The 115,343-nt window shown below is 32.7% G+C and carries 101 protein-coding genes and 1 other RNA gene (2 of these 102 only partly in view); 34 read left to right on the top strand and 68 right to left on the bottom strand.

Annotated elements, in window-relative coordinates; translation table 11 throughout:
- From ACXGQW_RS10690 to rseP, 3 genes are all read right to left on the bottom strand, one after another.
- Positions 1 to 202, bottom strand: the 5' portion of a protein-coding gene (locus tag ACXGQW_RS10690) for a 30S ribosomal protein S16 (protein ID WP_457822734.1). The gene continues 341 nt to the left of window position 1, outside the view; 202 of the gene's 543 nt are visible here — the first part of the coding sequence; the start codon lies at positions 200 to 202; its stop codon lies off the left edge, out of view.
- A 95-nt stretch (positions 203 to 297) separates the two neighbouring features.
- Positions 298 to 2,139: a cation:proton antiporter gene (locus ACXGQW_RS10685; RefSeq protein WP_457822732.1), complete on the bottom strand. Its 1,842-nt coding sequence runs from the start codon at positions 2,137 to 2,139 to the stop codon at positions 298 to 300.
- Between the two features lie 116 nt (positions 2,140 to 2,255).
- Complete coding sequence (gene rseP, locus ACXGQW_RS10680) at positions 2,256 to 3,584, bottom strand: RIP metalloprotease RseP (RefSeq protein WP_457822730.1); 1,329 nt, start codon at positions 3,582 to 3,584, stop codon at positions 2,256 to 2,258.
- A 112-nt stretch (positions 3,585 to 3,696) separates the two neighbouring features.
- Here rseP and ACXGQW_RS10675 point away from each other — a divergent pair, with 112 nt between their 5' ends.
- Positions 3,697 to 4,371: an SCO family protein gene (locus tag ACXGQW_RS10675; RefSeq protein ID WP_457822728.1), complete on the top strand. Its 675-nt coding sequence runs from the start codon at positions 3,697 to 3,699 to the stop codon at positions 4,369 to 4,371.
- A 127-nt stretch (positions 4,372 to 4,498) separates the two neighbouring features.
- Here ACXGQW_RS10675 and ACXGQW_RS10670 read toward each other — a convergent pair whose 3' ends face one another.
- Together ACXGQW_RS10670 and ACXGQW_RS10665 are read right to left on the bottom strand one after the other, a co-directional pair.
- On the bottom strand, positions 4,499 to 5,152 hold the full coding sequence (locus ACXGQW_RS10670; protein WP_457822726.1) for an HD domain-containing protein: 654 nt from the start codon (positions 5,150 to 5,152) through the stop codon (positions 4,499 to 4,501).
- On the bottom strand, positions 5,142 to 5,714 hold the full coding sequence (locus ACXGQW_RS10665) for a 5-formyltetrahydrofolate cyclo-ligase (RefSeq protein WP_457822724.1): 573 nt from the start codon (positions 5,712 to 5,714) through the stop codon (positions 5,142 to 5,144). The genes ACXGQW_RS10670 and ACXGQW_RS10665 overlap by 11 nt, the downstream gene beginning before the upstream one ends.
- Before the next feature lie 64 nt (positions 5,715 to 5,778).
- Here ACXGQW_RS10665 and ACXGQW_RS10660 point away from each other — a divergent pair, with 64 nt between their 5' ends.
- A complete protein-coding gene (locus ACXGQW_RS10660) occupies positions 5,779 to 6,777 on the top strand; it encodes an NAD-dependent epimerase/dehydratase family protein (protein ID WP_457822722.1) in 999 nt (332 codons plus the stop codon).
- Here ACXGQW_RS10660 and ACXGQW_RS10655 read toward each other — a convergent pair.
- A complete protein-coding gene (locus ACXGQW_RS10655; RefSeq protein ID WP_457822720.1) occupies positions 6,769 to 8,910 on the bottom strand; it encodes a LysM peptidoglycan-binding domain-containing protein in 2,142 nt (713 codons plus the stop codon). The genes ACXGQW_RS10660 and ACXGQW_RS10655 overlap by 9 nt on opposite strands.
- 156 nt (positions 8,911 to 9,066) lie before the next feature.
- The gene (gene guaA / locus ACXGQW_RS10650) at positions 9,067 to 10,599 is read right to left on the bottom strand and encodes a glutamine-hydrolyzing GMP synthase (RefSeq protein WP_457822718.1); all 1,533 of its coding nucleotides are present in this window, start codon (positions 10,597 to 10,599) and stop codon (positions 9,067 to 9,069) included.
- A gap of 296 nt (positions 10,600 to 10,895) precedes the next feature.
- Here guaA and ACXGQW_RS10645 point away from each other — a divergent pair, with 296 nt between their 5' ends.
- From ACXGQW_RS10645 to rplT, 6 genes are all read left to right on the top strand, one after another.
- A complete protein-coding gene (locus ACXGQW_RS10645; RefSeq protein ID WP_457822716.1) occupies positions 10,896 to 11,561 on the top strand; it encodes a phage tail protein in 666 nt (221 codons plus the stop codon).
- A 7-nt stretch (positions 11,562 to 11,568) separates the two neighbouring features.
- Positions 11,569 to 12,417 carry a T9SS type A sorting domain-containing protein gene (locus tag ACXGQW_RS10640; protein WP_457822714.1) on the top strand — a complete coding sequence of 283 codons (849 nt, stop codon included), beginning with the start codon at positions 11,569 to 11,571 and terminating at the stop codon, positions 12,415 to 12,417.
- A gap of 213 nt (positions 12,418 to 12,630) precedes the next feature.
- Complete coding sequence (gene thrS / locus ACXGQW_RS10635; RefSeq protein WP_457822712.1) at positions 12,631 to 14,571, top strand: threonine--tRNA ligase; 1,941 nt, start codon at positions 12,631 to 12,633, stop codon at positions 14,569 to 14,571.
- Between the two features lie 95 nt (positions 14,572 to 14,666).
- On the top strand, positions 14,667 to 15,185 hold the full coding sequence (gene infC, locus ACXGQW_RS10630) for a translation initiation factor IF-3 (RefSeq protein ID WP_457824198.1): 519 nt from the start codon (positions 14,667 to 14,669) through the stop codon (positions 15,183 to 15,185).
- 53 nt (positions 15,186 to 15,238) lie between these two features.
- Positions 15,239 to 15,436, top strand: a complete 198-nt coding sequence (rpmI, locus tag ACXGQW_RS10625; protein ID WP_457822710.1) for a 50S ribosomal protein L35 — start codon at positions 15,239 to 15,241, stop codon at positions 15,434 to 15,436.
- A 164-nt stretch (positions 15,437 to 15,600) separates the two neighbouring features.
- Positions 15,601 to 15,945: a 50S ribosomal protein L20 gene (gene rplT, locus ACXGQW_RS10620; RefSeq protein ID WP_457822708.1), complete on the top strand. Its 345-nt coding sequence runs from the start codon at positions 15,601 to 15,603 to the stop codon at positions 15,943 to 15,945.
- Between the two features lie 392 nt (positions 15,946 to 16,337).
- Here rplT and ACXGQW_RS10615 read toward each other — a convergent pair whose 3' ends face one another.
- Positions 16,338 to 18,542 (bottom strand): RecQ family ATP-dependent DNA helicase, encoded by a 2,205-nt coding sequence (locus ACXGQW_RS10615; RefSeq protein WP_457822706.1) that lies wholly within the window; start codon positions 18,540 to 18,542, stop codon positions 16,338 to 16,340.
- Between the two features lie 69 nt (positions 18,543 to 18,611).
- On the opposite strand from ACXGQW_RS10615, the gene ACXGQW_RS10610 reads away from it, so the two are divergent.
- Genes ACXGQW_RS10610 through lptB form a run of 3 tightly spaced genes read left to right on the top strand, consistent with a single transcriptional unit; the run spans position 18,612 to position 21,127 of the window.
- Entirely contained in the window at positions 18,612 to 19,574 is a 963-nt protein-coding gene (locus ACXGQW_RS10610) for a KpsF/GutQ family sugar-phosphate isomerase (RefSeq protein WP_457822704.1), read from the top strand.
- 5 nt (positions 19,575 to 19,579) lie between these two features.
- Positions 19,580 to 20,383, top strand: a complete 804-nt coding sequence (gene tatC, locus ACXGQW_RS10605; protein ID WP_457822702.1) for a twin-arginine translocase subunit TatC — start codon at positions 19,580 to 19,582, stop codon at positions 20,381 to 20,383.
- A 3-nt stretch (positions 20,384 to 20,386) separates the two neighbouring features.
- Positions 20,387 to 21,127 carry an LPS export ABC transporter ATP-binding protein gene (lptB, locus tag ACXGQW_RS10600; RefSeq protein ID WP_457822700.1) on the top strand — a complete coding sequence of 247 codons (741 nt, stop codon included), beginning with the start codon at positions 20,387 to 20,389 and terminating at the stop codon, positions 21,125 to 21,127.
- A gap of 3 nt (positions 21,128 to 21,130) precedes the next feature.
- Here lptB and ACXGQW_RS10595 read toward each other — a convergent pair whose 3' ends face one another.
- A complete protein-coding gene (locus ACXGQW_RS10595) occupies positions 21,131 to 21,859 on the bottom strand; it encodes a CDP-alcohol phosphatidyltransferase family protein (protein WP_457822698.1) in 729 nt (242 codons plus the stop codon).
- Positions 21,860 to 22,001: 142 nt separating this feature from the next.
- Here ACXGQW_RS10595 and ACXGQW_RS10590 point away from each other — a divergent pair, with 142 nt between their 5' ends.
- On the top strand, positions 22,002 to 23,084 hold the full coding sequence (locus ACXGQW_RS10590) for a putative type IX sorting system protein PorV2 (RefSeq protein WP_457822696.1): 1,083 nt from the start codon (positions 22,002 to 22,004) through the stop codon (positions 23,082 to 23,084).
- Positions 23,084 to 24,226 (top strand): lipoprotein N-acyltransferase Lnb domain-containing protein, encoded by a 1,143-nt coding sequence (locus ACXGQW_RS10585; RefSeq protein ID WP_457822694.1) that lies wholly within the window; start codon positions 23,084 to 23,086, stop codon positions 24,224 to 24,226. Before ACXGQW_RS10590 ends, ACXGQW_RS10585 begins: the two co-directional genes overlap by 1 nt.
- On the opposite strand, the gene ACXGQW_RS10580 is transcribed toward ACXGQW_RS10585, so the two are convergent.
- From ACXGQW_RS10580 to aroQ, 26 genes are all read right to left on the bottom strand, one after another.
- Positions 24,213 to 25,595 (bottom strand): exopolysaccharide biosynthesis polyprenyl glycosylphosphotransferase, encoded by a 1,383-nt coding sequence (locus tag ACXGQW_RS10580; protein ID WP_457822692.1) that lies wholly within the window; start codon positions 25,593 to 25,595, stop codon positions 24,213 to 24,215. The two genes, ACXGQW_RS10585 and ACXGQW_RS10580, sit on opposite strands and share 14 nt — an antisense overlap.
- A gap of 62 nt (positions 25,596 to 25,657) precedes the next feature.
- Complete coding sequence (locus ACXGQW_RS10575) at positions 25,658 to 26,401, bottom strand: glycosyltransferase family 2 protein (protein WP_457822690.1); 744 nt, start codon at positions 26,399 to 26,401, stop codon at positions 25,658 to 25,660.
- A 3-nt stretch (positions 26,402 to 26,404) separates the two neighbouring features.
- Positions 26,405 to 27,685 carry a phenylacetate--CoA ligase family protein gene (locus tag ACXGQW_RS10570; RefSeq protein WP_457822688.1) on the bottom strand — a complete coding sequence of 427 codons (1,281 nt, stop codon included), beginning with the start codon at positions 27,683 to 27,685 and terminating at the stop codon, positions 26,405 to 26,407.
- 1 nt (position 27,686) lies between these two features.
- A complete protein-coding gene (locus ACXGQW_RS10565) occupies positions 27,687 to 28,718 on the bottom strand; it encodes a glycosyltransferase family 4 protein (protein WP_457822686.1) in 1,032 nt (343 codons plus the stop codon).
- On the bottom strand, positions 28,711 to 30,039 hold the full coding sequence (locus ACXGQW_RS10560) for an O-antigen ligase family protein (protein ID WP_457822684.1): 1,329 nt from the start codon (positions 30,037 to 30,039) through the stop codon (positions 28,711 to 28,713). Before ACXGQW_RS10560 ends, ACXGQW_RS10565 begins: the two co-directional genes overlap by 8 nt.
- A 1-nt stretch (position 30,040) precedes the next feature.
- The gene (locus ACXGQW_RS10555) at positions 30,041 to 31,180 is read right to left on the bottom strand and encodes a glycosyltransferase (protein WP_457822682.1); all 1,140 of its coding nucleotides are present in this window, start codon (positions 31,178 to 31,180) and stop codon (positions 30,041 to 30,043) included.
- A complete protein-coding gene (locus ACXGQW_RS10550) occupies positions 31,177 to 32,235 on the bottom strand; it encodes a glycosyltransferase (protein WP_457822680.1) in 1,059 nt (352 codons plus the stop codon). The genes ACXGQW_RS10555 and ACXGQW_RS10550 overlap by 4 nt, the downstream gene beginning before the upstream one ends.
- Positions 32,232 to 33,488: a glycosyltransferase family 2 protein gene (locus ACXGQW_RS10545; RefSeq protein WP_457822678.1), complete on the bottom strand. Its 1,257-nt coding sequence runs from the start codon at positions 33,486 to 33,488 to the stop codon at positions 32,232 to 32,234. Before ACXGQW_RS10545 ends, ACXGQW_RS10550 begins: the two co-directional genes overlap by 4 nt.
- A gap of 334 nt (positions 33,489 to 33,822) precedes the next feature.
- Positions 33,823 to 34,824 (bottom strand): hypothetical protein, encoded by a 1,002-nt coding sequence (locus ACXGQW_RS10540; RefSeq protein ID WP_457822676.1) that lies wholly within the window; start codon positions 34,822 to 34,824, stop codon positions 33,823 to 33,825.
- Positions 34,825 to 34,839: 15 nt separating this feature from the next.
- The gene (locus ACXGQW_RS10535) at positions 34,840 to 36,015 is read right to left on the bottom strand and encodes a glycosyltransferase family 4 protein (RefSeq protein WP_457822674.1); all 1,176 of its coding nucleotides are present in this window, start codon (positions 36,013 to 36,015) and stop codon (positions 34,840 to 34,842) included.
- Complete coding sequence (locus tag ACXGQW_RS10530; RefSeq protein ID WP_457822672.1) at positions 36,012 to 37,109, bottom strand: glycosyltransferase; 1,098 nt, start codon at positions 37,107 to 37,109, stop codon at positions 36,012 to 36,014. The genes ACXGQW_RS10535 and ACXGQW_RS10530 overlap by 4 nt, the downstream gene beginning before the upstream one ends.
- Positions 37,096 to 38,496: an asparagine synthase-related protein gene (locus ACXGQW_RS10525; protein ID WP_457822670.1), complete on the bottom strand. Its 1,401-nt coding sequence runs from the start codon at positions 38,494 to 38,496 to the stop codon at positions 37,096 to 37,098. Before ACXGQW_RS10525 ends, ACXGQW_RS10530 begins: the two co-directional genes overlap by 14 nt.
- Complete coding sequence (locus ACXGQW_RS10520) at positions 38,483 to 39,649, bottom strand: glycosyltransferase family 4 protein (RefSeq protein ID WP_457822668.1); 1,167 nt, start codon at positions 39,647 to 39,649, stop codon at positions 38,483 to 38,485. The genes ACXGQW_RS10525 and ACXGQW_RS10520 overlap by 14 nt, the downstream gene beginning before the upstream one ends.
- A gap of 5 nt (positions 39,650 to 39,654) precedes the next feature.
- Complete coding sequence (gene cysQ, locus ACXGQW_RS10515) at positions 39,655 to 40,410, bottom strand: 3'(2'),5'-bisphosphate nucleotidase CysQ (protein WP_457822666.1); 756 nt, start codon at positions 40,408 to 40,410, stop codon at positions 39,655 to 39,657.
- Positions 40,411 to 40,412: 2 nt separating this feature from the next.
- Complete coding sequence (gene cysC, locus ACXGQW_RS10510) at positions 40,413 to 41,009, bottom strand: adenylyl-sulfate kinase (RefSeq protein ID WP_457822664.1); 597 nt, start codon at positions 41,007 to 41,009, stop codon at positions 40,413 to 40,415.
- A 57-nt stretch (positions 41,010 to 41,066) separates the two neighbouring features.
- Positions 41,067 to 42,068, bottom strand: a complete 1,002-nt coding sequence (locus tag ACXGQW_RS10505) for a glycosyltransferase family A protein (protein WP_457822662.1) — start codon at positions 42,066 to 42,068, stop codon at positions 41,067 to 41,069.
- Positions 42,069 to 42,085: 17 nt separating this feature from the next.
- Entirely contained in the window at positions 42,086 to 43,156 is a 1,071-nt protein-coding gene (locus ACXGQW_RS10500) for a glycosyltransferase family 4 protein (protein WP_457822660.1), read from the bottom strand.
- A gap of 118 nt (positions 43,157 to 43,274) precedes the next feature.
- Positions 43,275 to 44,216 carry a glycosyltransferase family 2 protein gene (locus tag ACXGQW_RS10495; RefSeq protein WP_457822658.1) on the bottom strand — a complete coding sequence of 314 codons (942 nt, stop codon included), beginning with the start codon at positions 44,214 to 44,216 and terminating at the stop codon, positions 43,275 to 43,277.
- On the bottom strand, positions 44,209 to 44,784 hold the full coding sequence (locus ACXGQW_RS10490; protein WP_457822656.1) for a DapH/DapD/GlmU-related protein: 576 nt from the start codon (positions 44,782 to 44,784) through the stop codon (positions 44,209 to 44,211). Before ACXGQW_RS10490 ends, ACXGQW_RS10495 begins: the two co-directional genes overlap by 8 nt.
- Positions 44,781 to 45,749, bottom strand: coding sequence for a glycosyltransferase family 2 protein (locus ACXGQW_RS10485; protein ID WP_457822654.1), 969 nt, complete (start codon positions 45,747 to 45,749; stop codon positions 44,781 to 44,783). Before ACXGQW_RS10485 ends, ACXGQW_RS10490 begins: the two co-directional genes overlap by 4 nt.
- Complete coding sequence (locus ACXGQW_RS10480; RefSeq protein ID WP_457822652.1) at positions 45,746 to 46,753, bottom strand: hypothetical protein; 1,008 nt, start codon at positions 46,751 to 46,753, stop codon at positions 45,746 to 45,748. Before ACXGQW_RS10480 ends, ACXGQW_RS10485 begins: the two co-directional genes overlap by 4 nt.
- Positions 46,754 to 46,771: 18 nt before the next feature.
- Positions 46,772 to 48,070 carry an ABC transporter ATP-binding protein gene (locus tag ACXGQW_RS10475; protein WP_457822650.1) on the bottom strand — a complete coding sequence of 433 codons (1,299 nt, stop codon included), beginning with the start codon at positions 48,068 to 48,070 and terminating at the stop codon, positions 46,772 to 46,774.
- Between the two features lie 80 nt (positions 48,071 to 48,150).
- On the bottom strand, positions 48,151 to 48,837 hold the full coding sequence (locus ACXGQW_RS10470; protein ID WP_457822648.1) for a sulfotransferase family 2 domain-containing protein: 687 nt from the start codon (positions 48,835 to 48,837) through the stop codon (positions 48,151 to 48,153).
- A gap of 80 nt (positions 48,838 to 48,917) precedes the next feature.
- Positions 48,918 to 49,820 carry a glycosyltransferase family 2 protein gene (locus tag ACXGQW_RS10465; protein ID WP_457822646.1) on the bottom strand — a complete coding sequence of 301 codons (903 nt, stop codon included), beginning with the start codon at positions 49,818 to 49,820 and terminating at the stop codon, positions 48,918 to 48,920.
- Positions 49,821 to 49,823: 3 nt separating this feature from the next.
- Positions 49,824 to 50,675 carry an ABC transporter permease gene (locus ACXGQW_RS10460; RefSeq protein ID WP_457822644.1) on the bottom strand — a complete coding sequence of 284 codons (852 nt, stop codon included), beginning with the start codon at positions 50,673 to 50,675 and terminating at the stop codon, positions 49,824 to 49,826.
- Positions 50,676 to 50,678: 3 nt separating this feature from the next.
- Entirely contained in the window at positions 50,679 to 51,095 is a 417-nt protein-coding gene (gene aroQ / locus ACXGQW_RS10455; protein WP_457822642.1) for a type II 3-dehydroquinate dehydratase, read from the bottom strand.
- Between the two features lie 437 nt (positions 51,096 to 51,532).
- Between aroQ and ACXGQW_RS10450 the strand changes: the two genes are divergently transcribed.
- Genes ACXGQW_RS10450 through xerD form a run of 3 tightly spaced genes read left to right on the top strand, consistent with a single transcriptional unit; the run spans position 51,533 to position 54,490 of the window.
- Positions 51,533 to 52,687 (top strand): MBOAT family O-acyltransferase, encoded by a 1,155-nt coding sequence (locus tag ACXGQW_RS10450; RefSeq protein ID WP_457822641.1) that lies wholly within the window; start codon positions 51,533 to 51,535, stop codon positions 52,685 to 52,687.
- Positions 52,688 to 52,691: 4 nt separating this feature from the next.
- Positions 52,692 to 53,585, top strand: coding sequence for a hypothetical protein (locus tag ACXGQW_RS10445; RefSeq protein WP_457822639.1), 894 nt, complete (start codon positions 52,692 to 52,694; stop codon positions 53,583 to 53,585).
- A gap of 11 nt (positions 53,586 to 53,596) precedes the next feature.
- Positions 53,597 to 54,490 (top strand): site-specific tyrosine recombinase XerD, encoded by an 894-nt coding sequence (gene xerD, locus ACXGQW_RS10440; protein ID WP_457822637.1) that lies wholly within the window; start codon positions 53,597 to 53,599, stop codon positions 54,488 to 54,490.
- 53 nt (positions 54,491 to 54,543) lie between these two features.
- Here xerD and rny read toward each other — a convergent pair whose 3' ends face one another.
- From rny to ACXGQW_RS10420, 4 genes are all read right to left on the bottom strand, one after another.
- A complete protein-coding gene (gene rny, locus ACXGQW_RS10435) occupies positions 54,544 to 56,106 on the bottom strand; it encodes a ribonuclease Y (protein WP_457822635.1) in 1,563 nt (520 codons plus the stop codon).
- Positions 56,107 to 56,158: 52 nt separating this feature from the next.
- Positions 56,159 to 56,266: non-coding RNA, 6S RNA (gene ssrS / locus ACXGQW_RS10430), on the bottom strand.
- Between the two features lie 54 nt (positions 56,267 to 56,320).
- Entirely contained in the window at positions 56,321 to 56,614 is a 294-nt protein-coding gene (locus tag ACXGQW_RS10425) for a cell division protein ZapA (protein WP_457822633.1), read from the bottom strand.
- Positions 56,615 to 56,626: 12 nt separating this feature from the next.
- A complete protein-coding gene (locus ACXGQW_RS10420) occupies positions 56,627 to 56,899 on the bottom strand; it encodes a hypothetical protein (protein ID WP_457822631.1) in 273 nt (90 codons plus the stop codon).
- Positions 56,900 to 57,081: 182 nt separating this feature from the next.
- Between ACXGQW_RS10420 and ACXGQW_RS10415 the strand changes: the two genes are divergently transcribed.
- From ACXGQW_RS10415 to ACXGQW_RS10400, 4 genes are all read left to right on the top strand, one after another.
- Positions 57,082 to 58,767: a M23 family metallopeptidase gene (locus ACXGQW_RS10415; protein WP_457822629.1), complete on the top strand. Its 1,686-nt coding sequence runs from the start codon at positions 57,082 to 57,084 to the stop codon at positions 58,765 to 58,767.
- A 13-nt stretch (positions 58,768 to 58,780) separates the two neighbouring features.
- Positions 58,781 to 61,252, top strand: a complete 2,472-nt coding sequence (locus tag ACXGQW_RS10410) for a TonB-dependent receptor (protein WP_457822627.1) — start codon at positions 58,781 to 58,783, stop codon at positions 61,250 to 61,252.
- A 105-nt stretch (positions 61,253 to 61,357) separates the two neighbouring features.
- Positions 61,358 to 61,600, top strand: a complete 243-nt coding sequence (locus ACXGQW_RS10405; RefSeq protein ID WP_457822625.1) for a type II toxin-antitoxin system ParD family antitoxin — start codon at positions 61,358 to 61,360, stop codon at positions 61,598 to 61,600.
- A complete protein-coding gene (locus tag ACXGQW_RS10400; protein WP_457822623.1) occupies positions 61,597 to 61,899 on the top strand; it encodes a type II toxin-antitoxin system RelE/ParE family toxin in 303 nt (100 codons plus the stop codon). The genes ACXGQW_RS10405 and ACXGQW_RS10400 overlap by 4 nt, the downstream gene beginning before the upstream one ends.
- A 179-nt stretch (positions 61,900 to 62,078) precedes the next feature.
- On the opposite strand, the gene ACXGQW_RS10395 is transcribed toward ACXGQW_RS10400, so the two are convergent.
- From ACXGQW_RS10395 to ACXGQW_RS10380, 4 genes are read right to left on the bottom strand one after another with little or no spacing between them, the layout of a single operon-like run.
- A complete protein-coding gene (locus ACXGQW_RS10395; protein WP_457822621.1) occupies positions 62,079 to 62,741 on the bottom strand; it encodes a class I SAM-dependent methyltransferase in 663 nt (220 codons plus the stop codon).
- A gap of 55 nt (positions 62,742 to 62,796) precedes the next feature.
- Positions 62,797 to 65,721: a glycoside hydrolase family 3 N-terminal domain-containing protein gene (locus tag ACXGQW_RS10390; RefSeq protein ID WP_457822619.1), complete on the bottom strand. Its 2,925-nt coding sequence runs from the start codon at positions 65,719 to 65,721 to the stop codon at positions 62,797 to 62,799.
- Between the two features lie 9 nt (positions 65,722 to 65,730).
- Positions 65,731 to 66,216: an ABC transporter ATPase gene (locus tag ACXGQW_RS10385; RefSeq protein ID WP_457822617.1), complete on the bottom strand. Its 486-nt coding sequence runs from the start codon at positions 66,214 to 66,216 to the stop codon at positions 65,731 to 65,733.
- Positions 66,217 to 66,218: 2 nt separating this feature from the next.
- A complete protein-coding gene (locus ACXGQW_RS10380) occupies positions 66,219 to 66,998 on the bottom strand; it encodes an exonuclease domain-containing protein (RefSeq protein ID WP_457822615.1) in 780 nt (259 codons plus the stop codon).
- Between the two features lie 80 nt (positions 66,999 to 67,078).
- Between ACXGQW_RS10380 and ACXGQW_RS10375 the strand changes: the two genes are divergently transcribed.
- Positions 67,079 to 67,390, top strand: coding sequence for a gamma-glutamylcyclotransferase family protein (locus ACXGQW_RS10375; RefSeq protein ID WP_457822614.1), 312 nt, complete (start codon positions 67,079 to 67,081; stop codon positions 67,388 to 67,390).
- A gap of 38 nt (positions 67,391 to 67,428) precedes the next feature.
- Here the strand turns inward: ACXGQW_RS10375 and prfA are convergent, their stop codons facing one another.
- Complete coding sequence (gene prfA / locus ACXGQW_RS10370) at positions 67,429 to 68,508, bottom strand: peptide chain release factor 1 (RefSeq protein WP_457822612.1); 1,080 nt, start codon at positions 68,506 to 68,508, stop codon at positions 67,429 to 67,431.
- 149 nt (positions 68,509 to 68,657) lie between these two features.
- Positions 68,658 to 69,092: a DUF4293 family protein gene (locus ACXGQW_RS10365; RefSeq protein ID WP_457822610.1), complete on the bottom strand. Its 435-nt coding sequence runs from the start codon at positions 69,090 to 69,092 to the stop codon at positions 68,658 to 68,660.
- A 225-nt stretch (positions 69,093 to 69,317) separates the two neighbouring features.
- Here ACXGQW_RS10365 and rho point away from each other — a divergent pair, with 225 nt between their 5' ends.
- The 3 genes from rho (at position 69,318) to ACXGQW_RS10350 (ending at position 77,198) form a co-directional block, all read left to right on the top strand.
- Positions 69,318 to 70,904 carry a transcription termination factor Rho gene (rho, locus tag ACXGQW_RS10360; protein ID WP_457822608.1) on the top strand — a complete coding sequence of 529 codons (1,587 nt, stop codon included), beginning with the start codon at positions 69,318 to 69,320 and terminating at the stop codon, positions 70,902 to 70,904.
- A gap of 320 nt (positions 70,905 to 71,224) precedes the next feature.
- A complete protein-coding gene (gene gltB / locus ACXGQW_RS10355; RefSeq protein ID WP_457822606.1) occupies positions 71,225 to 75,733 on the top strand; it encodes a glutamate synthase large subunit in 4,509 nt (1,502 codons plus the stop codon).
- Between the two features lies 1 nt (position 75,734).
- Positions 75,735 to 77,198 (top strand): glutamate synthase subunit beta, encoded by a 1,464-nt coding sequence (locus tag ACXGQW_RS10350; protein WP_457822604.1) that lies wholly within the window; start codon positions 75,735 to 75,737, stop codon positions 77,196 to 77,198.
- A 100-nt stretch (positions 77,199 to 77,298) separates the two neighbouring features.
- Here ACXGQW_RS10350 and ACXGQW_RS10345 read toward each other — a convergent pair whose 3' ends face one another.
- Entirely contained in the window at positions 77,299 to 77,754 is a 456-nt protein-coding gene (locus ACXGQW_RS10345) for a GyrI-like domain-containing protein (RefSeq protein WP_457822603.1), read from the bottom strand.
- Between the two features lie 310 nt (positions 77,755 to 78,064).
- On the opposite strand from ACXGQW_RS10345, the gene ACXGQW_RS10340 reads away from it, so the two are divergent.
- Both ACXGQW_RS10340 and ACXGQW_RS10335 read left to right on the top strand, forming a co-directional pair.
- The gene (locus ACXGQW_RS10340; protein ID WP_457822601.1) at positions 78,065 to 78,421 is read left to right on the top strand and encodes a hypothetical protein; all 357 of its coding nucleotides are present in this window, start codon (positions 78,065 to 78,067) and stop codon (positions 78,419 to 78,421) included.
- A gap of 83 nt (positions 78,422 to 78,504) precedes the next feature.
- Positions 78,505 to 78,981: a hypothetical protein gene (locus ACXGQW_RS10335; protein ID WP_457822599.1), complete on the top strand. Its 477-nt coding sequence runs from the start codon at positions 78,505 to 78,507 to the stop codon at positions 78,979 to 78,981.
- 34 nt (positions 78,982 to 79,015) lie between these two features.
- Here ACXGQW_RS10335 and ACXGQW_RS10330 read toward each other — a convergent pair whose 3' ends face one another.
- The 11 genes from ACXGQW_RS10330 to holA form a co-directional block, all read right to left on the bottom strand.
- Positions 79,016 to 80,473 (bottom strand): arylsulfatase, encoded by a 1,458-nt coding sequence (locus ACXGQW_RS10330; protein ID WP_457822597.1) that lies wholly within the window; start codon positions 80,471 to 80,473, stop codon positions 79,016 to 79,018.
- Between the two features lie 125 nt (positions 80,474 to 80,598).
- On the bottom strand, positions 80,599 to 81,498 hold the full coding sequence (locus ACXGQW_RS10325; RefSeq protein WP_457822595.1) for a sialate O-acetylesterase: 900 nt from the start codon (positions 81,496 to 81,498) through the stop codon (positions 80,599 to 80,601).
- Positions 81,499 to 81,695: 197 nt separating this feature from the next.
- On the bottom strand, positions 81,696 to 84,389 hold the full coding sequence (locus ACXGQW_RS10320; RefSeq protein WP_457822593.1) for a hypothetical protein: 2,694 nt from the start codon (positions 84,387 to 84,389) through the stop codon (positions 81,696 to 81,698).
- Between the two features lie 120 nt (positions 84,390 to 84,509).
- A complete protein-coding gene (locus tag ACXGQW_RS10315) occupies positions 84,510 to 85,343 on the bottom strand; it encodes an SGNH/GDSL hydrolase family protein (protein ID WP_457822591.1) in 834 nt (277 codons plus the stop codon).
- A 28-nt stretch (positions 85,344 to 85,371) separates the two neighbouring features.
- Positions 85,372 to 87,051: a glycoside hydrolase family protein gene (locus ACXGQW_RS10310; RefSeq protein WP_457822589.1), complete on the bottom strand. Its 1,680-nt coding sequence runs from the start codon at positions 87,049 to 87,051 to the stop codon at positions 85,372 to 85,374.
- A gap of 161 nt (positions 87,052 to 87,212) precedes the next feature.
- Positions 87,213 to 88,721 carry a sulfatase family protein gene (locus tag ACXGQW_RS10305; RefSeq protein WP_457822587.1) on the bottom strand — a complete coding sequence of 503 codons (1,509 nt, stop codon included), beginning with the start codon at positions 88,719 to 88,721 and terminating at the stop codon, positions 87,213 to 87,215.
- 117 nt (positions 88,722 to 88,838) lie between these two features.
- The gene (locus ACXGQW_RS10300) at positions 88,839 to 90,380 is read right to left on the bottom strand and encodes a sulfatase family protein (RefSeq protein WP_457822585.1); all 1,542 of its coding nucleotides are present in this window, start codon (positions 90,378 to 90,380) and stop codon (positions 88,839 to 88,841) included.
- 91 nt (positions 90,381 to 90,471) lie between these two features.
- The gene (locus tag ACXGQW_RS10295) at positions 90,472 to 92,166 is read right to left on the bottom strand and encodes a sulfatase-like hydrolase/transferase (protein ID WP_457822583.1); all 1,695 of its coding nucleotides are present in this window, start codon (positions 92,164 to 92,166) and stop codon (positions 90,472 to 90,474) included.
- A gap of 607 nt (positions 92,167 to 92,773) precedes the next feature.
- Positions 92,774 to 95,044 (bottom strand): beta-galactosidase, encoded by a 2,271-nt coding sequence (locus ACXGQW_RS10290; RefSeq protein ID WP_457822581.1) that lies wholly within the window; start codon positions 95,042 to 95,044, stop codon positions 92,774 to 92,776.
- A gap of 326 nt (positions 95,045 to 95,370) precedes the next feature.
- On the bottom strand, positions 95,371 to 96,840 hold the full coding sequence (locus ACXGQW_RS10285; protein ID WP_457822579.1) for a sulfatase family protein: 1,470 nt from the start codon (positions 96,838 to 96,840) through the stop codon (positions 95,371 to 95,373).
- 235 nt (positions 96,841 to 97,075) lie between these two features.
- On the bottom strand, positions 97,076 to 98,080 hold the full coding sequence (gene holA / locus ACXGQW_RS10280; protein WP_457822577.1) for a DNA polymerase III subunit delta: 1,005 nt from the start codon (positions 98,078 to 98,080) through the stop codon (positions 97,076 to 97,078).
- 53 nt (positions 98,081 to 98,133) lie between these two features.
- Between holA and ACXGQW_RS10275 the strand changes: the two genes are divergently transcribed.
- The 3 genes from ACXGQW_RS10275 to rluF are packed head-to-tail and all read left to right on the top strand — an operon-like array spanning position 98,134 to position 100,298.
- Positions 98,134 to 98,580: a type I restriction enzyme HsdR N-terminal domain-containing protein gene (locus ACXGQW_RS10275; RefSeq protein ID WP_457822575.1), complete on the top strand. Its 447-nt coding sequence runs from the start codon at positions 98,134 to 98,136 to the stop codon at positions 98,578 to 98,580.
- On the top strand, positions 98,581 to 99,564 hold the full coding sequence (locus tag ACXGQW_RS10270; RefSeq protein WP_457822573.1) for a glycosyltransferase family 2 protein: 984 nt from the start codon (positions 98,581 to 98,583) through the stop codon (positions 99,562 to 99,564).
- A gap of 5 nt (positions 99,565 to 99,569) precedes the next feature.
- Positions 99,570 to 100,298, top strand: coding sequence for a 23S rRNA pseudouridine(2604) synthase RluF (gene rluF / locus ACXGQW_RS10265; RefSeq protein ID WP_457822572.1), 729 nt, complete (start codon positions 99,570 to 99,572; stop codon positions 100,296 to 100,298).
- Between the two features lie 46 nt (positions 100,299 to 100,344).
- On the opposite strand, the gene ACXGQW_RS10260 is transcribed toward rluF, so the two are convergent.
- The 4 genes from ACXGQW_RS10260 to ACXGQW_RS10245 form a co-directional block, all read right to left on the bottom strand.
- Positions 100,345 to 100,707 carry a DoxX family protein gene (locus ACXGQW_RS10260; RefSeq protein WP_457822570.1) on the bottom strand — a complete coding sequence of 121 codons (363 nt, stop codon included), beginning with the start codon at positions 100,705 to 100,707 and terminating at the stop codon, positions 100,345 to 100,347.
- A gap of 243 nt (positions 100,708 to 100,950) precedes the next feature.
- The gene (locus ACXGQW_RS10255) at positions 100,951 to 101,571 is read right to left on the bottom strand and encodes an L-threonylcarbamoyladenylate synthase (RefSeq protein ID WP_457822568.1); all 621 of its coding nucleotides are present in this window, start codon (positions 101,569 to 101,571) and stop codon (positions 100,951 to 100,953) included.
- A 52-nt stretch (positions 101,572 to 101,623) separates the two neighbouring features.
- Complete coding sequence (locus ACXGQW_RS10250; RefSeq protein ID WP_457822566.1) at positions 101,624 to 101,848, bottom strand: hypothetical protein; 225 nt, start codon at positions 101,846 to 101,848, stop codon at positions 101,624 to 101,626.
- A gap of 4 nt (positions 101,849 to 101,852) precedes the next feature.
- A complete protein-coding gene (locus ACXGQW_RS10245; protein WP_457822564.1) occupies positions 101,853 to 103,211 on the bottom strand; it encodes an MATE family efflux transporter in 1,359 nt (452 codons plus the stop codon).
- A gap of 357 nt (positions 103,212 to 103,568) precedes the next feature.
- Between ACXGQW_RS10245 and ACXGQW_RS10240 the strand changes: the two genes are divergently transcribed.
- Entirely contained in the window at positions 103,569 to 104,354 is a 786-nt protein-coding gene (locus tag ACXGQW_RS10240) for an SDR family NAD(P)-dependent oxidoreductase (RefSeq protein WP_457822562.1), read from the top strand.
- On the opposite strand, the gene ACXGQW_RS10235 is transcribed toward ACXGQW_RS10240, so the two are convergent.
- Positions 104,351 to 104,677 carry a tRNA-binding protein gene (locus ACXGQW_RS10235; protein ID WP_457822561.1) on the bottom strand — a complete coding sequence of 109 codons (327 nt, stop codon included), beginning with the start codon at positions 104,675 to 104,677 and terminating at the stop codon, positions 104,351 to 104,353. The two genes, ACXGQW_RS10240 and ACXGQW_RS10235, sit on opposite strands and share 4 nt — an antisense overlap.
- 1 nt (position 104,678) lies before the next feature.
- Positions 104,679 to 106,196 (bottom strand): ABC transporter substrate-binding protein, encoded by a 1,518-nt coding sequence (locus ACXGQW_RS10230; protein WP_457822559.1) that lies wholly within the window; start codon positions 106,194 to 106,196, stop codon positions 104,679 to 104,681.
- Positions 106,197 to 106,391: 195 nt separating this feature from the next.
- Here ACXGQW_RS10230 and mtaB point away from each other — a divergent pair, with 195 nt between their 5' ends.
- Genes mtaB through ACXGQW_RS10215 form a run of 3 tightly spaced genes read left to right on the top strand, consistent with a single transcriptional unit; the run spans position 106,392 to position 109,341 of the window.
- Positions 106,392 to 107,753, top strand: a complete 1,362-nt coding sequence (gene mtaB / locus ACXGQW_RS10225; protein WP_457822557.1) for a tRNA (N(6)-L-threonylcarbamoyladenosine(37)-C(2))-methylthiotransferase MtaB — start codon at positions 106,392 to 106,394, stop codon at positions 107,751 to 107,753.
- A 6-nt stretch (positions 107,754 to 107,759) separates the two neighbouring features.
- Positions 107,760 to 108,413: an alpha/beta hydrolase gene (locus tag ACXGQW_RS10220; protein WP_457822555.1), complete on the top strand. Its 654-nt coding sequence runs from the start codon at positions 107,760 to 107,762 to the stop codon at positions 108,411 to 108,413.
- A gap of 40 nt (positions 108,414 to 108,453) precedes the next feature.
- Positions 108,454 to 109,341, top strand: coding sequence for a lytic transglycosylase domain-containing protein (locus ACXGQW_RS10215; protein ID WP_457822553.1), 888 nt, complete (start codon positions 108,454 to 108,456; stop codon positions 109,339 to 109,341).
- 16 nt (positions 109,342 to 109,357) lie between these two features.
- On the opposite strand, the gene ACXGQW_RS10210 is transcribed toward ACXGQW_RS10215, so the two are convergent.
- The 5 genes from ACXGQW_RS10210 to ACXGQW_RS10190 all read right to left on the bottom strand — a co-directional run bounded on the left by ACXGQW_RS10210 (position 109,358) and on the right by ACXGQW_RS10190 (position 114,953).
- Positions 109,358 to 109,831 carry a DUF1456 family protein gene (locus ACXGQW_RS10210; protein ID WP_457822551.1) on the bottom strand — a complete coding sequence of 158 codons (474 nt, stop codon included), beginning with the start codon at positions 109,829 to 109,831 and terminating at the stop codon, positions 109,358 to 109,360.
- On the bottom strand, positions 109,828 to 110,775 hold the full coding sequence (locus ACXGQW_RS10205) for an NAD(P)H-dependent flavin oxidoreductase (protein ID WP_457822550.1): 948 nt from the start codon (positions 110,773 to 110,775) through the stop codon (positions 109,828 to 109,830). Before ACXGQW_RS10205 ends, ACXGQW_RS10210 begins: the two co-directional genes overlap by 4 nt.
- Positions 110,765 to 112,411 (bottom strand): S8 family serine peptidase, encoded by a 1,647-nt coding sequence (locus ACXGQW_RS10200; protein WP_457822548.1) that lies wholly within the window; start codon positions 112,409 to 112,411, stop codon positions 110,765 to 110,767. The genes ACXGQW_RS10205 and ACXGQW_RS10200 overlap by 11 nt, the downstream gene beginning before the upstream one ends.
- A gap of 20 nt (positions 112,412 to 112,431) precedes the next feature.
- Positions 112,432 to 113,622 carry a tRNA 2-thiouridine(34) synthase MnmA gene (gene mnmA / locus ACXGQW_RS10195; protein WP_457822546.1) on the bottom strand — a complete coding sequence of 397 codons (1,191 nt, stop codon included), beginning with the start codon at positions 113,620 to 113,622 and terminating at the stop codon, positions 112,432 to 112,434.
- A 302-nt stretch (positions 113,623 to 113,924) separates the two neighbouring features.
- Positions 113,925 to 114,953 (bottom strand): toxin-antitoxin system YwqK family antitoxin, encoded by a 1,029-nt coding sequence (locus tag ACXGQW_RS10190; protein ID WP_457822544.1) that lies wholly within the window; start codon positions 114,951 to 114,953, stop codon positions 113,925 to 113,927.
- Between the two features lie 177 nt (positions 114,954 to 115,130).
- On the opposite strand from ACXGQW_RS10190, the gene purB reads away from it, so the two are divergent.
- On the top strand, positions 115,131 to 115,343 hold the beginning of the coding sequence (gene purB / locus ACXGQW_RS10185; RefSeq protein ID WP_457822542.1) for an adenylosuccinate lyase. 1,131 nt of this gene lie beyond the right edge of the window; only the first 213 of its 1,344 coding nucleotides appear in the window; the start codon lies at positions 115,131 to 115,133; its stop codon lies off the right edge, out of view.

Genomic DNA, 115,343 nt, shown 5'->3' with positions numbered 1-115,343 from the left:
CTGTTGGTTGTGCACCGTTGTTCAACCATTTTACAGAAGCATCAACATCTAATTCAATGATTGCTGGATTGTGGTTTGGATTGTAAGTTCCTAATTTTTCTAAAAATTTACCATCTCTTTTTGAACGTGCATCTGCAGCTACTACGTAGTAAAAAGGTTTTCCTTTTTTACCGTGTCTTTGTAATCTAATTTTTACTGACATAATTTAAAATTGTGTAGGTTCACGACCTACGTTATTAATTTTTGAGGTGCAAATATACAATTATTATATTCTATCTCGTTAAATATCTAAACATTTTACGCTTTGTTAACTACTTGGTTTTCAACCAAAGGTTTTCCTATGTATACTAGTTTACAATCCTTACCAATAGTAATGCTGTCGTTTGCTGCTGAAATTACGTATATTTCTCCTTTTTCATCGGCTACGAACAATGGAATTGTATCTTCTGTTTCAGTTAAAACCCTATTCTTTTCTATAAAATCTTCTCGTGACTCAATCTCTATTTCGTTAATTTGAGGATAGATTCTAATTAACTCACTAAACTTGATAAAATCATCATACAAAGACAAAAAGTTACTATCATCATCTCTTTTACCTAGTTTTAGTTCCGTTTCTGATACAAATCTGAACGCAGCAGATTTATCAATTCGCTTAGTAAAATTATTGATTGCGTGCATGTTTACTTTTTTACTTCCTGTTAAGGCTAACATATAGCCAATATCTGTATACTCAATATTATTAGCGATGTCATCAGAAAATACATCTACAACTTCTGCGTTCAAACCTTCTTCTTGCGCTAATTTAATTTTATCTTCATTATTATCTATAACAACCACGTGTCGGTTATTTTCTTCTAAATATTTGGCAATGATTCTAGCTACCTCCGAAGCACCAACTATCAATATTCCGTCTGAAGATCTGATGTAAACTCCTAACAATCTAGCCAAAAACCTAGCAGTTGTCGCGTTTAACAATACCGTTCCTAACACAATGACAAAAACTAGAGGAGTAATATATTCTGCTCCTGGCTCTCCACTAGACACCAGTTTTAAACCGAAAAGTGAAGCAATACCTGCTGCCACTATCCCCCTAGGCCCTACCCAACTGATAAAAGCTTTCTCATTAAAATTTAAACCTGAATTTCTGATGCTTAGAAAAACACCCACGGGTCTAATTACAAAAATGATGATTCCGAATAATGCCAATGTTTGCCAATTATTAATCAGGTCAAAATCTTTTAAGTTCATATTCGCGGAAAGTAATATAAACAGAATAGAAATTAACAAAACACTTAGAGACTCTTTAAAATCTATAATTTCTTTTAGATAAGGTACATCAATATTACCCAATACCATTCCCATAACTACTACAGATAACAAACCAGATTCGTGTGCAAAAGAGTCTGACAACACAAAAACCCCTAAAACATAAGCTAGTGTAAATACATTTAACAAGTATTTTGGCAACATTTTTCTTTTTAGCACAAAATTAAATGCGTGGGCAAAAGTGAAACCAAAGGTAAAACCAAACAACACTATTTTACCAAACTCTATGATAGCTGTTTGGGTAAAATCATCCGTGTTACCCACACTTATAAATTCAAATACTAATACAGCTACTAAGGCTCCAATAGGATCTATTAAAATTCCCTCCCATTTTAAAATGGCAGACACATCTCTCTTTAAACGGATATTTCTTAGAATAGGTGTAATTACCGTAGGACCTGTAACTATAATTAATGATGAAAATAAAAATGAGATAGACCAGCTCAGTTGAAATAAGTAATGTACCGTAATACCAGCTCCAAAAAAGGTAACTAGAGAACCTACGGTAATTAATCTAAGAATAGATGGTCCCACATTTAGGACTTCTTTTTTCTTAAGCGTTAGCCCTCCCTCAAAGAGAATAATACTAATGGCTAGGGACACAAAGTAAAAAAGGCTTTCGCCTGCAAACAGCCCCTTCTCACCGTTCCAAACAGGTTCAATCCATTTGGTTCCGTTTTCTGAAATTAGTGTGGAAATAGGTCCTACGAATAGTCCTACTAATATTAAAGGTAAAATTGCAGGCAACTTAAACTTCCACGCAGCCCACTGAGCTATAATTCCAATAATAATAATTCCTGCTAACTCTACCATACTTGTTGTATTACTAAATAAGTTTTAAAATAACGAATTTACATCTATTTCATAAAAAAAAGAGCTGTTCTTAAAAATATTAAGAACAGCTCTTTTGTAGATTGATTGTTGGTTTTTTAAAACCAACCTGAAATTAATTTATAAATATCGTTACCGTTTGCAAATGCCAATAAAGATAATAACAATACAAAACCTGTAATTTGTGCATATTCTAAAAATTTGTCTCCAGGTTTTCTTCCTGTAATCATTTCATATAAGGTAAATACTACATGTCCTCCATCTAAAGCTGGAATTGGTAATAAATTCATAAAACCTAACATGATTGACAAAAATGCTGTATTTGCCCAAAAAACTTTCCAATCCCAAACAGGTTTAAAAATTTTAGCTATAGAAATAAATCCTCCCATACTCGAGGCCCCTTTTTTAGTAAATACATACTTAAATTGTGCTATGTAGTCCTTTAAAGTCCAATAAGCTGCTGAGGAACCTTTTGAAATACTCTCCCCTAAAGAGTATTTCTTTTGCTCAATCTCAAAAATATCTTCCGCATCTAAGTGCGGAGCAACTCCAATTTTATTATTTTCTGGAGTAACTGTAAGCGTGACTAAAGAACTATTTCTCTCAACAACAACTTTGATAGGTTTGTCTTGAGCTGCTTGTATTTTAGAAGTAAAATCTGACCAGTAAGGAGTAGCTTCTCCATTTACAAATACGACTTTGTCATTTTTCATAAAACCAGACTTGTAGGCTGGTGTGTTTTGAATTACAGAGTCAATTACTGCTGGAAATAACGGAGTAAATGGATCCATAATATTTTGTTTCCACATTTCTTTTCCAATGTTTTTTGGAATAGACAAAACTTCTTTCTCACCGTTGGCATGTAAAACTTCAATAGTTTTTACATCTCTTAGAAATAATTGTTTGCTTACTTTCGATACGTTTTCTACAGGTTTACCGTCTACACTTAAAAAGGTATCTCCATTTCTAAAACCATACTGTTCAAAGTAGTCGTTTACTGCAAAACCATTCTTCACACCTCTAGGTCCTACTACTTCTTCTCCCCAAACAGAAAAAATCATGATATAGATTAAAAAACCTAAAATAAAGTTCACAATAACTCCCCCAAGCATAATAATCAATCTCTGCCAAGCGGGTTTAGATCTAAACTCCCATGGTTTGGCTGGTTGTTTCATCTGTTCAGTATCCATGCTTTCATCAATCATTCCAGCTATTTTTACATAACCTCCTAAAGGAATCCAACCTATACCGTAAACAGTTTCTCCAATTTTCTTTTTAAACAAAGAAAATTTGTAATCAAAAAATAAATAAAACTTTTCAACTTTAGTTTTGAAAAGTTTAGCGGGGATAAAGTGCCCTAATTCGTGTAAAACAATCAATAAAGAAAGGCTTAATAAAAACTGCCCTGCAATAATTAAATTTCCCATGTAATAAAGTAATTCTTTTTTAAGTCGAACAAATGTACAACTTTAATTATGTGTTCATCTTTTTTTAGGCAAAGTTTCTAAAATGCTTTGTAACTTTGAATAAATCTTTAGCATGAGCCAAAATTTCTTTGCAAAATCTAAATACACCTTTATTGCCATGGGTGTATTGTCAGTTGTGATTATTTCTTATCTATATCATCTCAACAGCAAAGCAAAATCTTTGCCAATATACAATCCTATAGATATAAATCCTCGTTTGGTGGATGACAGTATGTTAAACCAATCTAAAAACCATGTTATTGGGGATTTTAGTTTGATAGATCAGGATGGAAATATAGTGACTCCTGCCAATTTTGAAGACAAAATTTACGTGGCAGATTTTTTCTTTACTAGATGTGGAACTATATGTCCTGTGATGTCTGTAAATATGGCTACGATTCAGAATCATTATATGGATAACTCTCAAATTAAATTCTTATCCCATTCTGTCACCCCTACAATGGATAGCGTGCCTGTATTAAAAGAATACGCAATTTCTCATGGAGCTATTTCTGGCAAGTGGCACATCACTACCGGAAACAAAAAGATGATTTATCGCTTGGCTAGAAAAAACTATTTTTCTGTGTTGGATGAGGGTGATGGTGGCATGCAAGACTTTATACATACCGAGCAGTTTGTGTTAATTGATCAAAAGAAACGAATTAGAGGTTTTTACGATGGTACGGATACAGAAGAAGTAAATCAATTAATTGAAGATATTAAAATTCTTTTAGCAGAAGCTAAATAAAGTCTCAAATTTATGCTGTAAATAAACTCCCCTTTTGCATCTATTGTGCAAAAGGGGAGAAAAATTGCTATGAAAACGCTGAGCTACTAACCTCAACAGCTCTATAGTCGAATTTTAGTATGGCTGCTTACAGCAAACCATTCCATTCATCGTAAAATTGTTGTAAGTACTGGTTCATAAATTCATGTCTTCGGCTTGCAATTTTTTGACCCGTGGGAGTATTCATTTTTTCCTTCAATAATAAAAGTTTTTCGTAAAAATGGTTAATAGTCGGAGCCGTACTGTTTTTATATTCCTCTTTGGTCATATTCATATCAGGAGCAATATCAGGGTCGTATAATCCCCTGTTTTTGTAACCTCCATAACTAAAAGCTCTTGCTATACCTATAGCTCCAATAGCATCTAGCCTATCGGCATCTTGAACAACCTCTAATTCTTTGGAAGTAAACGTTTTTAGCTCTTTACCTCCTTTGAAAGAAACGTTTTCTATAATTTTTACCACGTGGTTAATTACTGATTTCTTTACATTTAAAGACTCTAAAAAATTTCTAGCTGTTTGAGGCCCTATCTCTTCGTCGCCCTCATGGAATTTAGAGTCTGCTATATCGTGTAGTAGTGCTGCTAAGGATACCACTAGTAAATCGCACTTTTCTGTTTGTGCAATGAGCAAAGTGTTTTTATACACTCTTTCTATATGAAACCAATCGTGGCCGCCCTCAGCTTCCTTTAGTGTAATCTTTACAAAATTGATGGTGTTTTCTATAATCTGGCTATCTTTCATTGAACGTGTAAATTTTATTTGGAGTGATGCAGTAATCTAAAGGAATATCTTGTTTAGACACCTCATTAATTTTCTCTTCTGCTTCAAAAAAAGAAAGTCCTACTTTTACAGTAGTCTCTTTACATTTTTTTAAAAAATCATCGTAAAAACCTTTTCCATATCCAACTCTGTTTCCTTTGATATCAAAAGCCAAAAGAGGAATAAACACAACGTCTATCATATTTTCCGGTACAGGCAAGCCGTTTTGTGGCTCTGGAATACCATAGATGTTTTTAGCTAATTTTGTGTTTTCTGTTAATAAAAAATGAGTGAGAGTGTTGGTCTTAAAGTCAGATTTAGAAACTACTACTTCTTTACTCTTAGCAAACAGAACACTTAATATATGTTCTGTATCTATTTCTTTTTGTTCTGTTATACTCAAAAAAAGGTGATAATAAGTATCATTCCACACCTTTAATTTTAGTAATTGATTTGTTATTTGGATACTTTTATCTTCTATCTCGTTATCATTGAGCAAACCTCTTAAAGTTTTATACTTTTTTCTGAGCTCTTTTTTATTCATTTTAAAAAACTTTGAAAAGCTAAATTAACAATTAAAATCTCCCGAAAATGATTAATTTTAAGCTATGATATTAGTTACAGGAGGTACAGGATTGGTTGGGGCTCATTTACTTTATAAGTTATGCGCAACAAATAATAAAATAGTTGCTATTTACAGAAATGAAGATAACCAAAAAACGACTTTCGATATTTTTAATCTTTATGGAGACACGTCTCTCTATCATAGAATTATATGGAGAAAAGCAGATGTGACTAACATTCCTGAATTAGAAATTGCTTTTGAAGATATAACTCACGTATACCACGCTGCCGCTATGGTATCATTCAACACTAAAGATCATCATCAATTAAGAAAAATTAATATTGAAGGAACCGCTAATATCGTTAATCTTTGTATCGAAAATCGCATACAAAAACTTTGTTATGTAAGTTCTATCGCCACCTTAGCAGAAAAGCCAGGCCAAAAATTAATTGATGAGAGTTGCGACTGGAATCCTGAAGGAGATCATAGCGATTATAGTCTTTCTAAATTTGGAGCAGAAATGGAGGTTTGGAGAGGATCGCAAGAAGGACTAGAGGTTGTTATTGTAAACCCTGGAGTAATTTTTGGATTTGGAAATTGGAAGTACAACACGAGCAAATTATTTGTAAAAATAAAAAAAGGGTTTTCTTACTATACAGAAGGAGTGACCGGGGTGGTAGGTGTTAAAGATGTTGTTAATGCTATGGTAATGTTGATGAATAGTAGTGTTAGCGGAGAACGATTTATATTGGTTAGTGACAATATGAACTACAAAAACATATTGAGTTTAATTGCAAATAAATTGGGAGTTCCGGCTCCATCAAAAAAAGCTTCAAAATACGTTACCGAAATAGCTTGGAGAGTAAACATACTGCTTAAGTGGATCAGCTTTAAAACAATAGATATGGGAATAAGCAAATACAGTACAAAATCTGCTCACAAGAAAAAATACTACGAGGGTAGTAAAATAAAAGAGAGCATAGATTTTAACTACACCCCTTTTGATATTACTGTTGAGAACATCGCTTCAAAACTATCTTAATCGGATAATTTTAAGCACCCCTTGTTTGTTTTCTATTGCGTTGATAAATACCGCTTGATTTTTGTTTTTAATCGTATCCGCTACTTCGTAGTCAAAAGCTTGTTGTCCTCTTTGTGCAGCTTTAAAAGTATCATCTTGTCCTTGCTTTAAGAATCTGAGCACAGCATCATAAGTAACTGAAAAACCTCTCGATGAAAATTGAGTGGGAAAAGATCCATTTTTATTTAAGTAATTCTTATCAAAATTACGATTCAATAACATTTCGTATTCTACCTGATCCGTGGCATATGTGTAACGGTATTCAGCCAATTTTTGAAACAACATATTATCTTCTGCATAGTTAGATTTCTCAAATGACAATATTCTTACAGGGGTGTCTAATACAGAATCTTTAGGAATTAATTTTGAATTATTAAAAACACCCGCAGCAATAGCATTACTATTCTCTGCTATCAAAATCCAATTGTCCTTTTCCATTTTTATGTGAGACAAAAACTCCTCTTTAGCTACATATTCTTTTGGTAGTGATAGAACAGTTACGTCATTATCAAGTGCAGCACCCAAACTATCTCGTTTGATTAACTTGTTTTTTAATTCTTTTAAATACTTTACATTTTTATCTAAACCTACAATTAATAAATGTTCTCCTTTTCTATTCTCTTTAATGTAAGCCTCCATTTGTTGTACAAAAAGACTTCTATCAGTCGCTGTTTTTACAATGCTTTTTGCCGTTAACAATTTTTGATTTTTTGAATAAATAGGATAATAAACAGAAGTCTCTGGAAAAGTTGAAGCCACAAAGGCAACGTTATCCGTATATAATGGACCTACAATTACGCTAGGACGAAATGCCCTTATTTGCTCGATTTTATTTCGAATAGAATCTACTGATTTTTCGGTATCCACTACTGTAAAATTAATATCAACTCCTTGTTTTTTTAAAGAATCGACAGCTATTTCTACTCCCATATAAAAGTCTGCCACCATACTAGGTAAACCTTTTACACTAGAAAACAAGGTAGTTGCAGAGAGGGTATCAATCGTTTTAAAATCGAAAGGTAACATGAGTACCAAATTAACCTCTTTATCTTTTACAATAGAATCCTTAAAAGTTTTGTTTGACTCAAACAACAAGTGCTCTTTTTTGAACCCTATTAGCAATTCTCCACCGTAATTAAGAATTGAATCTAGTGATGGGTTTAGAGATTTTAATGAATCTTTACTTATCTCCAATTCCTTTAAAAGAGTATTTAGATTTTCATGAGCGTTGTAACGGTATTTTACAGGTTTTTGAACATATATAGGAACTGTATTACTCGTTTTAGCGTTCACTAAAACCTTGTTGGGTAAATTTAAGATGGTACCCACAGACAAACTATCAACAACAACAGTTTTATTTACACTTAATAATTCTGGAATACTGATTCCGTACTTTCTAGAGATTCCATATAAAGTCTCTCCCTTAACAATTTGATGCCCTTGACTGTTATTTTCTCGATTTTCTGTGTTTTTTTTCAGAGGAATCTCAAGCACACTACCTGCCTTTACACCATCCATTAAAACTGTTACATTCTTCTCTTTGATTTCGTCAATAGTTACTCCGTACTTTTTGGCTATAGAGTAAAGTGTTTCTTTCTCTTTAACATTGTGTAACCTAACCTTATTCTGAGCATCTTTTGTTTGCTGAACTGCAACTATAGGAATTATTAATTCTTGTCCTATTTTTAAACCTTCCTGAGATAAAAATGTGTTTTTCTTAATTAAATCAGACATTGAAACGTTGTACAACTTAGAAAGACTATACAAAGTTTCCTTCGCTTGTACTTTATGCACTTTTAACGAATCTTTTTCTTTTACAAACGTTAAGTCGCTTTTTTCATCCGCTCTGTAGTCTATAGGATGCTTTGGTTTTACAAAAATATTCTCAGGAATTTTTATAAGCGTGTTGGCTTTAGGCCTTTTAGACACCCCTTTATTTAACTTTATCAAACTTAAATAACTCACCCCAAACTTATCTGCAATTTCCTTTAAAGTCTCTCCTTTTTTACTTGTATAATCTTTTACATTCTGTGCTGAAACAGAGAAGCTTAGGATTAAAAAAAGAACAGCGATTGTTCTGAATATTTTTGTCATATTAAGAATTGTTTACGAAACACAATATTACATATATTATACCAAAATACTAACTACTGATTTTACTAATTAACCAACATTTTTAATTTAATTGTTAGCCCTAAAAAAACACCAAACACTTTGTGTTTGATGCTTTTAAAAAACTTAAACTTTTTATTATTCCCACTCAATAGTAGCTGGAGGCTTAGAGCTAATATCGTACACAACTCTATTAACCCCTTTTACGTTATTGATAATTTTATTAGAAATTTCTTGTAAAAACTTATAAGGTAAATCTACCCAATCCGCAGTCATACCATCAGTGGACTCTACAGCACGTAAAGCCACAGCTTTTTCGTAAGTACGCTCATCCCCCATCACTCCTACAGACTGCACTGGTAACAGAATAGCTCCTGCTTGCCATACTGAATCGTATAAACCGTGTTCTTTTAATCCATTGATAAAAATAGCATCAACTTCTTGCAACATGGCCACTTTCTCCGCAGTAATATCTCCTAAAATACGAATAGCCAACCCTGGTCCTGGAAAAGGGTGACGTCCCAATAATTCAGCATCAATTCCCATAGATTTTCCTGCTCTACGAACCTCGTCTTTAAAAATCATACGCAAAGGCTCTACAATTTTCAACTTCATAAAGTCAGGTAAACCACCTACATTGTGATGAGATTTGATGGTAGCCGAAGGTCCTCCATCTGCAGATACAGATTCAATAACATCAGGATAAATTGTTCCTTGTGCCAACCATTTCACATCTTCTATTAAATTTGCCTCCTGATCGAAAACATCAATAAAGGCTTTTCCAATCGCTTTACGTTTTAGTTCAGGATCAGACAAACCTGCTAATTCTTTTAAAAATCTTTCAGAAGCATCTACCCCCTTAACGTTTAAGCCCATACCTTCGTACTGCTTTAAAACTCCAGCAAACTCGTTTTTACGTAGCAAACCGTTATTTACAAATACACAGTATAAGTTTTTTCCAATAGCTTTGTTTAGTAAAACTGCTGCTACTGTAGAATCTACCCCTCCAGAAAGTCCTAAAACAACTTTATCGTTTCCTACTTTGGCTTTAATTTCTGCTACTGTTGCATCTACAAAATTATCCGGAGTCCATTCTTGTGCTACATTCGCCACTCCTACTAAAAAGTTTTTTAATATTTGAGTTCCGTCTGTTGAATGGTAAACTTCTGGATGGAATTGAATTGCATATGTATCTTCTCCTTCTACTGCATAAGCTGCATTGCTTACATCATGCGTACTTGCTATACATTTGTAAGAATTTGGTAAGTCTAGAATGGTATCGGAATGACTCATCCAAACCTGACTCCCGTTTTCTATTCCCTGAAATAAAGGAGAATTGTTGTCTACAAAAGACAAATTGGCTCTACCGTATTCTCTTGTGCTAGATGCACCTACTTCTCCACCAAAAAAGTGCGCTAAGTATTGGGCTCCGTAACAAATACCAAGTAATGGTTTTTTACCTTTTACTTCTGATAAATCTATCTTTGGAGCGTTTTCTCCTCTCACGGAATGTGGAGACCCTGATAAGATAACTGCTTTATAGTCAGCAAAATTGTATTTTTCGCTATTGTATGGATGAATTTCACAATAAATGTTCAACTCTCTCACTCGACGAGCTATCAGCTGCGTAACCTGAGATCCGAAATCTAAAATAAGTACTTTTTGTTGCATGCGCAAAACTAACTTTTTATTTACTGATTACAAAAAATTAATAATGGGTTTTACTCTTCTTTAATCGCTAGCTTTCCTGTCTGCTTTTAATCTAATTCGTAAATAGGTTTTGTCGTTTTTATTATTGCAAATGGTTCTTTCATCTGTACAGTGAGCTACTACAATTAATTTCATCTCGTATTTTTTGATTACAACATGAGTAAACACAGCTCCGAACATTCTACAAACCACTAAAAATCATGAAAAAACTACTACCTTTATCAAAAACTTAGAGTAAACTAAACACTAAAAGAATCATGAAAAAATTTACAACGCTATTAACATTAACCTTAATTGTAATTACACTAGCAAGCACATCCGCAAAAGCTCAAGAAGGTTTTGTAGGTGAAATAAGAATGTTTGGAGGCAATTTTGCTCCACGTGGATGGGCTCTCTGCCAAGGACAATTGTTATCTATCAATAGTAATTTTGAATTGTTTTCTATTTTAGGAACAACATACGGAGGAGATGGTAGAGTAACTTTTGGATTACCAGACTTGCGCAGTCGTGTTGCTATGGGTACTGGAGAAGGTCCTGCACTATCAAATAGAAGATTAGGACAAAAAATTGGTAGTGAAAACATGACGTTGAATATTTCACACCTACCTGTCCACAACCATCAAGTATCTGTTACAGGTGGTACAAATGCAAATGTGCTATTAAGTACCGATACTGCTGTTAGAAATACTCCACAAGAGGGAGATGTTCCTGCTGCCGCAACATTTGGACCAGGTTTAAGTGCTACAGAAGTAAAAGCTTACGGACCTGCTACCAATACGGTAAACGGTCAAACTATTACAACAACAACTCCAAACGTTACTACTTTGAATACTGGGGGACAAAGAGCTTTTGGTATTATACAACCCTCTACAGTAGTAAATTACATTATTTGTTTACAAGGAACTTTTCCTTCCAGAAATTAAATATATTATGAAAAAATATTTACATATGTACTTTATTTATGTTGTGATGCTTTTTGGTTTAACAACCACCCATGCACAAACTAATGGAGAAATGACATTTGGAGAGGTTACCAATGCCTTTGTAAAAAGTATAAACCCGTCTGTACAAGCCTCAGCAAGTGAGTTTTTAAACGGTTTTGATCTTTCTGCTGTTTCCAGCGGTCCTATTTACAGCGCATTGGCCATTAATGAAAATGGAGCTGGGACAAACGCCATAGGAAGTACAGATGATGCTGTTTTAGGCTGGTTTGGTAACGGAAATTATTCTGTATCCTCCGGTAGTTTAAAAACACAAAATCTTAGTGGTGTTGAAATTTCATCATTTAACTTTGCTTATGAACAGGCAGTGGGAAACACTATTGTAAACTTTACGTTTATCGGCAAAAAAGACGATAGCGAAGTTGGAACTTTGGTATTAAACTCTCCTTTACACAATACAGCTATAAATGTAAACTTTAACGCACCAACAACAGGTTCTTTTATCAACGTTGATGAACTGATTATTCTCCCTTCAAACCCAATTTTCGGAGGTTTTACGATAGATAATTTAACAACAGCGGAGGCTAGTACCTTATCTTCTAATTCTATTCTAAGTGAACGTTATTTTAGTGTCAATATTTCCAATAGAAACAGCTTAGTTATTGAAAGCAAAGTTGACGTTGAATCCATCATTGTTTTTGATGTCACAGGTAACGAGGTTCTACGTAAAAACAATACAAAAACCATAGATATTTCTTTTTTAGACCCTGGGATTTACCTTACCAAAATCATATTAATTAACGGGGCTACAAAACGTTCTAAATTTTACAAGCGTTAAGTTAAGAACAAGCAAACATCAAACTTTAATAGCTGTCAAAAATCCTTCTTTCTTTACGAAGAATTTTTGACAGCTATTCATTTATAATCAATCCTCTGATTTAGTTTACACTTTTACCAAATAGTAACTTTGTTTTGCTTTGTATAAAATATCTTTCATACATTTTTAATCTGCAATTAAACAACTATCTTTGCCCAGCAAAAAATATCTATAATGATTAATATTACTTTACCAGATGGGAGTATAAGAGCGTACGAAAATAAAAGTACGCCCATGGATGTGGCTATGAGTATTAGCCAAGGTTTAGCAAGAAATGTAATTTCTGCAAATTTCAACGGAACTACTGTTGAAACCAAAACCCCATTAACCACCGATGGTAATTTAACCTTATATACATTTGAACAGCCCGAAGGTAAAAAGGCTTTTTGGCATTCGTCAGCACACGTTTTAGCGCAAGCAATTCAACAATTATATCCTGGAGTAAAATTAACGATTGGTCCTGCCATAGAAAACGGTTTTTATTACGACATTGATTTTGGGGAACACAAAGTTTCTGAAAACGACTTTCCGAAAATTGAGGCCAAGTTTTTAGAGCTGGCGAGAGGGAAACACGAATTTACGTTACGTGAAGTTTCTAAAGCGGATGCTTTAGCTAAGTACAAAGAAGAAAACAATCCTTTTAAAGTTGAATTGATTGAAAATTTAACGGACGGAGAAATTACTTTTTGTGACCACGATGATTTTACTGATTTATGTAGAGGAGGACATATCCCGAATACAGGAATTTTGAAAGCTGTAAAAGTAATGAGTGCTGCTGGTGCTTATTGGAGAGGTGATGAAAACAAACCTCAATTAACACGTATTTACGGAATTTCATTTCCTAAAGCCAAATTATTAAAAGAGTATTTAGAACTACTAGAACTAGCCAAACAACGTGACCACCGTAAACTGGGTAAGGAACTAGAGTTATTTACTTTTTCTCAAAAAGTAGGACAAGGATTGCCATTATGGTTACCCAAAGGTGCAGCATTAAGAAGTAGATTAGAAGACTTTTTAAAAAAAGCACAAAAAAAAGCAGGTTACGAAATGGTGATGACCCCTCATATTGGTCAAAAAGAACTATACGTTACTTCTGGACACTATGAAAAATATGGAGAAGATAGTTTTCAACCTATCAAAACTCCAAAAATGGACGAAGAGTTTTTATTAAAACCCATGAACTGTCCACACCACTGTGAAGTGTTTAACTACAAACCTTATTCTTACAAGGAGTTACCTAAACGTTATGCCGAATTTGGTACTGTTTATAGGTACGAGCAAAGTGGAGAATTACATGGTATGACTCGTGTGCGTTGTTTTACTCAAGATGATGCTCATATTTTCTGTACCCCAGATCAATTAGATCAAGAATTTAAAGATGTAATTGATTTAGTGTTGTATGTGTTTGGTTCTTTAGGTTTCGAAGATTTTACAGCACAAGTATCGTTAAGAGATCCTGAAAATCCAGAAAAATACATTGGTTCTGATGAAAATTGGGACAAAGCAGAAAACGCCATTATTAACGCTGCTAAAGAGAAAGGATTGAATTACGTAGTAGAAACTGGTGAAGCTGCTTTTTACGGTCCTAAGTTAGATTTTATGGTAAAAGATGCCTTAGGGAGAAGCTGGCAATTAGGAACTATTCAAGTAGATTACAACTTACCTGAAAGATTTGACTTAACATACAAAGGTTCTGATAACGCTTCGCACAGACCTGTAATGATTCACAGAGCCCCTTTTGGTTCCATGGAGCGATTTATTGCTGTATTATTAGAACATACTGGAGGAAACTTTCCACTATGGTTAATGCCAGAGCAAGTAATTATTTTGCCTATTAGTGAGAAATACCAGAAATATGCTGAAAAAGTTTCAGAATTACTAGAAAATTCCGAAATTCGTACGCTAATAGATGACCGAAATGAAAAGACAGGTCGTAAAATTAGAGATGCTGAGGTAAGTAAAATCCCCTACATGATTATTGTAGGAGAAAAAGAAGAAGGAGAAGGAACTGTTTCTGTACGTAAACATGGAGAAGGAGACTTAGGAACATTTACTAACGAAGATTTTATCAAACACATATCTGAAGAAGTAGAAAAAACCTTAGTAAAGTTTTAAAAATAAGAGTTTAATATTCTCATAAATTAATATGAGAGCAAAATTATAAAGCCATAGCAATTAAAAGAAGAAGGTCAAGAGGACCTGCAAGAGTAATTAAAGAAAATCCGCACAGAATTAATAGCGATATTCGTTATGTGGATGAAGTACGTTTGGTTGGTGATAACGTAGAGGTGGGTGTATATCCAATATCTAAAGCCAAACAAATTGCAAGAGAACAAGAGTTGGATTTGGTAGAAATTTCTCCCAAGGCTGTACCTCCTGTTTGTAAAATTATTGATTACAAAAAATTCTTGTACGAGCAAAAGAAACGTGATAAGGTTATGAAAGCGAAAGCTACTAAAGTAACTGTAAAAGAAATCCGTTTTGGACCTCAAACTGATGAGCATGATTATGAGTTTAAAAAGAAACATGCTGTTAAGTTTTTACAAGATGGTGCCAAATTAAAAGCATATGTTTTCTTTAAAGGACGTTCTATTATATTTAAAGATCAAGGGCAAATTTTGTTATTAAAATTGGCTCAAGAATTGGAAGAGTATGGTAAAGTAGAGCAAATGCCAAAACTAGAAGGTAAACGTATGATTATGTTTATTGCTCCTAAAGTAAAAAAGTAAACAGTAGTAATACTGTAAAAATAAAGTAAGCAAGAAAAAACAACTTATTAGAGATGCCTAAATTAAAAACAAAATCTAGTGCTAAGAAGAGATTCAAAGTAACTGGAACTGGAAAATTAAAAAGAAAGCACGCTTTTAAAAGTCACATCTTAACAAAGAAGTCTAAAAAGCGTAAATTAAAATTAACTCACGACGGTTTAGTTCACAAGAACGACGAAGCGAGTATTAAAGGAATGTTAAACTTAAGATAATTTAAGTTTTTCCTTCAAGGGAATATTAATTATTAACCATGGAGTGGGCAAATAACAATTAACAATTAACAGTGGACAATACAACAATTAGAATCATCGTATTGCTAATTGAAGATTGAAAACTGAAAATTGAAAATGGCCTTACTACAAAACACATTAAAATTATGCCTAGATCAGTAAATTCAGTAGCTTCAAGAAATAGAAGAAAAAAAATCTTGAAGCAAGCAAAAGGTTACTTTGGTAGACGTAAAAACGTTTATACAGTAGCAAAAAATGCGGTTGAGAAAGCAATGTCTTACTCTTACCGTGATAGAAAAAACAAGAAAAGAAGCTTCCGTGCTTTATGGATTACTCGTATTAATGCGGGTGCTCGTGTACACGGATTGTCTTATTCTCAGTTTATGGGGAAAGTTAAAGCTAACAACATCGAATTAAACCGTAAGGTTTTAGCTGATTTAGCTATGAACAACCCAGAAGCTTTTAAGGCCATCGTCGAAAAAGTAAAATAATTTTAAATTAACATCTTGCTTATATTTAGCCCTCTAATTTTATTAGAGGGTTTTTTGTTTGCAGTTGTTTTGGGTTTGAAATGATTTGGTATTAATCTAACTACCTTAATCCTTAGAAATTATGAAAAAACACTACGTTGTATTATAATGTTTATAAGACATAAAGATTAGACTACTGACGACTTGTGAGTCCAATGTTAAACAGTGTACTGTCGTTGTAGTATTGTATTGGTATCGCAAAGCAAAACACCTGAAGAAACAAGCTTCTTTAGGTGTTTTATATTTTTTAAAACTTCAAACTTATTTAAAGTTGAGATTTTCTATCTCATTTTCTACAAAAATCACATAAAGAAAATAAATTCAAAAGCTTGTGTACTTGAATTAAGCTCATCCTAATTAGCTACATCACTAATGAATTTTATTCTCATTAGTCTTAATTCTTCATCGTCATAATCTCCATCAAATTCTTCTAAGGCTTCTTCTATGCTATCGGAAGACGATTCCATAAAATACTCATGGATTTCTTCCTGCTGATCTTCATCTAAAATATCTTCTAAATAGTAATCAATATTGAGTTTTGTCCCAGAAAAAACGATAGATTCTATTTCCTTAATCAACTCAGACATTTCTAAACCTTTAGATTTAGCAATATCCTCTAAAGGCAACTTTCTATCTGTATTCTGAATAATATATAGCTTTAATCCTGATTTTTCTCCTGTCGTTTTTACTACAAAATCGTCTGACTTTTCTATGTTATTGTCTTTGACATATTTGGCAATTAATTCTAAAAATTCCTTTCCAAATTTTTTGGCCTTACCATCTCCTACACCGTGAATATTAGACAGTTCTTCTATAGAGGTGGGATATTTTAAAGTCATATCTTCTAGAGAAGGGTCTTGAAAAATTACATAAGGTGGTATTCCTTTTTTCTTTCCTATAGATTTTCTTAGAGATTTTAATAAGCCCATCAACTGCTCATCTGTAGCAATTATAGCTTTATTTTTTGCATTGGCAATAATCACTGCCTTATCGTCTTCGTCTATATAGATATGATCTTCTGTCATCATAAAAGAAGAAGGACTATTTAAAAACTCATGCCCTTTTTCCGTAACTTTAATCACTCCGTATTGCTCTATTTCTTTTCTTAGCAATCCAGCCACCAAAGTTTGTCTAATTAAAGCAGTCCAGTGCTCTGTATCTTTATCCTTTCCCAGTCCGAAAAATACTCTTTCGTTAGTTTTGTGGGACAATAACATAGCGTTAGATTTCCCTAATAAAGTAGCTACTATATCTCTCGCTTTATATTTTTCTTTCGATTCTCTTACGACAGTTAAGAGTTTAGTCACACTTTCTTTTGCCTCAGTTTGTTTTTTGGGATTTTTGGTATTGTCATCCATTTTAGCTCCCAATCCATTTATAGGATCAAATTCTTCTCCAAAATAGTGTAGTAAATACTGTCTTCTACTTAAAGAGGTTTCGGCATATCCCACCACTTCTTGTAGCAAAGCATGTCCTAATTCTTGTTCCGCAATGGGCTTATTTGCCATAAACTTCTCTAGCTTTTCTATGTCTTTGTAAGCATAAAAAGCCAAGCAATATCCTTCTCCATCGTCTCTACCTGCCCTACCCGTCTCTTGGTAATAACTCTCCAAACTTTTAGGAATATCGTGATGTATCACAAAACGAACATCTGGTTTATCTATTCCCATTCCAAAGGCAATGGTGGCTACAATTACATCTACATCTTCCATTAAAAACATGTCTTGATGCTTTGCTCTTGTTTTGGCATCTAACCCTGCATGGTACGGGAGTGCTGAAATTCCATTCACTTGGAGTGTTTGAGCTATCTCTTCTACCTTTTTTCTACTCAAGCAGTATATAACACCAGATTTATCGGGTCTTTGCCTAATAAACCTAATCATATCTGTAACGACCTCTTTGGTTTTTGGCCTTACCTCATAAAATAAATTAGGCCTGTTAAAGGATGCGTTAAAAGTATTAGCATCTGACATTCCCAAAGTTTTCATGATATCTTCTTGAACCTTTGGAGTTGCCGTAGCCGTTAAACCAATAATAGGAACATCGCCTATACGCTGAATAATTCTCCTTAAGTTTCTGTATTCTGGTCTAAAATCGTGACCCCACTCAGAAATACAGTGGGCTTCATCAATCGCAAAAAAAGATATATTTTGATCTTTCAAGAAATCTACATATTCATCCTTTGTTAACGATTCTGGTGCTACGTATAGTAATTTTGTAATTCCGTTTTGTATATCGGATTTAACCCTGTTGATTTCAGTTTTATTTAAAGAAGAATTTAAAACGTGTGCTACTCCTGGATTATCGGAAATACCTCTAATTGCATCTACTTGATTTTTCATTAAAGCAATTAACGGAGACACTACAATAGAAGTTCCTTCTTGCATTAGTGCTGGTAGCTGATAGCATAGTGATTTCCCCCCACCGGTTGGCATCACAACAAACGTATCTTTACCTCCAACAATGCTTCTAATTACATTCTCTTGAAGGCCTTTAAATTTGCTAAAACCAAAATACTTTTTTAGAGGGCTATGTAAATCAATTTTATCTTGATTCATAATAATTGTACGCTAATTTTAAATACATTTGCAATTAAAGATATAACTTTTTAGTTAAAAATTACAGCCTTGAATAACGATATACTTTCCATTGCAAAGAAAACTATTGAATTAGAAAGCAAATCTATAGCAAATTTAACCAATTTAATTGATTCGGATTTTGAAAAAGCTATTAAATGTATTTTAGAAAGTAAAGGTAGAATAGTCATTACAGGTATAGGGAAAAGCGCAGCTATTGCTAACAAAATTGTGGCCACTTTGAACTCTACAGGAGCTCCTTCTATTTTTATGCACGCGGCCGATGCTATTCATGGTGATTTAGGTATTGTTCAAGAAAATGACATTGTTATTTGTATTTCTAAAAGTGGAAATACTCCAGAAATAAAAGTGCTAGTTCCTTTAATCAAAAGAAATCACACCCCTATCATTGCTATTACAGGAAACCCAACATCTTTTTTAGGACAAAACGCAACTTATGTTTTAAATACATTCGTGGAAAAAGAAGCCTGTCCCAATAACTTAGCTCCAACAACTAGTACTACTGCTCAATTGGTTATGGGAGATGCTATCGCAGTAACTCTGTTGGAAATAAATAATTTTACAAGTAAGGATTTTGCTAAATATCATCCTGGAGGTGCTCTTGGAAAAAAACTATATTTACGTGTGAGTGATTTGGTTGAAAAAAACGAAAAGCCTAGCGTAGATGCCAAAGCCAGCGTTAAAGATGCCTTGTTAGAAATTTCCAATAAAAGATTAGGTGCAACTGTAGTTTTAAAAGAACAGAAAATTGTAGGAATTATTACTGACGGAGATATTAGACGAATGCTCAACAAAAGCGAGGATATTTTAGCTCTGAGCTCCAAAGATATTATGACGACTACTCCTAAAGTAATTCATATTGATGCCATGGCGATTGAAGCTATGGAAATGATGGAAAACAATCATATTTCTCAATTAGTAGCGACAGACAGTAATAACAACTACACAGGAATGATTCATATTCACGATTTAATTAAAGAGGGGATTTTCTAATATATATGGAAGAAAAAAAAGAAATGTCTTTTTTAGATCATCTTGAAGAGTTAAGATGGCACTTGGTAAGGTCCACTGTTTGTGTTTTTATCTTTACAGTTATATTATTTATCTTTCAAAAGCAAGTCTATAATCAGTTTTTGCTGGCTCATTTAAATCCAGACTTTGTTACTTACAGTTGGTTCTGCGATATGTTTACGCGGTTGGGCTTGGAGAGTAGTTTTTGCAACATTAACTTTAATGCCAAACTACAAAGTTTAGCTCCTACCAATCAATTAATGAATGCCTTATGGTCTAGTTTTATTTTGGGTCTAATTCTATCTTTCCCTTATATTTTGTGGGAAATGATGCGATTTATCATGCCTGGATTAACTCCAAAAGAAAGAAGAAATAGCAAGGGGTTTATTGTAATTGCTACTTTTCTGTTAACCATAGGTTTGTTTTTTAGCTATTTTGTAATTGCCCCTATGTCCGTCTACTTTTTTTACAATTATCAGATTACAGAGGTGATTGTAAACAATTTTCAATTTGATAGTTATATAGGATTAATTACCAACACCTTGTTGGGAGTTTCTGTAGTTTTTGAATTACCCTTACTGGTTTATTTTTTAACCAAGCTAGGTTTAATTACACCAGAATTCTTAAAAACTTATCGCAAGCATGCTTTGGTATTGGTTTTGATTGTAGCTGCTATTATAACACCTCCAGATGTAGCAAGTCAAATTATTGTAGCAATCCCTATATTGGTTTTGTATGAAATTAGTATATGGGTTTCTAGAATAATCGTTAATAAACAAAAGCAACGTTAACTTATGATTTTAAGAGCAGATAACATTCAGAAAATCTACGGTAGTAGAAAAGTTGTAAAAGGCATTTCTTTACAGGTTGAACAAGGTGAAATTATCGGACTGTTAGGTCCTAACGGGGCTGGTAAAACTACTTCTTTCTATATGATTGTGGGAATGGTAAAACCTAATGAAGGGAAAATATTTTTAGACGATAAGGAAATTACCGATTTTGCCATGTACAAACGTGCACAAAACGGAATTGGTTATTTGGCTCAAGAAGCTTCTGTTTTTAGAAAACTAACTGTTGAAGAAAATATTTTGTCTGTCTTGCAATTTACGGACAGAACTAAAGAACAGCAAAAACAAAAACTTGAGGAACTTATTGAGGAGTTTAGCTTAGGACACGTAAGAACAAATAGGGGAGACTTGTTGTCTGGGGGAGAAAGACGTAGAACAGAAATTGCTCGTTGTTTGGCTTCCAATCCTAAATTTATTTTACTTGATGAGCCGTTTGCTGGTGTAGACCCTATTGCAGTAGAAGACATACAGTCTATTGTTGCTACGCTAAAGAACAAAAATATTGGGATTCTTATCACAGATCATGATGTGCAAGCTACACTTGCTATTACTGACAAAACCTACCTCATGTATCAAGGAAGTATTTTAAAAAGTGGTACTCCTCAGGAATTGGCAGATGATGAAATGGTAAGACGTGTTTACTTGGGAGAGAGCTTTGTCCTTAAAGAAAATCGATTTAAAAACTAACGTTTACTTATTATTATTAGTAATTAATGATAATAGTAAGTAAACTAAGATGATTGCAGGAATAGATGCCAGTTTAATTGCTATAATTAGAGCCAACGATATGCATAAAAATATATATTTTATTTTATTATCCTTATAACCAAAACTCTTGAACTTTAGAGCAAACAAAGCTATTCTAGCATTTAATAAATAACAACTTAAAGCGGTCAACAATAACAAAGCGTAGGTGTTATCAACTATATAACTGACGTATTGATAATCAGAATAAACTTGCATTAGAGGTAAAGAAAGTATTAAAAGAGTGTTGGCAGGTGTTGGTAATCCTATGAAACCTTCTTTCTGATTTTCATCTATATTAAAATTTGCTAGTCTATAACATGATGCCATTGTTATGCTCAACCCCAGCATTGCAAGGATGGAAAATTGGTCAAGATTGTGAATACCAATCAAAGGTTTTTGGTCTAATGATTTTAAAATCATTTGTACCATTACTAAACCTGGAACAACTCCACTGGTCACCATATCGGCCAAAGAATCTAACTGCTTTCCTAATTCACTCTGAACTTTTAATAATCTGGCAGCGAAGCCATCAAAAAAATCAAAAAATATACCCAACATAACCAAAGCAACCGTATATTCTATTTGATAGTTTATTGCAAAAATTACAGCCAAACATCCACATAGCAAATTTAACAACGTTAACAAATTAGGAATAAACTTTACTGTTTTCATATTAATGATTCTTATTGGACAAATCTAAAAATAGTTTCGTTTAAGTTCATCAATAAGTTAATTTAAATTTCTAAACATATATAAATTTGAAACAATATATTTGTAAATAAGTTAGTTATACATATATCAATTAATTCAAATCTTGAAAAAGTTTTTCTTCCTTTTATTTTTAGCTATTTCTGTAAACCTTGCAAACGCTCAAATTGTTCGTGGATTTTCTAACGAATTTCTAAATATTGGTGTGGGTGCGAGAGCTTTATCCATGAGCAAAGCTGTTACCTCTTTTACGCAAGGTGTGGAAGCTGGATATTGGAACCCTGCAGGAGTAATCACTGCTCAAGATTATGAATTTGCTGCTATGCACAATTCTTTATTCAATGGTATTGGTAGCTACGATTATTTTGGAGCTGCATTGCCCATAGAACGAGACGATTTGGCAATGGCAGTTTCTGTCATTAGATTGGGAGTAGACAATATTTTAAACACAACTAACCTTATTGATAATAACGGAAATGTAAATTTTAACAACATTACTTCGTTTTCCAGTGCAGACATAGCAGCTATTTTAAGTATTGCAAAGTCTTTCCCTAAACTCAACCTTAACATCGGTGCAAATGCAAAAATAATTAGAAGGAATATTGGTGACTTTGCCTTGGGGCATGGATTTGGATTTGATATTGGTGCACAGTATGATTATAACGGAATTAAGATTGGAGCCGTAATTAGAGACGTAACCACCACTTTTACTGCTTGGAACGTGAACTCTTCTGCTTTTGATAAAATTCGAAACGCACAAACTATCGAGGAAAATCAGAACCAAGACAGACCAGAGAAATACGAACTAACACTCCCAAAGTTTCAATTAGGAGCCTCTTATTTTAAACAACTAAACGAGAAATATTCTCTATTAACTTCCGTAGATATTATTGGACGTTTTAGGGAGACTAACGACATTGTTTCTAGCAGTTTCGCTAGTTTTTCTCCCAATTTAGGGTTTGAATTAGGTTACAAACAAAGAACTTTTTTAAGAGCTGGTTTAGGTAATATACAGAAAGAAACAAATGTAGATAATACTCAGACAACTGTTTTTGAACCTAACATTGGAATTGGTCTAAAGCTTAAAAAAGTATACATAGATTATGCCCTGACCAACGTTGGAGCGGGTTCTGGAATTAATTATTCCAATGTATTTTCTATTAAAGTTTTATTAAACGAAATGAGATAATGAGACTATTCTTTTTACTGATTCTTTTACTATCTACCACATTCAATTCATCAGCTCAATCCAATATAAAACTATCAGATAAAGCAGAAGTAAGTATTTTAACTTGTGATCCGGGCGTGAATGAACTTTATTCCTATTTTGGACACAGTGCCATTAGAGTTAAGGATAAAGCCAACAATTTAGATAAAGTTTATAACTATGGGATGTTTGATTTTTCTGCTCCTAACTTTTACTTGAACTTTTGTAGAGGGAAACTTTTATATAAGGTGGTTGGTTATTCATTTAAGTATTTTCCTTACCAGTACGCTCTTGAAAGCAGATCTATTAAAACTCAAGTATTAAACCTAACCCTTGCACAAAGTCAAAAAGTATTTAATTTTTTAGAATGGAACATAAAACCTGAAAACAAAAATTATTACTACGACTTTTTTTACGACAATTGTGCCACCAAAATGTACGAAGTTGTTGAAAAAAGCATTGGAAATATAACATTTGATTATTCTGATTTTCCTAAGGACAAAACTCATCGCGACTTGATACATCAGTATTTACCTAAAAATTCTTGGTCTAAATTTGGAATTGACTTAGCATTAGGTGCTGTTATAGATGAAAAGGCAAATTTTAAAGAATATATGTTTTTACCCGATTATGTTAGTTTGGGTTTTAAAAACGCTAAGATCAACAGTAAAGAACTAGTGAAGAACGAAAAATTTATTTTAGAATATTCTCCTCTAAAATATGATGGTCTCAACTTTTTCTTAAGTCCATTATTTGTAAGTTTGTTTCTCTTAGCCTTGTCTCTATTCTTGCTATTAAAGAACAATAAGTTTAGTATATCCTATTTTAACGCTGTAAGCATTTTTTACGGTCTACTAGGTATTGTTCTGTTAGCTTTATGGTTTTTAACTGAACATAGTACCACAAAAGTCAATTTAAATGTTTTTTGGGCAAACCCTTTATTATTAGCTATTCCATGGATAAAAAGCAAATACAAAAAAGTAATTTGTATTGTTCATGTTTTGTTCTTTGTACTGTTCTTATGTGTTGGATTTTTTAAGATACAAGAGTACAACTCTTGTTTTTACGTTCTAAGTTTGGTTTTGATTCCTTGGCAAATCAAAAACCTGCTTACTGCCCCTTAAAGTACAAAACGGTGTTAATGGTTTTAATCACAATTTTAAAGTCGATAAACAGATTTCTTTTTTTGATATAATACAAATCATATCTTAATTTGTCTTTCTGCTCTTCTATGGTAGAAGCGTAGGGATACATTACCTGAGCCCATCCTGTTAATCCAGGTTTGATAGCATGTCTAATAGCGTACAAAGGTATTTGCTGCTCTAATTCTTTGACAAACTCAGGTCTTTCTGGCCTTGGTCCAATTAAACTCATCTCCCCCTTTAAAACGTTCCAAAACTGAGGGATTTCATCAATTCTAGTTTTTCGCAAGAACTTTCCAAAAGTGGTCACTCTACTGTCATTTTTTACAGCCCATTGAGCTCCATTTTTTTCGGCAGTCGTCACCATAGATCTGAATTTTACAATAGAAAATGTTTCGCCACGCTCTCCTACTCTTTTTTGATGATAAAACAAACCTCCTCTATTCCCCATCAAATTACCTATAAACACAAAAGGCAAAACAAATAAAACTGTAAACAATCCTAGAATTGCCGCAAAAATATCTAGCCCCCTTAAAAAGAATAAATACATCCTATTTTCGTGACTATCACTCATTTTAAAATACCTGTAAAAATGTTTGGTTAAGTTTTCCTCTGGTACGCACTCAGTCACTCTTTCAAAATACTCCTCGTAACTGGTAATATTGATTCCTAACTCAAAACACCTAATCAATTTCTGATTTAAAACCTCAACTTGCTCGTCGGTAAAACCTTTTAACGAGATAATAATCTCTTTAACGTTACTTTGTTCTACGAGAGTTTCAATTTCACTAATAGATTCTATATAACCTCTTATTCGATTTATAGGTTCCTTGCCTAAGTAAGCGTAAATGGAATGATCTTTTGATTTTAACTGAACAAATTCAATTATCTTTTTCAATCTGGCTTGGCTACCAGCAATTACAATAACTTGCTTGCTAAAAACATTGTTGGAAAATACAACAATGTAAAAATTTCTCCATAAAAATATGGGAATAAAAACAATAAGAAAAAAAGTTAAAATTTCAATTCTATTTGAAGGTAAAACAGGGGTTATTAACGGAGTGTATAAATAAATCAACACACAAATAGTAGAGGTAACAAATAAATTTTTTGTAGTTCTAAATCTACTTAGAGAATCTCTTAAGCTAAACATTTCGAACACTTGACCGCAACCCAAATAAAAAGCTATGAGCACGAAAATGTTGGTTGAAACAGGATTATCTATAAAATTGATATATTTAAAGTTTAGGCATAAATTTGATACACCTAAACCTATCAATAGAAACAAAACATCTACTGTTCTAAGTAGTAGAATTCGTTCTGATAAATATAATTTTGTTTTTAGGGGCATTTTTTTCTTTTAGTACCCAAATATAGAATATTTGGACATAGGTAGAACAAATAATTTGAACACTATTTAGCTAACTTATTCATTACATTATTCAAAAGATAATATAATGAAAGTAGCCAGTTTTTCTTTTCTATCTTTCTGAATAATATCCAATTCCATTTTAACATTTCTGTTTTTTTCGAGGAGATAGAGCTTTCTCTTATTCTATATTTTGCCAATACCTCGTCAAATCCGTAGGCATAGTCTGTTAATTTTAATATTTTTAACCAAAGCGCGTAGTCTTGTCTTTTTCTTATCAAAGGCATATAAACTTTCCCTATTTCTTTAGTGTCGTAAATAGCTGTTAAACAACCTATCTTGTTGGAGGATAACATATCCTTGTAATCAATTTTTTCTTTCTTTATGTTGATGATTTTCCCTGTTTGACCTAACTCATTTATTTGAATATAAGATGAATAAACAAAGGGATAATTATTGACTAGCATAAAATTAATTTGCTTTTCCAGTTTATGTGGCATCCATACGTCATCACTATCCAAAAAGGCTAAAAACCTACCTTTTGCATTCTTAATGGAATGATTTCTCGCTACGGCAGCACCAGAGTTGGATATTTCGAAAAGTCTAATTCTTGAATCTTTTTCTATATACTTTCTGATGATTGATTTTGAACTGTCGTTAGAACCATCATCCGTAATTAGCATTTCCCAGTTATTATAACTCTGATAGATAACACTTTTAATGGTTTCGCTAATAAAATCCTCTGAATTATAGCATGGGGTTATAATAGATACTAAAGGTTGTTCCATATATTAGATTTTGGAAATAAAACTTTTAAATTTTCCTCCAGTATTTTCTAAAGTCGCGTTCACGAAAATGTTAAAAGTTACGTCGTCACCAAAGTATTTAACAATTTCTTTCTTTAAAAAATAAATCTCCGAATCTTTAATTTCTTGCTGAACTAAGAAGTCTAGCTTTCCTTTTATGTTTTGAATTACTTGATAGTTTAATTTCAAATCATACTGTTTTACCAGATTTTTAAAAATATAGTAGAAGTATAAACTAGGATATATTTGATTTTCACCATAGACACTCTCTCCCACTCTTCCTGTAACTTCTTTCAAAACTCGGTGAGCTCTTCCACATTTACATTTAAAATCTCTAGGTGCTAATTCAATGTAATCTCCCAATTTATATCTAATAACGGGAAACGATTTCATCTGTAAATTGGTTACTAAAATTTCATTATTATGCTCCTCTACATAACATCCCTCCATGTTTATATGCATATTCCCTTCCGGACATTCAAAGGCTATAATACCTGATTCGGTAGCTCCATATTCACTAATAATTCTTAGATTAAATGCCTTTTTTACTTCATCTTGATAAGAATCATATATTTTTTCTGAAGTCCCTTTAACCATTTTAATACTTTCAAATCCACCTTTTTCAGATTCGTTGATTAATTTCGCTGTTTGATAAATCATAGATGAATAACCATGAATATATTTAGCTTTTTTTAGTTTTTTTACAAACCGTTCAAATGATTTTTTTTCGTAGCTAAATACTCTAAATCTGTTTTGTAAAAAATCTAGTAAGTTGGTTTTTAGTCTCTCTATAAAGGAGAAGTTAAACCCCCAAAAATATCCATTTTTATCCCATGGAGAAACTCCATGCCACGAATAACCTCTAAAAATAGAAGCTCTATTAAACGAATCTGCCCATTCCTCTCTATTAAAAACTAACGAATTTCCAGTACTTCCTGAAGTTGAAGCTTTATACAGCTTTTTGAATTTGTAATTTGTATGAATATCATCTACGTTGTTTAATAAATCTTTTTTTTCTAATATAGGAACCTTACTTAAATCGTTTAGTGTTTTTATAGTATCGATATTCAATCTTTCTTTATCAAAACAATCTCTATAGAATTTAGAGTATTTATAAGATGTATTTAATAATTCTCTTATTTTCTCCAATTGATAAGCCTCCAATTTTTCAATAGACCATTGGTCTGTTATCTGCAAAAAACTAAAACAAGAATCCAAGGAAGGATTTCTGAACCTTTGTCCTATTTTAAAAATTAGTTTAAACATACTAAGCCAATACTTTAAACCATTGATATTTTACTTCATTCCAATCCATTTTTTCTGCTTTTTTTCTACCTTTTGATGATAAAGAATATACCTTTTTATCATTGCTGATTAGTTCTTTAATAGCGTTCACCATCTCACTAATATTATTAGGTTCTACTAGCATAGCATCGGTATTATCTTCCACTAAGTAGGGAATTCCTCCTACGTTGGTAGAAACTATGGGTAGACCTAAAGCCATCGTTTCTATCAAACTCACTGGAGTATTATCTACGTTGGTTGTATTGATAAAAATATCATATTTCTCTGATAATTGATGCCACTCTTCTTTGGGTAATACTCCCGTAATTTTGACATCTTTTTTTAGATTTAAGTCTTCAATTTTTTGTTCAACTAACTTTAAAGTTCCATCTCTATCTGGCCCTACCATGCACAGTTTTGCCTCAGAGTAATCCTCTTTGAGTTTATTTAAAACTTTAATTGCGAGTAATGGATTGTATATCTCTGCAAAAGCTCTTACATATAGCAAATTAGGACCTACCTCAGTTCTTTGTTTGAATTTGTAATCACCAATATTAATTGAGTTAGGAATCAAATTCAAGTTAGTATACCCTCTTTTTTCAAACTCTTCAAACAGATATTTAGACGGAGAAATGTTTACATAAGAGTGCTTAAAAATCATTTTTGATAATTTGGAAGAATTATCTAATCTCTTTGGCAAGTCACCTCCATGGAGAATGGGTATGTATTTGATATTGAACATTCTTGCCAACTGACTTGTTAAGAATGCAAAATAAAAGGCATTGGTACTAAAAGTATCGATTAAAATATAATCTACACCTTTTGCATTTCTAACAACACTAAAAATCATATCTAGTAATCTTAAAAATTGACTTTCTTTTGAGGAAGCGGATTTAACCTTATATCCTTCTTTTTGCAAATTATATCTTAAAGTAGCATAGGCACTATGATATTTAGAATTTCGAGACAAATCATTCCCTAAGTATAATATGCTACGGTTATTAATTTCATTCATTTGCTCTTATTTTTATCAAACTCAAACCGTATATAAAACCAGGGAAAGCAACCCGCATTCCTGAATGATTGATGGTTAGGAACCATAATAAAGCAAAAGCAGCAATGAATCCTTTGTGTAATAAGGAATGTTCTCTAAAATTTAAGAAAGAAGCCGTAATTAACAACATTAAGGATAATATTCCTATTAATCCATGCTCTTCAATCAATCTAGTTACCTCATTGTGACTAGTACTCATAACAGTTCCTTCATACTTTTCCTTTCTTCTGTAGTCTCCAGAAGCCACACCAATTCCCAAAAGAGGACTATCATAAAAGTTAGTTAGCTGATCTTCTATGATGGCAGTTCTACCAGAACTAATATCTTCCTTTTCTTCTCCTACAGAATTTTTACCTAGATATCTATTAGCTAACATTCCTCCTGTCAACCCAACAATAACGAGCCACGCTATATACGTAGCAGAGCAAAAGATTACCAAGTAAGTTACAATGAGTTTTTTATTTCTACTATTTAACAAATAGAAAATTAATAAAATAATAAAAGAGATAATTCCTGTAAAAATCCCACCTCTTGAGAAAGTTAACAAACCTCTATAGACAACGTAAAACAGTAACAAATAGTCTAAAGTCAAATACCCTGTTATCTTATACTTTAACAGGATTAAGACTCCAATCAAAAAAATTCCGAAGCCTAATGACGTTGCTACCTGATTAGGACCAAAACCACCAGAGGCCTCAAAATTTGCTGCAGAATTAAAAACGATTTCTTTGATGCTAGGGGTTCTAAAGTATAAATAGACAACCATGCTAATTACAGGCAATATACCAATCCACATGGTCTTTTTCAATAAATCAAAAGATATGTCTCTTTTATAAAAATACATTGCGCAAACCCCTAAACAATAAGGACCTGTTATGTTAAACAAAATAGCTTTACGATAGGAGGCTGATAAAGGGATATCCGTATATGCAATACCTATACTAATCAATAATAGATATAGTATAAAGAGTACGGAAATTCCTCTCTTTTTCTTTTCTATAAATAACGCTAATAACAAATATAAAATAACAGCATACTTACCAAAATCCCAAGTTAAGGTTGATTTTGTCATCCTGAGAAATACTTCTGCAGACATAAAATAAAAGGCAAAAAGCATTGCTTCTTCAGATTTATTTTTTGTTTTGTAGATGTACAATAAGCCAATCAAAAAAATCACACCCCCAAAGACTTTATGCGTTGACTTAGGGGTGTAAACAAACAATATTCCCAAGAAAACATGTAAGCCGAGCATTAATAATTTAAATTGCTTGTTCTCCTGCATTTTACTTTTGTTTTGGTAATGCTTTTAGTATTTCAGATTTAATTCTACGATTATAGTGTTCGTAAGTAAACTTTTTAACAAGTTCTTCGTTATTTTCTAATAAGCTATTAAAATCTTTAGAATCAAAAGATAGCACCTTTTCAATCATATTTTTCACACTCTCTTTGGTTACTTTTTTTATGACAAGCCCATTTTTATCATTTTTGATGTATTGACCAATAGCAGATACATTAGAAACAATAGGAATACAACCAAAACACAGAGCTTCTGCAATTACTTTAGGAAAACCTTCTGAGGCTGTAGAAGGAAGCAAAAATACATGACATTTTTTATATATATCGAACACCTTATCTCTGGACAAACCTCCATGAAAAATAATATCTACTTTATTCTTACTAGCTATTTTTTTAAAATAAGCCGACTCTTTTCCGTCTCCCACAAAGTGAATTTGTCCTATCCTACTTATATCCTGTATTTCATTGACAGCTTTAATGATGTTTTCTACCCCTTTTGGTATTTCTAATCTACCTACAAAACAAAAGTTCAGCTTACCATTATAATTTTTGCTTTGTATACAATCTAACCCCTCTTTAATTTCCTTGTTAATTAAAGTAGGATTTTCAAAAGTGTAGCATTGCTTAGGTTGGTTTTCCCAATGTCCATTAATAGTTACTGGTCGATTTTGATTCTTTAAAAAAGTTCTTTGAATCAAATAGCCTAAAGGAGGTTTTTCTTGATTCCAATTTCCTGCGTATTTATACCATCCTGGTTTGTTTGTAAACAAATTTAAGTAAGGAATTAAATAAACACCAATACCTGTGGGGCAGCGTAATTGAAAACAATCAACCTTATTTAAAGTATCTCTTACTGTTTTTAAAACGCTAGGTATATTTTTAATGATTCCTAGTTTTGCTTGAAAAGTATGCCCACCAGAAACTGGAATGGGAACAAACTTAATTTTATCCGAAGTATAAGGTAGAGAACTCAAAGGAGGCTTCTCTCCGTAAAACATAGCAATGTGATGTATTTCATCAAATACCTCAGTAAGGTAATTGATTTCTGTTACCGTTGCCCCCCAACTAACTAAATGACCTTTGTCGTTGCTGTAATGTTCTGTATGTGATATAATACACAATTTCATGATATTATCTCTTGGTATATATGTATAATCTTTTTTAAATACTCCTTTTCTGAAAATTTTTCATCAAAAACACGTTTCATAACTTCTCGGTCACTCAATTTATTTTTTACCAAATTTTCAATAGCTCCAACCCACGTTTCTACATTAAAATCATTAACTATAAAATGATTTAACTCATTTCTTATTTGATTTGTAACTTGACCTGTATTAAATATCACAAATGGAACTCTATTCCCTAGATATTCTATAGCGACTAAAGGACCTGTTTCTGAACTAGCAGTGTGTAAAGCTAATCCATAGCTACCAATAAAAGCAGAGGCATTATCAACATCAGTTTTGACTATAACTCTTGATGTTAGATTTAAATCCTCTATCTCTTTTTTTATTTTTAAATAATACCCTTGATTTACAACCTTGCCAAAGATAGTTAAAGTATATTCTTTTGGTAATTTTTGTAATACTTTAAGAGCAAACTCATAATGTTTTTGCTCTCTAAAATTCCCTATCATAACGATATCCTTATTCGAAACTGTTTCATCTCTAGCATTGGTATCAACCCCGGGTAATCTAATAATATTACTAAGCACGTAACTTTTTGCATTAACGTACATTCCGTTATACCAATCCAATAATGTACGGCTAACCCCTATATAGGCTTTGACATCTCTTAAAATATAACCTAAAATATTGTCTATAGTTTGGTCTGTATCAATTCTACCATAATGATCATGAAAAACTATTCTATGCTTTTTTAGTAGTGGCACAAAATTTAACAAACCTACATATCTCATTACTTGTCTACAATGAACGTGAACAATATCATACTGCTTTAACCATTTGTGCAATTTTAACAAGCTGTAAATATTAAATTTATTTTTTCTACCTAAGTAACTTATTTTAATACCAGAACACAACTCTTTATCTAACAATGATTGATTTAGCAAACAAATAACATTTACATCGTATTTATTGATATGCAAAATATTAGTTAGATCTACGAAAACCCTCTCTGCTCCACCAACTTGCAACTGATCTATCACTTGAACTACCCTCATAACTGATCAATTTTTTCTCCTTCCGTTAACATTTTGCTAGACCTCTTCCAAGATTTATTCACCTGAATTAATAAGATTGGTACAAAGAACATCGACAACATTGTGACCAATAAATTAATTATTTTCTTGCCTTTATATTTATATGGAAGGATAGAAAATGGAATTGTTTTCAGCAACATATATAGTGTATGCTTTTTTCCGAAATACTTTCTGTAAAGATATAACACACTGGGTATTGGCTTTGGATCTAACCATTTTTGAGTTCTAAAAGCATCCCAAGCCCCCATCTGTCTTAATCCTCCTTTATTGGCTTTTAAATGTACTCTTTTAGCGTAAGGATTTGATATGTTTTTGTAACCATTTATAAAAGCACGCAGTCCAAATTCTCCATCTCCCATTCTCTGCTTTTCAAACTGTCTGTCAAACAATCCAATTTTTCGAAAAACATCCTTCTTCAATAAAACATTACCCGTATCTAGTTGCTCCGAAATTTTAAGATATGAGTAGTTCTCAGGTATTTTATCTCCCACGGTAGACAGAGAAACACCCGAGGAAATATCAGCCTTAAAAAAGTCTAGTGTTTTAAGGTGATGGAATATCCAGTCTTTATCAACTAATGAGTCATCATCATATAATAATATGTATTCTCCTTTTGATGCTCTAATCGCTTCGTTTCGAGCTTTCCACAAAGCCTTTTCTTTTTGATACCAAAACTTTAAATCTAGACTCCATCCTTGATAAAAATCTTTATTAAAGTCCTCTGTTTGATCAACAATAATTACTTCTATATTCTTATAAGATTGATTTTCTAAATCCCTTAATACATCCTTTAAATACTCATACCTGTCTAACGTGGGAATAATAACAGATATTAAAGGATTTGCTTTTATTAACTCACTCCTAAAGTTAGCATAGTCTTTGTATTCTACAATTTGAGATTTATAGACAATTCTCTCAGCTTTTCTCGTTTTTAATAGCCCTTGTAATTCCCTGACTGGGTTTTTAAAACTGAATATTCTGATAAAAAACACATAGAGAACCCAAAGTTTACTGAAATTTCTTTTGATAAAGATATATTCATCTACAATAGGTAACGATTCAAAACTTGAATATGTTTTTACATTTGTAACATACCCTGACTGTATTAATTGCCAAGACAAATCATATTCCCGAGCTAATTTTGAATTGAACATACCTCCATTATTCATTTGTTCTAACAAATTAGAGTCTACAAAAGCTATATTTGGAAACACATATTTTTCTCCATTAATCAATGAAGAAAAATAACTAACAGATTTCAGGTACTTTAAAAAGCTAAATATCAATTGATTTTTTTGTGCAAAATAAGAGTTTAAGTTTAAAAAAACATACGGCTACCCATGTATTTTAAAACTACATAAAAACACTACCGCCAGAGATAGTAAAGTTTCACAAAACCAATGTTGTAATCAGTGAAAAACTATTAAATTTTAGTTGAAACTCGCAAATTTACTAAATGGACATCTGGTTTAATGTTACTATGAAACCGACTCTTCTTTAAAAGAATTTGTAACACACAAAACACATTGATTGGGTAAACCTCAACTTTCATTCTTCTATTATATCAATTATTCTCCTGATATAGTTATCTGGTTTTATATACTTAGAGGACCATTTTTTATTGTTAGTTTTCAATTCTAAATATTTCTTATCTTTTATCAAATTATTGATTACATCAGGTAAACTTGAATAATTTACATTGTTCTGTAAACCTATGTAATTTTCACATTCTTTAAATTCATCAACCACAATATTCAAGGGTGTAGAGATTATGGCTTTATTCATCATTGCATATTCACCTATCTTCCACCCAGGAGTATTTTTTAATCCATCATTTGCTAAACATATGTCTGCTTTTTCTAATTCTGAGATATAATTTTTCTTTTTGGTTTGATTTATTTCTAACAAAACATCGGGAGCCATTTTTTTGGCCAAATCATCAGGATATATACCTACAACGGAGTTGGGAAAATTTTTAGAAATTATACGACAAGCGTTTATTCTAAAATTATTTTGAATTTCTCTTCTGCTTTTTTCTTCGCTGTTATTGGTTTTATCAGGATTCCATAATCTTGTCATGAAAATGACCCTACCCCCATAATCTTCGATTTCATCTCTCCAAATATTTTTGACTTTTTTAGCGTGATGAGAATCCTTAGTTAAAATATTAAACCAATCTAAACATCTTACTAATTCTGTCCTAGAATTGGATTTATTTAAAATTTTAAAGGGAATTTTGGTTAATAGCTTGAAAGGTTTATAGGTAAAATTAACTTGAAAATTTAATGGTCTTACGTTATTTTTTAAGTCTTTAAATAAAAGGGAGCGTTTAAAATAATAGTGATACTTTTCAGGTCTATCAATAAATTTGGTATCATCAGAATAATCTAAAAAAGTGTTTTTGTTCAAATATTCTATTACTATTGCTGTATTGGGAACTTCGCTTGAATAGATAATGCGAAATTTGAATTTTTCTTTTTCAGAGTAGAACAAAATACTATAAAGAAATTGATTATAGTGTGACGTCCATCTACTAATTTTTAATAACATTTATCGATTTTTTATTTATAAGGATTTATGTTGATAGAATTCCATAAACTCTCTCTCTTGCTTTTCTATATTAAATTGAGTTTTGACTCTCTCCGTAGCTTGTTTCCTCATTTTATTTTTTTCGCTTTCAGACAAATTAAGAACTTCAATAAGTTTATCTGCCAACAACTCAGGTTTGTTTTTTTCAATTACCCAACCTGTTTTATGATTGACCACATTTTCTGAAAGCCCCTCTGCGTTAGACACAATAGGAAGCACTCCCATGGCTTGACTCTCTAAAACCGCATTACAAAACCCTTCTTGCAGACTGTATTGAATGTATAAGTCACTATTTATGAAATAATTGAGTATTTCTTTCTGAGGAATTTTACCTACAAATGTTACTTCTTTTTTCAGACCTAACTCATACACTAAATACGATAATTTTTCTTTTTCAGAACCTTCTCCAATCATATAGTATTGAAATTTCACTCCCTTGTCTTTTATTTTCTTTAAGGCTAATAGTGTACTTTCATAATCTTTCTTCCAATGTAATCTACCAATAGTCATAAAAGATAAGATTGTGCTGTCTTTTTTATCTTTGTCAATATCTTTAAAAAACGAAATATCAATCGCTGGAGTTATTTTTTGGTAAGGTTTGCTTCTATCGAACCCATTTTTATAGGCTAACTCTAACAAGTCGTCAGAAATTATGTGAAGTTTATTCACTTTTTTCCATAACAGTTTGTAACAGTTGGGATGCTTTAGAGGATAAATTCCTATATCAAATCCTCTCAAACTTACAGCCATTTTGGCTCCAATAGTATTTGCTATGTGCTCTCTACCTAAAGCCTGTGTTGCAAAACCAAAGTGTAACCACGTCAAATTTTTATAATAAAGAATATGTTGGTTCAACATTATTTTTTTTGCGATGGACTTCCATTCTGAATTTTCCTTTTTTTCTGCTCGTATAAAAGATTGAGTTACTTTATAATTGAACAGAAAATTATATAATAGCTGTAGAAAAGAGAATAAGAAAAAAAACGATTTGATTTTTGGCTGAACAATTACCTTACACAAATTAAAATTGTTCGAGTTTGATTGAACAAATAATACAACCTCAAAGCCATTTTTTTGCAAACCTTTTATCTTAGAAATAAAAAATGTCTCAGAATAAGCAGGTGGTTTGGCTAACACAATTCCTATTTTCATCTATTCTTTATTTGTAAGTAAAATTCTTCGTGTAAATTAATACAACCAGACAATTTAAAATTTTCCTCGACTTCTTGCCTCATTTTGTTTTGCCATTTATTTCTTTCTTCTTTAGACATAGAAATAACCCATTTTATTTTTTCCGCAATCACATTGGAATCTTTGGGTGGAAACATAAAACTGCTAAAGTTATGGAGTACTTCTCTAACCCCCTCAACGTCACTTCCTATTACTATTCTTGAAGAACTCATTGCTTCAATTGGAGATACTGGTAATCCTTCCCATGATGTTTTTGTAGGAATGACAAATAAATCCGCAACTGCGTGATAAGGTCTAACATCCATTTGCTTGTCAATAAAAAAAATGTTTTCATTAGCATTATTACTTATTAGATTTTCTCCGTAACTATTTTTATTGTTACCTACAATTAACAATTTTATTTTGCTATTCTTCATACAATTTACAGCATCAATTAAATATTCAACCCCTTTAATAGGCACTAAGTTTGCTACTGTTACTATTATAAAATCATCTTTATCAAAAACATGTCCGAGCGGAGTTGTATGAGTTTCTTTTTGAGAATGATAAAAATTAGTATCAACACCCAAATAAATAAGTTTTGTTTTAGCTTTCTGTTTTTCAAAATATCTCGGCACCATATCTTTATTTAACACTAATATTCGGGTGCTTAATAACGATCTTATTTTCCATAGCCTAGGGCTTCCCCAACTCATTGCCTTCTTGGTATAAATCCAATCAATACCAGCTAACCTAGCTGCCAAAGGTTCCGTAATATCTGAACTCCAATGCCAAGAATGTATAATATCAAAACGGTTTTCTCTAAAGAATTTTGATATTTTTAGTATTCTGAAGATCAAGGAATAATAGGGCTTTAGCTCTGTTGTAAAAGGAAAAATGTAAATCGGTACTCCTAAGGCTTCTACTTCTTTATAAAATTCCCCTTGATTGTGAAAGCAACAAATTTCTGGTGCAAATTTTTCTTTATCTAATCCTTTAACCAAATCGTAGACTACTTTTCCGCTTCCTGCCGTCTTAAAATTGGGTATTGTGTATAAAATCTTAATTTTTTTCATCTTTCATATTAGATAAAAATACTGATAATGTTAATAACGTGCTTACAGCATGAGAATAGTAAACAGAATCCTCTGAATTAAACAAATGAATATATTTAGAAGGTATCTCAGATTCTACGTGTTTAATAAACTTACTGTTAAATAATTTTTTGTTTAACTCCTCTTGATTTTCTTTTCCTAGAAATTGCAACTCCCAATTGCGCTGAACAAATTTTTGACCCGACAAAGATTCCAAAAATCGTTTCATTTTATTGAACACTCGGTAAGGAAAATTATACGGAAATTTGGCCAAATGATAATTATACAAATTGAACGGTCTAGCATCCTGCCAAAGTATTTTTGCTACTTCACTATTCGTCTGTTTGATATATTCAATCTGTATCTTCCTTTCTGCTAGAATTTCCTCTGGAATGGTACAAATAAACTGACACATTTCGTCTTGATAATAAGGAAGATTAATTTCGTGAGTATTTTCAAAAATAGACAAATTAACAGAAGTCCATCTTGGAGCCCAATACAAAGACTTAAAGGCTCTTACTTTAGCATTTGTGTTACATATTTCTATTTTCGAGAGTAAATCTAGTATCCTAACATTCAAGTATTCCTCAAAATTACCTTCTAGCTTCCAGTTACTCCAAAGAGACTTGGCTAACTCCAATCCTCCTTTCTTAATAATTTTCTTTTTTAGAATTTCTACTAATTTTTTGTCCGACACGTTATTAGAATAACCATCCGAATCAAACAAAACATCTCCCCAATGACCCAACGAAAAACTATTTCCTAGTTCAGCTACCTCATTAATTACCGCCATTTGTCGAGGATGTGTGAACTCCGAATAACATTGGTTAATTTTAGCTAAATCGTCTATTTTACCCCACAAGTAAGATTTTTTTATGGTAAATTCAGTAAAATTAAAATTACATTTTTCAGCTATTTTTTTAGATATTTTAGACTCTTTATAGCCCCCTTCAAAAGAATAACTGTATGAATTTGCTTTGACTCCTAGTTTATTTAAAGCAACAGCTTGCGAACGACTATCTAAACCTCCTGACAACGGCAATATTATGTTTTTGTCCTTAGATTGTTTTTCAACAATCTTTTCAAACAACTCTGCAAACTGATTCGTAGCATTTTTTAAATTTATATTTTGTGGTGTATAATGCCATTTAAACCATGGTTCTGAAGAAATCCAATACCCTTCGTCATCTATTTTATTTAGGGTTGCTGGTGGTAAAACTTTTAAGTCTTTCCAATAGGTATCTGTATCTAAAAAAAAACCGATAGCACTGAACACGCAGATAGCTTTGTAATCTAACTCATGTTCGTGACCTTTAATTTTTACAAAAGTTGGTTTGTGGGGTATAATGGATGTTCTAATCTGCTTCATGAATCTTTTTGTATAAATATTCCATATCTGCAACCATCTTAAGAGTATTATGTTGTTCTATTACTTTCTTTCTTGCCTTTACTATGATACTATTTATTCGCTGATTATTCAACTGCAAAATATCGCCTATTTTATTTGCAATTGATTCTGGAGATCTCGTAGGAACTAAAAAACCAGTTTCGTTGTCTTCAATCAATTCGGACATTCCTCCGCAATTGGTAGATAAAACAGGTAGTTTGCAAAACATGGCTTCTATACACACATTCGCTATGCCCTCTTCAACTGATGGCAACAAAAACAAATCCGATTTTACCATAAGTTGGTATACGTCTTTTTGACTCACACTCGATATGAAAGAAACTTCTTTTACCAAACTTAAGTCGGAGACTAAAAACAGTAATTCTTCTTCTTTATCTACACCTACAATCGTGTAGTGAAACTTAATGTTTTTGTCTTTCAGATACTTCATTGCAATAATAGCACTTTTGTAATCTTTTTTCCAATGGTTTCTTCCTACAGACACAATTTGGAGTGTAGTAGAAGAATTAAACTTATTTTTTTGCGGTAATTTTTTAAAGTCAAATCCCGAATATACCACATGATCAATTTTCGAAGATGAACTATAAATTTCATTTGATTTCACTTTAATAGCCTTAGAGACAGAATGAAACCCATTTATTTTAGGAAAAATTTCTTTGAGCCAACACATATTTTCTTGATTGATAAAGGGTCGCACGTTGATATGGAAACCTCTCTGACTAAAAACAGTTTTTGTCTTATTTGGCAGCTTTATTTTATCTAAATAAGATAGCACGCTTACCCATTGAAAGTGTAATATATCAGGCTGAATTCTATCAATCGTAAATTGTAAATTCTCCTCTTTTATGTTACTCTTTTTTCCCTTTATCAAAGATTTAAATAGGCTTAATTGTTTTTTTAAATTGTAGCCTCTCAAAACTATGCTTCTTTTTATAAATAAGTAACTAGATTGATTGGAGCCCAAACCAGCGTAATGAACATTTTCTATCTTGGTTTCTAATTGTTCGTTAAAACCAACGATATAAACTTCGTGATTAGCCGCTAAACCTCTAGCTAGTCTATTGATAAAAGTAGTGGTTTTAAAAGTACCGTCGAAAAGAATAATTTTTAGCATACCGATTATCCCGCTATAAACGATGGATTTAATAAATTTTTCTTATTGTAAACCAACTCCACATTTTCAACTGTTTTTATGGAGTAGCCTAGCGCTGATAATATTGCGTGGGATGCTGCTGTGTCCCACTCCATAGTAGGAACAAATCTTGGGTATATATTAGCCTTTCCTTCTGCTATTAACATAAATTTTAAAGAGCTTCCCATTGAAATTAGCGCTACGTCTTCTCCCAAAGTCTTTATATAGTCTTTAGTTTCTTTATTTATATGCGATTTAGAAGCTATAGCAATATTATTCGTAAACTGATGCTTTAACCTATTTTTTAAAATAATTTTTTGACCTCTATCTAAGCAAAAAGGGAGTAAATTTTTTCCTCCAACATATAATTTATCTATCACAGGCACATAAACAATTCCAAATACGGGAACATTATTCTCTAAAAAAGCGATATTAATGGTAAACTCTCCTGTTTTTTTAATGAACTCTTTAGTACCGTCAATGGGATCTACACACCAAAACCCTTTCCAATCTTTTCTGTCTTTGTAAGGAACCTTTTTACTCTCTTCTGATAAGATTGGATATTGATACTTAGTCAAACCATCTGTAAGAATTTTGTTCGATATCAGATCTGCCTGAGTTAAGGGACTGTTGTCATTTTTAACTTCGACACCTATAAAATCTGAATCGTATACTTCTAAAACCGCCTTACCTGCTTTTCTAGTAAGCTCAATGAGTTCATCTAAAATTGATATAAATTCCATTTTTATAGCAAAATTTTGTTTTGAGTATTCTTTAAAATACTACTAATAGCGTTACATAAATCTTCTTTTTCAGTGTCTATTTTCATATCTGGTTTTTCAGGAAATTCATATGGAGCATCTATACCTGTAAAGTTTTTAATTTCTCCCTTCTTTACCTTTTTATATAATCCCTTTACATCACGTCGAATACATTCTTTGATAGACGTAGAAACGTGTACTTCAAAATAATTTTCTTTACCCACGATATTTTTAATCTTTTCTCTATCTTTTTGGTAAGGAGCTATAAAAGAAGCAATTACAACAATCCCTGCCTCAATCATTAATTTGGATACCTCTCCCACACGTCTAAGATTTTCAGATCTATCTTCGGGTAGAAAACTCAAATTCGAATTTAGTCCAGATCTTAAATTGTCACCGTCTAAAATAAAAGTTCTGACCCCTTGCTTATGCAATTCAACCTCTAAAGCGTTTGCTAGCGTTGATTTACCAGATCCTGAAAATCCTGTAAAAAAAAATAGTAACGATTTGTGATTATTCAGCTTATTTCTCTTTTTTTTGTCTACGAAAAAAATCTCTTCTCTTAAATTATTCCCAATCATTGCATTGTTATGGTTAAATTATCTTTCGTTTGATTTACAAATATTTCGATACACTTTTTATAATGCTCTAAATTGATGTAATTCGTCTGCTAAAATCTTCCTTCTGACCTTGAATATATAATAAATTGATTTGGAATTCAATAAATTTATAGCATGTAGGAACTTACACAAAATAATTTCTACTTTTTTAAATTTTAAATGTGTTAATTTATCAGATTCAACCAGCATTTTCATTCCTTCTTTTTTAAAACTAATTTTATAAAATTTTAGACCTTCGTAAAAAAAACGTTCTGCCAATGCCTCAACAGTCTTTCTATCATTTTTAAGGTGATCATTCTTGAATACTTTACCCAGAATTCTATAATTTAATTCCATTGCATCACGTAACAATTGTTGATGTTTTCTCGTATCATGTATTGCGTTAGACAAATGATTTACGCTATCGCTCATAGATATATTGCTTACAATTTTATTATGAAAAATAACCTCTGTATTATCATTTAATAATCCTGCATTTACATCATGAAGCACGTCTTCACCATTAAATAAATCCTCCCAATATATATGCCTATTGTCATAATTCCAGAGACAAGACGACGTATGCCATGTACGTTTTTGAATGGCTCTTGTAGAAACATGCTTCTCATTTCTTTTTGCAAACTTCTTTCGATGAATTTTCTTCGAATCATTATTCATTTGAGACAATCCGTAAACCATGATAGCTTTGGGATTAGCATTGAGTATTGCTACTTGTTCCAATATTTTATCTCGCATTAGTTCGTCATCAGAATCGAGGTATTGAATATATTTACCTGTACTCACACTTAACCCAAACTGTCTTGCCAAACCGGGTCCTGAGTTTTTTTGTTTGAAATATTTAATATCTATCTCATTCTTAAAAACTAGAATATCTTTCTCATAATTTTTACTACTACCGTCATCTATTACGATAACTTCAATATTACTATATTCTTGTAAAACAACCGATTGAATAGCTTTCTTAACCTGATGGATATTATTATAAAAGGGGATAATTACTGAAACTTTTTCATCAGTCATAATGATAAGATAATGTGTTAAGATAATAGAGATTGATATAACTTTGTTAGAGATGATATCTCGTTGTCTACGGTAAATTTTTTATGAACATGTTCAATAGCAGCATTGGAAAATGATAAATATCTGTCTTTATTTTTCCATAAATCAATAGTTTTCGTGCACAATGCTTCTAAACTAGTTCCATCGCTAACATAGCCTGTTTCATTCTCTATGATGGCTTCTGTCAAACCTCCTGCATTAGATACTATACATGGTACTCCTAGAGATTGTGCTTCAAGAATTGTTGTAGGAAAAGCTTCAGAAAAGCTAAACTGAAGCATCAAATCATATGTACTCAATTTGGATTTTAACACATCATTATCAATTACTCCTTTGATATTTACTACGTTATTCAGCTTATATTTGTCTCTTAAAAAGTACAGTTGTCCCAAATCGTTACCACCCCCATAGAAGTCGTATTCAAAATTAATCCCCAATTCCAATAATTTTTTAGCAAACAACAGACTTTCGTTAATGTTTTTCTCCCAAACCATTCTAAAAACTGAAACCAACTTAAGCTTGTCGTTATTTGGAAACTTGGGTATCGCTTCGTTTTTTTCTCCAAATGATATAGGTATTACATGAATAAATTCATTAGAAACCCTCCAGTTTTTATTCAGGTATTTTTTTTGATGTTCGCTCATAACTATAAAAGCATCCACAAACTTGTAACTTTCTTTGTAAAATTTTACGAGTCGATCATCCAACCAAGGTTTTATATAGGTATCACCTCCTCTAAGAGTAATCACAACTTTTGTATTTGAGTGCTTCTTTAAACTCATAACTTTTTTATAAAGATATGAATGTTGAATATGAATAATATCATATCTATAAAAGAATTTATAATCCAAAGATGGGTATTTTACGGCTTTCATCTCATATAAAACTTTTATAAACTTATTTATAAGTTTATTTTTTCTTATACAAATATCTGCAGTACTTGTTTCTTCGTAAGAAAGTGAATCTACACACTTTATTTTTTTCAGTAGAATGTTTAAATAGTTTTGATAAACTCTAGGCATTTTATCATAGACATATAGTATCTTCATTAGACTGTAGTTTATTTTATTTACTATCGCTTTTTTAACATTGAATTGGCTATCTATTCAATTATTTCTTATTCGAATGATACAGATGTCTCTTTCTAAAAATATTCTACGCTGACTCTTATGTCTTTTTAAAGAACAACCTATTTATATTTAAGAAATGTTTATAACTCAAAAAGTTGTATTTAAACAGGATCACAAGAGTAATACCGTACAAGTATTCTCTATAATTAATAATATTCTTTACGCTCAGAAGATTTAATATTCTTTTTAAATACATCAAATCTTGCTTGTTTTTCGCTCGACAAAAATATTTTACAAGCAAAAAGTAGTAGTTTGACAAATAACCTAATTGCTGCTTTGTTAAGTTATCGTAGTTTTCAGTTAACGAATTAATTAAATACTCAACAGCCTTATTAATTTTCTTTACAGTTCTTTTTTCTACATTTATGGGTTCTACCTTGTAGTAAAAATCAAGTTCGTTGTCTTTTTCTATTTTGAATTTTTCAGAAATCAATAGAGCTCTGATTGAAAGTTCTATATCTTCTAATAATTCTAAATTTTCATTGAACTTACCTATACTCTCTAAAAAAAATTTCTCCCATAAAACACACGTTGTTTGCCAAGCAAACTTAGCTTTTAAGAAATTGTCTAAAAATTTGTCTGTAATGTTGGAAAAAGGTCTCTCTTTACCGTTTTCAGAAGACACCATCATACATCTTAAATATATAGTAAAATCTTCAACCTTTACTGTTCTATTTTCTACAAATGTCTCAGTTATTCTATCATCAGAATCTAAGAAAACTATTGTATCGGCAGTTGCGTAATCAACTCCCATGTTCCTACATTGAGAAGCACTAGATTTAAAATTATTTAAAACAACGGTCACTCGATTGTCTGATACGAAAAATTTTGACACTTTAGATTGTGTCTTTGTATCTGAAAAGTCATCTACAATAACCCATTCCCAATTTGGGCTAGTTTGGCTCAATAAATTTGAATATATTTTTTCTAAACCCTTAAAATTATTATGGTGAGGCGTTATTATTCCTAATTTATTCATTGTTTAACTTTGCTATTATACGAGACGGATTTCCTACTACTATTGAGTTAGATGGCACATCTTTAACAACCACTGTTCCTGCACCAACTACAACGTTGTTACCTATTTTTATATTGCCAATAATAACCGCATTTGCACCAACCTCCACATTGTCACCTATAGTTGGTCTCAAGTTGTTGTCATTGTCTACGTTACCAATTGTGGTATTATTTCTAAATTTAAAATTTTCTCCAATCTCTTTTGCATTTATAATTGTAGAGATTGGATGGTGAGGTACTACTCCACCTTTTAAATTAATATTTCTAAATATTTTAAAAACATGTAGCGAATTATTGTAAAATAAAATCTTGTTATACAAAGTCTGTTTATTTATTCTCCAAAAAAACAGAAAAGCAAAATCAGGATAATGTATCATTAAGTGTTTAAAATCTTTTTTTATTGTCGATTTTTTTTTAGACCTGCACACGATATTTTTTTCTATATCTTTTAGAATTTTTTCATTGTCTGTGACATACTTATCATAGTAGAAATAAACTAAGACCAATCTTATAAAATGAAACATTTTCATACTAAACTTTTATTATTGATTTGCCTACTACGAATCATTAACTTATATCCTTTACCTGTAAAAGCTCCTAGAACAAGAGACGTTACGAATAAAATAAATTGATAAAGGCCTTTAAACTTGTACACATAAAGCAGAACGTTTGCAATATTTTTACTTTTTTTATTATAGACATAATTATTAAAGGTTGTAGCCATAAGAACGTCTAATAAAATATTTTTAGAAGTATTAGAAATTTCTAAAAAAACAGATTCAAATGTATTATAGTAACATCTGTATTTGTTTAGATTTTTTGTTTTTTTTTCTAACTCACCCTGAATCGAATCTATATGTACTCGTCGAGAGTATAAAATTTTGTTTAGAAAAACTCCTTTGGGTCTGTTATGAGCCAGTAATTTTACAAAAAAATTAAACTCTTGACCAGATTTTATTTGCGGATCGAATCTTATACTTCCAACAATAGATTTTCTAATCAATAAGTCACCCGTTACCCAAAAAACTTTTCTTTTTATTAAATTATCGACATTTAATTCCAAACTTTCATTATCTCCAAAATAAAACGGTTTTGTGCTTCCATCTTCGTAAAAATTCTGACATCTTGAAACAACGAAATCTTTCGATTTAAAACTCAATAAAAATTTGATTTTTTCTTCTAAAAAATATACATCCATCAAATCGTCGCTGTCGAACCAATTTACATACTCTCCTTTAGCTACATCCAGTCCATAGTTTCTTGCACCATTTCCTCCTCTTTCGTATGAATTAGGTCTTTTATAAAACTTAAATCTGTCATCTTTAACCAAATACTTGCTTAAAATTTCGTTTGTGTTATCATCTGAACCATCATCAACTATTATGCATTCCCAATTGACATAAGACTGCTGAACAATAGTATCTAAAGTATCGCCTATCAAATGGGCTCTATTGTAGGTAGGTATTATGATTGATATTAATGGGAAAGTATTCATGTAGTAATTAGTTTGAAAAAATTATAGTACTCCCTTGATACTAACTTTGAGTCGTGGGATTTTATATAATTCAAATCTAACTCTTCAAAATCTGATAACAACATGTTTTTCATTATCTCACTAGTTTCACCCATATCATTAGGATCATAAGTTACAGCTTTAGCTTTATTTAGAATTTCTTTCATATTACCTATACGGGGACCTAAAACTTTTTTACTAAAAGTCCAACCTAAAAAAATATTCCCCGAATTTAATGACTCTGTTCTAACAATCCATAACAAATCAGATGCTTGCAAATAATTTTGAATTTCGTTATCAGGCACGTATGATGTTTGAAATTTGTAATGTGGATGAAGTTTGTAGTATAATTTAACTATTTCTCTAGAGAACTTGTTTAAATGAGACAAGTGATGAAAATACATTCTAGGTACTACCAATCTTTTTCTTTTAACTTTTAGCCTTTTAAAAACTCTTAACATTTTTTCTTCTTCAGCACTTGATCTTAGATTACCAAAAACCAAAACTACTTTATCGTCCAAACCTATTTTTATTTTTTCCTTAGCCTCTTTTGGTGATATTGTATTAGGTATTGTATTGAAATACAGAGGATGTTTGATGACAACGTGTTTGGATTTTAAATAAATTTTACTGTATTTTCTTTTACTATAAAAACCTAAATGCACAATACCATGGGAGTTATTATAAATTAACTTGTAGAGTCTGTTATAATTTTTTGTGTTTTGATAATGAGGATATTCATTGTGCATTACCGATATTATTTTCGAATATTTATTCCATTGGCTTAAATGTTTTTCGAATTCTAATAATTGTTCATCTGTGGGTTCTAGCCATTTAAATAAAGCTTCTGGCCAATGAATATTAACAATATCGTACGATTTATCGTAGTCATTAAAGTTCCCGTAAAATATACTATCTTCAAATTCAGAAAAAACTTCTGTAAGAAATGCTTCTGAGGGTTGTTTAAATGGCAAGAATACTTTCATCTTTTTCAAAGCTCTTATTTAGCATATATTGAGACTTTTGTTTTTCAACAATACATAACCGTGTATTTTTCTTCTTGGTATAACACCTGTATTGAAAAAATCTGATTCAGAAACTTTCAAAGTGGCACAACTTTCAATATAATCAAATACATTTCCTCCTACTTCTCTCCCCCAAAAAGAAAGCCTGTAGTCCATTGCCCTGAAATTCAAACAATCGATTTGAAATCTCAATTTTGTTTCATCTCCTATTAAATATAATTCCTCTTTAGTAAATTGATTGCTTATATTACTCACAGGTATTCCGTTGCTATCTGTTATTTCTATGGAAATATATACTGCTCTTTTTTTCTTGTTTTTATTTTGTATGACTAAATCTATATATATCTTTTCACCAGATAGGACATAATTAGTGTTCTCGAAAAATTCTTTATCTTTATAATAAGAAAATTGAACAGATTTGAACAACGAAGTTCTATCTCCCTTCCTAGAGTTAACATTTAACAAACTCAAGTTATCACCCGTCTTTTCTTCAGCCAGGTATTTATCAACACCATTAGTTACATTCCCAATATAACTAACTTTGCCATTAGACAGAACTAATAATTTGGTACACAAACTCTGTATAGCTGCCATATCATGACTTACAAACAATACGGTTCTACCCTCGGAATTAGAAATATCTTGCATCTTTCCTATGGCTTTTTTCTGAAACTCGGCATCCCCCACAGCTAACACCTCATCAACCACTAAAATATCGGGCTCTAAAAAAGCTGCGACAGCAAAAGCCAGTCTTACCTTCATTCCGCTAGAGTAACGCTTAACAGGTGTATCTATATAACGCTCACAACCTGAAAACTCTATAATTTCAGTCAATTTGGATGCTATTTCCTTTTTTGTCATTCCTAAAATAGCTCCATTTAAATAAATATTTTCTTTACCCGTCATTTCAGGATGAAAACCAGTCCCAACTTCTAATAAAGAGGCAATTCTTCCTCTAGTTTTTATACTTCCTGTGGTAGGCCCAGTTACTTTCGATAAAATTTTAAGTAAAGTAGATTTACCCGCACCGTTTTTACCTATAATTCCTAAAACTTCGCCTTTTTTAACTTCAAAGCTAATGTCCTTCAAAGACCAAACATACTGAGACTCTCCTTTAGTTGCTCTGTCATTAGATTCTCCTATTTTAAGATAAGGATCTTCTTTTCCTCTAACGGTGTGCCACCATCTATTCAAATCATGACTAATGGTTCCGGTACCAAGAGTTCCCAAACGATATTGTTTCGATATGTTCTCTACTTTTAATATCGTAGTATTCATGTTGTACATCAAATTTTCATTTAAGTGATAAAGCGTCGAAAAAATTATTTATTAAGTCTATATCTTGTTTATGATGACTGCTAAAAAAAATTCTTCAACAACTGTAATCCTTTCTTTTTATCTTCAAAGGAGTAATCAAATTGAATTATATCTTTACCATAAGTTTCATGAACTAATCTTTTTCTCGATTCAGTATAAAACAACGAATAATGATCGTGTCTCTTTTTATTTTTTTTCTTGTGTAAATTCATTTCAGAGTTTACGCCCAGAACATTATTTATCTTTGCCATATCGTCTTTAAAGTTTTCAAAACGCCCTATAAAGTCAATATTCAAGCTATCATCTTTCGTTTCCAAAAACTCGGATTGCTCAATTAAATGATCTCCTCTAAAATGTTTATTTGAGCTATCCGTCAAAACTTTTTCAAATTTTCCCTTTTTTAAAATATAATCTTCAAAACTTCCTTTTACTTTTCTATCCTTCATCATCCACAAATAGTCTGAATATGATCTGTCCCATGGGTTTCTTACGAACGAAAATTTAAAATAAGACTTCCATATTTCTTCTGAAATTAATTCTGTTTCAAGTAATTGCGATGCTGTTGCATGTTGTAAATGAATTTTTCTCTTGGGACACCAACCGAACAAAATATCATAATCAGGTACTTCCCAATCTTTTTTCTTATCATTTATAAAAAAGTCACTAACACTAGAACCAGCGGTTTTAGGTATGTGAATAAAAATACATTTATGTTTGTGGGATATCATTTCTCTTATTTAATTATTGTTTGTTGGTTTATTTCACAGAAATTGACCTTGAACTGCATAGGGTAAGTATACAATTTTTATTACTTTTTTAATTTGGCCTTTAAACATTTTATAACGAACCTCGGTATTCTGATAAAATTTTTATTTTTTTTAACTATTTCTATGTATTTTGACCAAAAGTATTTGTTTGTTTTGTCATTAAGAAAAGCTTTTTCCAAAAAATAATAATTTATTTTTAGTTCATCTTCATTAAATTTAGTGCTATAATTATAGATTACATCATAAAAAAAATCAAAAGTTGCTCTGTTTTTTTCATCCAAATTATTCGTTGTAGAGGAAATACTGATACCACTTCTTCTTATTTCAACGACATTATTGGCTACTGTATAAATCCTATCCATTTTAGATACTTCTAGTATTAACATTACGTCACTATACCAGGCCAAAGGATAATCCTTAAATCCTATTTCATCAAATATCGATTTTTTGAATATAAACTCACTCAGCGTACTTCCTGTCTCTTTCTTTAGTCTTTTAACAAAAAACTTTACAGTACTTTCTATTTTGGGTGCTGTGATTAAATCACTTATTGGAGTATTTTCGTGATCAATTTTCACAGATTCATATCTTATCACGTTAATATTTTCGTTTTCTACCTCAGGGATTTTTTTATAAAAGTTCTCTACAAACTTTAACGGCAATACATCGTCATCTCCCAAAATCATAAACCATTGTTCTCCAGAAGTCATTTTAAGACATCTTTCCCAATGCTTAACTAAAGAAACACCTCCTAAGTTATCTTCAAATCTTTTATAGACAATATTACAAGTAGTCCTTTTTATGTAATCGGTATTCGAATAATCAAACTCACTACAATCATCCCCTATATAAACGTTGAATCTCTTGTCCGTTTGACTTTCTAATGATGCAAGAGTTTGATCAAAAAACTCTCTCCGGTAGTATGGAATTATAATAGCTAGCATAGGCTAAATTGTATCAATAAAACTTTTTTCAGTTTTGTTAAAAATCAAAACTCCAAATATTAAAACTACGATACTTATGAGAGCTGTGAATAATAAGGATTCTATATTAAAATTTCCTTTTCCTATTAATAAAAACCTAGACATTTCTATCAAATGTGCCATTGGATTGTAATCTACCAACCAAGCTACTCCCTTTTCTTCAAACTTACTATAGGGTAAATTTACTAAGGAAACATACATTAACAGGGATACTCCAAAAGTTACTAAAAAAGATAAATCTCTATATTTTGTAACCATCGAAGATATAATCATCCCCAATCCTAATCCTAAAAAAGCCATCAAAACAATTAACAACGGATACAAAAAAATAAATTTACTAGGGGTAATATCCCAACCCGTGGAAATATAATAAATGTAGAAACATATAAATATCAACAGTTGAATACCAAATTTTGTCAAGTTGGAGACTACTACAGATAAAGGCATAATAATCCTTGGAAAATAAACTTTTCCGAAAATATTTTGATTTTTTTTAAAAGTATCAGCGGTTCCTGTTAAACATTCTCTAAAGTAATTCCAACTAGTGACACCTGCTAAATTGAACAAAAAAGAAGGCATTCCAGGAGTTTCTATTCCAGCCACATTATTAAAAATAACAGTAAACACAACTGATGTGAATAACGGTTGGATTAAATACCATAAAGGTCCCAATATAGTCTGTTTATAGAGCGTAATCACATCCCTCTTTACAAAAAGAACTAACAAATCCCTATACCTCCAAAGTTCTTTTAAATCTATGCTTAATAGATTATTTTGTGGTGTAATTTCGTACAACCACTTTTCTTCTTCTTTCATTTTTTATTCTAAAAAACTTTCAATTCCTAAATCATAACTTTTCAATCCAAAACCAAAAATCACTCCCCTACAAACTGGTGATAAATAAGACTTATGCCTAAATATTTCTCTTTGATGTGTATTGGATATGTGCACCTCTACAACTGGAGTTTTAACTCCGCTAATAGCGTCTGCTAAAGCAATAGACGTATGCGTGTATGCTCCTGCATTAATAACTATCCCATCATATGAAAACCCCACTTCGTGAATTTTATCAATCAACTCTCCCTCTATATTGGATTGAAAATAATCTAATGCAATATTTGTAAACTTATCTTTTAAGATTTTAAAATAATCTTCGAAAGATTGTTTACCATAAACTTCGGGTTCTCTTTTACCCAATAGGTTTAAGTTGGGTCCGTTGAGTATTAAAATCTTCATAAAAATTGATTTGTACAGGCTACCAAAATATGAAAAATAAACAACGCTTACAAAGTAATTATCTTATATAATAGTTAATCAAACCCTAAAAACTCTAATACTCTGGAATGTACCTTTTAACATCAATTACATACTTTTAGTTACTAAAATTAGAAATAAAGTAATTAGTTTTGTTTACTAAAATTTGTTTTTGCATGCTGTTTAATTCTGTAGCGTTTTTATTGTTCTTCCCTTGTGTTTTTGTACTCTATTGGTTTGTTTTAAAAAATAAACTAAAAAGTCAGAATTTATTAATTGTGTTCAGTAGCTACATTTTTTACGGGTGGTGGGATTGGAGATTTCTAATATTAATCATTTTTAGTACGTTACTAGACTACATTATAGGATTAAAAATCATAAAATCTCGGGATAAGCGAACAAAAAAGAGACTGTTATACTTGAGTATTATAGCAAATATTGGACTCCTGTTTTTCTTTAAATATTGCAACTTCTTTATCAATAGTTTTACCGCTGCCTTCCCTTTTTTAGCAAATTCAAATTCTCTATTCAGTTTAAATATTATTTTACCAGTAGGTATCAGTTTTTATACTTTTCAAACCCTTAGTTATAATATTGATGTTTATAGAAACAAACTAAAACCCACCAATGACTTTATTGCATTTGCTGCTTTTGTTAGCTTTTTCCCACAATTGGTTGCTGGCCCAATAGAAAGAGCCACTCATTTACTGCCTCAATTTTTAAAAAACAGAGAATTCAGTTCTCAGTTGGCTAGTACTGGTGTTAAACTCATTGCATGGGGCTTTTTTAAAAAACTGGTAATTGCTGATAATGCTTCTATTATAGTGGACGGAATTTTTAGTCACTACCATACTCAAACATCTACATCCTTAATCGTGGGTTCAATTTTGTTTGCTTTTCAAATTTACGGTGATTTTAGTGGCTATTCTGATATTGCTATTGGCTTGGCTAGGCTTTTTGGCTTTGACTTAATGACGAATTTTAGATTTCCGTACCTATCCACCAATATTTCCGAATTTTGGAAGAGATGGCATATATCCCTATCAACCTGGTTCAGAGATTATTTATATATCCCTTTGGGTGGAAGCAAAACCACAAAGCAAAAAGCAATTAGAAATATTACGATTGTTTTTGTGGCAAGTGGATTTTGGCACGGTGCCAATTGGACTTTTCTTATGTGGGGAGTAATTCATGCTATATTATATATTCCCTTATTTTTAGGTAGCAAACTAAACCTTCCTAACTTTTTAAAATCAATTTGGACGTTTGTTATTGTTACCTTCGCTTGGGTATTTTTTAGAGCTAAAAATATTACAACGGCTTTTGATTACATATCCCTCGTATTTTATAACAACAACACTAAAAACTTTTACCTGAGTACCCGAAAATACTTACTGATAACCTCTATTTCTCTTGGGGCAATTCTACTAATGCTACTAGTCGAATATTATTTTAACAAAAAAGATAAAAAAGAAATAGTTCTAAGTAATCCTTGGACTATACTTATCATTATCATTACTGTATTTTTAGGAGCATTTAAAAATCATGCTAGTTTTATTTATTTTCAATTTTAAAATCATGAAAAAATTTCTTTTATCTACTTTTAAATATAGCTTTATTTGTCTTTTTTTGGTGAATGCAATTGCTTTTTCAGCTAACTACTTTCTCAAAAAATCTTCTTTTTATAAGCCATCATTTTTAGTAAATACTTTTGATAAAAGGGCTAGTTTTGATTATATCGTTCTCGGATCCAGCAGGGGTTTAACCACTATTGATACTAAGCAAGTTGATGATAAATTAATGACAAATGGGCTCAATTTATCAATGGATGATACTGATCTGAAAGCACATCTCCTGATGTTCAAACATTTTATATCCCACCATTACAAAACAAGATATTGTATATTAAACTTAGACATTCAAAGTTTTTCTTCTTCTAAATCAACTCTAGGCAATAATGATTATAGATTCGTACCTTTTAGCAGTTATGAATACGTACAAAATCATTACTTCAATTACGAACAAAATGCTTTGAAGCCTCTATACAGCTCTAGTTATATTCCCTTTTTGGCATACGCTTATTATAATTTAGAGCTACTACCTGCTGCCATCATTGGTGGTTTAAAACCTCTCTATAGAAATAGATTTGACGACAGAGGTAATTATAGCTATCCTAGTATACAAAAAAAACTTGTTGTTAAAAATACGATTACAACAAACAAAACAATAACAAACCCTATTTTATCAGAAATCCAGAACCTTGCAACTGAGAATAACATTAAATTAATCATATATATAGCTCCAATTCTAAACAAATCTATTAGCGTCAGCGGTGAGTACGCTTTTTCAATCATCAACCATTCAGACTCTATTGTAAAACCAAGTCTTTTTTACGATGATATACATGTAAATAAAAAAGGAAGAAAAAAAGCTACTACTGTTTTCATCAACAATTTTAAAGCTTTATTATAATTCTACAGCGTATGAATTGGAAAATGTACATCCAGAGTTTCGTAAACTATTTACTAACTGAAAGAGGTTTATCAAAAAACACCATGACCAACTACCAGTTGGATTGTGAAAAACTTGCTTCTTTTTTTGACGAATCAGAAACAACTGTATTAAATATCAACAGATCGGATTTGCAAGATTTTATTTACGATTATTCCAAAACTCACAAAGCTAGATCTCAGGCTAGGCTCATCTCTGGATTATCGGCTTTCTTTGATTTTTTAGTCATCGAAAAAATTCGAAAAGACAACCCTATGAAGCTCATAGAAGCTCCCAAAATTGGATTGAAACTTCCAGATACTTTATCAGAAAATGAGATCAATGATATTATTGATGCGATAGATTTAGAGCATCCTCAAGGGGAAAGGAACAGAGCTATTTTAGAAACTTTATATGGTTGTGGACTCCGTGTGAGTGAACTCATCCATCTGAAAATATCTGATCTATACTTTGATGATGGCTTTATTAAGATTACTGGGAAAGGAAATAAACAAAGACTCGTCCCCATTAATTACTACACTGAAGAAATCATTACAAACTATATCAATTCGCAAAGACCCCTTACTCCGCCAAAAAAAGGAAGTGAAGACATACTGTTCTTAAACAGAAGAGGCAATCAGTTAACGAGGGTCATGATTTTTACCATCATCAAACAATTGAGTGTAAAAATCAACTTAAAAAAGAAAATAAGTCCACATACTTTTAGACATTCGTTTGCCACGCACTTACTAAACGGAGGTGCTGACTTAACTGTAATACAGGCTCTGTTAGGGCACGAAAGCATCACTACCACAGAAATATACCTGCACGTAGATAAATCCAAATTGATAGAAGTGGTAAACACCTATCACCCCAGAGCAAAATAAAAATGGCTTTTTAGAAAATCTAAAAAGCCATTTTTATTTTATTAGACAGTGAATTATTTTGCTACGTTCACTGCTCTGGTTTCCCTAATCACAGTCACTTTAACTTGTCCTGGATAGGTCATTTCTGTCTGAATTTTTTGAGAGATACTAAAAGACAATTCTGCGGCTTGGTCGTCATTAACTTTAGTACTTTCCACCAAAACTCTTAGTTCTCTACCTGCTTGAATAGCATAGGCTTTCTGTACACCGTTAAAACCAAAAGCCAAATCTTCTAAATCTTTTAAACGTTGTATGTAGGAATCTAAAACTTGACGTCTTGCTCCAGGTCTTGCTCCAGAAATAGCATCACATACTTGTACAATAGGAGCAATCATGGTTTTCATTTCTATCTCATCGTGGTGAGCACCAATTGCATTGCAAACATCTGGTTTTTCACCGTATTTTTCTGCCCATTGCATTCCTAAAATTGCGTGTGGCAATTCGCTCTCTGTATCCGGTACTTTACCAATATCGTGTAACAAACCAGCTCTTTTAGCTGCTTTCACATTTAAGCCTAATTCAGCAGCCATTAAACCACAAAGATTGGCAACTTCTCTAGAGTGTTGTAACAAGTTTTGTCCGTAAGATGAGCGGAACTTCATACGACCTACTGTTTTGATCAACTCAGGATGTAAACCGTGAATTCCTAAATCCATTACGGTACGCTTTCCTACCTCTATAATTTCTTGGTTTATTTGCTTTTCTGTCTTCTCTACTACCTCTTCAATTCTTGCTGGGTGGATACGTCCGTCAGTAACTAATTTGTGCATAGACAAACGTGCTACTTCTCTTCTTACGGGATCAAAACAAGATAAGATAATTGCTTCTGGTGTGTCATCTACAATAATTTCTACTCCTGTGGCTGCTTCAATGGCTCTAATATTTCTACCTTCTCTACCAATAATTCTACCTTTAACATCGTCAGATTCAATATTAAAAACGGACACACAGTTTTCTATAGATTGCTCAACTCCTACTCTTTGAATGGTGTTTAAAATCACTTTTCTTGCATCTTGCTCAGCAGTTAATTTGGCCTCCTCCAACGTGTCTCTAATAAAAGACATGGCATCTGTTTTGGCTTCTGCTTTTAAAGAATCTACCAACTGTACCTTTGCTTCATCTGCTGATATTCCAGAAACAGACTCTAAGATTTCTACTTGCCTTTTATGCAATTTTTCTAACTCTGCTTGCTTTTTTTCAAAAACAGTTACTTTGTGGTCGTAATCTGTTACTTTTTCTTCAACAGCTTTGTTGAGTTTTCTGTTTTTTTCTATTTCCTTGTTAAGTGATGTTTCTTTGTCTTTAATTCTCTTTTCAGCATCGGATATTTTTTTATCTCTAGCTAAAATCACCTTCTCGTGTTCCGCTTTTAGCTCTATGAATTTTTCTTTGGCCTGAAGAATTTTATCTTTTTTGATGCTCTCTGCCGTTATTTTTGCTTCTTTTAACTTAGAAGCCGCTTCAACCTCGGCTGTTTTTATCATTTGTGAGGCTTTGAATTTTTCTAGTATTTTAGCTAGTAAAAATCCTAGAATTAAAGCTCCTCCTGCAATTAGTATGATTGTAGTACTACTCATTATTTGTGTGTAAAATTTGATATATAAAAAAACCTACTAAGGTTAGTTTTATAAACTCCAAAAAAACATTTTTTAGAACTAACATTATGATCAAGTATCTGTGTAAAACAGCGCGCTTTAACATAATAGACTCATTCTTTTTAAAGATATAGTGTTGAGTTTATCAAACGAAAACCAGAGTAGGCAGTGTTTTTATGCTATGTAATGAACTTTATTAACTTAAATACGATTCTAATTTACTATTTAATTTTGAAATTTCAGTAATAATTTCGTTGTTTTCTTCCTGTTTAAGCACCTTATTTACTTCTATTAAAGAAGCAAACTGCAATGCGCACATAGCCAATACATCTTGTTTGTCATTAACCGCATAATTATCTTCATAACTAGCCATTAACTTATTAATTTTGCTCGCTGCAGCTCTCATTCCCTGTTCCACTTCTGAACTTCCTACAGAAACTGGGTAATTCCTACCACCTATTACAACATTAATTTTATAACTATCAGCCATATTGAAAAGAACTTATGTATTTAATTCTTGAATACATTTATCTATTTCTGAAACTAAAAAATCAATTTTAGCTTTCGTATCGTTTTTATAAACTTCACTGCCCTCTAATGTTTTAGCTACTTTTAATACTTGAAGCTCTTCTTTATAAAAAGATATTTCATCTTCTAGCCCTTTGTTTGTTTGTTGCAATAAAAAATTTTGATTAGACAAAATCTTATTTTCTTGTTGCAAAAACTCATAACGCTCCAAAAGTCTTTCTACATTAGCTTGTAAATTTGCTATCATTTCCTTCTGACTTCTCATATTACAATTGCTAAAACAATACTTACAAAAATAGCATTGTTATTGGTAAATACAACTTTTTAGCTCCCAAAAAACATTTTGAGCTCTTGGGTTTGTTTCTCAGTCTTTTATGATTGTTTTTTAAGATATTATAATATTTTTGTGAACTTAAAATTATTTTCTCCTTGAAAAAAGGTTTCATTTTTTTACTATACGCATTTGTTTCTTTGTCCTTTGGTCAAAAAAAGTATCCTCAAAATCAATTTAGAAATCCTTTGGATTTTCCCATTGTTTTGGCTGGTACTTTTGGCGAGTTAAGAACCAATCATTTTCATTCTGGTATAGACATCAAAACAAAAGGTGTGAGTGGAAAAAAGGTGTACGCTGCAAAAGAAGGATACGTATCTAGAATTAAAGTTTCTTTATGGGGTTACGGAAAAGCACTATATGTTAGACACCCCAATGGGTACACCACCGTGTACGGTCATTTAAAAAAGTTTAGTAAAGAAATTGAGGAATATGTTAAACAAAGACAATATCAAAAAAAGTCTTTTGAGATTCAGTTATTCCCCTCCAAAACAGATTTGCCTGTTACCACCGACCAAATTATTGCTTACTCTGGTAACACGGGAGGGTCTTCGGCTCCTCACTTGCATTTTGAAATTAGAGATACTAGAACAGAAAAAGTAATTAATCCTTTACTATTTGGTTATCAAGTAAAAGATAACATCACCCCAACATTTAAAGGTTTAAGAGCTACTCCTTTTGGAGAGAAATCTGCCATTAATCACATTCCCGTTAGCCAAATTATTGAAACTAAAAAAATTAATAGCAAACTTTATGTAGCAAACGAAATAAAAGCTATTGGTAACATAGGACTTTCCATAAGCACTCACGATTTGTTAAACAATGCTGCTAACAAAAATGGAGTTTATAGCATAGAAATGTACGTGAATGATACGCTTGCCTATCATCATCGTTTAGAGACCTTCGCTTTTGATGAGAGCAAGTACATCAATTTATTAATTGATTATCCCTTTTATGCAAAAAAGTACAGAAAATATCAAAAAACATATATAGAACCTAACAACAAACTATCCATTTATAAAAAACACCTTAACAAAGGTTTCATCAATATCAAAAACAACGAACATTACAGGGTAGAGATTGTGGTAAAAGATCTGGCTAAAAACACATTGACTATTAGAGTTCCTATCAAGGGAGACAGCCTAATTACTCCTGTGGTTAAACCTCAGCCCAAAACGCCCTATTTTGTAGACAGAGATAAATATTGCGTATTTAAACAAGGCTTATCAGAAATTCGTTTTCCAAAAAACACTTTTTATAAAAACACCTTTATCGATTATCAATATAATACTGATAAAATATCGGTACACAAACAAGTTTTACCTCTAGATAAAAACTACACCTTAACTTATTTTACGGATAGTTTAACTCCGCATCAAAAAAAGTATGTGTATTTTGCCCAAAAAAGCAAAAACCACTACAACTACATTAGCACTCATAAAAAAGAAAACAAAATATACACAAACACAAAGTATCTCGGAGATTTTTATTTGAGATACGACAGCATTGCTCCCAAAATTTACAAACCTAGTTTTTATAAAAATCAAAATATTTCTAAGTATCAAACGTTAACTATTCATATTAAAGATGATGAAACAGGTATTAAAAACTACTATGGTACTATTGACAATCAATGGATATTGATGGAATATCAACCTAAAAGAAATAGATTAACTTACGACCTTGGAGATTTAAAATCTTTAAATAAAAAACGTCACTTCAAATTAAAAATTGAGGACCTGTTGGGAAACACCAAAACCTACGATTCTTACTTTATAAAATAACTACACACATCTCTTGAAATCACTCGTTCTCTTTTTAACTTTTTTTTACAGTTGCTTTCTTTTTTCTCAAGTGGGATATTTGTCTGGCACGGTTACTAGTGCTGACAAAACACCTTTATCTGGCGTAACTATAACCTACAACGGTACAGGAGCTGTTACTAATGACCAAGGAGAGTATAAAGTTGAAATTCCAGCAAATCAAAATACGTTGGTTAAATTTTCTTTGATAGGTTACGGAATTGTATTTAAAACATTTAAAGGACGAAAAAACAAAACCATTAGGTATTCCCCTATTCTAAGGATTCAATCCGAAGAGATGAACGAAGTAACTGTTAAAAGTTACAAAGCAGCTCAAGAAGGAATTGTTACGTTGAAAGCTAAAAAATTTAAACGGGTGCCTGGTGCCAATGCTGGAATTGAAAATTTGTTGATGACCCAACCTGGGGTAAATAACAGCAACGAATTAAGTACACAATACAGCGTTAGAGGAGGGAATTTTGATGAGAATTTAGTTTACGTTAACGGTATAGAGGTTTATAGACCTTTTCTGATAAGATCTGGACAGCAGGAAGGGTTGAGTTTTTTGAACTCTGACATGACAGAAAACATTAATTTCTCCGCTGGTGGTTTCGAAACTAAGTACGGGGACAGACTTTCTTCTGTATTAAGCATTCATTATAAAAAGCCTAAAAAGGAATTATCCACGGTTAACTTAAATTTGTTAGGAGCCAGCTATACCTACGAAAATTTGTTTTTAAACAAAAAACTATCAACCTTAATAGGGGCTAGGTATAGAAACAACCAGTTGCTAGTAAACACCAAAGACACTGAAACTAATTTTAGACCCGTCTTTGCAGATGTACAAACTTATCTCTCCTACCAAATCAACAAAAAAAGCAGTTTAGATTTTTTGGGGAATATAGCCATTAACAACTATAATTTTAAGCCTATTTCTAGGGTTACTCAATTTGGAGGATTTATTAGACCTAGAGAATTGCTGGTTTTTTATTCTGGAAACGAACAAGACGATTTTGAAACTTATTTTAGTGCGCTTAGTTATAAGTATAATTTTAATAAAAACACCAAACTAAACATAACCTACTCTTTGTTTAATACGCAAGAACAAGAGTACTACGATATTGAGGGGGCTTACAGTATTGCCGAGATAGATCCTATTTCTGGGGCAACTCTTTTTACTTCAGGAGTTGGTTCTCAATTAGATCGCGCTAGAAATGATTTGGACATCTTAATTCAGAACGTAAAATTTACTTTAAACCACAAAATCAATCAACACAAACTCGAAGCAGGTTTTAAGGTACAAAAAGAAAATATTAGAGACCGTATCAACGAATTTACCTTTGTTGATAATAACGGAATTACGCAGAGACCTGACACAAATCAGCCTACAAACAATTTGCCTCCTAGATTTGAATTTAACGACGACATCACTCCTTTCTACAGTATAAACGCTGAAAATGATGTAGATATTTATAGATTCTCAGGATATTTTCAATGGAACAAAAAGTGGTTTATCGGAAATCATATCTTGTGGCATCACTCTGGTATTAGGACACAGGCTTGGTACTTAAAAAATAATATTTCTGGACAGCAATCTAGTTTAAAGCAAACCTTTAGTCCTAGGTTTAGACTTTCTTTAAAACCAGACTGGGAAAATACAGATATGGTTTTTAGATTAGCTACAGGTTTTTATCATCAACCTCCCTCCTACAAAGAGTTGAGAAACCCCCAAGGAAATATTGAATTTGATGTAGATGCTCAACAATCTATACATTATGTATTTTCTAATGAGTATAGTTTTAATCTATGGCAAAGGCCGTTTAAAATGACTTCGGAAGTTTATTTTAAACAGCTTAATGACGTTAACGCTTATTCTTTAGACAATGTTAGAATTAGGTATGATGCAAATAATAATACAAAAGCTTACGCGGCTGGATTAGACTTTAGATTGAGTGGAGAATTTGTTCCCGGAAAAGAAAGTTGGGTAAGTTTAGGGTTCTTAAAAACCGAAGAGAATACTAACAACAGAGGTTATATTGCTAGACCTACAGATCAACGTTTTAAATTTGCCATGCTGTTTCAAGATTACGTACCCAGTAACCCTAATTTTAAAGTGTATTTAAACTTAGTTTTAAACTCTAGTCTACCTGGAGGTTCTCCTGTAAATGCTAGTGCTGAAAGAGGAGCTACGGTAGATAGATACGATTTTCAAACCAGATTAAGACCTTATAGGAGAGTAGACCTCGGTGCTGCCTACATTATTGTTGATAGTAATAAGCAGTACGAATCTGGCTTTTTAAGACATTTTAAAGAACTGGACTTAGGGATTGAATTATTCAATATTTTTGACATTAATAACACGACTACCAACACATGGGTGTATGATGTAGACACTCAAAGATATAATGGTGTACCTAATATACTTACAGGTAGAATTCTTAACTTTAAAGTAGGAATGCAATTTTAAACGAGTGTAGCTAATTTTGGGTATAAAGGAATAATACTAATTGTGTAATGGAAAAATTTGCCATATTACCAACTTTTGGTATATTAGAATAAACATTATTCGAAAATGGGAAAAAACACATCAATATCATTAGGAAATCATTTTGAAGAGTTTATTAATCATGAAGTCAATTCGGGTAAATATAGTTCTGTAAGTGAAGTTATTCGCTCTGCTCTAAGACTTTTAGAAAGAGAAGAAAAAAAGGAACTAGAATTAATAAGGGCATTAAAAATTGGAGAAGAAAGTGGTTTTAAAGATGATTTTAATTCAAAAATGAATCTAAAAGATTTACATAGAAAACATTTATGAGTATCAATAAATATCGTGTAAGTCAAGAAGCTATAAATGACATAAATGATATCTGGATTTATACTTTACATAAATGGTCTAAAGAGCAAGCCGATAGATACTACAATCAGATATTTGAGGAAATAGAATTTATAGCTGACAACTTTATGACAGGAAAATCTTTAGAGGATACTCGAAAGAACTATAGAGTAACCAAGATTAAATCACATTTAATTTTTTATCGAAAAAATGAAAATAAAATAGTAGAAATCGTAAGAATTCTCAATCAACGAATGGATATAAAAAAATATTTGACATAACACAACACTGGCTACAAAACATTTGAGCTTCTTTCCTTTCTCTAAGTTTTTGGCTTTCTTATTTTGTGATAAAAACCACTTAATTCTTTATATTAAAAATAATTAAATGGTTTTTGCCTAGTGGTTTTTCCGAATGGGCGTTGCTCTTTCAACACCAAACTAATTTTAAAACAAAACCGTTATTTAAACCCTATCGTATACAAACCCTCCATAGAAAACACTTTGTGATCAAATTCCAATTCAGGTTCTGTTACGGTAACAGTTTCAATATTTTTAAAGTGATGTTCGCTCAGTAAATTTTCTATGTCATTGCTTTCAAACTTATTAAAACCGTAGTTAGATAGTTCTAATTGATCCATAAAGCTTTTTGATCGATAAGCAATAAGTAACTTTCCGTTTGGTCTTAACACTCTTAGTACTTCCTTTATATTCTGTTCTAAATTAGGCCAAAAATAAATGGTATTCGTGGTCGTAATCAAGTCAAATTCATTATTTGGAAACGGCAATTCTTCTACCGAAGCCTCAACAAAACTTGCACTCTTTAAATGACCATTTATCTTTTGAGCTTCCTCAACCATCACCGCTGAGAAATCTGCTCCCACATATTTTAAATCATTTGCCATTGACAATAACCCCTCAACAAAAAACCCATTACCCATTCCTATTTCAAGAATTGATTGATGGTCTTTGGGCTTTAAAACTTTATAAGAATTCAAACAAATTTCTTTGTTTCCTTTATTCATTTGCATTCCTATCTTTTTCCCTTGTGAACCTGTGGGCTGCCTTAAATGCTTAGCTAACTCTTTAGCTGTTAAATCCTCTGTATTAAATTTTTCTGCCATCCTTTTTGAATTGAGTAAAATTGATTGTGTGGTTTTATTTTACACAAGTAATCCCTTAATTTTTAATGGCTTTTTGAATGATGGCTTGTACCTTGGTTCTTACATCGTATTTACCGAGATCATTATTATCCATGGTCGGATAGGTTCTATTAGATAGAAAAATATAAATCAACTCAGTTTCAGGATCAGCCCAAGCAAAAGTTCCTGTAAAACCGCTATGTCCAAAACTTTTTGGAGACACACAATTGCAAGTATTCTTAACCTCATCATCTTCGGATGGCTTGTCTAAAACCAACCCTCTCCTATTGTCTCTGGACTTAAAATAAGCTTTGTTAAAAATATCAAGAGTGTAGGGATTAAAAAATTTGTCACCGCCGTAACTTCCTTTGTTCAAATACAACTGCATTATTTTTGCCACGTTATTTGCATTGCCAAATAAGCCTGCATTCCCAGACACACCTCCTAACATGGCTGCTGCCATATCATGGACGTACCCTTGTAGTTTTTGATATCTAAAGTAAGTATCCAATTCAGAAGGTACTATGGAATCTTTTACAAATTTATTTAATGGATTGTACGCTAACGACGAAGCCCCTAATCTATTGGTAAAGTTTTCTGCTAACAAAGTATCCATACTTTTTTGATAGTGCTTTTCCAAAAGCTTTTTAAACAGAAAAAAAGACAAGCCACTATATTTGTAATCCTTTTTTTCTCTTAAAGGAGTGAGTTTAATTTCCCTATAGATGCTATCTATGTATTCATCTTTTAGATAAAGCTGATTGGCTACTTTAACGTTGTATTCCTTGTCCTTTATCATACTATACCATTGAGATTTTGGCTGCTTAGAAAATTCGTTTAAGGTTTTCAAATGAAAAGGAATCCATGCTTTTAAACCCGATTGATGTGCAAATACATCTATCACCAACAAATTTTCTAGAGGAGATCCTTTTAATTCTGGTAGTAGCTTTCCCAAAGTATCATCCAGTTTGTAAACCCTTTCATCGAACGCTTTTAAGTACAATGGTAAGGCTCCCAATATTTTAGTCAACGATGCCAAGTCATAAATAGAACTTGTATTTACTTTTTTTACAGAGTCATACGTATAATACCCATATGATTTTTCAAAAATTACCTTATTTTTTCTGGCCACTAGCACTTGCAGTCCAGGAGTCATTTTTTTTTTGATAATGTAGTTTGCTACAGAGTCTATTTTTGATAGTTGTAATGATTCCATACCAACCTCCTCTGGAAGACCATATGAAAAACGTTGCAAACTATTAGTTACAATTCCTGTTCCCACTTGGTATTCTTTAGAGACAGACACAGGTAATTGTCCGGTAAACGGAAGTCCGCCAAATATTTGTTGTGCCGCAACGGATTGAAAAACAGAATTGTTCTGATAAGCTGAAACTACACTGTTAACGTTGTCAAATCCATCTAAATTTAACAAAGCGTAAGGACTGGCAAAATTAACCAATACCACTTTTTTTAGCGCTGCCGTTTTTTGAATCATCTGTATTTCCGAAGCAGATAATTTGTAAGATTTCCATGGGTGTTCGCTAGATTTATGGACCCCTATGATTACCAAATTGCTATCAGATATTTTTGTAGACAAATTTTTGGTGGTAACATCTTTTAACTCTTTAACATCAGCATATTTCCTTAGCTGCTGTTTAAAAGGCTCTCCACTAACCCTTCCCAAAGAGAGTAACGCCATATTAAGTGTATCTAATCTTTTTAAAGGCAACAGATTGTGTTTGTTTTTAACTAACGTAATGGCATTTTCTACGACTTTCTTATAGAGCAATCTATCATCAGTAGTATCAATTCTACTTTGAATGTTCGTATTGCTTAACACCTTTTTTTGATGTAAACCTGCCAAATACTTCGCCTGCAAAACTTTTACCACGGAATTATCTAACCTTTCAATGGTAACTGTCTTTTTTTGAATAGCTTGTTTTATAGCCTTTGCACCTTTTTCCACATCTACAGGTATCAGTAACATATCGTTACCAGCCTTAAAAGCTTCAAGCGAAACCAAATCTGCAGAAGTATAATTAGCAACTCCATTCATGTTTAAAGCATCCGTAAACACCAAACCTTTAAAACCTATTTTATTTTTTAACAAGTCCGTTACCACTTTTTTAGAAATAGAAGTTGGTTTTCCTTTTTCAGTTTGCAAAGTAGGAACATCCAAATGTGCAACCATTACGCTTGCTAAATTAGAAGCTGCTAATTGTTTATATGGGTACAGTTCCAAAGAGTCTAGCCTTTCCATATCAAAGTTAACAACGGGCAACGTTTTATGGGAATCCGAAGCGGTATCGCCATGACCAGGAAAGTGTTTTGCATTGGCCAATACTCCTTCTTTCTGCACTCCTTCTATAAAAGCAATGGATTTTTTTGTTACGTTGTATTTATCTTCTCCAAAAGACCTATTCCCTATAATAGGGTTTTTAGGATTCGTATTAATATCCACTACAGGTGCAAAATTAATATGCACTCCCACCTGTTTGCAATGTTTAGCAATCTGTTGCCCAACGCGGTATATAATTGAATCGTTTTGTACAGCCCCCAAAGTCATATTCCATGGATAAGCAAACGAAGGTTCAATACGCATAGAAAGGCCCCATTCTCCATCAAAACCTACTAGTAAAGGTACTTTGGATACTTCTTGATATTGGTTATACAGATCTACTTGCTTCTGTGGAGTTCCCTGCATAAAAATCAGACCACCAATATGTTGATTTTTAATTAGGCCTAAAATTTCCTGCTCGTGCCTAGTGTCCTTATTAGAATAGGCCTGAACCATAAATAATTGACCAATTTTTTCATCCAAGGTCATATTGTTCATTATACTATCCACCCAAACAGTTTGTGCTAGGCTGTCTTTGGCTATTAAAGGACGATTATGCGTTTTGTACTGCTGAGCATTTGCTGTAATACTCAGTAAAATAAAAAGAAGTAGGATTTTTTTCATAGCAGCCTTTTAGTTAAAGTATCTAGCATGCCAGCTCTCTTTTGCGGGAACTTCCCACTGAGTTTCTACTCCTATTTTGGTATTTACCATGTTATTGAAAACGATGGTATTAGCATTAATTTCTTTATTTTTAACCTTCTTTCCAAACTCTGCCAAAGTGGTGATGGTTACCTCCTTGTTATTTTTATAAGCAATGGCTAATTTATCTAGCATATCTACTTGTAATTCTGCTTGTAGTTGCTGTACCAACTTAACAGAAGCATCAATAGAGCAACCAGAAACTTCCATAAAATCTTGATCTACGGCTACAATTAAAAATCTCTGATGAACAATGGTAAAACTTCCTCTAACATTTTCTCCGTGCCTCGTCCATTGCTCAACAAATTCCGTTGTTCTACTAGCGATTAAATCTATTTCTGTGTCGGTAAACTCTCTGTTTGATTGATAAACCCAAACTCTTGCATTGTCTGGTAAAGTATGGTAGGGTACGTACATAATTATTTTAATTTATTGTTCAAGGTTTTTAACCTAATATTGGTTAATACCTTTTTTGTATATAACGGAAAATCAGCATTGGTCATCCAATTGTAATATCCAGGATTTTCAGCCAACACCTCTAGCACAGTTCTATTTTTGTATTTCCCAAACGTAAAAATCTCTTCGTCTTTATCGTTAAACTGAATAAAACCTGCAAAATCTGCTCTTTTTTGATGAGAGGAGAACTCACTTAACGAAGCAACATCTGTACCAATATCTTTGTATTTCTCTATTTGCGCTAACAATATCTCGTAAGTAGCCATGGTATCCGCTTCCGCCGAATGAGCTCCTTCTAAATCTTTTCCACAATAAAATTGATAACCAGCACTTAGTGTTCTCTGTTCTTTCTTATGAAAAATAGTTTGGACATCTACGAATTTTACGTTGGATAGATCAAATTCTTCCACTCCTACTCTTAACATTTCTTCGGCAAGAAGAGGAACATCAAATCTATTGGAGTTGAAACCCGCTAAATCACACCCTTTTATCATTTCATAAACCTTAGGTGCTAAGGTTTTAAAAGTAGGTTCGCTGGCCACTTTATCACTGGTAATTCCATGAATCTCAGAAGACTCTTTGGGAATTTCCATTTCAGGATTTACTAGCCATGTTTTACTCTCCTTATTGCCGTTTGGAAAAACTTTTAATATTGATATTTCTACAATTCTATCTTTAGCAATATTGATACCTGTTGTTTCTAAATCAAAAAAAGCAATAGGTCTGTTTAATTTTAAATTCATCTTTGTCTTTATCTAAAGTAAATTTAGAAAATTCAGCCCAATCGCTTAAGTTTAGGGTACACAAATCTATTTTATTTTTAATGATGAATTATTTATTCACTTACGGAACCTTACAAGATCCGAAAATTCAAAAAGCATTATTTAAAAAATTATTAAAAGGAATGCCTGATTCACTTACAGGATACTTAAAGAGCAATATTACTTTAGGAGATAACAGTTACCCTATTTTAATAAAATCTAATCAGCCCAATAACTTAATTGAGGGGACTTGTTATGAATTGAGCGATGAGGAAATTTTAATTTGTGACGATTACGAAGGAGATAGCTATCAAAGAATTAGAGTTGAACTTACCTCCAAAAAAAAGGCTTGGGTATATGTAGCTTCAGCATAAAAAAACCTCTCAATTAACTGAGAGGCTTTTTAAAATTTTTAAAGATTGGCTTCACCCAGTTCTTTTAATTTTTCTGTGTTTTCTGTTAGTTTTAATTCGTCGATAATTTTGTGAATATCTCCGTCAATAATTTTACTTAGATCGTATAAAGTCAATCCTATTCTGTGTTCTGTGACACGCCCTTGCGGGTAGTTGTAGGTTCTAATTTTTGCTGATCTATCTCCACTAGCAACTAGAGAGTTTCTTTTTTCGGAATCTGCAGCTAGTTTTTTCTCTAATTCTTGTTCATACAGACGAGAACGTAAAACCTTCATGGCTTTATCTTTGTTTTTATGTTGAGATTTTTGATCCTGACATTGTGCTACCAATCCTGTTGGAACGTGCGTTAAACGAACCGCTGAGTAGGTGGTATTTACAGACTGACCTCCTGGCCCAGACGAACAAAAATAATCTACACGAATATCACTCTGTTTCATATCAATATCAAACTCTTCTGCCTCAGGCAAGACCATAACTGTTGCAGCAGAGGTATGAACACGACCTTGAGTTTCTGTTTGTGGTACACGTTGCACACGATGTACTCCAGATTCAAATTTTAAATCTCCATAAACATCCTCACCAGATACACTAAAAATAATTTCTTTAAAACCTCCAGAAGTACCGTCTGCAATATCTTCTACTTCGCATTTCCATCCTCTCGTAGATGCATATTTGGTATACATTCTGTACAAATCTCCAGCAAATATACTCGCCTCATCACCACCAGTACCTGCTCGTATTTCTACAATCACGTTTTTAGCATCCTCTGGATCTTTAGGAATCAACATAAACTTAATGTCATCTTCCAATTGAGGAATCTTTTCATTAGCTTCTTCCAACTCCATTTTAGCCATCTCCACCATTTCAGCATCAGACCCGTCTGCAATAATTTCTTTAGCCTCTTCTATGTTATCCAATAAAGATTGATAGGTATTTCCTTTTTCTACTACTTTACTTAAATCTTTATATTCTTTGTTAAGTTTTGCATAACGTTTTTGATCAGAAATAATATCTGGTTGAATAATTAAATCCGAAACTTCGTCAAAACGCTGTTTAACTATTTTTAACTTATCTAACATGTTGCTTTTTTTCTAGGGTGCAAAATTACAATTTATAATTTAAATGTAACGGATATTTGATAGAACTCAAAAAGCTTTTGGGCATAAAAAAACCCCAATACTTAACGCATGGGGTTTTTAGTCGCACTAAATAAACTAAGATGTTAAGTTTATCGTAACCTATCTACAGATTTTACAAGATCTTCATCTTTCTTAATTGCTTTGTTTGCCATGACTAGCAAAACAATAATAGCAATAGGAAAATAAATCCCAATACCTTTCTCAGAAATTTGCATTTCTCCAGGTAATTTTAGAGATAAGTATATCAATACACTTAATAAATAGAAGTTGATCAGAATGTTTAATCTATTGAACACAAACTGATTTTGCCTTTTTTTAAAACTTGCGATTGAAATGATAGACAAAATAGCTGAAATGATAAAAAACACTCCTACTGATTTTAAAAGAACTAAGTTATTTTGGATAGTAGACAACAAAAAAGTTTCCTCTCCTGTAGTTAGCGTAAAAAAAGACATAAAATTTGTTAAAACTCCAGCAATAATAAACGCTGTAAACAAATAAATTGTTTGTATCCTTTGAATCATACTCTTGTCCTAAATAACTATTACAAATTTACATTTTCTTTTTATTTATAATGACTTTGTTAGATAAAAAAAAAAACTATATTTGTTTTGGCTAAGTAAGCTATTACAGTACAATCACTTATAGTCTGTAATTAATTTCATCACAAAATCAAACACAACAACGCAATTGTCAATTTTACCACAAAAGTGTTGTTTTCATTTTATTTATCACACATATTTTTATAGATGTTAGAAATCTCACAATTAAAAGCAAAAAAGCTTGCTGACCTGCAAGAAATTGCAAAAACAATTGGATTAAAAAAAACGAGTCAACTAAAAAAGTTGGATTTAATTTATAAAATTCTTGATGAGCAAGCCGCTTTTGAAGGCAGAGCAAAAGGAGAAGTCAGAGAAAGTAACGAGGCTACTGAGGAAACTCCAAAACCTAAGAGACAACCCGCAAAGAAACGCATTGTTAAAATCACTCCTCCCGAGTCTACAACTCAAGAAGTAGGAGAAACAAAGCATACTCCGATTTCTAAAGAAGTAGGTATCGAAAAGTCTAAACCTAGAGTTAAAAAGGAAGGTAAAGACAATTCTCAGCAAGAAACTAAAAAGCAAAACAACAACCACTCAAACAATAATCCTAGAAAAAACAATAACCCTAGGAACAACAAAAATAACAAAGGCAAAAATTTAAAAGACCCTAATTACGAGTTTGACGGTATTATTGAAAGTGAAGGAGTTTTAGAAATGATGTCTGACGGATATGGTTTTTTAAGATCTTCTGACTATAATTACTTATCCTCCCCGGATGATGTATACGTCTCTCAATCGCAAATCAAACTTTTTGGTTTAAAAACGGGTGATACCGTAAAAGGTATCGTAAGGCCTCCAAAAGAAGGAGAAAAATATTTCCCTTTAATCCGTGTTTCCAAAATAAACGGATTGAATCCCAAAGAGGTTAGAGACAGAGTCTCTTTTGAACACCTTACCCCTCTTTTTCCTGAAGAGAAATTTAACTTATCAAGTGGTAGAAGTTCTCTGTCAACAAGAATTATGGATTTATTTGCTCCCATTGGTAAAGGTCAGCGTGGTATGATTGTAGCTCAGCCTAAAACAGGTAAAACAATGTTGTTAAAAGACATTGCCAATGCTATCGCTTTAAATCATCCTGAAGTTTATCAATTGGTTCTTTTAATTGATGAGAGACCCGAAGAGGTAACAGATATGCAACGAAATGTAAGAGGAGAAGTAGTAGCCTCTACTTTTGATGAACCTGCTGAAAAACACGTAAAAGTCGCTAATATTGTTTTAGAAAAAGCCAAAAGATTGGTGGAATGTGGACACGATGTTGTTATTCTTTTAGACTCCATTACACGTTTAGCCAGAGCATATAATACCGTAGCCCCTGCTTCTGGTAAAATATTATCTGGAGGTATCGATGCCAACGCACTTCATAAACCTAAGAGATTTTTTGGAGCTGCTCGTAACATAGAAGGTGGTGGATCCTTGAGTATTATCGCAACTGCTTTGACTGAAACTGGTTCCAAAATGGACGAGGTTATCTTTGAAGAATTTAAAGGTACAGGGAATATGGAACTACAATTAGATAGAAACATTGCGAATAGACGTTTGTACCCTGCTATTGACTTAATCAAATCTAGTACACGTAGAGATGATTTATTGTTAGATGAAAAAACGGTTCAGCGTATGTGGGTATTGCGTAAATACTTAGCAGACATGAATCCCGTAGAGGCTATGGAATTTATCAAAGACAGAATCAAATCGTCCAGAAATAACGATGAGTTTTTAATCTCCATGAACGGATAGTATTTCTAGATTATACTGATATAAAAAACGGATATGAACTTTCATATCCGTTTTTTATATTTTAATAAATAATCAGTCCAAATAAGCTAATCTATTAGTTTACAAACCATTATTAGGACGGTACCTAATATCTTTGTAATGAGAGATTTTGTACTCCCAAAAAAAAGAGTTTTTATTTTGACACATTCGCAATAAAAACGCTTGCTGGTACAAATATTATCAACAATTATCTGAATATGACATTACAAAGTTATCTATCCATATTCTTAGTTTGATATTCATTAATATTTACGTAATTTTGCCACCTATATTTTTAAAATATGATACAGAAACAAGGACTATACTTACCAGAATTTGAGCATGAAAACTGTGGTGCAGGTTTTATTTGTAACCTTAAAGGGGAAAAAACCAACCAGATTATTCATGATGCATTAGAGATTTTAGTGAAATTAGAACACCGTGGAGGTGTTAGTGCTGACGGGAGAACCGGAGATGGTGCTGGATTATTAATTGATATCCCACACGATTACTTTAAAAGAGTTTGTGAATTTGAATTACCTGAGCAAAGAAAATATGCTGTAGGTATGGTGTTTTTACCTAAGAACACGAATCAACACAAATTTTGTAAAGATGTTTTCGAAAAAGAAATTTCTAACCAAGGATTAACCGTTCTAGGTTGGAGAGAAGTTCCTGTAGATTCTTCTCAATTAGGAGAAATAGCATTGGCTTCGGAACCTAATATTGAACAACTATTTATTGCTCAAGGAGACTTAGAAGAAAATATTTTTAGAGCTAAATTATATGCTGCTCGTAAAATTACAGAGCACGCAATAGCGAACTCTAAAATGTCTGAGTCTAATTATTTCTATTTACCTTCTTTGTCTAATACTACACTTATTTACAAGGGTATTATTATGCCAGAAGATATTGGGCCTTACTACACAGATTTGCAACAGCCTGATTTGGTAACTAGACTAGCCTTAGTACACCAACGTTTCTCTACAAACACAATGCCTGCTTGGGATTTGGCTCAGCCATTTAGATTCCTTTGTCAGAACGGAGAAATTAACACGCTAAGAGGTAACGTATCTAGAATGCGTGTACGTGAAGAAATCATGGCTTCTGGTGTTTTTGGAGATCAAATAGAAAAATTATTCCCAATCATATTACCTGGAAAATCAGATTCAGCTTCTATGGATATGTCTGTTGAGTTATTAACTCTTACAGGACGTTCTTTACCAGAAGTGATGATGATGACCATTCCAGAAGCATGGGAAAAGCACGCTACTATGTCTGAAGACAGAAAAGCGTTTTACGAATACAATTCTTGTATTATGGAACCTTGGGATGGTCCTGCCTCAGTTCCTTTTACAGATGGTGACTACGTTGGAGCTTTATTAGACCGTAATGGTTTAAGACCTTCTCGTTACACCGTAACTAAGAGTGGTAAGCTAATCATGTCTTCTGAAGTAGGGGTGGTGAATGTTGAACCAGAAGATGTAGTAAGCCACGGTCGTTTAGAACCTGGTAAGATGTTTTTGGTTGACATGAACGAAGGTAGAATTATTGACGACGAGGAAATCAAGAATAAAATTGTTTCTGAAAGACCATACAAACAATGGTTAAAAGAAAAGAGTTTAAAATTAAAAGACGTTCCTAACGAGAATAAAACTTGTCCAATTGAAACATTGGACTTAAAAACTCGTCAACGTTTATATAACTACACCATAGAAGATATACAAGAAGTAATTGTACCTATGGCCTTAGAAGGTAAGGAAGCATTAGGTTCAATGGGGATTGATACTCCTGTTGCCGTTTTGTCTGACAAACCTCAATTACTTCCAAACTACTTTAAGCAATTGTTTGCTCAAGTAACCAATCCTCCTTTGGATGGTATTCGTGAAGAAGTAGTAACTGACATTAGTTTAGCTTTAGGAAATGACAAAAATATTTTTGACATTACTGCTGACCAATGTCACAAATTAAGAATTCAAAATCCTGTTATTTCTAATAACGATTTAGAGAAAATTAGAAATATCAATATTGATGGTTTTAAGTCTCAAACTATTGAGATGTTATATACCAAGGTTAAAGGGATGAACGGTTTAGAGGATGGTTTGGAAGAAATCATCACTCAAATCTCTAAAGCGGTAGATAACGGTGTTAATATCATCATTTTATCAGATAGAGGTGCTTCTAAAGACAAGGCTCCAATTCCTGCTTTATTAGCTTGTTCTTATGTACATCATCAAATGAACCGTTTACGTAAACGTTCTTATTTTGATATTGTTATTGAATCTGCTGAGCCTCGTGAACCGCATCATTTTGCTACTTTATTTGGATATGGTGCTTCTGCCATCAACCCTTATATGGTAAACGAAATTATCAGTTTACAAGTAAAAGAAGGTTTTATTGAATTAGAAGAGCAAAAAGCTGTAGATAATTTTAACAAAGCCATCGGAAAGGGGATTTTAAAAGTAATGAACAAAATAGGAATCTCTACTTTACATTCTTACAGAGGTTCTCAAATTTTTGAAATTGTTGGTTTCAACTCAGAATTTGTAAATAAATACTTCCCGTACACAGCTTCTAGAATAGAGGGTATTGGATTGTACGAAATTGAAAAAGAAATTAACGAACGATACAAATACGCATATCCAGATACTTACATCGATAAACGTTTAGGCTTAAACATTGGAGGTGACTATAGATGGAGACGTAACGGTGAACGTCACATATTTAATCCTACAACGGTTGCTAAATTGCAACAAGCGGTTAGGTTGAATGACCAAGCTTCTTACGACATATATAAAAATGCCATTAACGAACAAGCTAAAGGATTATTAACCATCCGTGGATTGTTTGAGTTTACCAATTTTGATCCAATTCCTGTTGACGAGGTAGAACCTTGGACAGAAATTGTAAAGCGCTTTAAAACTGGAGCCATGTCTTATGGTTCTATTTCTCGTGAAGCTCACGAAAATTTAGCGATTGCCATGAACCGTTTGGGAGCAAAATCTAACTCTGGTGAAGGTGGTGAAGACAGAAAACGTTTTCAACCTGATGCCAACGGAGATAATAGAAATTCTGCCATCAAACAGGTTGCATCAGGACGTTTTGGAGTGACTTCTCACTACCTAAGTTCTGCTAAAGAAATTCAAATCAAAATGGCTCAGGGTGCTAAGCCAGGAGAAGGGGGGCAATTGCCAGGTACTAAAGTACTACCTTGGATTGCTGATGCTCGTAACTCAACTCCTTTCGTAGGATTGATTTCTCCTCCGCCACACCACGATATATATTCTATTGAGGATTTAGCTCAATTAATCTACGATTTAAAGAATGCCAATCGCGAAGCTCGTATCAATGTTAAACTGGTATCAGAAGTAGGGGTAGGTACTATTGCGGCTGGTGTTGCTAAGGCAAAAGCAGACGTGGTATTAATTTCTGGTTATGACGGTGGTACTGGAGCTTCTCCTCTAACCTCTTTAAAGCACGCTGGTCTACCTTGGGAACTTGGTTTGGCAGAAGCACAACAAACGTTAGTATTAAACAATTTACGATCTCGTATTGTTGTTGAGTGTGATGGTCAGTTAAAAACAGGACGTGATGTTGCTGTTGCTGCATTACTAGGAGCAGAAGAATTTGGATTTGCAACTGCACCTTTGGTAGCTTCAGGATGTATTATGATGCGTAAGTGTCATTTAAATACTTGTCCAGTAGGTATTGCTACTCAAGACAAGGAGTTACGTAAAAACTTTAAAGGAACTCCTGAACATGTAATTAACTTTTTCTATTACGTAGCTAACGAATTAAGAGAAATTATGGCTCAACTAGGATTCCGTACTATGGATGAAATGGTTGGTCAGACACAAAAAATAAATGCCAATACTGCTATTGAGCATTATAAGGCCAAAGGATTAGATTTATCTGCTATTTTACACCAGCCTGCTGGATACAGTGATTTACCAGTAAAGAACATCGAGAAACAAGATCATAATTTAGATAACGTGATTGACTTCCAAATTTTAAAAGATGCGCATGCTGCTATCTTTAGAAAGGAAGTAACCACACTAAATTACCCAATAGGAAACACAGATCGTTCCGTTGGAGCTATTGTTTCTAATGAAATTTCCAAAATCTACGGTCACTTAGGATTGCCAGAAGACACACTAAACTTAAACTTTTCAGGTTCTGCTGGACAAAGTTTAGGAGTATTCGGAGCACACGGTATTACTTATACTGTAGAAGGTAATACAAATGACTACTTAGGTAAAGGTTTATCTGGAGGTAAAATTATTGTGAAAAAACCAGCCAAAGCTGACTTTATCGCTGAAGATAATATCATTGTTGGTAACGTTTGTTTATTTGGAGCTGTTAAAGGTGAGGCATACATTAATGGTATTGCTGGAGAACGTTTTGCAGTTCGTAACTCTGGAGCAACAACAGTTGTAGAGGGTGTTGGAGATCACGGATGTGAATACATGACAGGAGGTAGAGTTATTGTACTTGGCGATACAGGACGTAACTTTGCAGCAGGTATGTCTGGAGGTTATGCTTATGTGCTAAACACTACAGGACAATTTACCAACGGATTGTGTAATGAAGAAACTATTGATTTTGATCCTATTACTGAAGAAGATGCAGCTGAATTAAAAGGATTAATTGAAAAGCACGTTACTTATACGGATAGTAATAGAGGTAAAGAGGTATTAGCTGACTGGGAGAATAACTTAACCAAGTTTGTAAAAGTAATGCCTAAAGAATACAAAGTAGCTTTAGAGCGTATTGCGAATGAAGAACCAATGTTTGAAGAATTAACAGTATCATAATATGGGAAAAGTAACTGGATTTAAAGAATTCGAAAGAAAAGACGAATCGTACAAAGCTGTTGAAGAGCGTGTACAACATTATAAAGAATTTACAGTCCCATTGAGTGAGGCTGAAATTACAGAGCAAGGATCACGTTGTATGGATTGTGGTATTCCTTTCTGCCACAATGGTTGTCCGTTAGGAAATTTAATTCCTGACTTTAATCACATGGTGCACCAAGGCGAGTGGCAAAAAGCTTCTTTAATACTACATTCTACTAACAACTTTCCTGAATTTACAGGTAGATTATGTCCTGCACCTTGTGAACAAGCTTGTGTGTTAGGTATTATAGAAGATCCTGTTTCTATTGAGAATATTGAAAAAAACATTGTTGAACGTGCCTTCGAAGAAGGTTGGATTAAACCTCAACCTCCTAAAAACAGAACAGATAAGACTGTTGCTGTTGTAGGTTCTGGACCTGCAGGTTTGGCAACCGCTCAGCAATTAAACAGGGCTGGTCATACAGTAACCGTTTTTGAGAGAGATGATGAAGTGGGTGGTTTACTGCGTTACGGAATTCCTAACTTTAAGATGGAAAAAGGAGTTATTGATCGCCGTGTAGCTGTTTTAGAAGCAGAAGGTATTACTTTTAAAACCAATGCCAACGTAGGTGTAAATGTTTCTATAGAAGAATTAAAAGCTTTTGACTCTATTGTATTATGTGGAGGTGCAACACAAAGACGTTCTTTACCTACTCCAGGTATCGATGCTGACGGTGTAGTACAAGCTATGGACTTTTTAACGCAACAAACTAAAGTCGTTTTTGGTAAAAAAGTTGAAGACCAAGTCTTAGCAACTGGTAAAAACGTAATTGTAATTGGTGGTGGAGATACTGGTTCTGACTGTATCGGTACTTCTAACCGTCAGGGAGCTAAATCTGTTTCTAACTTTGAAATTATGCCGAAGCCTCCAGGACACCGCTCACCAACTACTCCATGGCCTTACTGGCCTTTACAACTAAAAACTTCTTCTTCGCACAAAGAAGGAGCCGATAGAAACTGGTTAATTAATACTAAAGAATTCGTTAAAGACGAAAACGGTAAGTTGACTGCTTTAAAAACAGTAAACGTTGAGTGGAAAATGGTACCAGGGCAAAGACCTCAATTGGTAGAAATTGAAGGGACTGAAAAAACATGGCCATGTGATTTGGCATTGTTAGCTCTTGGATTCACAGGTCCAGAAGGAACTATTGCTGAACAACTAGGTATTGAATTGGATCAAAGATCTAACTACAAGGCAGAATACGGTAGCTATCAAACAAATGTTCCTAATGTATTTACAGCTGGAGACATGCGTAGGGGTCAATCACTAATTGTCTGGGCAATTTCTGAAGGTCGTGAAGCAGCTCGCCAAGTTGATATTTTCTTGATGGGTAAATCTGATTTACCATCTAAAAACGATACGGGAGATCTAGTGGGATTATAAAAATAAACCATCTACATATTTAACAAAAACCTCATTGTAACTTACAATGAGGTTTTTGCTTTTAAAATTTTATTAATTAGTTCAAACTTGATATCAAAAATTATATGGAAATTAAAATGTCTGCTTCTCCGTCTATAGGGTTTGAAGCTCTATCATCGTAAACTTCTAAATCATAAGTATAGGCTCTTTTTATATCAGTCTGCCAAATAGTTTTCCATGTGTTAAAAACAGCATCCTCCATTAAATTACCTTTAGCTGTAAATTTAAAATATTCTGCCTTGGGAATCAATTTAACCGTTAAATTACTTGGGATATCATCCAAACTTGTTACTTGATAGCCCAGTAACATACTATAAGGTTTTGTAAAATCTCCTTGATAATCATAATACAAAGCATATATTGTATCATTGAGTTTATTGGGAATTTTATCTTTAAAATCTTCCTTAATAAACCTCCTCCATAAATCAGGAATATCTTTGGCTGCTTTACCATTTTCATTGGTTGTTCTGATTTCCAATCCAACAAGTATTAACTCATCTTTGCTAATCGCTTTCATAATCACTTATATTTTATTTATTATAGTTACAAAACTATTAGTCAAACATGTCTATACCTGTCAGGGGTCTAAAAAAAACACCAATCTATTCCGTTTTTTTTGAAAAATTTTAATATCAACTGCATCAATATTTATCAACTATGTTAATTTTACCCCAGTATCAAAACTATTTAATTGATAATATATTGCAACTAAAGCAATTAAATGTTAATAACATTCACCTTAAAATCTCAATATTCTAAACAAAAAATGTTATTTTTAGAATACTGAGAATTTCAGTTATTTATCAATCATTTTATTACCCTACAGAATGTACAAATTAATTTTTACTGCCGTACTTTTAAGTACCGTTACAATGAAAGCTCAAACTGCTGAGAAAAAGATTAAAAATGTTACTGCTAAAGAAGTTCAAACAACTACGATCAGTAATCCTTTAGAAAGTCAGATTCAAAGCTCTAAGAGTAAAATTGATCAAGAGAAAGAAAGAATTGTAAAAGCTAATACTATTTTGCTTAACGATTCTAAAAAAAGAATGGCTGAAGCTGAGGAAAAGTACAAGAAAGCTACTGCTCTCTACGAAAAAGAGAAAGCTCAATACAAAGCTTCTGTTTCTAAAGAAAAAGAAAACATTAAAAAGTTAACTTCTGAGATTAAGAAATACAAATAATTTTAGGATTGTAACCCCACAAAGCCTCACACTAACTAATTATTGTGAGGCTTTTTTTATCATTAAGTGTATCTCTTTAAACAATGAAGCCAGCAAACGTAAGCTTACTTAAAAAAGAACTAGCCGAACTAGATAGATCTAATTTGGTTGAAATTATTATTAGACTCTCCAAATTTAAGAAAGAGAATAAGGAACTGCTTTCTTACCTGATATTTGAAAGTGAAGATGAAGAAAATTACATAAGTGATATCAAATTAGAAATAGATCACCTTTTTCATCATATGAATAAAAGTTCTTTCTTTTATATGAAGAAAACTATTCGCAAAATTTTAAAATTAATTAAAACTTACAGTAGGTATTCCCATGTGAAAGAAACTGAAATAGACTTACTTCTTTATTTTTGTACTCAACTGAAAGGTATAAAACCTAATATCTTTAAAAATCAGATTATTAGCAATATTTATTTTAGAGAGGTAAATAACATCGAAACAAAGATTAAGAAACTACACCCCGATTTACAATTTGACTATAATAAATTACTTGGTGAATTAAATGAATAAAAAAGCCTCTATGTTAAGTAGAGGCTTAATGTTGTTATATTTTAAAAGGAAACAAAGTAGAAGATGATCTGGCACTATTCATAATTTCTTGAATCTTCTCCACGACCTCCGGATGTTTACTCGCAACATCATTGGTTTCTTTTTCATCTTTTTCTAAATCGTAAAGCTCAATTTTGGACTTGTCTTTTTTCAAGGCCTTATAGATAACTCCTTTCCATTTTCCCAATCTTACAGCTTTTCTACCACCTCTGATATTGTACTCCCAATATAAATATTCATGATTTTTCTGTTCTGATTTTTGTCCTAATAAAGTAGGTAAAAACGAAATACCATCACTTTGCTTAGGTGAATCTAGCCCTGTAATATCTGCAAGCGTAGGCATTACATCCCAAAAAGCAGAAATGTGATTGGTTACAGTACCTGGCTTAATATGGTTGGGCCAATAAGCAATAAATGGTGCTCTAATACCTCCTTCATACAAATCTCTTTTTATACCTCTTAAGCCTGCTGTACTATTAAAATATTCAGGGTTGGCACCACCTGCATCATGAGCACCATTATCGCTAGTGAACATAATTATAGTGTTTTCTTCCAATCCTAGTTCTTTTACTTTTGCTACTATTTGTCCCACATATACGTCCATTCTATCTATCATAGAGGCGAAAACTGCATACGGAATTGCTTGTGTACAATATTTATACTCCACTATATTTGGACCATAATCTGATGAATAAGGATGATCTTTATAAGGTACCTCATCAAATTTACCTATGTACTTTTGTAGAATAGAATCTTTTGGAGATATTAGTTCTGCATGAGGCAACACTAAAGGCACATACGCAAAAAATGGTTTCTTTTTATTCTCTTGTATAAACTCTAATGTTTTTTCTTGAATTTTATCTTGCGCATATATAATCGTATTTGTCCAATCATTCCCCTCTAAGGAATCAATCTCTTGATTATGATTTAGATAAGGAGGATAATACCTATGGGCTAGCTTTTGGTCATTATAACCATAAAATTCATCGAAACCTTGTTTGTTAGGATCTCCTTCACCAAAACCTAAACCCCATTTACCAAACATTCCTGTGGTATAACCTACTTTTTTTAGCATTTCTGCTATGGTTATAGAGTTAGTAGGCAATGGAATTTGTCCTCCATTCACTTTATCTTCTTTATTACCTCTAATTGGGGTGTTACCTGTGTGCTGCCCAGTCATTAACGAAGATCTTGATGGAGCGCAAACGGCAGCACCACTATAATGTTGAGTAAACTTAATTCCCTTTTCTGCTAATTTATCAATATTGGGTGTTTTAAACTTTAACTGTCCGTAGGTTCCCAAATCTCCTATCCCCAAGTCATCTGCCAAAATATAAATAATATTGGGCTTGCTAACTTCTGATTCAGTTTGCGACTTAGTTTGTGAGTTATTTTTGGTATTACAAGAGCACATCAACCCTAAAAGCACCATAAAATACTGAATACGATTCATCTTTAATATTTTAATATTTGTATTCAAACTTACCTTGAACCCATCTTTTTTGTGTTTTATGCAATTTATTATTTGTGCTTGAAACAACTCTAATCATAAAAAATATGTACTCGTGAGTAATCTGTTTACTTCAAGTTCATTAACTCCTGAGCAAATTTTGTCCCTAACCTTTTCTGTCCTTCAGCATTATAATGCACATTGTCTGAATATTTAGGATAATCACTCCAGCTCGTGTCTGTAGTAGTTTTAATCATATAAGTATTGGGTACTTTAGTCGCAACTAATTCCATAGCCTCTCTTACCCTTTTAGCACCATCTTTAACTCCATACCTAGAGTTAATTTGACCATAAACAAATGGCAAATCTTTACCGTAAGCAGTTCTATATTTATTGATTAACTTTTCTAAATTTTCTGCATAAGAATTTGCAGCAATATCATAACCTCCATCGTTTTCTCCTTGCATCCAAGCCATACCAATAAACTTGTAAGTTTTACCTTTTTGCTTTAGTATATTTAAATTTTTCTCTATGTTGTCCATATGCATTTTACACAAGTTCCAACCCTGCTTTCTCTCTCCTTTTTCAACTAACTTGGCTTTTTCTAAAGTCCAATCTGGATTCCAAGCTCCGTACAACGCAGTTCCTCCTTTAGCTTCCTTAATTAATAAAAACTCTTGATTTGGATTAGCCTCTGCCAAAGTTAACCCTACAAAAAGTTCTGGACCAAAACGCTTGGTAAAATTGTACTTTTTGCTAGGCTTGTTCATAAAATAGCTTAATGGCTTTTGAGCAGTATTAGACTGGCTTACATACACTCTATTCGCTACTTTTTCTATCCTAGCTTTTACCGAATCATCTAGTTCATCATAATTACCTGCACCCGCCATGTTAGACTGACCTGCTAATAATACTACATGCACCTCATTAGGAACAACTGCCTGTTTTTTGTTTTCTTTTATCGATGCGGTTTTACAACTTACCAGTGTAACTAAAAAAATTACGAATGCTATACTACTTTTTTTCATGATTTGATTTTATCTGTTAATTAAATTTTAAACTAGTTTATTTTAATGATATTTTACGAACTCAAACTTATTACTATAAGTTGATTTTTTAATAGGTTATGAATCATTAGTTTCATTTTTTAGTTCCGTGGATATTTTTCAAAACTATTTTACTACTCGCATAGATTGTGATGAAATTTAATACCATGAACATAAAGCTAATAAGTCAGGTCTATAAACTTTAAAGATCCCGCTAAAACATCTGTATTGATGGTGTTACCTTTAATTTCTATTTCTTTTTTTGATAAGATATCTACAGCTTTGTTTGGTTTTTTACCATTTAACGTAATTACTACCTCCCTATCCTTGGGTTCAATATAACCAGGATCTATCAATATGATACGCACGTGGCTATTGTCTATTCTTACCGCACTCCAAGAAGCTCCTCGAACTACAATTGGTATGTTCTCCTCTCCCTTTTTTACCATCTTTTTGAATGTAGGAATATAATCCGCAGCAGAAATTAGCTTTCCGTTGTCAAAAGCTTTGGTACCATTACTTACACTAAAAGGGATATCTTTTTTTTCAAGTACATCTTTAAACGAATAAGGGGCTATAGGAACCATACCATGAGGCATTTCTGGCATATAATTCAGCCACCTGTACTGGGCACCCAGTGCTATTTTTGAATAATCGTTATCCGGAATACTAGTTCCGGCCCAATGCATTTGAGTTACTGAAAACATGGCATCCTCATCTTGCTTTTTGTACTGTTTTAAAGAATGATGATTATCTATGGAATGTATTAAATGTGGATCAATATCTTTTATCAAGTGCCATGAGCCAACAGACAAAATATCTTCTTTTTTTACAATAGGCAATACCCCAGATTTCATCAATCCAAAAAGAATATTTATTCCTGGATCTTTGGTAAAATGGTTGTCGAAAATTACTCCGTGCTTAGCTCCATAGGCAGCCATTAGTACCCCTTGTCTTAGATATGGTGACACTGAACGTTGACCTCCTGGAGACAATGGTCTCCAGCTCGTTGGGTTATCATCCACCAATCTCATTGCAAAATCATCTATATAATCTCCCATAAACATCCCTACTCTACCTGCCAGATTAACGTCTTGAGTTCTGCTACTTGTATCTTCAGAAGCTGGTACTAAGAAATCATTATATTTTTTTGAGAAGAACAGTTCTTTCCATAGTGGCATTTTATTAGTTAATGCCCAAAATGTATTTTTGTATCTAAAGTATAATTTGGCTTTGTTGTGAACTCTTATGGCTTTTGCCAATCGTGGAATATATTCTTTTACGAAGTGAATAACTCTAGGATCTTCAACATTATCCATTTCTGCATATACGAATCCTCTACAAGTGTTTGGAGCTACTTTTAGTATCTGCTCTAAAGTTTCTATCTGAATGTAAAAAGGATCGTTACCATGACCTGCCCAAAAAGTAAACGGCTGTCCTTCCTTTTCGTAAGATTTTGCCATGTTTACAATATCTTCTCTAGAATCTATGTATTTACCTCTCTTGTCTTGCTTAAGCGCAATCTCACCCATCATTTTCACCATCGGTTTTCTATCTGTACTTTCTTTGGGTGACTTTTGAATGACAAACTGAATGTCATTTCCGTTTAATCTTGTTACTTTGCTATCTGCCTCTTTACTAGAAACTATAACCCACTCGTCTGTAGATTTTTTTTGATAGCTCGGCATTTTAAACTCCAATATCTGCTCATACAGCAAATCTAAATTCTCTTCTACAGCAGCCATCGTTCCTTCTAGTTTTTGCTTGCTAAACAACCAACTGCTTTTATCAACATCGTAAAAATAAACTCCGTTTCCTCCGTCTACTTCACCTCCCGCTACTAATTGACGTGACTTTGGTGCTAATGCAAAACTACTGTAGACTGAACTGTTGTATTTTTCTCCGTTCTTTTCTATCAAATTACCATTTAAATCCAATCGGTACATAATTCCACCAAACTGCAACATAACTTCATCTCTTATAGGCAACAAACAAGTTCCTTTTGAGTGTGCGTATCTTTGAGAGTCTTTTCTATGAGCTTTGAAACGAGAAATCACGTTAAAACTTCCGTCAACTGCTGTAAATATTGGGTTGAAAGAAATGTCTCCAAAAAATAAAATATCGGATAAACCATCGTTGTTTATGTCGTGAATAGATATATCCGTAATCATGGCTTTGCTTATTTCTTTGAGCGAAGCTGCCTTTTGGTTTACAGATTTAATTACTTGTTTGGTTTCAGCATCTAAGAACCCCATAAACTCCCACCTAAACTTATCGTGATTGTAAGTCATTAGGAATAATTCATCTTTACTTTTATTGGTAAACTTTCCCGTTTCTATTTTTCTTACTACTCCTTTAATTTCTGTGGTAGAAACTAGAGAACCACTCGCATCAATCTCATGTAAAAGATAATCATTTCCTCCTGCAAATATTCTTGTTTTTTGATTCACTTCTACTACCGCAATTTCAGAAAATCGCACCTTGTGTTTAGGGGTGTATTCCCACAGCAACTCTCCCTTACTAGACCAACAATAAATAGTTCCGTTACCTGATGCTGCTAGCAAATCATCATTCCCATCACCATTGATATCTGATGCTTGAATCTCGAAAATTACTGCTGCTTTGTCTATACTAGCATTCCATATATTTTTACCCTCTAAAGAATAGCAACCAACACCATCACTTAAGCTAGAAACGTAAAGAACCTCTTTTCCTCTAACGTTTGCCACGATAGTGTTTCTGATGGTGGACTGCTTAACAGAAAAATTATCTGTTTTAGGTTGATAATTTAGTGCTAGCGTTTTATTAGCATTTAATAAAGCTAGTGTAACACAGATGACCAAGCTATAAAAATGGGTGAATTTAATTTTCATTCTTTAATATTAAAGTCTTTGAAGCCAATGATGAGATTGGTTGAAATGGATAAGGTTTAAAATGAGCAGTGAAATTAGTAAATTCTCTATATACTCACTAATTGAAACAGAACACCTATTTTATTTTTTTTCTGCAAGAGGTGTTTTTTCTTTTAAAAATTGAACTGTTTCGTATGCTATTAAATTGTATCCTGTTGAGTTTGGATGACGATCGTAATACCATTCCTTAATATGTCCAAAAATTGGATCTAAAGACATATCATTTACTTTAACCACATAACCGTCTGGTTTGTTACCCCAACCTTTTCTAAAGTATATATGTGGTTTTAACCAGGCATGATATTTTTCTGGAATTTTATCGATGTAGCATTGACGTACGTTTAAGCTATGTCTACCATTAGCAATTAAATAATCGTTATAAGGAGTGAATATATCCAAGACTTGTGTGTCAATATCTTTGGCTATTTGATATATCAAATCATTTACTTGTATACATTTTTCTGGATCCATAAAACTCGTAATGGTGGCCAAATATAAAGTAGCTTTAGAATGATCTTTTTGTAACTGCTTGATGAGCGCTTTCATTTGCACAGGAAACTCTTCTTTAAGATTCTTACACTTAAACCAGTCATTAATTCCCATTCTTAAAAATATATAATCTACATCTTTAACGTGTGCTATCTTATCTTCATAGTGTTTACTCCCTAGTAATCTTTGAGCAGTTTCTCCTCCTTTTCCAGCATTAACAACTTCTAATTCAGGCAAACCTTCTACCAAAGCTAACTGCTCTATCATCTGTTCTAAATGGGGCCCTTCTGGATTCACTTCCCTTGGCATATTGCCTATAGTGGTGCTATCTCCAACCAATAGTATTTTTGTTTTTTTTACATCTTGCCCCAAAGCAACTATGGTACTCAGTATGAATAAAACCGCTAATTTTTTAAAATTTCTCATGATGTCTATTTATATTTTTTTTGGATTTTTATTTTTTTTCGAACACAACATCCGGTAAACCTTCACTAGTAATTACAGTTTTGCTCAGCATGCTTTCTTGAGCGTCAAATACCTGCTCAGTTTTGAACTGAATCACTGTTTTTTCAAAAGGTTCTAATATTTTTATAACGGAGGACAAACTTAAAAATTTTCTGTTTTTAGTACCCAAGGTTAAATTAATTGTTGATTTCTTTGAGATGACCTCTCCAAAGTTCTGAACCTCTACTTCAATTATCGTTCCTTTTTCTATTGTGGTTAATTGGGGCAATCTTGAAGATAAGATTTGCTCCTTGTAATTCACCCATGGCAATCTTGCATAACCGAACAACAGTTCTCCTCGTTTGTTTTTACCTATTAATTTTCCTGTAAAGTTATGAGCTTCAAACTCTTTTTCATTGGTCTTAAAAACAAGTATTAAATCGTCTCCACTCTTTTTGGTGGTAATTAACTCGCCTCCTTTACCAAAATCAACATTTTCTGGAGCTCCAAATTTTAGAGAAGCAAAGTCCATATCTTTCAAAGGATCAAATCCTTCTTCTGCTTTAATCTTAACTTTAAACTCATCAGAACTTGACATTGGCTTATTCTGAGTCAACACTTCCAGTAAACATCCTTTATTTAAAGGAACTACAATTAACTTAGAGCTATGATTATCGTTAGGTAAATCATTATACTTTAAAGTATCTAGCACAGCTAGGTTCATCGCAAGCGCTCTACCATATTTATCTTGAACAACTTTAGGTCTTTCGTACTTGTGCCATTTCTCTTCCTCTCCATTTTTATATTTAGTGATTCCTGGCATGTATGCCTCACCTGAATCTACTTTCCATTTTACACCATTCTTTGAACGTGAGTGCCACGCAATTCTACCCAACCAATCATTTACCGTTAAATGGTACTGCACGTGATCTTTCCAAATAACTGGATCTTCGTACTTTCCTGGCACATCTGGATATATTTTATCTGTGGAAACTCTTCCCCACTCACTTATTCCATCTTTACTAAACCAAACATAACCGTGTCTGTTTACCATGATAAATGATCCGTCTTTTCTTTGAGCAAACGTGTTGTTATGCAAATAATTACGGGCTACTTTTTTAGCAATTCTGTCTCTATTATTGTACTTAAATTTTATTTTCCTCCAAGGACCGTTGACATTATCTGCAATATATCCACCCTCTATAACGTAAATAACAAACTTGCCCTTTTTGGTGATAAACCATTCTGGATTGTGTCCAGGCCCCACTTTTGCCAAGTATTTATAAGGTCCAAATAAATTTTTTGATGTTGCATGTATCACTTCAGACAACGGCCATGCCATATGCCCTCCCTCTGCGCTTTCTGGCCAACGAGCTACAAACATATGATATAAACCATCCTGTAATAATTTAGTGTTTCCCCCCCAGTAAGACCAATTTGCATCTTCAATTCCATTATTAATATCTCTAGGCACCACACCAGGAGCACCCCAAGCTTTTGGAGTCATTCCATTGAGATTTGGCATCGGTAAAAACAAATCCATAAACCTACCTCCAGTTACTAGATTGCTCCATTCAGATGGACGTTCTCGTTCTACCACCATTACATGATTGTGCTTGTTTCTTTTTTGTATTTGTTGTGCGCTTAACGTACAAGTTGTAAGTAATACACCCACCAATAACCTTATCATACTAGAAGAGTTTCTCAAAATATATGTTTTGCAAATTAATTTAATATCAAATAATATTATATGTATTTAAATAATTTTGTTGTCTTTATAGAGTTAAAAATCAGTCTTATTACGTAAACATCATCGCATCTACAAAGTTTGACCATTCAGTTTTCTACTATCTAGTACACTGTACTTTTTAAAGTAGTTCTGTAGTTTATATATTTGACTTTCATGTCTAAAATTTTATCAACATATCTTTGATCATCAATCAAATTTTCAGACTCTTTTTCAGACAAATTATCTTTTAAGTTGTATAGTGCTGTAGCTGTAATATTTCCCAACTTATTTGCTTTGCCTTTAACGTCGGATTTGACTATCAGCTTCCAATTTCCTTCTCTTAAAGCATAGCTAGGTCCATTTGCTGATTGATGTAATAAGTGTTTATGTACTTTGATATTTGATTCTCCTGTGAGTGTTGGGAGTAGATTTGCAGAATCTAAGACTTTATTTTTATCTAATTCTTGTTGAGATAGCGCAGCTATAGTTGCCACCACGTCATGCCCAACTATGGGGTTGTTAGATACTGTATTCGGTTTTATTTTATTAGGCCATACTGCAATAAACGGAACTCTATGACCACCTTCATATATAGATCCTTTGCTCCCTCGCAAACCATGACTCGTATCGTGTCCCGCTTTTTTCATATTCTTATCGAATGACAAACCACCATTATCCGAAGTAAAAATAAACAAGGTATTGTTGTAAATTCCTTTTTTCTTTAAAGCATCTATTAACAAACCTACTTGCAAATCCAATTCATAAATCATATCTCCATGAGTTCCAGCTGTAGTCCCAGCTACTTTCGTATTGTCAAATTTTGTTGGTGGTTCATGTGGAATGTGTACGGCTTGACTACAGTAATACATAAAAAAAGGACTAGTTTTATTATAGCTTTCAATATAGTCTACAGCTTTATGAGCCAATATGTGACCAACAGCTTTTGGATCCCAATTAGAATCTCCAAGACCACGTCTATCTTTGTGCTTTTTTGATCTCGCATATCCTGTTTGATTCGCATCTAATTCTTTTAAAACAGAATCTTCTTTGAGCTTCATCCATTTTCTATTTTCATAAAATGCATATGGTTTATTTTGTATTCCTTCTGGCAACTCAAGGGCGTAATCAAATCCGTAACTGAGTGCCCCTCCATTTAAAAAATCATCCTCTTTTTTTTCTTCCCTTACCCAAGAACCTCCTAAGCCCCACTTCCCGAAAAAAGAGGTAGCGTATCCTCCATTTTGAGCTATACGACCGCTGGTCGTATAACCATTTTTGTCTATCAGTGCATTAGCTTCGGGTGTCCAAACACCAAAAGGTTTGGAATTTCTGTAAGAGTAATTGCCTGTTAACATAGAAAATCGTGTAGGTGCACATAAAGAAGCTGGAGAATGTGCATCTGAAAATCGCATTCCTTGATTGATTAATTTATCAATGTTTGGAGTTTCAACCGTTAGCTTTTTGACTCCTCTTTCTTTTTGATAAAAGCTCAAATCACCCAAACCAATATCATCTGCCATTAGAACAACAATATTAGGCTTTACATGTTGTGCAGAAACAGACAGAGCAAATACAATTAATGTATAAGTTAGCCATCTTTTTTTCTTCTGTATTATTTTTCTGATTTTCATAATCTCTGATGTTCTAAAATTAAATTTTATGATTGCTATTTCAATAATAAATACTCAATTTTTAATCAATGGATTTCCCTTTTTATCTTGTAAAATAGATAAACAACTAATTAATGTCTAGTGTTTTATAGACCTACCTTTCTTATGGTCCAAGCTTTTTCCTGTAATATAATCAAACTGTTTACCCGTATACGGATATTTATCAAAAACATCTCCTTTTCCTAAAGTTCTTGGGTCTCCCTGCGCAATCAACTCTCTTTCCATTTGATTTTTTAGTTGCTTGCATGTTTCCCTATAAATAGGATTGCTAGCCAAGTTATGTAAACAGTGGGGATCCTTTTTTATATCGTACAATTCTTCTTCTGCTCTTTTTCCAAAACTGAGCGCGTAAAAACGATAATCGCTAGTATTGGGTTTGATGTTCATTAAAAACGTTTTAGTTGGGGAGTTGTCTACGTTTTTAAATCCAAATTCTGGATTTCCCGTAGGCCATCTGTCAGGTTTAATATTGTAAACGTATAGAAATTTTTGATTGCGAATAGCCCTTACAGGGTAAGACAAATTAACTCCCTCTTGACTAGATCTCCCCACATCGTGTCTCTCTTTTCCTAAAAGTGTATGGTCTCTGGAAGCATCTATTTGTCCTGATTTATTGGAGAGCAATATATCTTTAAAACTCTTCCCTGTCATTTGTTTGTGAGGTTTGTATCCAGCTATCTCCATAAAAGTAGGAGCTAAATCAGGAAAACTAACAAAATCTTCAACCGTTCTACCTGCTTGTATTTTTCCTTTCCAATAAGCAATTAGAGGTACGTGAAAACCCTCTTCGTATATCTGTCCTTTTACTCTTGGAAAAGGCATTCCATGGTCTGAACTAATGATTACCAGCGTGTTCTTCAATAATCCTCTGCTTCCTAATGACTTTATAGCCTTCCCTACGTGAGTATCAAACCATTCTACCTCCACAGCATAATCTAAAATATCTCCTCTTACGGTAACATTGTCGGGATAAAAAGGAGGCACTATAACGTTCGCTAATTTTTTACCTTCCTTTTTCCAAGAATTTAACTCGTAAAAACGATGAGGCTCTTTGGTTCCTAACCAAAAACAAAAGGGCTTATTATCTATTTTTTCTGATAAAAATTTCTCAAAATTTGCTGCGTAATCTACATTGCTAATTCCTTTATGTGGTGGTTTTAGTTTGATGTCATTGTACAATGGTCCTGCAGGATTATGCTCTCCTGTATATTTACCGGGCCCCCAGCCTTTACCTGTCAAACCTACTTTATAGCCTTTTTCCATTAACAAATGTGGGTAAAACTTAAACTCACTTGGAAATACAGGCCAATGATTTGCTGCTGCCCCTAGTTGCCAACTATACATGCCTGTAACAATACAAGCTCTAGCTGGTGCACATTTGGGATTACAATTATAAGCGTTCTCAAAAGTTAATCCCTCTTTGGCTAATTTGTCAATTGCGGGTGTATTGATAAATGTATCTCCATAAGCACCAAAACTTTTCATAGAAGCATCATCAGCAATACAAAAAAGAATATTAGGTTTTTTGTTGTTCCCAAAGTTTGCTTTGCAATCCCCTGTAAAGAAAAACAACAAGCTCAGGAAGATTAATATTGGTGGAATTTTATAGTATTTCTTCATTGAATTGGACCTTAGTTTTAAGTTTGGTGCGTTTTTTATATTAATCTACTAAGAACTTGATGATGTGTTAAAAACTTCGATTTTTCAGATGCTATCGGCTGCCCATTTCATCACCATATTCTTTGTCTCCACGAATGATGTTTAAAGCCTTATATAATTCCTGTTCTTTTTGCAACGCTTCCTTAGTCGGGTCGTTATTATCGTTTGGATTATTGGGATCATCTACCAACAAATTATCATACTCTCCAGGATCGTTTAGTAAATTGAACAGTTGTCTAGGCTTGCCTCTTAATTCTCCAACTTTTAGAATTCTATTATTTTTTGCATCTGCCGTAGTGGCATTTCCACCTCCACCAGTTCCATCTATTAATTTCCACTCGCCTGTATTCTCTACAAAAGCAAACTGCCCCATGCTGGAATGCTCTACAATTCCTAATCTCTGTTTTTGAGGTAAGGAATCCCCTATTAAAACTGGAAGAAAACTTTCAGAGTCAGGTGCCTCATTTTTTTTCAAATCATAATGTAAGTATTCTGCCATCGTGGCGATGATATCCCCTTGTAATGTTAAATGATTCGTTACCTTTGGTTTTACCAGCTTGGGCCATCTAATCATAAAAGGTACTCTTGTCCCTCCTTCATAATTGTCTCGTTTGACTCCTGCCCACGGTCCATTTGCATCGTGATTATATTTTAGACCTCTAAAATACGCTCCTACTTCGGGACCATTATCACTAGTGACAAAAACTACCGTATTGTAAGCCAAACTTGTAGGGTCTTTAGGATCTCCCAGTGCATTGATAATTTCTCCTACATAATAATCCGTCTGTACAACGTAATCTCCATATTTAAAACCTGCACTACCTTCAAATTTAGGCTGAATTGCATGCGGTTCGTGAGGAGCCGGCATAGGAATGTACATCAGAAATGAATCTTTGTTTTTTTGATATGACTTTATCAAATCTCGTACTTTTTGAGATTGAATTTGCAGATAATCTTCGTGTTTAAATGTTGGGTCTTTTGCTCCGCCTCTTGCGTGGACTCCATCATTCTTTTTAAAATTTACAAAATCGCTATTCCTTGCTATTCTTGCTTTTGAAAAATCTACTTGGTCATTTTCTACGATACCTCCTTGGTATAGAACATGTACTTTTTTTGTAATGGTATCGGATTCTAACCATGCATAGGGTGGCATGTCCAAAGAAGACGGAGTTCCATACCAATAATCGAAACCTCTGTGCGCAGGAGTGTCTTTGACTTCGTGAGAAAAATCAATCAGATTTTTTTCTAAGACTTGGGTATTATTTCTTCTTTTAGAACTATAGGGACTTCCATTTTCGTTATAAAATGTCATTCCAATATGCCATTTACCTACCATGGATGTTTTGTAGCCTAACTTCTTAAATAGAGTTCCTACGGTAAATCTATCTTTGTCCATAAATGTAGACCCGTAGCCACCAACAACTCCTTTTTTTAAGGATGTTCTCCAAGAATAGTGTCCTGTTACTAACGAGTATCTTGAGGGTGAACATACACCATCTGAAGAGTGACCATTGGTAAATCGCACACTTTGAGCAGCCAATTTATCTAAATTAGGGGTCAAGGTTTTTATATTGGTGTCCAAATATTTAGAATCCTTAGGAACTTTTAAACCTGTTGGTCCATTGGCCCCCAAGTCTCCAAACCCCAAATCGTCTAAATAAATAATAACCACGTTGGGTTTTTCTTGAGACCATATATTGCTAGCTAGAGCCAGCAATACAAACATCATAAGTAGTTTTTTTTTCATTATTAAAGTATCGTTCGTCAATAAAAATGTTTTATCTATCAATCAATATTTTACTTTAAAATTAAATATTGATTCTTTTACTTTTCAGGTTCATTTTCTTAGACAAACAAAACAACCAAAAGGTTTAATGTGGGTTTTACATTATTCACACCAAAAAATTTAAAAACTTAAACTTTTAAAAATTATTCTATTTTTTTAAAACAAATAATTAAATAAAAAATACCTTTTAATACTTAAAACACAACAGAAAATTAGCCATATCTATAGCTTTCATCAACTCGATAAGAATAAGAAATCACTAGAGTTCTGACATCCTATATTTTATCTGGTTTGGTAATTAAGAACATCAAAATATTTTTCTAATGCCTATATATTGCTCAATCGTGTAACTCAATTGATAAAGAAAAAAGCACTTAAAAGTTAAGAAAGGTGTTAGCTTTTAAATGCTTTTTTATACGAAAATCGTTTTAAAATCTAAGCAAGGGGAAGCAATTTAGAGAGAAGTGTTCGTTCATTAAAATTAATTTTGTGAAATATATCTAAACAGATAGATCAAACGCTCAAAAAGCTAGTAAAATAAATGCTTCATGTTTATGTACTTAAGTAATTACTGGGTAACTTCTACAAAATAAGTTTCGTATGGTTTTAGCACTGGAGTGGCACGTTTAGTTACTCCTGTTATAATGTCTTTACAATTAATCATTGGAGAATCTTTCAACTTAATGTTTAAAGAAGCATCGGACTTACCAACGTTTACGACAGAAAGAACATAATTATTCATTTTGTTTCTTACCACTCTCCAAATACAACCTTTGGTTCCTATCACGTTAGTTTCATTGATAGAAATGGCTGGCAATTCATCTTTTAAATCCAAAACAGCAAAAGCCTTCGTCTCAAAAGTTTCTAAAGTATCTGCTTTCACAATTCTCCCACTTCCTGCAGTCAGTGTAAGCTCGTTAGCTTTACCATATTCGTTAAACTTTAAACTAACATCATCCAAAACAACAGTACCTCCGTTATTTAAATAACCCTGTAAGGCATTCATTTCTTCTTTTGTTACAAATGGAGTTTTTCTTACTAATACCACGCTCCATTGATCCTTAGATTGATTTTTTAAAATGTCTTCCGTTACAAAACCTAGTGGCACTCCGTTAAAATTCAATTTTTCATACAAATCAAAAACATCATCCATATGCTTTTCTTTGTTAATTGCCGATGTTTTAGAATAAAATAGTCTTATTGATTTTTTTTGTCTTTGCATAGCCATAATTTCTTTAGCATTGGCATTCAAATCAATCATTGTATGTGCAACTTCGTTAGTAACTGCTGGTTGCTGGTTGTTGCTACCTGCGTAGTGTTTTCCTGCTCTTTCCATAGAAACAGATCCATCAGAATTTCTTGGCCAATACCAAATTTGACTAGCTGTAGTACCATATGTATGTGCCAACCAAAAGCTTGCTCTTGCATACATTGGGTTTAGATATAAATCTTTAGATTTTACCGAAGACAAATAATGTGATTCTGTATTATAAGTTATCTTATTGGGACTTACAGACTTCATAAAATCAAATCCCATACACATTTCTCTCCAATCAAAAATGTAACTCTTTTCCCATCGATGGGGCTTTCCGTAAATTCTTATATGTTCTGCTCCCGCATCGTTCCCTATAATACCACTCATATTTGTTAAAGCCTCTAAATCTATACCGTGAGATCTTAAATTATTTGTCCATAAGGAAGGCATTATTTTTAGATGTACATTAGCGTCTATATCGTCTTTTCTAATTCTGTGTTTTAAATATTGATACCAATCCGTAACTCTTTCCATGTTAAACAAACACCAATCATACCAAATAGGAGTACCTCTCAGACTAGTATCTATGGGTATTTCAATTGTTACCTCGTTGAAATCTGTGAATGTGGTTTCCCACAAACTATTTAAATTCCCTATATTTTTATGCTTCTCTTGTAACCAAATTTTGAATTTTTGATGGGTATATTTAGAGACTGGACCAGAAGCCCAAGAAATTTTATCGCCAGTTTTTTCGGTGTAAAAATGAGGCTCGTTGCACAGCATATAACCTAATTCCGAATATTTTTTACCAGCCATATATGGCACCACCTCCGCCAACAAATTCTTCTGCATCTTTCTAGCACCTGGATGATCTATGTCGTAAGCCGTAAACGTATCTTCTCTCATTAAAAAACCTTTTCCGTACTTTTCTTCAGTCCAATCGGGTACTTTTTTATGATTGAAGAAAATGAATCCCAAAGTTCCCGTCGGTTTATTCATTAAAGTTTCCATCACTCGCTCTTTTACCATTCCTTCTTCATCTAAATAATTAGGAGAAATGTAAAAACCATCTTGGTGTCCGTAATACTCATTTAAAGTTTCGTCGTTCGGTTTCCATGTATAATCTGATAAGAAAACGGGGCTATCTTTATATGATATTTGATCTCCGTCTAACTTTGCTTCCGTCCAATCAACATTAACCTGTTTTTGTCTAAATTCTTTTCCGTTGACTACAGCGTTTAATTCTTTGATGGAATTATCTAAAATTTTTATAACATCTTTTCTCTCAAATCTTGGCAAAGCCTCTGCCATTTTACTAGCAGTTTTTTTATAGATGTTAACTTTAGAAAAAAGTTCTTCGTTAATTTTTTTGTTGTTCTCATCCCAAAGAGCATACTTTAAAAAAGTTTCTGCAGTAGTAATCGTTGTTTTTTCTTTTAATACATCGATATTCTTGACTTCTGCCTCTTTGATAAGATCTTTTAGGATTTCTATTTTAGACTCTGCTTCTTTTACCAGATCTTGTGAATAAATTTGATATTGGATGGTTATTAAGAGCATAAGCCCCAATAATTTATATTTCATAAGATTACTATGATTTGAGATAGATTAAATTATTGTATATAAAACTCATACAATTTAACAATTTTATTAGACAAAACAGTATCTATAAGTACAAAATGCGAGCGTGTATATTCACACGCTCGCATTTTATAATAATTGTTTTGATTTTTAAATCATTACGGATCTTTGCATTTTACTCTGAATAACAAATTGCCAATAGTTGTCGTAAACAACCTACCATCATAGCCTAATTTTGGCATGCAATTTTACTTACCCTGAGAATATCTTGACTCGTTATCAGATTTAAAATACAAATTGCGTAATCCGTTTATAGCAAAATTTTACCGCTACAAATCTACACCAGTTCCTTGTAAAGAATTGTCGTGATCCCACATAATTAGCCAAGGATCTCGTGTTTCAAGCTGAAATTTTTTCAACTTAGCTTTCATCCTCTTCAAGGTTTCTTTATACTCTTCTTTACCTGCTAAATTATTGGTTTCTCCTGGATCCTTATCCAAATCAAACAACTCAAACTCTGCATGATTTAAATAATCTTTAACGGTTTTGTTTCCATACATTTTGATATCGTTTCTATAAATACTTTGCCATGTAGACGAAGCCCATAAATCCGAAGCAAAAGGATAATCCAACTGCCAAGCAATATTCCAAATTAACTTGTAGTTGTCCTGAATAGCTACTTTCATAGGATAGTACATGGTAATCTCGTGAAAAGTATGAGATGCATAAACGTCATTCCATCCATCAGGGTTTTCTTCGTGTAAAACACCGTTAAAAGATTTACCATGAAATTCCTTAGCATCATATGCTACTTCTGCCATATCTAAAATAGTAGGTGTTAAATCTACCCAAGAAATTTTAGCATTATTTACGATAGCTTTTGTTCCCTTTCTAGGATCTTTAACAATACATGGTAATTGGATTCCTGGCTCGTACACAGTAGTTTTAGCTCCTGGAAAAGCCATTCCGTTATCAGAAATATAAAACACGATGGTATTATTCAGCTTCCCTTCTGTTTCCAAGTGTTTCATCAACCTACCAAACCCTTGATCGATTCTTGAGATACTTTGGTAATATTGAGCTATCTCTTCTCTAGATTCTTTAGTATCTGGTAAAAACTCTGGTACAATTACCTCATCAGGGCTGTAAACAGTTTTAACCTCTCCAGGATAAGGCTCTTCCTTATTTCCAAAGGTATTAGGTAAGTTCCAAGGTTCTGACACAAAGGGATGTCCTCTATGTGGATCGTCTGGACAAAAATACAGGAAAAATGGTTTTTCAGATTTAATAACCTCAACGCAAGCATCTGCCATTTCTAAGGTACTCCTAGGGTTTGCTTCTAAAACTGTGTTGAAATGATAAACGGACTCTGGTGCCACGTGGTATTTACCAATTCTTGCAGTTTCATATCCTGCTTTTTCTAATAAAACAGGTAAAGACTTTACATTATCGTAGGTGCTAAAATGATGATAATCGTGCACGTGTCCGTAAGAACCTGTTGCATGTCCAAATTTACCTGTTAGAATCACTGACCTGCTGGCAGCACAACTCGCACTAGTACAATAAGCATTGTTAAACAAAACACCTTCAGAAGCCATTTTATCTAAGTTAGGGGTTTTTATTACTGGATTACCGTAACAACCTAAGGCATCTTTACCATGGTCATCCGATACGAATAAAATAATGTTAGGATGTTCATTTGCTACACTTGTCGTTTTTTTCTCATTTTTTGGTGCGCAAGAACTTACCAACATCAGCAAACTAAAAAATAGAACTATTGACTTTATTACTCTTTTCATATATGTATTTAAATTATTATAAAATTATGTTGAATTGGATTTTTTGCTGTATTTATAAGTTTATGAATGGTACTCACGAATAAAACAGCAACAATATATAAAAGTATTTCTAATAGTTATTTATCAAAGACACATTTATCTACATCATATGAGTTTTGCTCGGTTTGTGAATTGAGATTTTGAAAATTGCTATGTGGCACTTAATTCTCTATTAAAATGTTTTACAGATGGCTTGTTAATGTAAAATTTTAAACAATAGCTCTTTTAACAAATCACCATCTGAAGTATTGGAGGCTCCTACTCCTTTACTCTTAACATCTGCCTCTCTTAACAAAGTAATAATTTGTGAGACTTTACGCATCGGATAATTTTTTCCGGCAATTACGTAATCTTCAACAAAATATAGATTAACTCTCAATGCTCTCGCTACACTTGTTTTAGATTTGTCTTTTAATCCGTGATACATTAACAGTTGTGTAAAGTAACTATTGATTAAAGAGATGGTCATCACTAACGGATTGTTTTTAGGATTTTCAGAAAAATAATTGATTATTTGATTGCATTTAACTACCTCTTTTTTTCCAATCGCTTTACGCAGTTCAAAAACATTATAATCTTTACTAATTCCAATATTTTCTTCTATGTGCTTGGGGGTAATTTTAGTTTCTTTAGGCAATATCAGCATTAGTTTGTCTAACTCATTACTAATTTTACTTAAATCGGTTCCTAGAAACTCTACGAGCATTTGAGATGCTTTGGGGTCTATTTGATATTTCTTTCCTTTTAGAACTCCTGCAATCCAGTCTCCTACTTGATTTTCGTACAACTTTTTAGATTCAAAAACCACTCCCGATTTAGCAATGGTTTTAATCAATTTTTTTCTTTTGTCTAATGTTTTGTATTTGTAACACAGTACAAGTATTGTACTTTCCAACGGTTTTTCAGCATAGCTAACCAAATTTTCTATGGTTCTGGATAAATCTTGGGCTTCTTTAACAACAATTACTGTTTTTTCTGCCATCATAGGATAGCGTTTGGCTACTCCTACAATTTCATCAATAGTGGTATCTCTACCATACAGAATTGTTTGATTAAATCCTTTTTCATCCTCTGTTAAAATTTGGTTTTCAATAAACTCAGAAATCTTATCAATATAATAAGGTTCTTCTCCCATTAAAAAATAAATAGGTTTGGTATTTCCGCTTTTAATATCAGTAACCAATTGTTTTACCTCTACCATAATTCAAATAAAATTGTCTGTAATTAGATAAGAAAGAATACTTATTTTTGGATATGCAAAAATTAAACTTACCCAAGGTTGATCTCAAATTCAAAAGTAAAGAAAATAAGCTGTTTATTTTTGATGACTTTAGAAAAAAGGATATTCTTTTAACACCAGAAGAGTGGGTAAGACAACATTTTGCCTACTATCTTATCCGTAAAAAAAATTACCCCAAGTCTTTAACCGTTTTAGAAAAAGAATTAATGCTAAACAACGTTAAAAAAAGAACGGATATTTTAATATATAATACCCAAGGGACTCCAGAGATTATAGTAGAATGTAAAGCGATGAGCGTAAACATCACACAAAAAGTGTTCGACCAAATTGCTCGATATAATTTAAAATTAAAAGCCAACTATTTAATTGTAACAAACGGTTTAGAGCATTACTTTTGCCAAATGGATTTTACCAACCAACGCTATGTGTTTTTAAAAGACATCCCTAATTACAAAAGTTAAATGAAGATTGCCTTAGTTATATTAAACTGGAACGGTAAAGAACTCTTAAAACAATTTCTGCCTAGTATTGTAAATTATAGTAACGGAGCTACTATTTATGTAGTTGATAATGCTTCTGATGATGATTCCGTAGAGTTTTTAAATAAGCACTATCCTCAAATCCAAATCATATCGCACCCAAAAAATTATGGTTATGCACAAGGATACAACTTGGCTCTACAACAAATTAATGCTGATGTTTATGGATTGATTAACTCTGATGTTGAAGTTACAGAAGGTTGGCTAACGGCTATCTATGATTTTTATCGCCTGAATACTAAGGCTAGTGTTGTTCAACCAACTATTTTAGATTTTAGGAACAAAGATTTTTTTGAATATGCTGGTGCTGCTGGTGGTTTTTTGGATAAATATGGATATGCATTTTGCAGGGGTAGAATTTTTAACACCATTGAGAAAAACTCGGAACAATATTCATCCACCAATATTACCTGGGCTTCTGGTGCTTGCTTATTTATAAAGGCTAGCGATTTTAAAGATTTAAACGGCTTTGACGAAGATTTTTTTGCTCACTACGAGGAAATTGATTTGTGCTGGAGAGCTAAAAACAAGGGGTTAGCTGTAAATTATTTGGCAGAAAGTAAAGTCTATCATGTAGGTGGGGCTACTTTAAAAAACTCTAACCCATTTAAGACCTATTTAAACTTTAGAAATTCTTTATTTACGTTAGTTAAAAATCTACCTAAAAAACAACTATTCTCCGTAATATTCATTAGAATGATACTAGATGGAATCGCTGGATTTAGATTTTTATTTTTGGGACAACCCAAACATTTTATCAGCATTTTAAAAGCACATGCTTCATTTTATGCCCACTTTAACAAAATGTATCAAAAACGTTCTAAACATCAAGTAACCGATTATTATCATCAGAAAAGTGTTGTTTGGAGCTATTTTATTAAAAAACAACAGACCTTTAATTTATAAACGCAATGTCACAAGAATTAAAAAGGATTAATAAATACTTAAGCGAAATAGGATATTGTTCTAGGAGGGCTGCCGATAAATTAATTGACGAGGGTAGAGTTACTATTAATGGTACAGTTCCAGAAATGGGAACCAAAATAGCTACTGATGATGAAGTAAGAGTTGATGGAAAATTAGTATCTACTCCTACAGAAGCGCATACTTATATTGCTTTTAACAAACCTGTAGGGATTGTATGTACTACAGATCAACAAAGGGAAAGAAACAATATAATTGATTATATAAAACACCCTAAACGTATTTTTCCGATTGGTAGATTAGACAAACCTAGTGAAGGATTGATATTTTTAACCAGTGATGGAGATATTGTAAATAAAATTCTACGTGCCAAAAACAACCATCAAAAAGAATATTTGGTAAGGGTTGACAGACCTATTACAGATGTTTTTATCAAAAAAATGGGTGATGGAATTCCTATTTTAGGAACTATTACCAAAAAATGTAAAGTTGAAAAAGTGAATAGCTACGAATTTAAAATTACACTTACTCAAGGTTTAAACAGACAAATCCGTAGAATGTGTGAGTATTTAGATTATGATGTTAAAAAACTAAAAAGAATTAGAATCATGAATATCTTTTTAGATATTCCGGTAGGTCAATGGAGAGATTTGACGAAAGCAGAACTAAAAGAATTAAATAAACTTACTGCAGATTCTACCAAACACTTTGAATAAAAACAGAAACAGCTCCGTGGAGCTGTTTCTGTTTGTACTCTATTTACTAACAAGTCCCATACAACTTCTTATCATATATCCAAGAAACAGTAGTTGCTAGTATGGCTACGACCGCTGCCATGGCTTCTCCATCACCTACAATTAGATGTGCCGATAGTGCTAAAACAGCATCAAACAAAAAACCGGCATAGGCCAACTCTTTTAAAAACTTGCTTTTCTTGGTTAAGATGGCTACCAATCCAAGAATTTTTAAAATAGCCAATGGATAAATGAGCCAAGTTGGGAAACCTAAATTCACAAAGAACCCACTTGCTCTTTCATAAGCAAACAAATACATGCAGGCAGAAAAGGTAAATACTAAGGTTAAAAAACCTGTTGCTATCCAATAAATAATTTTGTCTTTTTTCATTTTGATGTTGATCTAATTGATTTTTGGATTAGTGCGAATTACTTTGGTTTGTTTACAAAAAACTTCACTAATTCCATATTCTTAAAAAAAAGCCTACTGATTTGAGTAGAATTCTTTTAAGCGTATTGTTTGAGATCAGTTAAAAAAACAGTTTCAGTATTTTTTATTTTATACTGATTTTTAAGTCAACATCTGCAAATAGAGAATCAAAAAAAAAAAAGGAAGTCCTCTCGCTTCCTTTTTTTAAAGTATGTTTAAACTCCCTTTACCTTCTCTTATAATTTCAGGTATTTCATCACTCAAATCTATCACTGTTGAGGCTATGTTATCTCCATAACCGCCATCCACAACTATATCTACAATACTGTCCCATTTCTCGTAGATTAATTCAGGATCTGTTGTGTATTCTATCACCTCATCATCATCTTTAATGGAAGTGGAAACTATCGGATTTCCTAACATCTCAACAATACTTCGAGTAATGTTATTATCAGGAACACGAATTCCTACCGTTTTTCGTTTCTTAAACCCCTTTGGTAAATTGTGAATCGCAGGCAATACAAAAGTATATGGACCCGGCAGAGCTCTCTTTAAAATTTTGAAAGTGCTTGTATTAATAGGTTTTACGTAGTCTGACAAGTGACTTAAATCATTACACACAAAAGAAAAAGTATTCTTTTCTAGTTTAATTCCCTTTATTTTGGCAATTTTTTCCATTGCCTTAGTATTGGTAATATCGCAACCTAAAGCATACACCGTATCCGACGGATAGATGATAATCCCTCCGTTTTTAAGCACGTTAACTACTTCAAGAATTTCTCTCTCGTTAGGATTTTCTGGATATATTTTAACTAAATCTGCCATGTTTTTCTAAAGTGTTGATATGAGAAACTTAATGAAACAAAAAATGATTGTATTACGAATATTTTTCCATTTCTGTATCGTAAAATGCAGAAGCATCTTCAATATACTCAGCTACTTGAACTGAAAGTTCTTCTTCGTCGGCTCCGATTAAATCATCCCACATTTCAATCTCATCATCTTTTAAGTTGATAATAAATCTTGGAAACTCAGTATGAATCACAAAAATATCTTCTTCATTGTTTGTGTTATCGGCTAATAAAAATCTTGGTAGTTCCATCTTTTTAATTGTTGTTATTTTCCGACAAAAGTAGTGTTTTTGTCAAATGATTAAATCTAAGATATAGCAATAATGAAGAAAAGGTCAAACCAATTAACAAACCTATCCATATACCTATAGTTCCCAAGCTTGTTTTTAATCCCAAATAATAGCAAATAGGAAAACCTATGACCCAATAGGAAACAAATACCAAACGCATAGGCACTAGCATATCTTGTAAACCTCTTAAAGCTCCCAAAACAACCACTTGTAACCCATCAGAAATTTGAAACAAAGCAGAAATAATTAATAAATTCGAAGCTATGTGAATTACGTTTGTATCCTCAATATATATCTGTGGTAAATAATTTTTAAATACTAAGAAAAATACCCCAAAGACAGAAGAAATCATCACCATTTGCAACATGGTTGCCTGTGAAATTCTTTTCAAATTGTAATAATCTTTCAATCCTTTTTGATTTCCTACTCTAATAGTTGCCGTTACCCCCATTCCTGTAGCAATCATAAAAGTCATGGTAGAAATATTTAATGCTATTTGGTTGGCGGCTTGCTCATTAGTTCCTAAAGCTCCTGATAGTATAACTCCTGAGGCAAAAACACCAATCTCAAAAAACATTTGCAGTGCTGTTGGATATCCCAGCTTTAACATCCTTACTACTCTTTGTTTTTCTAGTTTAAACCACATTATTGGCATTTGATAATTATCAAACTCCTTTCTATTTTTGATAAAATATAACAATATAAAAATCATAAGAAATCTAGAAACTAAAGTTCCTATAGCTGCCCCCTGAATTCCCATTTCTGGAGCACCAAACTTACCGTAAATAAATAGGTAATTAAGAATGATATTGATTGTATTTGAACCTAAAATAGCAATCATCGCATATTTGGTTTGACTCAACCCGTCTGTAAATTGTTTAATGGCTTGAAAGATTAACAATGGTATCATAGAAAAAGCTAATATTCTATAATAAGGAATAGCCAATAGAACTACTTCTTTGGGCTGTTCCATCATATGCAAAATAGGCTCTAAAAACAATAGGGCAAGTGTGATAAAGAATCCAAAAATGGTTAAAATAATCAATCCGTGTTGGTAGTTTTGCTTTCCTTCTTTATAGTTTTTAGCACCATCTGCTTCTGCTATTAACGGAGTGATGGCAAAAGAAAAACCGACTCCTAGCCCCATCATGATAAAAAAGATTGAATTGGCTAACGATACCGCTGCCAGAGAAGGAGCTCCCAATTCTCCTACCATAATATTATCTGCAAACCCTACCAATACATGACCTAACTGACCTAACATTACAGGCACAGCTAAGGATATATTGGTTTTAAACTCAGATGTATACTTTTTCCAATTCATGAACAGTGATAAAAATCGGTGCGAAGATACAAACTTAGCTACTCCTATAAATTTATTTTCTTTTGTTTTAACAAGTTGATGTCATTCTAAGTTTCTTATCAAATTAATACTCCTTTTTTCGAATTGAACAACTGAAGTTTGATGGAGTAACTCAATTCCTATGCATTACAATTTTAAATAGCTTTTATAGCAACTGATCACAGAAAATTAATTTAGAAACAACTAAATAAAACGAGTACAAAATCTCACTAATCTTCTTCAATACCATCCTATTTTATTAATTCAAACACACATCAGATATTCTCTTCCACTAAAAAATTTATATATTTATTTATTAAACAAAGAGGATACAATTTTATGAAAACAGCCTTAATTACTGGAGCTACCAGCGGAATTGGTAAAGAACTAGCCTACATACATGCTAAGAGAAAAGGTAATTTAGTATTGGTGGCCAGAAGATATAACTTGCTACACAAAATAAAACTGGATATAGAAAAGAAATATAAAGTAACTGTTTTTATCATCCAAAAAGACCTTACTGACGCTACCGCTGCTAAAGAAGTTTACAATGAACTTAACGTTATTGGCGTTAAAGTAGACTACTTAATCAACAACGCTGGTTTTGGGGGTATAGGTAAATTTTACGAAAGGCAACTTGAGGACGAATTAAACATGATTCAGCTCAACATTACTGCCTTAACCTCTTTAACTCATATCTATTTAAAAGAATTTATTGAAAAAGAAGAAGGAAAAATATTGAATGTTTCTTCTACGGCAAGTCTTATTTCTGGACCTATGCAAGCCGTTTACTTTGCTACCAAAGCCTATGTAACCTCTTTTAGCAATGCGCTATGGCAAGAATTAAAAGACACAAACATTACAGTAACTAATTTAATGCCAGGTGCTACCGAAACCGACTTTGGTAAAATTTCTGGAATGGATAAAACTAGTTTATTTGACGACACAGCTTCTCCAAAAACTGTCGCTTTGGCGGGATACAACGCAATGATGAAAGGTAAGTTAAACGTGATGGCAGGATTGACATTTTCACAAAAAATATTACTAAAATTATCATCTATCATCCCAACTAAAACGGCATTAAAAATGGTATACGATATGCAGCAAGTTAAAAAAGAAGATTAAGCTATTTTAGCTCCATTCTTTACGTTTTTATCTGAGGATAATAATGTAACCTCTTTTCCATCCAAACTTCCTAACACCAAACATTCACTCATTATATGTGCTATTTGTTTAGGAGGAAAGTTGACGACAGCCACGACTTGCTTACCTATTAACTCGGTAGGTTGATACAGATCTGTAATTTGTGCAGATGTCTTTTTAACGCCCAATTCTCCAAAATCAATTTTCATTAGGTACGATGGGTTGATAGCCCCTTTAAAAACCTCGGCACTCAAAACTGTACCTATTCTCATATCTATTTTAGCAAAATCATTCCATTTAATCATATTACTCTGTTTTATAAACTCTTTTTAATTCTAACAAATTAGTTGGATTGGTTGTTAAACCTTTTACGTTTTTATGTTTAAATCTAACAATCTCGTCATAAAATAAAGGAGCTACAGGAACATCGCTCATAATGATACTGTCCATTTTTTTGTATAGTTTGGTGCGTTCATCTCTGTTAGTTAAAGACAACGATGCTTCGTAAAGTTGATCGAAATAAGGATTGCTATAGTGTGTATAGTTTGGGCCTTGAGGAGAAAAATTTTTACTATAGAACAGAGATAGAAAATTTTCTGCATCCGGATAATCAGCAATCCACCCAACTCTAAACGTAGGTAATTTACCATTAGCTTTTAGTTGTCTGTATGATGGTGTTGGCATTATATTTAGTTCTATTGTTAAACCTATTCCCTGTAATTCTCTTTGAACAAATTCAAACAAATCTGTATAGCCAGAAGTAGTTCCTATCCTTATTTTAGGATTTAAATCCCCTGTTTCTTTTTTATAATCGTCTATGTGTTTTTTTGCCTTTACAGGATCATACAAACCTAACTCTGTCTTAAAATGAGATGGTAAACCTTTAGGTATGAAACCTGTGGCTGGTGTACCTATATTATTCCTTAAATATTTTAGCATTTTAGTCCTATCAAACCCAATATTAATAGCCTTTCTTATACTCGGATGACTATCTATAGTCTTACTATCCATTAAAAAAGCAATAAATTCAGTAATCAAATAAGGTGCTTTATCCATCAATATGTTTCCTTTATATTTCGGTAAAAGCTCACCTGAAGATAATAATAATTCATCTTTATAGGAAGTGTGTAAGTCATATAAAACATCTGACTTCCCCTGAATAAATTGTAAAAATTCTGTCTGCTTATCCGCAAAAAAAGTAATAGCTATAGCTTCTAGATAGGGTAATTTCTTTCCGTTGTTGTCTCTCTCAAAATACATAGGATTTTTACGTAACACCAATTTGGTATTCTCTACCCATAATTTAAACTGAAAAGGTCCTGTACCCACTGGATTAGACCTAAAATCAGTACCATAATATTCAACAGCCTCTTTAGGAACAACAGAACAATATTGCATTGTTAACAATCCTAAAAAAGGAGGAAATGGTTTTTTCAATTCTATTCTAAAAACAGAATCGTTTACTGCATCAAATTTTTTTACATTATCTAACACCCATTTCCCTGGAGATGCTACCATAGGGTCTGTCAATCTATCTAGACTGTATTCAACATCATGAGCATTAACTATTCGTGTACTATTTTTTCCAAAAGCCCTGTTTTTATGAAAATAAACATCATTTCTTAATGTAAATTCATACATTTTATTATCCTCAGAAATAGTCCATTTTTTGGCTATACTTGGCACTACATTTAAATTATCATCAAAGGTTACCAAACTATTAAACAATTGATTTGTTGCCCAATAATTAGGCTCATTATTTGAAAAAGCAGGATCTAATGTGGTTATATTGTCTTTTTCGTTATACCTAAATACTTGCGACAAATTATATGAACTAGTCTGTTTTTTGCAAGCTATTAGCAACAAGCACAAACACAGAAAACTTATTGTTTTTTTTATCATGGGGTTAATATACTATTAATGAAACCATTACACATCTATCCGCACAAAAAACAACAACATCTAAACAAATAGATGTAGTCAAAAAAACTTATCTTTGTACTCCGTAAATCTACAAGAATGAGTGCGCAAAAAAAAGTAGCTTTTTATACATTAGGGTGTAAACTTAATTTTTCTGAAACTTCTACCATTGCCAGAAGCTTTACTGATGAAGGTTTTTCTAGAGTTGACTTTGAGGAAAAGGCTGATATTTATGTAATTAACACTTGTTCTGTTACAGATAATGCTGACAAAAGATTTAAATCCATTGTTAAAAATGCATTGAAAAAAAATGAAAATGCCTTTCTAATTGCCGTAGGTTGTTACGCACAATTAAAGCCAGAAGAATTAGCTGCTGTGGATGGAGTTGATCTGGTTTTAGGTGCTACTGAAAAATTTAAGGTGACAGATTATATTAATGATTTGTCTAAGAACGATTTAGGAGAAGTACATTCCTGTGAAATTGAAGATGCTGATTTTTATGTCGGTTCTTATTCTTTTGGAGATAGAACTAGGGCTTTTTTAAAAGTACAGGACGGTTGCGATTACAAATGTACTTATTGTACCATCCCTTTAGCTAGAGGTATTTCTAGAAGTGATACTTTAGAAAATGTCTTAAAAAATGCCAAAGAAATTTCTGAGAAAAACATTAAAGAGATTGTTTTAACTGGGGTTAATATTGGTGATTATGGTAAAGGGGAGTTTGGGAACAAAAAACACGAACATACTTTTTACGAATTAGTACAAGCTTTGGATAAAGTTGAAGGAATTCACAGATTGAGAATTTCTTCTATAGAGCCCAACTTGTTAAAGGACGAAACCATACAATTTGTAAGTAGCTCTAACAGCTTTGTTCCTCATTTTCATATTCCACTACAAAGCGGAAGCGACGAAATTTTAAAGAAAATGAAACGTCGTTACATGACCGATTTGTACATTAATAGAGTGAACCATATCAAACAAGCAATGCCCAACGCTTGTATTGGTGTTGATGTGATTGTCGGTTTTCCAGGGGAGACTGATGAGCTTTTCTTAGAAACTTATAAGTTTTTAAGCGAACTAAACATTTCTTACCTACACGTATTCACTTACTCTGAAAGAGACAATACCGAAGCGGCTGCAATGACTGGTGTTGTTCCAAAAAATGTAAGAGCCAAACGAAGTAAAATGTTACGCGGTTTATCTGTTAAAAAAAGGAGGGCTTTTTATGAAAGTCAACTAGGAACGAGTCATGCGGTATTGTTTGAAAACGAAAATAAAGAAGGATACATACATGGATTCACAGAAAATTATGTGAAAGTTAAAACTCCTTGGAATCCCGAATTGGTCAATCAATTACACGAAGTCGTATTAACCGAAATTGATGAAGACGGTGCTGTCCGTTTTAATTGGATACATGCCGACCCTCAAAAAAACGTAAATTTGAGTGAATTGATATCGTAAACTCATTTGAAAAAACATCTTTACTTAATTCCAGGTATGTCTGCCAGTTCAAAAATATTTGAACGATTGCGTTTTCCTGAAGAAGAATTTAAAGTTCACTTGCTAGAATGGCAAATGCCTTTGAGTAAAACTGAATCTATAGACAGTTATATCAACCGTCAGAAAAATAGAATTGAACATCCCAAACCTATTTTTATAGGAGTTTCTTTTGGAGGTATTATTGCTCAAGAATTGGCACAGATTTTTGATAATTCTCAAGTGATTATTATATCGAGTATCAAACATCCAGACGAATTAAGTCCTTTTTTAACGTTTATCAAAAAAAACAAACTTTATAAACTATATCCACTAAGCTTCATTTTTCTATTGGAGAAGATATTCCTTCTTGTTGGTTCTAAGAAAATGAAAAAAAACATTAAAACTTACAGAATCTATTTACCTGTGAGAGATAAAATTTATATCAAGTGGGCTATCAGTACTTTTTTGAATTGGACGAACAAAAATTCATTGCTTAACACAACACATATACACGGCGATAAGGATTTTGTTTTACCTGTCAAATATTTAAAACCGAAAGTGATTCAAATCAATGGTACTCATGCAATCATTCTATCTAAAGCATCTATAATAAAAGCTAAGATACTCGAGGCTATGGCTTGATTGTTGTATTTTTGTAATTGCCTTTAAATGCCGATCACTTATGAACAAAAGCCACTCAATAATAATAACAACCTTAGCGTTGTTAATTACCATTCCTTTTTTAATCAACTCAACTCCTAGCACAAAAAAAACAGGAGAGACCTACGTAATTAAAGCTATCAAAACTCCGGATGGATTGAGTTTCGCTAACGAGGCAATCCCTTTACACGTAACAGATGTTAAAGAGAGATTAGATAGAGAATTTTTGGTAAATACTTACTGGCAATCTAACGGTTTGTTATTGATTAAAAGAGCTAGCAAATTTTTTCCTACCATAGAGCCTATTTTAAAAAAACACAGCATTCCTAACGACTTTAAATATTTAGCTGTTATAGAAAGTGGATTACAAAACGTTACTTCTCCTGCTGGAGCCAAAGGATTTTGGCAATTGATGCCTCAGACTGCTAAAGAATATGGTTTGGAAGTAAACAGTAATGTAGATGAGCGATATCATTTAGAACTCGCGACGGAGGCTGCTTGCAAGTATTTGCAGACTGCTAAGGAAGAATTTGGTAGCTGGACAGCTGCTGCTGCCTCTTACAACATTGGAATTTCTGGATTCAGTAAGAGACTAAACGAACAGAAAGTAAATTCTTATTACGACGTCCTATTACCTGATGAAACCGCAAGATACCTCCCTAGAATTATAGCTATCAAAACCATTTTGAGCAAGCCTTTTGATTACGGTTTTGTTTATGAGCAAGAAGACTTATACAAGATGCCTAATTTTAAAATCATCGAATTAAATAGTCCTATCAGTGATATTGCAGAATTTGCTATTCAGCACGGTACAAATTACAAGGAATTAAAAATTCTGAATCCTTGGCTCAGAGAAAATAAGCTGAACAATAGATCAAGAAAGTTGTATCGTATTAAAATTCCTTTATAAAATCAAAAAGCCAAAACTAGTTAGTTTTGGCTTTTTGATTTTTAAGATAAAGACCATTTAAAAAATTTCTGAGTACTTGATCTTGACAATTTTTATAATGATGATGTCCCGGTTTTCTAAAGAAGGCTGATAATTCTGATTTACCAAAATTTAATCCTGCTAATTTTAACAATGCCAATATATCTGTGTCTTTTAAATTCAGAGCAATTCTCAATTTTCTAAAGACAATGTTGTTATTTAACTCTTTTTCGGCTACTGGAATTTGCCCTTCTTTTTTACCTCTGTAATCGATAATCATTCCATTCAAAAAGTTGGCAAAAACCTCGTCCTCTAAAGATAAATTCTCTTTTTCTTCCGTGTCCTTCTCCAGCCATTTAGATATTTGTTCTCTTTCTACCTTTATGTTTACATGGTTAAAGAAAATTATTATTTTTTCTGGATTATAATTAAAAGCATATTTCAATCTTCTAAAAACGTCATTATTTGTCATCCTTTTCCCTTTATTTGTAGTTTGACGGTATTGTATTCGTCAATCATATTTTTCATTATTTCTGATACAGAATTTACGCTATCTATCAAGCCCGCTATCTGCCCTATCTCTATTTTTCCATCCTCAACCTCACCTTCAAAAATACCTGTTTTGAGTTTGGCTTTATCATAAAAAGACTGTAAATCTTCTTTAGAAGGACAAGTTTTGTACAATTCCAACAACCTTTTAAAATAGTTGTTTTTTACAATCCTTACGGGGGCTAGTTCCTTAAAAGTTAATTGAGTCGCTCCATCATCCAACTCAGTAATTAATTTTTTATAATTAATATGGGCAGATGATTCTTGGCTCACAGCAAATCTGCTCCCTATTTGGACTCCATCGGCTCCTAAGACTTCCGCAGCCAAAATTCCTCTTCCGCTAGCAATACCTCCTGCTGCTATTAACGGAATGGTTATTTTTTGTTGAATCATTGGAATTAGAGCAAAGGTGGTTGTCTCTTCCCTACCATTATGTCCTCCTGCTTCAAATCCCTCAGCAACAATGGCATCTACCCCAGCTTGTTCTGCTTTTAAGGCAAACTTAATACTACTGACTACATGCACTACTTTAATTCCTTTAGCCTGTAATTTTGCTGTCCACAAACTAGGATTTCCGGCAGAAGTAAAAACTATTTTCACCCCTTCATCCATCACTATCTGCATCAATTCTTCGATATTCGGATACATCAAAGGAATGTTTACCCCAAAAGGTTTATCTGTAGCCTTTTTACATTTTTGCACATGCTCTCTAAATACATTTGGATACATAGAACCTGCTCCTATTAACCCCAAACCTCCGTTGTTACTAACTGCTGCTGCCAATTTATAACCACTCACCCAAACCATTCCTCCTTGAATAATAGCGTATTTTATTCCAAATAATTCAGTAATTCTATTATTCTGCATCTATCCCCTTGTACAAGTGTTTGACTTGATTTTTACCTGCATAAGCGTATTTGATGAAATAAATACCCTTTGCTAATTGTGATATGTTTATGCTCTTGTTAGCTGAGCTAATACTAGCTTCCGCAATTAAATTTCCTAAAGATGAAAATATTTGAACCTCTATATTACTTGTCAGGTTTTGTGGTAACACAAATTCTATGCGATTGACATATTGAACAAATTCAACTTTTCTACTTTCCGAATTGATATTATCATTAGACAAATTAGCCAATAGAGGCTGTACGCGCAAAATACCGTATCCTCCTTGAGAAGTAGGACTTAAATAGTCTTCTGAATTTTCGATGATCATATTGCGAATTTCCAAACTTGTTTTGTTGGGGTAAGCTTGCCACAAGCAAGCCGATACTCCAGCAATAATGGGTCCTGAAAAAGAGGTTCCATTGGAAGTTCTCACCACGTTATTTTCATCAACAACATAAACACTACCACCCTGAGCTAGTGTTTCAGGTTTTATTCTATCATCATTTGAAGGACCAAACGATGAGAAAGATGTTATTGTTTCATTTGCATTGACAGCCCCTACGGTGATAATATCTTTCGCATCTGCTGGGGCCGTAATGTACTTCCAAGCGCTATTTCCTGAATTTCCAGCTGAATTCACTACGACCATTCCTTTTTGAGCTGCAATATGAGCTCCTCTTGTTATAAAAGTAGTTTTCCCATCCATATCCGCGTAAGTATAATCATATTTGCTATCATCAAATTGATTATAACCTAGCGATGTATTAATAATATCTACCCCTAAACTATCTGCTTTTTCCGCTGCTTGTACCCACAAACTTTCTTCTAGTGGACTTTCGTTATTTACATCTTCGGTAATAAACAAATAAAAGCTTGCCTTGGGTGAAGTTCCTACAAATTCATTTTGTTTGATGGCAGCCATAGTTGATAACACTTGCGTTCCATGAGTGGAGCCTGTATTTGTGTAAAAGTCACTAGATTGACTCACATAATCGTATCCTCCAAGAACTTCTCCGTTCACCTTATCTCCGTCTACTAAATGATTAAAAGATTCTGCACTGTTTACCCCAAAAAAACCAGCATCCATTACTGCTATTTCTACCCCCTCTCCATTAAAACCTTCTCGATGAAAAGCATCTACACCAATCATTGTGGTTTGGTTAGCAGCATCTCCATAATTGTAAACTATAGTTGATTTTAATTGGTGGGTTTTAGATATTTTCTTTGCAGACTTTGAAATCGTCGGAACCGAATTATGTATACTTTTATTGGCAAATTCTATATGATCTACAAAAGATAAACTCGTCAAATTATTGATGTTCGATTGGCTTCCTATTACGTGTAAAGCATTTAACCATTTAGATCTTGCTTTAATGGTAATTCCTTGACTAGAAGAAATTTGAACTACATAATCTGGGCATAAAGGAACATCTTGTTCATTGACCGAAATTCCTTGTTTCGTTCTTCGTTCTAGAGCTTTTTGAGTTAGCATCAAATGCGGTGCGCTAAAAAATGATGGAGCATCTGGTTTGTCTTTAAAAAACACCCAAGCATGCTCTTGTGCACTTACAAGGTTTGTAAGTGTTAGTATTACTAAAGTCAAGTAAATTTTCATGGTGATGCTTTTTTATAAATTTAAGCAATTACTCCCGATCCCAAAAGTTCATCTTCTAAATGCCAAGCTACAAATTGCCCTTCCTGGATAGCCGATTGAGGATTTTCAAACTCTACGTACATTCCGTCTTTAGCTTGATGCAAAGTAGCCTTTTCTAAAGGTTGACGATATCTGATTCTAGCCAGTACTGATAGGGTATCTCCCTCGTTTAAAGTTAAATCTTCTCTGATCCAGTGCAACTCTTCGTTACTTACAAATAAAACACTTCTATACAAGCCAGGGTGATTTTTGCCTTCTCCAGCATAGATTACATTTTCTTTAACATCTGTTTCTATCACAAACAGAGGTTCTTTAGTTCCTCCCACTGCCAAACCTTTGCGTTGTCCTTTGGTAAAATAATGAGCTCCTTGATGTTTAGCAATTGTTTTACCACTACGGGTATTGTATCTATATTTTTGACTAAAAAAATCTAATTCTTCTAATTTAGTAGAAAAACTAGGTATCTCTTTTTTGTAATTTTCGTTTTCTTTAGGTACTTGAACAATAACTCCTTCTTTGGGTTGTAATTTTTGTTGTAAAAATTCTGGCAACCTTACTTTACCTATAAAACAAAGTCCTTGAGAGTCTTTTTTATCAGCCGTAACCAAATCTAATTTTTTGGCGATTTCTCTAACTTCTGGTTTGGTTAATTCACCAATAGGAAATAAGGCTTTTGACAGTTGCTCTTGGGATAATTGGCATAAAAAATAAGACTGATCTTTATTTTTATCTACTCCCGATTTTAGCTGATAAACTTCTTTTCCGTTAACATCTTGAGTGACTCCTCTCCTACAGTAATGCCCTGTAGCCACATAATCAGCTCCCAAATCCACTGCAATTTTCATAAATACATCAAACTTAATTTCTCTGTTACAAAGTACATCAGGATTTGGAGTTCTCCCCATTTCGTATTCATTAAACATATAATCTACAATACGGTCCTGATATTCTTTGCTCAAGTCTACTACCTGAAAAGGAATTCCTAATTTTTCTGCAACTAGCATAGCATCGTTGCTATCCTCTAGCCAAGGGCATTCATTTGAAATTGTTACAGAATCATCGTGCCAATTTTTCATAAACAACCCGATTACCTCGTATCCTTGCTCCTGTAATAAATATGCTGCTACACTGCTATCTACACCACCAGAAAGTCCTACTACTACTCGTTTCATATGCTAAAAATTACGGAAACAAAGATACTATAAATGTAGGACTTTAAGAGAATATCGTTTTATCATAAACATTTGTTTCAACATCGAAAATTCGCTTATGAGATTTCTAACCTTAAACGAGGTAGACTCGACGTTCTTTATACTACTGTATGCTATGAATCTAAAAAAAAATGAAAACAAGCTCGTTGTATATCGATACTAAAAAAGCCCCTTCGAGGGGCTTTTCTAGTATCGATATATTTGTGAAATCAACCAGTGGTAAACTTGTAAACTTACTCTTGATTCATTAAACTTCTATCTATTTACTTCTTTTTCTTTTTAACTTTTTCGAGTACTTGTTGGTCGTATAATTTTTTTGCTTTCATTCTAAGCTCAATTCTTTTGATTTCTTCGGGGCTTAGTGAATTTTTCTTTTTGATGTTTTCTAAAATTTCTTCGTCTGTAAGTTTTTCTATCTTCTTAGTTCCTTTCTTTTTAGATTTGATGCTCTTTAAAATCAACTCATCTGTTGCTTTCTCAACTTTCTTTATTTTGACATCCATTTTTGAAGAAATATTTTTCAAAATTTCATCATCAGACAACTTAGCATATTCTCTCTTTTTTTCTTTTTTGCCTTCTATATTTGCCATAATATGCTCATCATCCGGATGGTCTCGCTTTTTATTAGGTTCTTTATACCCCATAAACTCTCCATCTAAGTAGAAATCCCATTTTCCTACCTTATAATCTTTGTAATACAATCCAGATTCTTTAATATCCCCGTTAGCTTCGTAAAAGGTAGTTCTACCATGTAAAAGTCCATCTTCGTAGGCCATTTCATGTAACTTAATTCCTTTATCAGAATACCTAGTCGCTACTCCATGTAAAACACCGTTTTTATAGCTTTTTTCTTCCGCTTTTTTACCGTTAACGAAATAAACAGTTGTTTTACCGTTTAAAATTCCATCGTTGTCATACTCCTCTTTAATGATAATATCACCTTTATCATTATAATATCTCCAAACTCCTATACGTTTTTTACCACGCATTTGGCCATCACTTTTTAATTTTCCATCGATGTTATAAAAAATAACGTCTGCGATGTCCGTTCCTTTGATAAAGAACTTTTTTATAGTAGGATAGTTATTGATGATTTTATTTTCGTAAAAATAAAAATCCCCTACTTCCTTACCATGGAAAAATTTACCTCTGTATCTGATCCTTCCAGAATCGTATCTTTTTTCCCAAACACCGTGTCTTTTACCATTTCCATCAAACCTATTAACGTCTTCCTGAGAAAACAACAATAAAGGAAACAATAACATCAAAAAGAAAAAATTTCTAAACCCCATTTAAACCATATTTTTATCAGAAAAGCTATTTGCTTAAAACAAACAGTAGTATTCTATTTTATAGACTAATATAAACTATTTTAAAAAGGAAAATTACAAAGTTTAAAGTATACAAAAAAACATCTTTCAACTTTTCTTATTTTAACGTACTTTTGCCACTTAAATCTTTACAAAGAAATGAATTTAACAAATTTAAATGCCATCTCTCCTATTGATGGAAGATATAGAGGAAAAGTTGAATCTTTAGCTGCCTATTATTCTGAAGAAGCTTTGATTAAATACAGAGTTAAAGTAGAAATAGAATACTTTATTGCTTTGTGTGAAATTCCACTACCTCAGTTAGAAGATTTTGATAAAGATTTGTTTACTGATTTAAGAAGAATATATTTA

It is taken from the genome of Wenyingzhuangia sp. IMCC45533, from assembly GCF_054111225.1.
Note: the sequence above shows the minus strand (reverse complement) of the source record. Positions and strands in the feature narration are given on the sequence as shown.

Coding starts and splice junctions, on each gene's coding strand:
- ACXGQW_RS10660 (WP_457822722.1), top strand. CDS start 5,779: ATGATATTAGTTACAGGAGGTACAGGATTGGTTGGGGCTCATTTACTT.
- ACXGQW_RS10295 (WP_457822583.1), bottom strand. CDS start 92,166: ATGAAAAAAAAACTACTTATGATGTTTGTATTGCTGGCTCTAGCTAGC.
- ACXGQW_RS10405 (WP_457822625.1), top strand. CDS start 61,358: ATGGGAAAAAACACATCAATATCATTAGGAAATCATTTTGAAGAGTTT.
- ACXGQW_RS10570 (WP_457822688.1), bottom strand. CDS start 27,685: ATGTTTAAACTAATTTTTAAAATAGGACAAAGGTTCAGAAATCCTTCC.
- ACXGQW_RS10555 (WP_457822682.1), bottom strand. CDS start 31,180: ATGAAATTGTGTATTATATCACATACAGAACATTACAGCAACGACAAA.
- ACXGQW_RS10200 (WP_457822548.1), bottom strand. CDS start 112,411: ATGAAAATTTACTTGACTTTAGTAATACTAACACTTACAAACCTTGTA.
- ACXGQW_RS10580 (WP_457822692.1), bottom strand. CDS start 25,595: ATGCCCCTAAAAACAAAATTATATTTATCAGAACGAATTCTACTACTT.
- ACXGQW_RS10465 (WP_457822646.1), bottom strand. CDS start 49,820: ATGCTAGCTATTATAATTCCATACTACCGGAGAGAGTTTTTTGATCAA.
- ACXGQW_RS10560 (WP_457822684.1), bottom strand. CDS start 30,039: ATGCAGGAGAACAAGCAATTTAAATTATTAATGCTCGGCTTACATGTT.
- rny (WP_457822635.1), bottom strand. CDS start 56,106: ATGAGTAGTACTACAATCATACTAATTGCAGGAGGAGCTTTAATTCTA.
- ACXGQW_RS10385 (WP_457822617.1), bottom strand. CDS start 66,216: ATGTACGTACCCTACCATACTTTACCAGACAATGCAAGAGTTTGGGTT.
- ACXGQW_RS10240 (WP_457822562.1), top strand. CDS start 103,569: ATGAAAACAGCCTTAATTACTGGAGCTACCAGCGGAATTGGTAAAGAA.
- prfA (WP_457822612.1), bottom strand. CDS start 68,508: ATGTTAGATAAGTTAAAAATAGTTAAACAGCGTTTTGACGAAGTTTCG.
- ACXGQW_RS10615 (WP_457822706.1), bottom strand. CDS start 18,542: ATGAATCAAGATAAAATTGATTTACATAGCCCTCTAAAAAAGTATTTT.
- ACXGQW_RS10375 (WP_457822614.1), top strand. CDS start 67,079: ATGATGAATTATTTATTCACTTACGGAACCTTACAAGATCCGAAAATT.
- rho (WP_457822608.1), top strand. CDS start 69,318: ATGTTAGAAATCTCACAATTAAAAGCAAAAAAGCTTGCTGACCTGCAA.
- ACXGQW_RS10475 (WP_457822650.1), bottom strand. CDS start 48,070: ATGAATACTACGATATTAAAAGTAGAGAACATATCGAAACAATATCGT.
- ACXGQW_RS10480 (WP_457822652.1), bottom strand. CDS start 46,753: ATGAAAGTATTCTTGCCATTTAAACAACCCTCAGAAGCATTTCTTACA.
- xerD (WP_457822637.1), top strand. CDS start 53,597: ATGAATTGGAAAATGTACATCCAGAGTTTCGTAAACTATTTACTAACT.
- ACXGQW_RS10540 (WP_457822676.1), bottom strand. CDS start 34,824: ATGTTATTAAAAATTAGTAGATGGACGTCACACTATAATCAATTTCTT.
- lptB (WP_457822700.1), top strand. CDS start 20,387: ATGATTTTAAGAGCAGATAACATTCAGAAAATCTACGGTAGTAGAAAA.
- ACXGQW_RS10210 (WP_457822551.1), bottom strand. CDS start 109,831: ATGACAAATAATGACGTTTTTAGAAGATTGAAATATGCTTTTAATTAT.
- ACXGQW_RS10420 (WP_457822631.1), bottom strand. CDS start 56,899: ATGATAGCAAATTTACAAGCTAATGTAGAAAGACTTTTGGAGCGTTAT.
- cysQ (WP_457822666.1), bottom strand. CDS start 40,410: ATGGAATTTATATCAATTTTAGATGAACTCATTGAGCTTACTAGAAAA.
- ACXGQW_RS10330 (WP_457822597.1), bottom strand. CDS start 80,473: ATGAATCGTATTCAGTATTTTATGGTGCTTTTAGGGTTGATGTGCTCT.
- guaA (WP_457822718.1), bottom strand. CDS start 10,599: ATGCAACAAAAAGTACTTATTTTAGATTTCGGATCTCAGGTTACGCAG.
- ACXGQW_RS10595 (WP_457822698.1), bottom strand. CDS start 21,859: ATGAAAACAGTAAAGTTTATTCCTAATTTGTTAACGTTGTTAAATTTG.
- ACXGQW_RS10190 (WP_457822544.1), bottom strand. CDS start 114,953: ATGGGGTTTAGAAATTTTTTCTTTTTGATGTTATTGTTTCCTTTATTG.
- ACXGQW_RS10305 (WP_457822587.1), bottom strand. CDS start 88,721: ATGAAAATCAGAAAAATAATACAGAAGAAAAAAAGATGGCTAACTTAT.
- ACXGQW_RS10390 (WP_457822619.1), bottom strand. CDS start 65,721: ATGAAAAAAATCCTACTTCTTTTTATTTTACTGAGTATTACAGCAAAT.
- ACXGQW_RS10490 (WP_457822656.1), bottom strand. CDS start 44,784: ATGAAAATGTTTCATTTTATAAGATTGGTCTTAGTTTATTTCTACTAT.
- ACXGQW_RS10645 (WP_457822716.1), top strand. CDS start 10,896: ATGAAAAAATTTACAACGCTATTAACATTAACCTTAATTGTAATTACA.
- gltB (WP_457822606.1), top strand. CDS start 71,225: ATGATACAGAAACAAGGACTATACTTACCAGAATTTGAGCATGAAAAC.
- ACXGQW_RS10470 (WP_457822648.1), bottom strand. CDS start 48,837: ATGATATCCCACAAACATAAATGTATTTTTATTCACATACCTAAAACC.
- ACXGQW_RS10310 (WP_457822589.1), bottom strand. CDS start 87,051: ATGATAAGGTTATTGGTGGGTGTATTACTTACAACTTGTACGTTAAGC.
- ACXGQW_RS10685 (WP_457822732.1), bottom strand. CDS start 2,139: ATGGTAGAGTTAGCAGGAATTATTATTATTGGAATTATAGCTCAGTGG.
- ACXGQW_RS10655 (WP_457822720.1), bottom strand. CDS start 8,910: ATGACAAAAATATTCAGAACAATCGCTGTTCTTTTTTTAATCCTAAGC.
- ACXGQW_RS10270 (WP_457822573.1), top strand. CDS start 98,581: ATGAAGATTGCCTTAGTTATATTAAACTGGAACGGTAAAGAACTCTTA.
- ACXGQW_RS10525 (WP_457822670.1), bottom strand. CDS start 38,496: ATGAAGCAGATTAGAACATCCATTATACCCCACAAACCAACTTTTGTA.
- rseP (WP_457822730.1), bottom strand. CDS start 3,584: ATGGGAAATTTAATTATTGCAGGGCAGTTTTTATTAAGCCTTTCTTTA.
- ACXGQW_RS10485 (WP_457822654.1), bottom strand. CDS start 45,749: ATGAATACTTTCCCATTAATATCAATCATAATACCTACCTACAATAGA.
- ACXGQW_RS10340 (WP_457822601.1), top strand. CDS start 78,065: ATGTACAAATTAATTTTTACTGCCGTACTTTTAAGTACCGTTACAATG.
- ACXGQW_RS10550 (WP_457822680.1), bottom strand. CDS start 32,235: ATGAGGGTAGTTCAAGTGATAGATCAGTTGCAAGTTGGTGGAGCAGAG.
- ACXGQW_RS10425 (WP_457822633.1), bottom strand. CDS start 56,614: ATGGCTGATAGTTATAAAATTAATGTTGTAATAGGTGGTAGGAATTAC.
- ACXGQW_RS10380 (WP_457822615.1), bottom strand. CDS start 66,998: ATGAATTTAAAATTAAACAGACCTATTGCTTTTTTTGATTTAGAAACA.
- ACXGQW_RS10395 (WP_457822621.1), bottom strand. CDS start 62,741: ATGGCAGAAAAATTTAATACAGAGGATTTAACAGCTAAAGAGTTAGCT.
- ACXGQW_RS10505 (WP_457822662.1), bottom strand. CDS start 42,068: ATGACTGATGAAAAAGTTTCAGTAATTATCCCCTTTTATAATAATATC.
- ACXGQW_RS10445 (WP_457822639.1), top strand. CDS start 52,692: ATGAAAAAATTTCTTTTATCTACTTTTAAATATAGCTTTATTTGTCTT.
- mtaB (WP_457822557.1), top strand. CDS start 106,392: ATGAGTGCGCAAAAAAAAGTAGCTTTTTATACATTAGGGTGTAAACTT.
- ACXGQW_RS10530 (WP_457822672.1), bottom strand. CDS start 37,109: ATGAAAAAAATTAAGATTTTATACACAATACCCAATTTTAAGACGGCA.
- ACXGQW_RS10585 (WP_457822694.1), top strand. CDS start 23,084: ATGAGACTATTCTTTTTACTGATTCTTTTACTATCTACCACATTCAAT.
- ACXGQW_RS10255 (WP_457822568.1), bottom strand. CDS start 101,571: ATGGCAGATTTAGTTAAAATATATCCAGAAAATCCTAACGAGAGAGAA.
- ACXGQW_RS10500 (WP_457822660.1), bottom strand. CDS start 43,156: ATGAAGATACTATATGTCTATGATAAAATGCCTAGAGTTTATCAAAAC.
- ACXGQW_RS10350 (WP_457822604.1), top strand. CDS start 75,735: ATGGGAAAAGTAACTGGATTTAAAGAATTCGAAAGAAAAGACGAATCG.
- ACXGQW_RS10315 (WP_457822591.1), bottom strand. CDS start 85,343: ATGAGAAATTTTAAAAAATTAGCGGTTTTATTCATACTGAGTACCATA.
- ACXGQW_RS10250 (WP_457822566.1), bottom strand. CDS start 101,848: ATGGAACTACCAAGATTTTTATTAGCCGATAACACAAACAATGAAGAA.
- ACXGQW_RS10495 (WP_457822658.1), bottom strand. CDS start 44,216: ATGAATAAATTAGGAATAATAACGCCTCACCATAATAATTTTAAGGGT.
- ACXGQW_RS10335 (WP_457822599.1), top strand. CDS start 78,505: ATGAAGCCAGCAAACGTAAGCTTACTTAAAAAAGAACTAGCCGAACTA.
- ACXGQW_RS10275 (WP_457822575.1), top strand. CDS start 98,134: ATGCAAAAATTAAACTTACCCAAGGTTGATCTCAAATTCAAAAGTAAA.
- ACXGQW_RS10575 (WP_457822690.1), bottom strand. CDS start 26,401: ATGGAACAACCTTTAGTATCTATTATAACCCCATGCTATAATTCAGAG.
- holA (WP_457822577.1), bottom strand. CDS start 98,080: ATGGTAGAGGTAAAACAATTGGTTACTGATATTAAAAGCGGAAATACC.
- ACXGQW_RS10345 (WP_457822603.1), bottom strand. CDS start 77,754: ATGAAAGCGATTAGCAAAGATGAGTTAATACTTGTTGGATTGGAAATC.
- ACXGQW_RS10260 (WP_457822570.1), bottom strand. CDS start 100,707: ATGAAAAAAGACAAAATTATTTATTGGATAGCAACAGGTTTTTTAACC.
- thrS (WP_457822712.1), top strand. CDS start 12,631: ATGATTAATATTACTTTACCAGATGGGAGTATAAGAGCGTACGAAAAT.
- ACXGQW_RS10300 (WP_457822585.1), bottom strand. CDS start 90,380: ATGAAGAAATACTATAAAATTCCACCAATATTAATCTTCCTGAGCTTG.
- ACXGQW_RS10640 (WP_457822714.1), top strand. CDS start 11,569: ATGAAAAAATATTTACATATGTACTTTATTTATGTTGTGATGCTTTTT.
- ACXGQW_RS10460 (WP_457822644.1), bottom strand. CDS start 50,675: ATGAAAGAAGAAGAAAAGTGGTTGTACGAAATTACACCACAAAATAAT.
- mnmA (WP_457822546.1), bottom strand. CDS start 113,622: ATGAAACGAGTAGTAGTAGGACTTTCTGGTGGTGTAGATAGCAGTGTA.
- ACXGQW_RS10325 (WP_457822595.1), bottom strand. CDS start 81,498: ATGAAAAAAAGTAGTATAGCATTCGTAATTTTTTTAGTTACACTGGTA.
- rplT (WP_457822708.1), top strand. CDS start 15,601: ATGCCTAGATCAGTAAATTCAGTAGCTTCAAGAAATAGAAGAAAAAAA.
- ACXGQW_RS10675 (WP_457822728.1), top strand. CDS start 3,697: ATGAGCCAAAATTTCTTTGCAAAATCTAAATACACCTTTATTGCCATG.
- ACXGQW_RS10215 (WP_457822553.1), top strand. CDS start 108,454: ATGAACAAAAGCCACTCAATAATAATAACAACCTTAGCGTTGTTAATT.
- ACXGQW_RS10520 (WP_457822668.1), bottom strand. CDS start 39,649: ATGCTAAAAATTATTCTTTTCGACGGTACTTTTAAAACCACTACTTTT.
- ACXGQW_RS10205 (WP_457822550.1), bottom strand. CDS start 110,775: ATGCAGAATAATAGAATTACTGAATTATTTGGAATAAAATACGCTATT.
- ACXGQW_RS10365 (WP_457822610.1), bottom strand. CDS start 69,092: ATGATTCAAAGGATACAAACAATTTATTTGTTTACAGCGTTTATTATT.
- ACXGQW_RS10290 (WP_457822581.1), bottom strand. CDS start 95,044: ATGAAATATAAATTATTGGGGCTTATGCTCTTAATAACCATCCAATAT.
- ACXGQW_RS10245 (WP_457822564.1), bottom strand. CDS start 103,211: ATGAATTGGAAAAAGTATACATCTGAGTTTAAAACCAATATATCCTTA.
- rpmI (WP_457822710.1), top strand. CDS start 15,239: ATGCCTAAATTAAAAACAAAATCTAGTGCTAAGAAGAGATTCAAAGTA.
- ACXGQW_RS10535 (WP_457822674.1), bottom strand. CDS start 36,015: ATGAAAATAGGAATTGTGTTAGCCAAACCACCTGCTTATTCTGAGACA.
- tatC (WP_457822702.1), top strand. CDS start 19,580: ATGGAAGAAAAAAAAGAAATGTCTTTTTTAGATCATCTTGAAGAGTTA.
- ACXGQW_RS10285 (WP_457822579.1), bottom strand. CDS start 96,840: ATGAAAAGAGTAATAAAGTCAATAGTTCTATTTTTTAGTTTGCTGATG.
- rluF (WP_457822572.1), top strand. CDS start 99,570: ATGTCACAAGAATTAAAAAGGATTAATAAATACTTAAGCGAAATAGGA.
- ACXGQW_RS10670 (WP_457822726.1), bottom strand. CDS start 5,152: ATGAAAGATAGCCAGATTATAGAAAACACCATCAATTTTGTAAAGATT.
- ACXGQW_RS10565 (WP_457822686.1), bottom strand. CDS start 28,718: ATGAATGAAATTAATAACCGTAGCATATTATACTTAGGGAATGATTTG.
- ACXGQW_RS10400 (WP_457822623.1), top strand. CDS start 61,597: ATGAGTATCAATAAATATCGTGTAAGTCAAGAAGCTATAAATGACATA.
- ACXGQW_RS10235 (WP_457822561.1), bottom strand. CDS start 104,677: ATGATTAAATGGAATGATTTTGCTAAAATAGATATGAGAATAGGTACA.
- cysC (WP_457822664.1), bottom strand. CDS start 41,009: ATGATTGGGAATAATTTAAGAGAAGAGATTTTTTTCGTAGACAAAAAA.
- aroQ (WP_457822642.1), bottom strand. CDS start 51,095: ATGAAGATTTTAATACTCAACGGACCCAACTTAAACCTATTGGGTAAA.
- ACXGQW_RS10665 (WP_457822724.1), bottom strand. CDS start 5,714: ATGAATAAAAAAGAGCTCAGAAAAAAGTATAAAACTTTAAGAGGTTTG.
- ACXGQW_RS10320 (WP_457822593.1), bottom strand. CDS start 84,389: ATGAAAATTAAATTCACCCATTTTTATAGCTTGGTCATCTGTGTTACA.